The organism is Pseudoalteromonas phenolica (assembly GCF_005876835.1).
Classification (GTDB): Bacteria; Pseudomonadota; Gammaproteobacteria; order Enterobacterales; family Alteromonadaceae; genus Pseudoalteromonas; species Pseudoalteromonas phenolica_B.
Genome location: NZ_PPSW01000027.1, coordinates 1 through 115,343 on the forward strand (window position 1 = coordinate 1; position 115,343 = coordinate 115,343).

Here is a 115,343-nt window from a genome sequence, read left to right on the forward strand (position 1 = left end):
ACCAGGCTGCTCCATCCCGCGCCAACGTGCAGCACTACTACTGCAAAACAGGCTGTATTATAGGGAGTGTTCCATAAATAAGCAACCATAAAGCATATAAATACACCCTGATTTCTTTATTTATAAGTAAAAAACAGAAACTCCTGAATTTTTAACTCAAAATTTTTAAAGCCCTCTATACTTTTAATTAAGCGCTTAGACGAGGCGATATCATCAAGTTAGATGATATAAAGATTAATGCAAATGGACGTGCCTAATATTTATGAGGCACTCACTATGAGTTTATCCCCTTACCAATTTCAGCTGTTAACCTCTTCGAGTAAAGATATTTGTGATAATTTTGAGCATTTCTTCACTTACTTTAATTTATTAGTTAAAAAGAAGCTGCCCTCTTTTATTTCTTGCTCTAATCTTTTTGATCATAAACAATACATTTGCTCTCTTACTGAACACTTAACTTCTCAACAGAGCATTTGGCTATATATAGAGAAAAATCGAGCTTATTTAAACCGGCTTTTTCAAGATAAGCACCAAGTAAATGTCTTTCGAGAAGTTTTTCTAATGGCATTAAGCACCACATTAAAATCTAAGTTTACACTCGCAGTGCGCAAAGCTTGGCAAAGTATATTGTTTGTCTTCACTAATATGGTACAAACGCAAATCCATGGTTATAGTAATGTGATATCTATGCTGCAATATCGAAATAAGCGTAGTATGACGACTCAATTGAATGGAAAATTGCATTCAGATCCGTAAACTGTAAGAAATTCGCTTATTAGGAACATAAATGAAAAAAGCACTATTTTTTGCAGGCATTTTTACCGTGTCTTTGACTGGCTGTGATGTTTTCGAAAGTTCGAAGGCACAGATTGAACAGCAATACTTATCTGAGAATCAAGAATTAAAGGCTGCAATTGAAGCTATTCGTGAGCAAGGCTTACAAACTGTTGCAGCATCAGCTGAAAAAGGAAGTGTCGCAGCCTGTGTTGCTACTAGCTTAGATGCTGATCCTATGGGTGCTTTGGTAGAAGTTGAGGGCGCATTACAAGATAGTGCTGATTTGGCTGGGTTAGTTGATACAATCAATAACTTAACCGAACAAGAGCTTAGCTTAGAAACAATTGGTCAGCTTCTTCAGCATGGTGCTGAAACCGTTGATTATCTCAAAACCTTACTCAGTGAATACGAGTTATCAGAATTACAAACTCAATTAACAAATTTACTTGAACAGGGCCAAAATAAAACTCAGGATGTCGGCCAGCATTTACGTGAACTAATTGAGCAATGCCAATAGCACCTCAGTTAAGGTTTGTATAAAACCTTAACTTCCTCTATTGAGCATCCTGCTACCAAAGGGAGACTGTTTGTCTCCCTTAAAATATTCTCCAACGACGCTTTTTAGACTTAATCTTATGTACCCAGTTTACTTCGATGGTGGTGACAGCCAAGGTATCTCTCTTTTGCTTAGAAATTAACTCATAGCTAATACTTTCTGTTGAGCCAAAATTCAGCGTATACATAAATGTCCTAGTATTTGCCCAACACTGAAGGATCTTCTTCGTTCCACTCTCTCTTAAACAGTAGTCACCAACATCTGGCGCTGTGACAGCAAACTTCACATCAGTATAGCAGGTTCGCCCTTCATTCAACGCCACGCACTTGCTCGGCATGACGTTTAAGATCTCGGTTGGTCCTTCATCTTTTGTTTGTGCATAACTCATAGAAGTCACAAGCAACGAACAAAATGAGATCATCTTAAAATACATACTTCACTCCTGCAAAAAAGACACGAGCATGTCTGGAGTGAACAATTGGGCTTTCTACAATATGCGATGAATAAATAAAACCAGACGCACCAGCACTAAAGACCCAATTTTCAGCTATTGGGTAATCTGCTTGTAGCTGTAAATAAAGTGATGAAGTATTACTTACTACATATTCAGGCCTGAAAGCAGTCGCTTCATCTGCATCAATACCGTAATAATAATCAATAAAGGCAGATGAGTAATAGTTTGCACCTATATTTAACCAAACATCCCAGTTACGTAGTTCAAAGTTGCGAGTTGTATCAAAATGAAATAACCAGCCATCACTGTCTCCAAACACATCAAATACAAGCTCTGTGACGGTTTGAAATTCTCCGTGATTGAAGTAGTAAGCAAATCCTAGAGAAAGGTCATGCTCTCTCTCTTTGATACCAGCGAGTTCAGGCACTTGGTCTTCATTTTCATAATAGCCACTTTCATTAAACGGTTGCTGGTAGCTGCCTAAAATGGCATCGATACCCCAGCCATCTTCAATGACTAATTGGTACCCTAAGTCTGAACCACCGTAGAAATCGCCTGAGTGGGTATTCAAGTAAAAGTTTTTATATTCGATTTTTGCATCAATCAATAAGCCAGGTGCACTAAAATGAGAATTGGCCCCCACGAGCTGAGTCATGGTTGAATCGACCCAAAACGTGCCTAAGCTGAATTGCCATAGCAATTCGTCTTTTTCAAGATGTTCGTCAGCGTAGCTAATAGTAGAAAAGAAGCAAATATAACATAGCAACAGTGTCGTTATTTTTTTCATTGTTTTTGTTAAAACTGTATTTATTGTCATTCTTCCTTGCATGATAACGTAAGCTTATGGTGTCCAACAATATGAAAATGATGTACTTACAATATTACTCACTTTCCCAAATCATAAACAGCACATAACCAAAAAGAGTTGTAAACAAATGCAACAGAGCAAAATGACTATTTGCAGTTAAAGTAATCTTTTAAAATAGCATAGTAAATTTGCTTCACCTGAATTAAATCTGCGATATCGATACGTTCATTAACTTGGTGTATGGTTGCGTTAGCTACCCCGCACTCTATGACTTGCGTATGGCTATTTGAAAAAAAACGGCCATCCGATGTACCTCCTGCAGTGGTCAGTTTGGGGTATTGACCACAGGTGTCATAAATAGCCCGCTCTACTAAGGCTAAAAAGCAATTATTTTGTTTATGCCCAGTGTAATAAGACTCACAGGGCCTTTCCCACTCACACTGTATGTATGCTTGGTTTTCAACTAATGCCTGCTCAACCAGCTTTATAATTGCTTTGCTATCATAGTTATGACTATAACGGATATTAAAAGTAATCTCACAGTTGTCCGGAATAATATTGTCTACACTATTATTCACCTGTAATCCTGTTATCTGCAGCCCCGTCTTAGAGCCATACTCATCCAACTCCCAAACAATGTTGGTCAGACTATTTATTATGTTGCCACTAATATGCGCTGCATTTACACTGTTTTCAGGGTAAGCAACATGCCCAGCTTTTCCTTTTATATGAATACGACCTGATAGCGCGCCTCTACGCCCATTTTTTATGGTATCTCCAGCAATTTTATCTGCGGTCGGTTCACCGACAAGACATGCATCAAGTACTATGTCGTTCTTGGCCAGGTATGCAGCGATTTCCTTACTTCCATATTCAGCTTCTCCTTCCTCGTCAGAGGTAATTAACCAATATAAGCTGCCTATTTGAGGTGATGTTTGATTGAGCATTTTTTTGGTCGCGGATAGCATAGCTGCGATACCACCTTTCATATCAGCAACGCCTCTTCCATAAATACAGCCTTCAAATATCTCGCCTGAAAATGGACAGACCTTCCACCCATCAGAATTTGCAGGCACTACATCGACATGACCAATGAAACCTAAGCTCGGTCCAGGACCGAACTGTTTTGCGGCAACTAAATTTTTAACGCCATTGACATCCAAAATGTCTATGTCAAACCCAAGTAGACTCAGTTGCTCAGACAGCCAACTTAAAGTACCTGCATCATCGGGGGTGATTGACTTGGCCCTGACCAAGGTTTGTACAAAATTTATGACTTCAAGGTCTGCTTTGTTTTCTATAGCTGCACTAATCATAACGTTCGTTTATACATAAAAGATTGAATGTTATTTAAACGTTGCAGTATTGCATTCGTGTGTCACTTTACTTGCAATTTTAAGTCTTTGCCGCATGTAAAAATTGATTTTGATACCCAAAAATTAATCTAAATCAAAGTTTCAAAAATTTCTGAAATAACCTGAAATAAAAATTGATCTAGAACAGTTTTCATTTCATAGACTGCCCTATAGTGGCTTCAAGAAAAAAATTACATACCTTGCAAAGGCATCAGGAGATGAAAATGAAAAAACTTGGCGCAGCTCTACTTACTACCCTTCTAGTAGCCGCTCCTTTAGCACAAGCTAAATTAAGCGTTAATGTTGGTCTAATTAATGTTAACCCTAGCGACACAGCTTCAGCTATTGATCAAAATAAAGCACTTGGATTAGTAGCAGATTCAAATACACAGCTGGGTATTACTTTTGATTATAAATACACTGATAACATTGTATTTGAATTAGTTGCAGCGACCCCATTTTCTCATACCGTAAATGGTGCAGGTGGTCTTGCTGGTGCTGAAATCGCTAAGGTTAAACACCTACCGCCTACATTTTTAGCTCAGTATCACTTTCTTGATTCAACAGCAAAATTTCGCCCATTTGTTGGTGTAGGCCTAAACTATACGGTTTTCTTCAGTGAAGACCCAAGTGCAGCGCTTAAAGCGACACTGAAAACTGATGATGTAAAGGTTGAGCTTGATAGCTCTTTCGGCATCGCACTTCAAGCTGGATTCAATTATGACATTGATGAAAAGTGGGGTATCCATGGTATGGTATCAAAAATTGATATCAACACTGATGCAACAGTATATGCAAACGGTGCAAAAGCACTAACATCAGATGTTGAACTTGACCCTGTTGTTGCGATGCTAGGTGTTAAGTACAAGTTCTAAGTAAAAAATACAGTTACTTTCTCGATCCCTAAGGCCACAATCAGTGGCCTTTTTTATTATTGCTTTTCTTCGCCTCTAACATTGCTTTCCAATGTTCTATTTCTTCCGATAATACAGGGGCTGGACCCGAGTAATTTGCTGCTGCAAGCATATCTTCAACAGAGACAATACCTTGTTTGCTTTTAAACACCCCTCTTACATAGGCTATCGCATGAAGGCCTCTCGCCGTTGTAAACTTTTGCTCAATGTAAAAATATTTATGGTCCCACCCAACTAACTGAGTACTGACTTTAAAGGATTCAAGCGGTTTAATATCTCGGATATAAGTAATGGCCGTTGCATTAACAATTGGAAACCAGCGACGCTTCATAACTACCTTAAATAAGCCAATCTCTTCTGTCATCCAAGTTCGAGCTAAGTCCATAAAGGCAAGATATCGCGAATTGGTCAAGTGCATATTAATATCGCAATCACTAGGCATTACTTTAAAATCTATTTTGCTAACATCCAGTAAGCCTTTGTATTCATTGTTTCTTTTAATCTTTAAAAGTAGCAGTATCAGCCTAAAATACAGGTTCATTTATGGTCCAACCAGTAAGTAAAAAATAAAGTTTAACATAAGCTTAGTTACTCACAATAAATTGTTGCTAAGCCGTATTTGCTCCACTAGTCTTAAAAGATAACTATTCTCACACGAAGCTTAATATGAAATTGTATACTTTTGTGCTTACCAGCTTGCTCTTTTCTTCCTGTGTTTTTGCCAACTTTGATTTTGAGGGAAAAGGAAAAATCACTTACCCAACAGGCGTAGACAAAACTTTTGCATTTGGCTTTGCTTGGGATGAACAAAAACAAGCATTTAGAATAGGTAAAAAGACCTATAACATGTCCAGTTTGCCTGAGTCATATTCTATTGCCCTTACACTCAGTAAAGACGATAAAAAAGTATGGGTTCAAGAATTCAATGCCGGGTTTATTGACAGTTTTGAGTGGCAACTCGGTGAGCAAATAATTACTTTAAAGAAGAAAGAGTTTAAGGTACCAGTAAAAGGAAACTATGTGCTTTCTCTTAATAAGATTGATTACTTTTTGGTGAAAAATAACGTCAGTATTCAGATTAAGTTTAATGAAAAAGGAATTGATAACATCAAGATAGATGGCGTGACAAAAGATATGGGCGCTAAAAAGTAGTCCCATATCTTAGTAAGCGATTTGCCAGATAAAACTAAACTTTTACGGTCTTTCTATTTATACCGTATTCTCTTAATTTATTTGCCACTGCGGTATGGCTCAGCCCTAATCTTTTAGCAAGCTGTCTAGAGCTAGGGTATGCCGGATAAAGCTTTCTCAATAAAGTAGCTTCGAAGCGTTTAACTGCGTGCTCTAAGGTGCCTTCAAAATCAGATTCCAAATACCCTAGTTCATGGGTGAATGTTGGCAATTGCATATGCTCAACACGAAGTTCTTTGTCATCCAGTAAAGAAACTGCGCGATACACTGCATTTTCAAGCTGTCTCACATTACCAGGCCAAGGGTATTGCTCTAAAAAGACTAGACAATCTGGTGCGAGTGTTGGTGCAGGCTGACCATTTTGCTGTGCATACTTTTGAATAAAGTGCTCTGTGAGTGGCCCTATATCAGCTTTTCTGTCTCGAAGCGGTGCGATATCCAATGTCAATACATTAATACGGTAGTATAAGTCCTCTCTGAAAGAGCCTTCTTGAACCATCGCCGGTAGATCTTTCTGTGTCGCTGCAATGATCCTGACATTGACTTTGACCTCATTTTCATCGCCGACTTTTCTAAACGTGCCATCTTGCAAGAAGCGAAGCAGCTTTGTCTGTAACTGGGTCGACATTTCGCCCACTTCATCTAAAAAGACAGTGCCACCGTCGGCTTGCTCTAACACGCCGCGCTTTGGCGCAGCATTCTCTTCAAAGCCTGCGTACCCAAATAACTCTGACTCTGCAACATCATCAGGTAAAGAAGCACATGACAAAGCGATGAAGGGCTTAATTGATCGATTTGATGCGTAGTGACATGCTCTAGCCAACAACTCTTTACCTGTGCCTGTCTCACCGGTAATCAAGATCGGTGCGTCTAATTGGGACATCTTGCGCGCTTCTCGCACAACACGGCGCATCGCCGTGCTATTGCTGTGAATGGTTGCAAAGCTTTCTTGTCCGTATCGTCTGAAGGCACTGACTTGCTGGCCTAAACGGCTTTGCGATTTAATATTAATTACCGCGCCAGCAAGAATATCGCCATCTGGCTTTTGCGGCACAGTGATCGGCAAGATATCAGCAATGTAATCTTCACCACCCACTTCAACACGCGTGGTTTGTCCTAATACTTCTTTACCTTCTAGCCAACGTGTGAAATTAAACCCTTTTAGAAGGTTATTAATATTCTCACCCAGCACATCGTCTAGGCTCAAACTGAGATCTTTACAAGCTGCATCATTACAATGACGAACCCACCCTTTTGCATCGATGGATATCACACCATCTGGGAGCGCACTAAGCAGAGTATTGAGCTCATTATGCTCTCGCTCAGAAGGTAAGAAAGCAGTAGTACGCACATCTTCAACACCATCAATTAGGCGAATCTCAGGCATTATTTTCTGAAATTGTTCAAACTCGATAGGTGGGAAGCTGACATACATTTTGCAATTAACCGAATCGACCTCAATGCCCTTAAGGTCAACCTGATAATTTACCAATATATTCAAAACTTCTTGTGCAATTCCTATCCGATCGGCACACAGGATTTCAAGACGCATTTGTTCCTCAAACAGGGCTATATATGACACGGCGAAATGATACTCTAAGAATAGTCGTCAGACTAGAAAAATGTAAACATTATTGAACGTTTCACTATACTTATTCTTTGAATAAGCTATTTTATGAATTGAACAGTCCACATATTGGATACAAATTTAACAATTGCATAAAGCGGAACAAATATTTTATAATACTAACGACTGATATATGTGAGTTTTAAATGTCATTAACTAGCTACCCCAAAAAATTTGTTAACCATGTTACAGCTTATTTGCTTCTCATATTCATATCAGCGTGTTCAGTTGAAGACCCATATGAAACAGGGCCTTCTGAGCAGCAGCAAGAAGAAATAGATGAACGTGACAAGGTTGTTGAAGCCATTATTCCTTTCTCTTTCAAAGTGAGAGATTCAACAGGCACCCCTATCGCTAACTTAGATGTGAAAATAGCAGGAAACTTATACCAAACGAATGCTCAAGGCTTAGTGCATGTAGATACGTTAACTTTAGGTAATTACCCCATTGAGATCATCCATCTCGATTATCATACTCTCTTTTCAACCATCAACATTTCTACGGCAAATGACAGCGAAGTCATAGTTCTATCTAAAAAAGTAGAGAATGAAATCAGTTTGGTTTTCGCCGGTGACACTATGTTTGGCCGCCGCTTTATGGATCCAAATATCACAACCATGAATAACTCGGTGCCCGATTTAACAGATGCCTTAATTAATAAATCAAATGCAGCAACCGCTGCAATTGAAATCACTCAACATGTAAAGCCACTCTTTCTAAATCAAGATTTTGCTTCTGTAAATTTAGAATCCCCAGTGCTCAATCAGCCAGTAAGTGTTCATCCAACAAAAGAGTTTTCTTTTTTCTCTCTACCTGAAACGCTAGAGGGTTTAAAGTCAATTGGCATCGACTATGTCGCGCTGGGTAACAACCACGTTTACGATTACCAATTAGATGGGCTAAATGACTCCCTGAAGTTTGTGTCTGAGGCTGGATTTCTTCATAGTGGCGCAGGTCTAAATAAAGTCGCAGCTTATGCACCGGTATTTGAAAACGTAAAGGGAACAACCCTAGGTTTAGTGTCTGCCACTTCAATTCGTGGTGGCGATCATGCGGTGACCTATGTCGCAGACGAAGAAAAAGGTGGCGCGGCTGACTTGTCTGATTCAAAATCATTAGCTGAAGCATTGCAGTTCAGCAAAGAAAATAGTGATTTCACCGTCATACAATTACATGGCGGCGATGAGTATTCTTATGCCCAAACAGACTATATTGAGAATCGATATAGTCTGATTTCAAAGCTCGAAGAAAAGCCTGACTTAATGGTGACCCACCACCCTCACGTTGCACAAGGCTTTGACGTCTATGATGATGTACCAACTGTATTAGGACTTGGTAATTTTGTGTTTGATCAAAACCGATTAGAAACAGTTTTAGGCCTTGCTGTTGAAGTCCGAGTTAACAAAAACACCACCCCTAAAGTGAGCTCAGCAAGGGCCTACCCTATCTACATAGAAGAATATAAACCTCGCCTCATTTCTGGTGATTTAAGTAACTACTTAATAAAGCGGGTTGCTGAATTCTCAAATAATGTCTCAGTGATCCCTAGGCAAGGATATGCTGACGTTTTATTCTCTCAACAAGTTGCTGCGACGCTATTAAAGCAAGAGGTAATCGAACTTGAGCCTGGTGAACATATTGTTGATTTACGGCTGCTGGCACCTAGCCATAGCTTTTTGAGCCAAATAACAACTGATGTTGAGGTCACTTCACTGACCTTGGGCAGAGATTTATTAGTATTTGGTGATTTCGAAGATTGGGATAATGATGATACTCAGTTTGAAATAAATCACTGGGATCATTCTGATGAAGATACAGTGCCATGCCTGACAGGTGCATACCGAGGCAATCAAGGATTATGCTTAACGAGAGACCAATTTGATAACTTTGCCCTAAGGGTACCGTTTAAGCAAACGGTACGCGCTTTTCCACTCACCCCTGCCGATGACGTTAGCAAAGTCTTTCATAAACATACACTTTACGGGTATGCTAAAGGTATCAATGCTGGTCAATTAGAATTAGATTTAAGTATCTTAACTTCTGAGGATTCACTTATTTTCTCTGAGCAAACTTTCCCTGTATTAGAAGGTGGGGAATTTAATTGGCAGCCGTTTAATATTGACTTTGAACTCCCAGACGACACAAATGTGCTAGGCCCAGAAAATTTACCGCCTAGAGGAATGCGTTTTGCATTTATTCACTCACCACCTAAAAATGGCAATGCTGAGCTACAATTAGATGATATTGCTGTGATTTCTTGGCAAAATTCAGTTAAACTTACAAATAGAAAGTGGCAGACAAATCAGTTACATGGAAAAACTTTTTTAAGAGTATCTACCGACAAGGCTGTTCGATTAAATTTAACCTTTAGTCAATTCTAATTGACCTTTTAGGAACGCTTGGTGTCAATAAAACAACAATTTTTCTTTGTAAAAAGGCATAAAACATTTTGGCTGATCATTAGTTTAATTGGCTTTACCCTGTTGGCAGAACTAACCGGTGCACTGCAGCGCTTTAATGCACCTATTTTTAAATACTTTAGCCAAATTCAATCAGAAAAACACAGTGATGTTGTTGTCATTGAAGCTGATGCACTGATTTTTGAACATGACCAGCTCGTCTATTCCTTACTTGCGCACAATCCAAAAGCAATTATTGTTGTTTCAGACTCGAAACTAACAAAAATACAAGATCAAAGGGTATTTTACCCCCGTCCAGATAATAACTTATGCCTCGCAGACCTAAAAGCATGGCTTGGTTATACGATTCAAATCAACCACCAAACTCATAACCAATGTACTAAACTCTGGGCTGAACTATTTCCAGAGCGTCGCCTAGAGCACTCACCATTACTTAGCTTTGCATTAGATTTACATGCACTGCCAAAATTTAACAGCGCACGAGTGCAAAGTGAAGACTTATTAGCTGGGCAAATCACCGATAAATTAGTCCTAATATCACAAACGAATCACAGTTTTGGTTTACCAATTCGCGCACCAAAACTCTCAGGTGAAGTAAACCCAATTTACCTTCATGCTTTTGTTGCCCATAACCTCATTGAAGGCTCGTTAATTTCACTTATCAGTGGCAAGCTATCCCTGACGATTCAGTTAGTCAGCATCATTTTACTGCTCGTTCTTTATCAAAAAATTGCCTTTAATATAGGTATTGTCGTCGCATCTACCCTTTCAATAACTTGGCTATCGCTTTGTTATTTTGTTATGACAGGTATGCATATATTTTTACCTGCTGCCGAAGGAGTGATACTTAACTTTTTTACCTTATTTTGGGTGTTTTTATCGGCAAAATGGGTTGAGGAGGACGATCTAAAACGACTGATGAATAATATCAGGCAAAAAATGTCTGGTCGTTATCTACCCAAATCTTTCACAGATCAAAGCACTCCTTGGGACTCCATTATTCAATTGATTAATCAACAGTTGGCTTTAGATAAAAGTATTCTGCTTGCTCGCCTTGAGGGAGATCATCGTTTATACGAAATAAGAGCCATTAATTGCCATCTTTCAGATATTCATGAGATGCGCAGAGACTACGAACGTGCGCCCTATTCAGATGCAATTAAGGCATTTGGTACAGTAAAAATTACGCGCCCTTTCTTTAAAGCACTTGAAGAAAACGAATCCCAGTACATAGTCCCGCTTATGTATGCTGGTGATATTCGTGGGTTCTGGGCGATGACCATTACTCCAGATGAACGATTTAACGAAGCTGCGTTTATTAAAAATGTAAATCGATTTGCCAATCAGGTGGGGGAGCTTTTATTCCATTATCGTGTTTTCGAAACGCAAGGCAAAGCCGAAAGCAACGCAATTGCTCGTTTACTCACCTTGAATTTAGCCAAACCATTGAGTCAGCAAATAAAGCACTCGATTAACGAAATGGAACAAAAGCTGACAACCTTAGAGCATGTTTTCAATCAGATCCGTTCAGCGTCGGTGCTATTCAATTTATTCGGTCAGGTAGTACAAACTAATCATGCGCTTGAACAGCTAGCGAAACAGCATCACCTACCAATTTTCGAGATGACAGCGCTCGATTTGCTATGTCAGGTCAGTGAGTTAGATCATGAAAATGCCAAAGGAAAACTGCGCTATTTGACTTTGCACAAAGGCGAAATTTATCTCCCCGTCAAATTGGCTGAACAGCAGTTTGTATTAAACGTACGTACCATTGAATCATCGGATGAAAAAAGTAGTGCAGGAGAGCCCTTTGAAGTGGGGGGGATTTTATTTGAGTTCATTAACCTCTCTGAACTTATGAGCCAAATACACCAAGACGAAGATCAAGCTGGTTTGCTGTCAGAAAACAGTGAAAAGCAAAAAAATAACACCGAGTCTGAGGCATCTAATTAATGGATTGGATGCTGAGTATTTTTCCGACCGGTAGCGGTTTAGGCCAATCAGTTATCACCACTGTTTGGGTAGGTATAGCTGTTGTGTGCTTCTTAAACCTTCGCTTTGGTTTCCCTTTAACAGGTCTGGTTGTACCTGGTTACCTTGTGCCATTACTCATTGTGAGCCCGACTTCTGCAGCTGTTATCATAATTGAAGCGTTCGTCGTGTACTTCGTCATGCGGATTACTGCCAAAACTGTAATGGAGCGCTTCGGCTATGCTGAGATGTTTGGTCGAGACAGATTCTTTGCGATTATCTTGATCAGTATTTTAGTGCGTGTGGTTATGGACACGCTATTTTGGCCTAGTGTTGCCAATGTACTAGGCAGTTGGGACATCACGTTTGACTACTCGACACAACTGTATAGCTTAGGGTTAGTCATCATTGCCCTCACAGCAAACGTTATGTGGAACGGCGGTTTTCGATATGGAACTAAAGTCACACTGATACAGCTTATCTTTACTTATGTTTTAGTACGATATGTATTAATGCCGATGACCAACTTCAGCATTGCCAATCTAGCCATTATGTATGAAGACGTGGCAGCTTCGATAATTGCAGCACCAAAGGCCTATATTATTTTAGTGATCACCGCATTTATCGCCTCTCGTGCCAACTTAAAATACGGCTGGGAGTTTAACGGTATCATGCTACCTGCATTACTGGCATTGCAACTCATGCAGCCGAGTAAACTGCTGACATCTTTTATTGAAACAGCCGTGATCTTGATCATCGGGACTTTACTTCTTCAATACACACGCCTTAAAAACGCCAACTTTGAAGGCGCGCGCTTACTACTCTTTTTCTTCAATATTGGCTTTGCCTACAAGCTCGCGCTTAACTATTTTATTGTCAATTATTACCCTGCATTAAAAGTGACAGATACATTTGCTTTCGGATACATGCTATCCACTTTATTGGCGTTAAAAATCTATCAAAAAAATGCCCTTGGATTAATCATTAGGGCAACGTTTCAAACCTCTGTTGTCGGTGGGTTTGTCGCTATTTTCATTGGCTTTGTGATCATGTTTGTCCCCTCTCTATTCATTGGCAACCAAATAAAGTCTTTACAGAGTTATACTGAAATACAAGATCTCAGCCAACAGCTCAGTGAGTACAAAAGTTACTTGTATACCGACCAAAAAAATAAAGTAGAGATCAGCCAGTATCAGCAGACCCAAAACTTGCAAACCTTTAGAGCTGCTATCAGCATTTTAAACCGTGACAGGCGTAATTTAGACAACATTAACAAAGCCACAGAGCTGTTACTAAAGTTAGACTTTTCACTGCGTCTAGATGGAGAATATATTTATATTCAAGATGCCAGAAAATATGCAATTAGAGGACTGTTTGTCTTATCTAAACAAACTAATACAGGTTTATTGCTATCGGTCCCTCACCCTTCCACAGAACGTGTAGCAACAGACTCTTCAGCACTGCTTATGACACTCCTAAAAGCAGATGCATTGGCTTTAGGCACTCAAGCTACGCCGGCTTTTAGCGCCGATAATACCAGCCAGCAAAGTAACTATTATTGGGCCTTTATAAATGCGCTTGAAAGCGAAGACATAGTGCAATTACGCTCAGTTAACGCACGTACTACAGCCTTGCTTGAAACTGGCCCGTATGGTGCAACAGGACAATTTTGGATCTTCAATCGCATTCCAGCTGCGGTAAACCAATCTCTACTCACCGAGCTATTAGGGTTTACGCAAAGTAGTTTTGGCTTATTAAACAATCAAAGCCTGCCAAACCCAAACTTTGAAGGTAGATTGATCGAAACCTTTATTGATACTTCTGCTTATACCTCTCTGCTGTCTAAAGTCGCTTTAAGTGACCAACTATATCAGTCTCCAGTTGCGCAAATTGAAACCAGCTTAGAAGAGGAAATAAACGCTTTTATACCAAAGATAACAGCCAAAGGTAGCCAACTATTTCAAAGCTTATCTGATAATGAGGCGGCACTATGGGAGTATGAGATCCTTCGTCCGCTATACAGTTTATCTGATCAGCTTGCAGGGCAAGAAATCACGACTGATGTACTTAACCAACTAAATAAGATAAACAATATTGCCCGTATGGTCGGGTACCAATTAAGTTTACTCAATACCGCAAGCGGTCGATATATCAAGGTTTCTCCTTTAGATGACTTACAGTATTTCCAATTAGGTCAAGGCCTCTATTTCATTCATTTAGACCCGACTAATGCACTCAATATCCAAGTGCCTCGTCCTTTGTATGAAAGTAATACCATACAGTTTGCCAGTCAGCTGTATCAAAAGAGTAATGCAAAGCTGTTGTTAATCGCAGGGGCACACCCATTTGCCAGCGAGGAAGCCAATGTTATGGCCGCTGCCAATGTAAAAACCTTATTTAATATTGTGCATCAGAGTGCATTACGTCACTACCCTCAATCCGGCGTTTTAAACTTGCAAATACGTAGCCACAGTGCGCCGTCACACATTCGCCCAAGTGCTTTAGCTTTTCAGTACACAGAACCTCATCCGAGCCATAAATTAAGCCTGGGCAAGGTACGGGAGTCACTCAAAGAGCTAGGGGTTGAGCATCAAATTGTTTTAGGCCAAGCTGCAACAAGAGGGCTCGAATTAGGTACCTCTCCTCAAACCGGATACCAGATATTTTCGCCTGCAAGTGAGCTCGCCACACTATGGCTTGCTTCCGATTTTAAGCAACACTTTTCAATATCGAACGAGGCACTATTGCAACGACTATTAGCGGTATCGCAGCACCCTATTTTGAAGCACACTAATATTGCAGCTCTGTCTCCAAGTGACTGGCAAGCAATTAACACGACTCAATTAAAAGCCTTTAAGGATATTACCGAGCATTATGCGCTCTCTCAGCATTTGCCTTTTATTCAATCTTTATGTGAACAACAAAATACGTGTACCTTGCAAGCCACACAACTTTCTATGCCAAACGAACTCGCCTTATTGATCAAGCAAAATAATAAGATTGCACTTATTTACTTACCGAAAAGAAATAAAGTCGTCGATTTGCAAAGATTTACTCAAATGATGACAGGAGGACTTAATGTATTTAATTAAGCACCTGCTGACTTTATTTTTTAGAATCAGTTTAATCTTATTGCTGCTTTGGCTCATCATCCGAGGTTATTTTTGGGTAGTGTCTGCAGAGCCGGTTGCGCTTCGCTCTGAAGATGAAACGCGCTCAACAGTACATTGGTTACAACAAGATAAGGCGCTTACATTTAACTTTTCAGCCGATAGAACTTATTCAATTCGTGTTCTATCGAATGCGATTTTTTCAGAGCAACAACAATTTGAAGAACCCGTACACTATGCCATTGAGTACACGCTTTTAGACAGTAAAGCGACCCCTCTCAGTACACATGTTTATCATCATGCTTCTAAATTGGCCTTAGACAATGAACAAAAGCAAGTGAAGCAAATTATTGAAAATCGCGACACCTTGGCCGTTTCTTCCGGGCAGTCGTTTTTTATCAGCAATGAGCAACTTACTAATGCATCTGCAATTGCATTAAAGCTGATCCCTGAAAATAATCAGCTCAGAGGAGTTGTTATTCGTTTGCACGCAAAGACCCCTGTAAGTCTCAATGACATCAACAGAGCTTGGCTAAGGCAATCTACCGATTGGCGTGAACGTATGACTAATTACCACACCATTGGCAACAACGCTATATCGAGCCAAGAAATATTAAATGCCGTCACATTTGAGTGGCAAAAATTAGCGCCACAAGGGATCCCCGGCATCGACTTTACCGGCGACACCCTATACGAAACACTGCCCTATTACGTGTTAAGTTATGACTTTAGTGCGGCGCAATTAAACCTAGATAGCTTCTATACTGATAGCCAACTGAGTGCCTCATTCAGAAACTATCAAACTCAAGACTTATTTGTCTTTAAAGAGCAGAGCGACGCGACATTATTCGCAACTTGGTATGACATTAAACAACTCAAGGCGCCTATTCAGCTAAATTTCACTGCCACTGACACACCCAATACTTATCGTATTTCAAGTGTTGAGCCCGGCCTGATTGTGGTTCAATCTGCCAAGCCTATACTAACTAGATGGTTTGCTGAAAACGATGCCCAGTTTAATGCTTTGCATAGCTACTTTTATAACATTGGCGAGCACTTTAATGCTGAATACCAAGTTGCTAAAGGTAGTGATATCAACTTTGAGTTTAGAGGCCCAAAAGGCACGCCTGTTGATATCACACTTCATAATAACGATATTGAGATAGAGCAATTCCGTATATTTCTGCAAGGCGAGACAAGCAACTTTGACAGGATCATAGACGAAACAACCATCCGACAGCCTGTTTTCGGATCTGAGCAATACTATGTTCGCTTACCTAACACAGTGGATCGTATCAAAATTTCATCGCCACAGTCTGTGCTCGCGAAATTGCAAGCCAGACAGTCATCTTTTCATTATCAAACCGAGCTATGCGAACAGCTCTGCAAACCTGAGTTAGATGACTTTGCCGCTATAGGTGCCTGGTTTTCGCAAAAAGCGCAGAATGATTTTAATTTTACCGACCAAAAACGCATTACCAATGTGCGTTTATTTGAAATGCCGCCTCCACTGCCAAACAATGAAGACATGGCAACCACCTATATGAGTCGGGACTTAATTCAAGCCTTACCCCTATCAAATACATTTTTGGTCAATAGCCCAGATAAGTATTTTGCTGATTTTTTTCCTAAAGCAGATCCAACCGAGCATCAATTCAAGCAAGTTTTTACTTTTGAACAGTTATTACTGGCTAAAAGAAATAACCAACAAAGAGACAAACGTCTTATTGAAATAAATAAAAAAGCCCCGTTTTTCAAAGAGCGCGCCCTCACACATTTAACTGAGACTCAACTGCTCTCTTTCAAAGGCCCTGAACATACTTTATTTGTTAACGAAGGCAGTGAACGGCCTTGGCAAAAACAGCGTGGCTACTTTCTTAAAGCTGGTCAGACTTTAACTTTAAACTATTCAAACAAACCCGAATCGGTTGTTATTAAAGTGCTTAAAACCAAAGAGTTCAAAGATTTCGTGGTACTAAACACTCGCATTAGAGGTCGATTCAAAGACGGTTTAAGTCCTGAATACACAATTAAAAATAAACGTTTTGCATTGATGCCGGCACAATTAACCAAAGTCTATGCGCTGCACCCTGCAATTGCACAAGTGATCCCATACAACAGTATCTCACTTGCGATAAACGATGATGTACAGACACTTAAAAGTATCGCAATCACTGCCGAACAAGATATTTGGATCAGTGTGCTTGATGAACTTATGCAAGCCCCCTCTGAAGCGCAATGGAGGCAATATGAAAATGATTAAGCTGATTTTTGCCATTATAGTGAGTTGTAGTGTGACCGTCGCTTGTGCAGAGCCAAAATCACCACTAGAAAAACTGACGAAAGATGTCTCGAATTGGTTTCAGTCTGCGAATAAAGCCAACTTAGATTCTTGGCAATATGCGTTTAAAAATAACAGGCATCATTTGCAAGCTACCTCAACAGTAAATGGCGGCGGAGCGCTTATTTACCGACTGAATGCCAAAGCATGTATTATTTCTATTCCACATCGTTTCTTTGATACACACACCTATACAATAGGTGAGCAAATATATAATACGCACTGCCAACTCATGTTAGCGAACACGCATCACAGACACAGTGACAGTTTGGATAAGCAGTCAATGGATTACTCTAAACGTCGAGATAATTTACATAACAGTGCCATTTTAGCCTTTCAGTCGCTTCACCCGAGAGCCAAAATCATACAGTTACATGGCTTTAATCAAAGCAAACGTAAAAGCGATAAGGGTAAACAGGCTGATTTTATTATCAGTCAAGGTAGAAAAGGCAATGTCATTAAGCAGCAATTAACTCTATGCTTAAGTAAAATATCAAGAAATAGTTATTTCTATCCAGAGTTGATACAAGAACTAGGCGGAACGAAGAACATAATACATAAACTTAACTTAACACCGTTTTCGTTTATTCACATAGAGATAAGCAAGCCTATGAGAGAACGTCTAGTAAAAGAACAACATACAATGAGTCAATTTTCTGAATGTATAAGCCAAGTTATTTAATTGTAATCGCTCTATTATTTACCTGTCAGTTGTTTGCAGCGCCCGCACCGCTGCAAACTGCACCTGCGTGGGTAAACTCAGATTTAGCACTTGGTCAGCCTAAAAGTCTTATTAGTATTGATAAAAGTCAATCGAAACGCCTGTATTTACCTGCCGCTCGCTGGCTCATTTTACCAGACGATATATTCAACAAAACCATAGTTTGGGTAGGCCAAACACAGTATGCCATGCGCAAGCTCCACCCCAGTGAACTGATGTGTAAAGCGCATCGCTGCCAGTTACCTGCATCGCAATACAACCAACTTGTCCAGTTTGAAAATATCACTCAAAATTGGATAAATTTAGATATCGAACAAGGCCAGTTTCATTTTCACCGAGACCCTTTTCGTCGCGCTATAAAACTGCCCCTCAAAGCCACAAAATTAAGTCTTGCTCAAGATCACGAGTTTTACTATACGTTAGAGCCAAAGAAAAGCATGCGTTTATATTTCGCAGAGGCTAAAAAGCTCAAGCTCTCAGTTAGAAAGTGGATGTCAAACCTAAAGCAGGGTAATAAAGTCTTTGTTGAAGTGAACGAGCAACCTGTCAGTTTAGTGAATGTATCGAACGCCCATGCACCTGAATATCAAGATGAAAAAGTCAGCACTGTAAATACTGATTACTTCGCCGTGCCTAAAGGTAGTTACTTAAAAATCACAGCTCAAGATCAAGCACTTATAAAACTCGAACAAATGCATCGCGGCATTTACGACCTTGATGCACTAGACAAACAACCTGAAGCACTGCTTAACCCTTATTGGACAGCAAACCTAGATGACGCCTTTGTAAAAATCTACTCACAACAAGACGTATCTTCAATTAGTCACTTCTCAATTGCTGACGCGTCAGTGCTTGAACAGCGACGTTACCAAGATCTGGTGAGCACCATTTCAACACGAAGAAATGCGCAAGTTAGTAATCGAGGGTTACCTATAGAAAGTAACAATAGCAAACAAAGGGTCGTGTCTGGTTTACGTGCTGCAAGTGAGCAACTCTATTCAGTGTCACAACACAAGGTACTCACCAGCCATCAACTAAAAGACACGCTAAGTTTTGATATCAGCCAGTTTCAGCGGATCAGAAACTCGTTATTTCTCTATGTTAAAGCTGAGCATAGCGGCCACCTAGTCGCTGAATACGACAATCAAAGGCACATTATTCAATTTTCACCAAGCCAAGCATTCAGCCGAATTGTGCTGCCTGTAAGCTTGCAATCACACTCTTTAAAACTATTCAGTGCCGATGAACAAATGGTAAGTATTGCCGTTGAAGTAGATGACTTATTGACCTTGCCAAACAACCCATTACTTTATTTAATGCAAGGAAAAGTAGCGGCCAAAAGCCCTACGCTAGCAACATTACTTGACCAACAAAACAATCTGCAGGCGCAGGCTTTCATCAATAGTCTGCCCCTCCCACTCGAGACATCTGTTAACAAAAGACCGCATGAAAACGACTACCAGTTAATCTCAAAAGCGATGAACTTAGCGTTGTCAGAGCCGAGTAAGGCTTTGCCCTTGTTGAAAGATTTAGTTAATAGCGATATTGCCAGCATTGCACTCGATGCTTGGCGAATGCGCATTGATTTATTGACTGAGCTCGACAGAGCCTCGACAGCCAACGCCTACTTAGAAAGCTTGCTGCAATCCAAGCGTCCACTACTCAGTAATTATGCTGCACAGGCACTCTTTAGCCGCTACTTAGAAGCTAAACAGGTATATAAATTACAAGGTTTATGTGCATATAAGTTTAATGTTTTAACTGGCTGTGACAGCTTGATGAGAGAATTATTGTTAGCACAACAGAAAAACCTAGAAGCACTGTGGTCACACCATGATAGTCATAATTTTACTGACACAGCTCTACGTAGCTGGGAACAAAGCCGTATAGCACAATTAACCCCTTTGAGAGAGCCAACAACCTCTTCATTTGATATCAAACATTTTGGTGCCGTGAATTTGCAAGGTGATACATCTGATTACAATGCTTACAATTTGCAAAATGGCTCACCTTTACAGCTTTATACTAAGCAAGATTTAACTTTGCAATTAAGAGTCAGAACACCTTATATACACGATGGTACACAGCAGCAACACTGGCTACATATAGATACAAACTCAACACAATCCATTTTACCTGTCTTTGCGGATGTCGCTTCTACCACGCAAGTTCAACACAATGAACTTAAACTTTCTGTGGCCAGTGAAGCAATTATCACGCTAAATAAAGGTGAGCAACTGACTTTAAGCAGTGAGCAACAGCAATATTTAAGTTTAAGGGTATTACCTGACTCCCTTGCATATAAAGCGCACTTAAGCTCCGACGCTGTCGTATTTTCTCTTGAACAACCCTTTATTAACCTGCTCCACCAGCCTGATATCGATAATAAAACGTTACTCATAAATGCGTTATATCGATTAAGCCATGAGACTCTAAACAACTATGAGTTCAACTTGCTATTTGCCAAACTTGAATACGTAAAGCTATCCGACAGTTTAAAATCACTTAAGAACCGTATTGAGCATTATGGGTCATGGCAACCGATTGAGCAGTACTTAAATTATTCTGGTACTCAACTCATTGACATGAATGCCATAACGCGACGCAGTTTTGCCGAGCAAATAAGTCGTCATACGAGCCAAGATTCACATCTAGACGGGCTATTAATTCGTCCAAATCACACTCTCAACTTAGACCTGAGAGAATTGGCGGGTCATAAAGTTAAACTCATTTTTAATTTCGCCGCAGCAGAATTAGTGAAGACTAACTACGCCAATATTCTTATCTCTACCAGCAAAAATAATGTGCTTTGGACCATAGAGAGTAATCACAATAGTGAGTTAGCATTAACAGATGCGGAGCTTGCAAGTGATGAAATTGCACTGCGTTGGACGAACCCGTTTATTTCTCAACTGGTCAGTGTAAAAATTCAAACCTATCAACAAGGCCGCTGGCAAGATGCGAAGTTAGATACACGCCAGCTATTTTATTTTGCAGAAGCTGATCAGCAAATAAGCGCAAAACTGAATTCAGATAGTTTAATAAAAATTGAGCGCCTCTCAGGCCAAGTCAGAGATGAGCAAATCGGTTTTTATCCTGCGGGAAAAATTAATGTTCAAGCAAAGACTTCACAGTTAGCACGGGTCTTTAAATGGCAGCTCGATCCCAACCGAGCTAAAACCAGTTTTGCACCAACAATCGAGCCCTTAATCGTTGAAAAACCGATTTATTTTCATGAGCCATCGAAAAAGCCATTTTATGAGGATATTTTATCTACTGATGAAAACCTGACCCATGTTGAAGGACTCGTTAGATACAACCGAGCAGGTATCTTCGAAAGTGAACAAAGCCCGTCAGCTCGCCACTATACCGATTTTGGACTAAGGCTAAGAAATAAAGATAAGCAGCATTGGTATTTGCTAGAATCATTATTCACACTCGATAATCAAAATTACGAAACGTTTTCTATCAACGCACAACACAATTGGTTATCACAAGAAAGTCATTGGTTCAGTGAAGCTAGAATAAATAACCGTTGGCAAAACGATACGCCTATTAGCGAGAGCCATCTCAGCTCTAATATTAGTTTTAAAATTGGCGAAACTTGGCGTGACGACAACATTCATCGTCATCAATGGTGGTGGCAGCCATTTTATTACTACACTAGCATCACCGCAGATGAATATATTGCTGACAGACTAATGAGTCCGTCGATGTTTAGTTTTTATCGCGAAGATCATATGCACGGTTGGCGTGCTGCTTATCAATACCGCTACCAACCTTGGGTTGATAATCAGCTATCCGCTAGCTTTTCTACAACTTCAAATGAAGACTGGTCGTCTTTTGACAGCCTAGGCTTTGATATTGAGCTTCAGCAATTTTACCAAGGGCATATTTTTACGCTCGCAGGCGCATCACAATATAAATTTGCCGATCAGCATAGGCCTAACAATACGTGGCAATATTTAACCCAAGTAAGTTGGCAAACTTTGTTTGACTTTTCAGACAATACAGCAGGATGGATAAAACTGAGCTGGACACAGGATTGGTTTAGAAAAGACCACTCACTACGTTTAGAAATAAACCTAGGGAACTTGCAAAATACCGGGTTTGGGCCGTTTGCTCACGATGAAATTCTCTTTGAATCTCTCCAATTGACGCATTTTTTAGAACAAGATATTTATGACCAATAATGAATTGAAGCAACAACTTGAGTTAATTTTATTCGCCAATATTGAAGAGTTTTGGCTCAAGCTCTACCGTCATAAATATCAAAATCTGATCAATGAGCTATTACAATGGCCGTTAATTAGAAATATTCCTGAAAATGAATCGCTGCAAGCTTGGTTGCAACTGCAATCCATCGCCTTTTTAAGGCACAAAATTGAAAAGCTTAATGCGCATACTCAAAAGCTAGACGCGTCTTATCAGTTATTTGTACAGCGCTTAGCAAAAGCAGAGATAAGCGCAGAAAAAGAGCTTCATATTCTGAGTTATGCACGAGAGCTCGGCGCCACTGAAGCCCAGTTAAAAGAGGATAAACAGGCCTTGTCACGCTGGTTTGATGATGGTGCCGTGATAGACCGCTATCAACGGCAAGTTGCCGACACCGAACAAACTCTTAAATTTCTGATCAGTAAACTTGGCGCTCTAACCACATCTCATTTACGTGCTAATGAAGCTGAAATCTTAGACAACTGGAAAAAGCTCGATCTTGAACCCTTTTTTATGCAGATGCTGCAAAATAATCACAGTGTTCATATCAAGCATAGTCTTATTCGTGCTTTAGTGAATCAGGTAGCTGTCATCCATCAATGCCACGCAGACCCTGAACTCAATGAGGCACTAGCTGCCGAGTTAATTGAATTACTCGAAGAACCCAGCACCCCTTACCAAGCAGCGATTGATATTCTTGAGATTTTATATGTTCAGCGCCCTACTTTTATCAGAGCGCATATTTGGGCACTCATACAAGAAACCGTCATCGACTTTGCTGACAGACCTAAAAGTAATGACAGCTTATTTGTGCTTGCTGCGCTGCCACGGATTATTGCCAAGCAACCTAAGCTTACCAGTAAAGAAATAGACTTATTAAATGGCCTAAGTGAACACTCCTACCCACGTGTAAGGCAAGCGTTAATTGAGCAATTAAATGTCATTGACTTAGAACAAGCAAAAGCGCTGCTGGTGAGAAGGCTCGAAGACGAGACCTGTGCCGCTGTGTTATTTACCTTGGTAAAGCAATTTACACAACCTCAATATGCCGAAGATGCCTTTATCTTTAAACTTTGGCAACAAGTACTTCAAAAGCCGCTGCCTTTTGAAGTAAAACGGCTCAATATCGAAAGTAGTGCCCGCGTGATGCTCAATCTACAGCTACAATCTGATAAACCTGAACAGATTTTTCAGCAATTTATTCAAACGCTTAATATGGCGCTCGACAAAGAGTCCCATATTGCATTAAAAAGACATATTACAAGAGCAAGAGAGCAATTAGTCAGCTTTAGTCAGCAAACTTTATTGGCAAATATCGAAGAACAACTTTCACAAACACAAAGTATTACGCTCTCACTGGGCGTTGATCGTCACACCCTAGGCCGAGCCTTGAGCTTTAAAGCACAACATGCAGAAGCATTTAGTGGTAGAGCCACAAAAAAGCACTGGCATATTATACCTGGCTATCGACGAGGTCGACGCTTTTGGCGAATTTGGCATGAGTTTTTTAATCCCAGTACCGATAAACGCCAGAGCTTTAACCATACACAGACAAAAAAGCCCTCATCTGAGTTACATGTTGCCAGTTGTAGTGTCGCTGAAATTAGTGAAACCAACGTTCCTGGTGAGGCGCTGTTTAACCTAACTGAGCACTCAGCAAGACCACATTTACCTCTATTAGACTATCTCTTGTCGGTGCTCAGTCAAGATAGAACCAAAGAGCCCGCTTTTAGCTACACGCCAGATGGTATTTTAGAAATACATCGCCCTGTAACACTCATCAAACGAATTAAAGCATATTGGCACATATCAGTTCATTTTGAGCAGCTCGATAGCTTAAGAAAAGGCAGTGAATTAGAGCAAAAGAAGTTCATTTCAACCTTGAGAGAACTTGGTTTCGAAATCAAATTTAATGCATACGGGGATGTTCTTGGTGCGTCATTTCCTGTCGAGCAAAGTATTTCAAAACTCTATAGTAAAACCGCATTGACCCCTGTACTCCTTAATATCTGGTTTAGCTTTAAAGAGTACTTGTATTCCATTTATCAAAATTCAATTTCACAATTAGTCTTTTTCGTCACTGCCTTTATGGCTTATTTTTGGGGTCGCCATATCCATGTCAGCAGGAAAATAAAACGTAACCGCAAAGCAATCCCTGTCAGCATCGGTGGTTGGGGAACGCGAGGAAAGTCAGGTACTGAACGACTAAAAGCTGCACTATTCAGCAGTTTAGATTTACGTGTTATCGCCAAAACCACAGGGTGCGAAGCCATGATGATTTATGGTAAGAGCAATGGAGAGCAGTACGAAGTGCCACTATTCAGACCTTTCGATAAGGCCAGCATATGGGAGCAAAGCGATGTACTCGATTTTGCCAGAAAAACCAAAGCCGATGTCTTTCTATGGGAATGTATGGGCCTAACCCCAAGATATGTAAGAATTCTACGCCGCTGGATGCAAGATAACTTTGCCACCATTACCAACGCTTATCCAGATCATGAAGATATTCTGGGCCCAACAGGCATTGATGTTGCCAAAGAGATGTCAGCGTTTATAGGGAGTAACACGCAAGTATTCACTGCTGAACAATCGATGATGCCGATTTTAAGTGATGCCGCAGACGCCAAACACACGACCTTAATTCAAACGCATTGGGGAGATGGCTATCAAATAACCCCTGATATTCGTGCTTTATATCCCTATGAAGAGCACCCTGATAACATCGCACTTGTGTGCAAAATGGCTCAGTATATTGGCATAGAAAAAGACTATGTATATAAAGAAACGGCTGAGCGCATCGTGCCAGACATTGGTGTGTTACAACATTTTCAGTCAGCCCCTATTGGTACGATCTCTCAATCTTTTGTGAATAGTATGTCGGCCAATGAGCGACTTGCAACTGTTGAAAACTGGAAGCGTTTGGAGCTATTTGATATAAACGACCAGCCCCACATTCAAACCATTGCATTAATCAATAACCGCAATGACCGTATTGCTCGTTCCAAAGTATTCGCGCAGATCTTAGCTGAAGATTTACGCTTCGACTACCTAGTCGTAATAGGCACCAACGTAGACGGCTTCAATTCATATTTACAGCATGCCATTGACGAACGTCTCGACACCTTGCTGAAAAATAACGATGTAAACGACCTAAAGGCCTTTCTTAACCAGTTGAATGTACTTTATAGCGCTCAGACTTGGCTTGAGAAAATTAATCACACATTAGACATACCATTACAGACAACGGATATAACTTCTTTAGAAACTTTAACAGCCGTGTTAAATGCTAGATTGTTAAACGATGCCGACCATATACAAAAAATTGTCACTCAATATGAAAACTGGCAGATGGCTATTTCACTGCTTGATATAGATGATTTATCAAATCATTCAGAATTATTAAAGGAAACAGTGCAAAGTATCGTTGCAAGCAAAATAGTATTGGTAGAAAACGCTTATGTAAAACCAGATCAGCTAACAAGCCATATCGCCAGCCTCGCGATGAGAAATCAACATCAACTAATCATAGGTATGCAAAATATTAAAGGTGCAGGCCTCAACTATGTTTACATGTGGCAGCAATGGCAAAAGATATATCAGCTCTGTGAAACCCTTAAGTCTTCGGCCACCAAACAGTCTGAGTTTAGAAAGCTACTTTTAAAACTCGCTCAACAACCTAAATTCAGTGCTATTGAGATTGACTATTTAAATCTAGTAATTGAAGACATTGCACACTCAGAACACGCGCAAAATGAATTTAGCCAAGCCGAAATTAAGTATATTCAAGAAAAAGTCGCTGCAGCTAAAATAGGCAGCAATCAAAATGACGAGCAACAGCCAAAGAGCAAGTTTAGAGGATTCTTTAATCAGGTTATCGAGTCATTTTTAGATGCTGGCGCTGCCGTTAAACGCAAAAAAACAGCACAACAAGTTTATCAAGATATTGCTGATCAACGTATCACAATAGAAAAGGCTATCTCGGTATTAGCTAACCTTAACAGAAGCCAAAAGCCGGGCTGGTTAACGTCAAAAAATGAGCAACAAGACATGTAATCTTCTTAACCGGTACCAGCAGGTTTTATCTTATACAATACTCGGTTTGTCTTGTCAGACTTCCCCTAAGGCCTAGCGCTGGGTATACTGCATCGTTGCAGTGCATATTTACGCAAAAATAATGCGAATGTACCTGTTTCAAGGTTTTACCAATTTCATTAAGGCAATGCGCATATTAACAATACATCGCTTTAATGAAATTGTTATTAGACGTTTGGCCAAACGTCACCTAAGCACATAGTGCATAATTATAACTAGGCCACACAACACATTTTGATAATTTAGGAAGAAATATGAGCACATTACCTAAAGCAGGTGAGTTTTTAGGGCACCCTAAGGGGCTTTTCCTGCTATTCGGCACAGAAATGTGGGAGCGATTCGGTTACTACGGCATGCGTGCTATCTTAGTATTATATCTTGTAGCTATGGCACAAGACGGCGGCTTCGGCTGGAGCAACGCCGATGCATTAAGCCTATACGGTACATTTACTATGGCGGTATACCTCACACCACTATTCGGTGGCTGGTTAGCCGACAACGTATTAGGTCAACGTAAAGCCATCATTATTGGTGGCATTTTAATGGCTGCGGGCCACTTTACTATGGGTATTCCTCATGCCATGGTAAGTGGTATCGAAGAAAATGTTTTCTATGTAGGTTTAACATTGCTTTGTATTGGTAACGGTTTATTTAAGCCAAATATCTCTACTATGGTTGGTGACTTATACCAAGAAGGCGATAAACGTCGTGACAGTGCATTCACTATTTTCTACATGGGTATTAACTTAGGTGGCGCTTTAGGTCCACTTATCGCAGGTTACGTTGCAGCTGTAATTAACTGGCAGGCTGGTTTTATCGCGGCAGGTATCGGTATGGTTATTTCTGTTGTGATGCAGATGATCTTAAGTAAAAAGTATTTAGGCGACATTGGTGTAGTACCTTCAGCAAAACTGTCTCAGCAGCAGTCTGAATCAGGTCAAAAAGAGCCTCTAACTAAAGTTGAAAAAGACCGTATCAAGGTAATTTTCACAATGAGTGTTTTCAGCATCATTTTCTGGATGGGCTTCGAGCAAGCTGGCGGTTTAATGAATATTTTCGCCAACGATTACACTGACCGTATGTTGATGGGCTTTGAAATTCCAGCTTCTTGGTTCCAATCTCTTAACTCTATCTTCATCATTATCTTCGCGCCGATTGTAGCTATGATCTGGCTTAAGCTTGATAACAAAGAGCCAAACTCGCCAGTTAAATTTGCCATTGGTTTAGTTTTCTTAGCACTTGGCTTCTTCACTATGATGCTAGCACTTGCGACTGAAGGTGGTAATGGTCAAGATGCACTGCAAATCAGCATGATTTGGTTAGTGCTTTTCTACTTATTCCATACTCTAGGTGAGCTGTGCTTGTCACCAATCGGTCTTTCTATGGTAAGTAAGCTTGCGCCACTACGCCTTGCTTCATTGCTTATGGGTATCTGGTTCTTATGTACTGCAGTTGCAAACAAAATTGCTGCATTCGTAGGTGCGTTCATCGGTGAAGGTGAAGCTGCTATGGAAAATGCCATGGGTATCTTTATTGGTCTAGGTGCAACAGGCTTAATCTCGGCAGCATTAATGTACTTCCTAAGTGACCGTTTAGTTGACTGGATGCATGGCGCAGAGGGCAACCACGAGCCACACACTCAAGAGCATTATTTAAGCGAAGAACTAGAAGTATCAGGTTCTAAGCAATAATTCTCCTTGTAGCAAAAAAGCCGCTTATGCGGCTTTTTTTGTATCTGTTTTTAAACTGTACTAATTTCTTTACACCCACTCCTTTTTGATGCAAGTTCAGAGGTATTCTTTGAACTTATAAACCCATTTCCTGGAAAAACCACCAACCAAAAATAGTCACTTAACATCAATAACTTAGAAATTTAAAACTCCACGATTTAAAACAGCAAATAGTCATCGATTTTTGTTCTGGCCCGCTTGAGGAGATTCCATCACCTGCCCTAGTCGAAATACAGCAAAGTCGTATTTAATGTGTGTTTTTAAATTTACAAATGCCCCCCTGACAATATCACAGCCCTATCTTCCCCTATTGCGATTTTTGATTAATGATTCGTTCCAACAACAAATCTAACAAGCAACCCAATTGTGCTTAATTGCGGAGTATGACAATGAGTGAAGTAAAAAACCCACTAGGTTTGGTTGGTATCGAATTTACTGAATACGCAACCCCAGATGCAGATTACATGGACAAAATCTTTGCTGATTTTGGTTTCTCTAAACTTAAAAAGTTTAAAGGTAAAGATATCGTTCATTACAACCAGAACGAGATCCATTTCTTACTAAACAACGAGCGCAGCGGTTTTTCTGCTGAGTTCGCAAAATCTCATGGTCCTGCGATTTGCTCAATGGGCTGGCGTGTAGAAGACGCTCAAAAAGCGTTTGATATTGCTGTAGAGCGTGGTGCAAAACCTGCGACAGATTCAGCAAACAAAGACCTACCATACCCTGCGATTTACGGTATTGGCGACAGCTTAATTTACTTCATCGACGTATTCGGTGACAAAGGCTCAATCTTTGAGAATGATTTTGAAGACCTAGTTGAGCAAAACATTGTTGAAGATAAAGGTTTTATCCGTATCGACCACCTAACAAACAATGTTTACAAAGGTACTATGGAAACTTGGGCAAATTTCTATAAAGGTGTATTCGGCTTTGAAGAAGTACGTTACTTCGACATTAAAGGTCAAAAGACGGCACTACTTTCTTACGCGCTTAAGTCGCCTTGTGGTACTTTCTCTATTCCAATCAACGAAGGTAAAGATGACAACAACAACCAGATCGACGAGTACTTAGACGAGTACAACGGTCCAGGTGTGCAGCATCTTGCATTCTTAACAAACGACCTTGTTGGTTCACTAGATAAGCTAGACAAAACGAACATCGCAACGTTAGATATCGTTGACCACTACTACGATACTATCTTTGACCGTGTTCCTTGGGTTAAAGAAGACAAAGAGAAAATCAAAGAGCATCAGATCTTAGTAGATAGCCAAAGCGAAGACTGTTACTTGCTACAGATCTTCACTAAGAACCTATTTGGTCCTATCTTCATTGAGATGATCCAACGTGTTGATGACGGTGGTTTCGGTGAAGGTAACTTCCAAGCGCTATTCGAATCAATCGAGCGTGACCAAGAGCGACGTGGTGTTCTCTAATTTAAGATACCCTGTATAAATTAAAAGCAGCTCGCGTTTTGAATGTGGCTGCTTTTGTAGTTTTTAAAGCTAAGTCGTTTTTCAAGCTTGATTTACTTTATTGAATCTCCATATTTAGACTTAGCCAATTAATGCAAAAGGAAAGACCATGTCTTTTATTAATGAAACGCACGATATTAATTTAAAAAGCTGGGTAAGCAGCGCAAACGTTGCGGGTAATGACTTCCCAATCCAAAACCTACCATTCGCCTCTTTCCGTCGTAAAGGCGTATCTGAAGAGTTCCGCGGTGGTGTTGCTATCGGCGACCAAGTTTTAGATTTAGCTGTAGTTGCGGCTGCAGGTATTTTCTCTGGCGAAGCACAAGAAGCGGTAGAAGCGGCTAACGCACCTGCGCTTAACGAGTTTATGGGCATGGGCAAAACACATTGGTCAGCACTTCGTTTAGCGCTTTCAAAAGCACTACGTGAAGGTTCTGAGTACCAAGGTGCACTTGAGTCTGCTTTAGTTTCACTAGATGAAGTTGAATATGCACTACCATGCCACATTGGTGATTACACAGATTTCTACACATCAATCTATCACGCAACTGCGGTAGGTAGCTTATTCCGTCCAGATAACCCACTTCTACCTAACTACAAATGGGTACCAATTGGTTATCACGGTCGTGCATCTTCTATTGATGTATCTGGTCAAAGCTTCCCACGTCCTAAAGGTCAAACAAAAGCGCCTGACGCAGACGTACCATCATTTGGCCCTGCAAAGCGCATGGACTACGAATTAGAGCTAGGTATTTACCTTGGTAAAGGTAATGAACTTGGCGATACAATTAGCATTGAAGATGCTGAAGATCACGTATTTGGTTTCTGTCTATTTAATGACTGGTCTGCTCGTGATTTACAAGCATGGGAATACCAACCGCTTGGTCCATTCCTAGCAAAGAACTTTGCTTCAACAGTTTCACCTTGGGTTGTAACAACTGAAGCATTAGCACCATACCGTACTCAGTGGCACCGTGATGAAAACGATCCTCAACCATTAGAGTATCTTGAGTCTTCTCATAACCGTGAAGCAGGTGCATTCGACATTCAAATGGATGTACTTCTTGAGTCAGAAAAAATGCGTACTGAAGGTGCTGCACCAAGCAAGCTTTCGGAGTCTAGCTTTAAGCACAGCTACTGGACAGTGGCACAAATGGTGACACACCACACGGTAAACGGCTGTAACTTTACTCCTGGTGATATGCTAGGTTCTGGTACACAGTCAGGCCCTGAGCACGAAGAAGCTGGTTCTATGCTAGAGCTGTCTCGTGGCGGTAAAGAAACCATCACACTGAACAATGGTGAAGAGCGTAAGTTCTTAGAAGATGGTGACAAGGTTATCATGCGCGGTTGGTGTGAAGCAGACGGCTTTAACCGCATTGGTTTTGGTTCAGTTGAAGGCACGGTTTTACCTGCAAAATAAACTGAAAAAACTAAATAAAAAACACTATTCAAATCAAGGGCGTGCATAAAACACGCCTTTTTTTGTGTTTTTAAGCTGGATTTTTGCATAAATATTGTTAAGGTAGAACGTTGTTAACAGGTTATTAAGAAATATGTTGAACAAGATCAGTCACCTAGCAAAAAGCGCATTTAAGCCAAAACAATTATTACTTCGTCAAAATGGTGACGTGAGTATGTTTACCCTACCTAGCAGCCTGCAAGTAAGCTTGTTATGCGCCGCTGTGGGTGCGGTTTACTGGGTCAGTGTCAGCTCTTATGGTTATGTACAACAACAAGAGCAAATACAAACGTTAGAAAAACAACGTTTGACGGCTGAATCAAATTGGCAGCTAGAAAAACAACAATTAGAGCAAAAATTAGCTGAACAAACAAAAACACTTCAAGATCTTTCGCAACAACAGAACTTATTAGAGGGATTAGTCGAGGCTTTACCTGAAAGTGTCGCTACGCCAACAACGTCTGAAGAGCAAGCTACTCAAAACGATGAGTTTGAAGGTCAGTCAAAAAACTTAGCCGATAAGCAAACATTATTACTAAACCACATCGGAAATAGCATCACCGCAAGAGCAAGCGAATTACACACCCACTTAGATGAAATTGGTTTGGATAAACAATTGGCACAATCACCAATCGCACAAGGTGGTCCTTACCACCAGCTAGACACACAACATATTTCTAAAGATTACTTAAGCGTGATTGATAAGCTGGTTGAACTTAATGAGCTTGAACAAATGATTACTTTGCTGCCTGATAGCATGCCGGTCAAACAAGAAAAGTTTTATGTATCAAGTCAATTTGGTTATCGCAAAGATCCCATTACAGGCCGCAGAGCCATGCATAAAGGCGTTGATCTCGCAGGTTGGCATAAAACTGATATCCATGCCCCTGCAGCTGGCACTGTGACAAAAGCAGGTAAAAATGGCGGTTATGGGAAATTTGTTGAAATTGAGCATGCCAATGGGCTAGTTACGCGTTTTGGTCACCTTCACACCATTAAAGTTAAGAAAGGCCAAAAAGTCGAAAAATCAGATGTGATCGCTTTGATGGGAAGTACTGGCAGAAGTACCAGCACTCATTTACACTATGAAGTATTACAAAATGGTAAGCATATCAATCCGATAAAACTGGCTAAGGTACTTTCTCGTGTTCAATAAATTTAAAAATAATAGCAGCGCAAGTTTACCCGCATTAATTTCACCCAACACCCATGTGACTGGGCAGATAGACTGTGATGGGGAATTACAAGTAGATGGAAAAGTAACTGGCGATTTAAAAGTATCGACTCTCATCGTAGGTCAAAATGGTGAAGTTAACGGTAATATTATCGCTGAAAAAGTACAAGTGAAAGGCACTATCAACGGCAACATTGACGCGCAATCAGTGCACCTAGAAGTTACAGCGAAAGTGCATGGTGATGTTGCTCATGACACTCTAACTATAGATGCCGGGGCGCATTTAGAAGGCAAGCTTACTCATAAGCAAGCCCCCGACAATATCACTCCAATCAAAGAGCAGGCTAACGCTCAGTAATATACATAGTAATATCAGCATGAAATACTTTGGTTTTGTGCTGATCAAATACTTCTACAGGTACAACCAAGTCCTCTTTATCTTGCCACACTCTCGGTAAGTCAATTTTAGCCTCAGCAGTTAAAACACCATCTGCCTTTTTTAGATATTGCACTGTCATTCCCTTTGGGATCCAGCGGTGGGTTTTAACTGGGACGGTGGCATCAGTCATGACACCTGCCACCAGCTCAGCTAAATTACACTGTGCAATGGCATGGATAGTACCAATGTGATTTTGAATCGAGCGGCGTTTCTTTATTACTGCAACGCATTTTCCTGCTTCTAAATGTGTAATAGTCGGTTTAATTGAACCGAAGTAAGGTGCCTTAATACATACAGCCTTACTAAATAACCAGTTACCAAATGGTAACCAACGGACACTTTTATAAATCCCCATTAATGATGCAGCCATGTTTTGCTCCAATTGTTATTATTTTATCTTGATAAAACATAACTCATCAGACCAGTTTTCAGCAAGTTTAAATTGAATAAAACCTCAAGTAAAAGCCATAAGTGAAAATATATTATCGTTTCTCGGTATTAAGTCCTGTCGTTTTTATTTTAGAGCGATACAATACGCGCCCTTAATAAGGAGTGCGCATGTCTGATCCCCAAATTAACTCAAAACTCAGCGTTTTTATTCTCATTTTACTCGTTATTTTCTGTCCGCTTGGTATTGATTTATACCTACCAGCATTTCCTGCCATGCAGTCTGGCTTAGCAGTGAGCAATGCGCATATTCAGCAAACCGTTGGCATTTATATGCTCACCGTCGGCTTAGGACAACTTATTGCAGGACCGCTTGCCGATAAATATGGGAGAAGGCCTATTGCTTTGGTTGGTATTTCACTATTTGCATTCGGTGGTTTGCTTGCAGCAAACACCAATGAATGGAACGTGATCATGGCTGCCCGAGCATTGCAGGGATTCGGCGCATGTGCGACTTTTGTTACTGCTTTTGCCATTGTCAGAGATCAGTTCGGTCATAAAGGCAGTGGTAAGATGATCACCTACCTCAATGGTATCGTGTGCTTTATACCGGCATTGGCACCTATTTTCGGTGCTTGGTTAACCGTCCAATTTGGCTGGCAAAGTAACTTTATCTTTTTGGTTATCTTTGCCGTGCTTGGTTTTATTTTGCTGTTTTTGCTGTGCCCTGAAACGCGTCCAAAAGATACCATTTATTCTGGTCATATTTTAGATTTAAGGCGTTTTAAACCCATGCTTGCAAGCAGTGAATTTATGTTTAATGCCTCTATTACCATGGTCGCCATGTCAGCTATGTTGGTATTTGTCACTACAGCACCTGAGTGGGTGATGACTCAGCTTAATAAAGATATCTCGGAGTTTACGATTTGGTTTACTGTGAATGCCATAATCAGCATTGCAGCCAGCTTTATCGCCCCTAAATATATTCAAAGCGCACCTAAACAGAGCCTAATTTTTGGCTTAGCGCTGCTCACATTAGGTGGCCTACTCATGATGGCGCTTAGTAGCGTCGCTGAACCAGCTGTATTTATGCTACCTATGTATATTGCCTCTATCGGCTTTGCATTTACATTAGGCTCTGCAGCTGGAAAAGCACTTAGCGGCTTTGCACAACAAGCGGGCACCGCATCTGCGCTCATTGGTGTAATGCAAATGTCTGGCGCTGCTGTACTTGCTGTATTAACACAGCAATTTGGTTTGAGTGCACCTGTTCAAGTTGGTATTCATTTAACAAGCTGCTTGCTGTTTTTAGTTGCACTTAAATCAACAAAGAGCAGTGTGCTTTATTCAAAATCATGACAAAAAGGTAAGACCTGTTTTTACTAATAGGTCTTACTCTCACCTGCGTTCCCCTATGGTAAACCATGTAAATATCTGGACTTCCGTTAATATTTTTTACTTCTACGACTAGATTTTTTTATTCTAAAAAACTCGATAAAATGTAATTTTGTACCCTTTACAACCAAAAAATTTCGCGTACCCTCGAACTTGTTAAAAAGATGTTTACAAAACATCACATAAAAATTACAAAAGAGATAACAAGTATGAAGTTTAATAAATTCACCTCAGCATTACTTCTTGCGGGCATTTGTTCGGCCGCTTCTGTTAACGCAGCGGATGACCGCTACATCATTCAGGTTGATAACGATAAAAAAGGCGTCGTTAAAGCATTAGCTAAGAAATTAGGTGCTGAATTACATGTTGATGGCAATGGGTTCTTTGCAGCAAGTTTCTCAGGTAAAGACCTATCAACCGTAAAAGGTTTGCTAAACAACCCACATATTAAACTCATTGAAGAAGACCAAAAGCGTAAAGCACTGGGCATCTATAACGATGATCTAGGTAATTCAATGCAACAACAGATCACCCCTTATGCTGTTTACCAGTCTCAAGCTGACCAAGTTACCTTTGATGCAAATGCGGGTATGAAGGTGTGTGTTATCGATTCAGGTCTTGATATGTCAAACCCTGACTTTATATGGGGTAACATCACAGGCGATAACGACTCAGGCACAGGTAACTGGTATGAGCATGGTGGTCCGCACGGTACACACGTAGCAGGTACCATTGGTGCGGCTGATAACAATGTCGGCGTTGTTGGTATGGCACCAGGTGTAGACATGCACATTATCAAAGTATTTAACGCTGAAGGTTGGGGGTACTCTTCTGATCTAGCACATGCTGCAAACCTTTGTTCACAAGCAGGTGCAAACATCATCAACATGAGCCTTGGTGGCGGTGGTTCAAACAGCACTGAATCAAATGCATTTGCTAGCTTCTCTCAAGCTGGCGGCCTAGTAGTTGCCGCAGCAGGTAACGATGGCAACTCAGTTCGCTCTTACCCTGCAGGTTACCCGTCAGTGATGATGATTGGTGCAAATGATGCAAACAACCAAATTGCCGACTTCTCTCAATACCCAAGTTGTACATCGGGCAAGGGTCGTCGAGTTACAACTGACGAAACAATTTGTGTAGAAGTAACTGCAGGCGGTGTTGATACGCTATCTACTTACCCTGCTGGTATGGCAACATCAGCAAGCCTATCTATGGACGGCACACCATTCGAAAGCTCTTCAATGGAAAATTCAGGTTCAATAACCGCCAATGTTTACTTCATGGGCACTGCTGAAGCAACTGATGCACAAGCAGCCGGTAAAGTATGCTTAATCGACCGTGGCAACATTTCATTCCATGACAAAGTTGCAAACTGTGAAGCTTCTGGCGGTGTAGGCGCTATCATTGTAAACAATGAAGCTGGCATGCTTTACGCAACATTAGGCGATACAAACACAACGTCAATTCCAGCAGTCGGTGCGGCTTTTGAAGATCGTTCAGCATTAATGGCGGCAACTTCTGCATCTATCAGTATTGGCTCAAGTGATTATGGCTTAATGAGCGGTACTTCAATGGCTACACCTGCAGTTGCAGGTCTTGCTGCACTCGTTTGGTCAAATCATCCAGATTGTACTGGTGAAGAGATTCGTTCAGCACTTAAAGCAACAGCAGAAGACCAAGGTGCGGCAGGTAATGACGTCTACTTCGGTTACGGTATTGTTAAAGCAAAAGCCGCTGACGATTACCTAACACAAAACGGTTGTGCTGGCGGTAATAATGGCGGTGGTGACAACGGTGGCGGCGATACAGGTGGATCATTAAGCCTAACTGCTTCAGGTTATAAATCTAAAGGTTCGAAATATGCTGACCTAAACTGGCAAGGTGCAACAACATCAAATGTTGATATTTACCGTAACGGTAGCAAAATTGTCACAACCAGCAACGATAATAGCTACACTGACAGCATCGGTGGTAAAGGCGGCGGTAGCTACAGCTACCAAGTTTGTGAACAAGGTAGTACTTCAGCCTGTTCAAGCACTCAGACTGTAGTATTCTAACCAACCATTTTTAAGCGGGCTTCATGCCCGCTTTTGTTTACCTCTGTATATTTTATTCAAACATGCTTATACTCTGCCCCACTCAATAACAACAAGAATATAAGTGCGATGCTCAACCCTGAATCAGTCATTTCTTTTTTAATTGCTAGTGCGGTTATCGCCGTGGCTCCTGGCCCTTCAAATGCATTTTTAATGGCACAAACATTTACTCACGGTCGCAAAGCAGGTATGCAAAGTGCGTTAGGTTTTGCCGCCGGTGGTGTTATTCATACTATTTTTGCAGTAGTCGGACTGTCGGCCATTTTAAAAGCTTCTGAAACGGCCTACGCGACAGTGCAATATCTAGGCGCAGCGTATTTATGTTATTTGGGCTTTATGACCCTTAAAGATACGTTTAAGAAGCAAATTGACTCTGAAGATAAACCCCATGTAAGCACTAAAAAACAGGGTAATGTATTTGTTCAAGCCATGATGACCGAAGTGCTCAATCCCAAAGTAGCGTTATTCTTTATTGCTTTTATTCCGCAGTTTGTCGACCCTACGTTCTCTTCTACCACTTTACAACTGGCTATGTTTGGTTTGCTTTACCCTATTTTAGCTTTCCCAATAGATTGTGCCTACATTTACAGCGGAGACAAAATCGCAGGCTACTTTAGGCAGCACCCAAGCGCGCCGATCTGGATAGACCGTTTTTCAGGCTTTATTTTTATCGCCTTAGCGATTAACTTGTTACTCTAACTAATAAAAAAGAGAAATGAGTATGGAAACCAAGGTTGAGAAAATTCCAGCAAATAAGCACATAGCGCTGGTTGCCCATGATGGTAAAAAAGACGCTCTAAAAGCCTGGTGTTTAGCCCATAAGAATACCTTAGAACGTCATACACTCTCTGCCACAGGCACGACGGGTAATGTTATTGAGCAGGCTACAGGCCTTAGCGTTAATAAATTACTTAGCGGCCCTATGGGTGGCGATCAACAGCTTGGGGCGAAAATTGCAGAACATCAAATCCATATGTTGGTATTTTTCTGGGATCCCCTTGCTTCACAGCCTCACGACCCAGATGTTAAAGCTCTCCTACGTTTGGCTGCTGTGTGGAATATTCCTGTGGCATGTAATGAAGCAACCGCCGATATGCTGCTGCATTCATCTTTGATGAGTACTGAATTTAGTCGTGCTTTACCTGATTACGACAAGTATTTGGCAACGCGACTCAATACCTAACAAACTTTATAAATTTAAACGCTTATCTAAACAGCTTTTCAGCCCATTTGGTTAAGCCGGCGGTGACACTGCCAAAGTTATCGCCGCTTAACATCTCTATATCACCCAGTCGTTGTTTTAACGCCGCCTTTAATAATGGCGATTGCGCACTACCGCCCGTTAAGTAAATCACATCAGGTTGTGTTCCTGCATCTTGAATAGCTTGCTCAGCCAATGTGCAGATCTGCTCTAAACTGTTTTCAAGGGCTTCAGCAAGCTGTACATCAGTGATCAGCTTAGCCAAGTCTTTACCGATAAAACTCATATCACAGTGGCTCTGCGAGTCAGCACTTAATGCAATTTTCATTAATTCAGCTTGTCTTACTAAACGGTGCGATAGCTTATTTTCTTGTACTTTAATCAAACGCTGTAATCGTTCTGGTTGCTCTATCTCTCGCAGCATCGCGCTTAAATCACGATGGTTTTTATCTGAGTAGAAGTCACTTTGCATTTGCAGGTCATTAATTTTACATGCTTGCCAAAACAATTGGTTAGGCATAGGAAGACCTGACTTAAACTTATCGTCACGACCCAGTAAATCAGTTAGTTCATGAAACGCCAATGCTATGTCTAAATCGTTACCGCCAATACGCTTACCGGTGTGCGATAAAAAGTCAGAATTTCGGCAGGCATTGTCTCTAAAACTTGGTCCCATTTGCACAAACGAGCAGTCAGAAGTACCCCCACCAATATCGACCACAAGCACTTTTTTGTCAGCCGTTAAGCCAGATTCAAAATCAACCCCCGCAGCCAAAGGTTCAAATAAGAATTCCACTTCTTTAAAACCTGCACGTTTTGCCGCTGTTGTTAAGATGCTCACCGCTTGTTGGTTGCTTTCTTCACCCCCAATGGCCTGAAAGTTTACCGGACGACCAATGACAGTGTGTGTCAGTTCATATCCCAATTGTTGCTCGGCACGTTGCTTGATTTGCATGATCATGGTACTGGCAATGTCTTCAAAAAAGGCGATTTGTTGTGGCTTTAAACCCACTGCACCGAAGAATGATTTTGGAGATTTAACGAAATAGCCGTCTTCTGGAAAATCGATATACTCTTCTATGGCAGCCTGACCAATTGAAATACCGGTATCAGAAGACTCCAAGTCTAGGTCACGTTTAATAGCCGGTACAGCATTTAAAAGGTGCGCCCTAGATTGCCTAAAACTCTCTCCATCACCCTGCTTTAAATTATGTGCGACATAGTCTGAGATCAATGCGTTATGCTGTGCATATAAAGTCGAAGGTAAATAATGTTTGTTGTTTTCTAATTTAACGAGTGTCACTTGAGAGTCACGCATCACCCCCATCGCACAATTAGAACTACCGTAATCAAATCCAATTATCATCTTTAACCTCCGACACAAAAAAGGTCGCGCAGAGTATCACAGATAAAACTGAGTTTAAAATATTTCTCTCACCCTTAAAAATCGTGCAAAACGCGGCTTGTTATATTTTGTTTTATCTTGATAACGATAGGTGATCACAGTACCTATTTTGGGCGGTTTCGCTCTGAGTGCATCGGTTAGCCCCGAGCCTACTCTGAACTCAATACCATCATCTAAATTACGCACGATCAAAGCGCCTGTTTTGCCTTGGTACTTACCCTTGCCTTCGCTATAACCAATTACCACTGCTTCAGCGTCTGAGTAGGGCTTATATTTTAATAGTTGTGGTGAACGGCCAGCTAAATGTGTAGCGGTGGCTAAATGTAACATTATACCCTCTCCACCTCTTGCTACTACTTTATCAAAGTAATCATCTAACTGAGCTCTACTGGCAAAGCTTTGCTGTTGTACAGCTTGAATATGAGGCTGCTTCAGCACACTGACCAAATGCATATATTTTTTATAGCGTTCAGCAAAAACGCCTGAGACTTTTGGCATATCGAAGATCATATATTTCACTTTAAGCCAGTCCTCATCATTGCCGTTAGGCTGTCTTGCAAGACCACTAACAAACTCAAATTGCCCATAATCGACCCAGAGCTCTCCATCAAGATAAGTGTTTGGCAATTTCTCTGTGAACCAAGGTGGTGCATAAATTAGGTTACCGCGCCGGGTTATAAGCTGCATGCCATCCCAAATGGCACGCACACCATCATATTTTTCACTAACTAAATAATGTTCGACTTGGTGGGTGTCGTTGAATACAGAAGCTAATTGTGCGGGTGAGGTATTCGCCCAAGAAGCTGAGCTTAACAATAAAAAAGCTAAAAAATAGAAATAATACATACGCATGGCTCCTTATGCGCTGAAGTAAAATTAATAATGAGTTTATACTTCCTAGCTGCCCTCATTACCTGAAGTATTGTGACCTTTATATCGTCTAAATATAGGTATTTTTTTGAATATACTCCCAAGCTTCACTAAAATCATTGGCAATAAAACTAGCCTTGCTGTGATCTTGAGATTTCGAGTATTCATGAGGGATAACAATTGTCTGTACGCCCGCTGCTGTCGCACTTTGAAGACCCGTAGCACTGTCTTCTAAAGCAAATGCTTCCAGGGGCTTTATAGACAAGAATTCAAGTGCCTTTAAATATGGCTCAGGATCGGGTTTTGGGTTGATTACATCGTCTTTGCATATCGTCGCACTGAACAAATCAAATAATTCGTAGTGCGTTAATACAGGAATAGCTTCATTGCGTGTGCTGCCTGTTACTAACACCAAGGTAAACTGCTGTTTAGCTGCATTAAGGAAAGCTTTCACGCCTGCTAATAACTTTGGTTTTACCTGTTCAGACGTTAGAACAAACTGCTGATTTTTTTGCTCACATAGCCACTGAGCTGAGATATCTAAATTATGCCGTTTCTTTATTACTGTTGCGGCTTGTAAGGTAGGGACACCCGCAAACTCTAAGCAAAAAGCTTGCTCTGTATAATGAATGTCAAAAGGAGATAAAACATGTTGCCAGCTGTCATAATGAACGACCTCAGAATCAACCAAGGTACCGTCAAAATCTATCAGTAATGCTCGCTTTTCCATGTTTCTCTCCTTGAATTAATCGTTTTTAGCTTATTGCTTTAAGCTCTCAGGTACTTCTGCTGTTGCTTCTTCACCTGATTCAACCTCTACAAGCGTATAGCCTCGAGGTTGGCGTACTACTTTTAAGATTGGCTTTTCAAACGCAGACTTTAAACGGTCTGTATCAGCTTGAAGCTCTTCAACTGTGCGGCCAAAAGGTGCAGCACCTGTTTCAGACCAATTTGTTACTTTACCATTTAAGTTATATTCAACTTCGTGAATTTGATAAAGCGCCGCTTCATCTTTAGTTGCTTCACAAAAAATAACACGGTAATTCCAAAATCCAGACATAATTTTTCTCTTACTTTCAATTTAGGGCAACTTTACCAGCTCATTTTATTAATACCAATCCTCAATGTGACTTATTTGAGGCTAATACCAATCTGCAATAACACTTAATCATTTTGAGGGATTAAACCTGATGATAGCTGCGTTAAAGATTTCTCATTTAGAACAACTAAATAACGAAATATTTGCCTTGCCTACATGGATGTAGGTACCTCAGCGATAGCAGGACGCGTGAGCGGTGCTACCACGAGGTTTTCTTGCCTCAAAATAGACCACTTAGTTAAGCGGATTGGTATAATTGGCATAAGGCTAAATATTATGTTTTCGGAATATAAAAAAACCCGCGAAAATGCGGGTTTTTACTAAAACTAATTTCTATTTCGAAATAATATTAGAAGAAGCGTACTTTAAATTCAGCACCAATGTAACGCTCTTCATTTAACATACCTGTGTTGTTATTGAAGTCTACGCCACCAATAACCACTTGTTCGTCAAATAAGTTACGTACAAATACAGATGCTTCATATTCGTTGTCGCCAGCTAACCATTGGTAACCTGCACGTACACCCGCTTCAAATAACGCTTCACCTTTAAACTCAACAGCTTCATATAAGAAGAAGTCAATTTCGCTGCGGTAAGACACATCTGAGTATACGAAGAAGTCGCCACCTTCAAGTTCTTTGGTATAACGAAGAGTCGCGTTTGCAATCCACTCTGGTGCATGTGGTAAGCTGTTACCATCTAAAACTGCTAAACCATTCTCTACTTTGTTTGTTACCGTACACTGAGCACAAACTTGAACAGCTAGGTCTTTATCGTTCAGTTCAGTTTTGTTGTAGCTCAGGTTAAATGTTGCGTTTAACTCATCAGTTAAAACCCACTCTGAGTCAAGCTCGATACCGTAACCTGTTGTCTTATCAGCATTGATCAGACGGTTAAAGTTAGCGTCGCCACCTACAGCTGTTAACTGTTGGTCATTCATCTGATAATAGAAAACTGTCGCATTCACACGACCTTGGCCGTCTAATACGTCAGACTTGATACCCGCTTCAATTGAGTTAGTCGTTTCAGACTTAGCAACTGTTACTTCATCACCGAATAAGATACGGCCCTGAACACTCGGCGCACGGAAACCGTTAGCGATACGTGCGAATAAGTTAATGTCATCAGTGTACTTATAAGTTGCACTTAAGTCCCAAGATACATGGCTGTCATCTGGATTTGCAGAGCCTTCAAGGAAATCAGCTGCACCTACTGGAGATTTTGTACGCTTCGCATAAAACTCTTTTTCATCGTTAGAGTAACGAAGACCAGCAGTTACCTTTAATTCGTCAGATACTGTGTAATCAAATGAACCAAATAGTGCCCAAGCAGACGTGCTTTGATCTTGTACTGCATAACCATTTTGAAGACCATAGTTGTTAGCAGTTGCATCCCAAGTAAGCGTATCATAACTGAAGCTCTCGATAATTAAGTCTTCTTCGTATAAAAACACACCAACTTGGTAGTTCATATCACCAGAGAAGTTGCTTGAAAGACGAAGCTCTTGGGTATATTGGTCGTGTTCAGGAATTGCATCAGCAGTTTCTGAAGGAAAAGGAATAAAACCTGGGCCTTGGAAACCAATAAATGATGCACCGTAACCACCATCTACGTCAGCGCGAGAATAGATTTCAGCGCTTTCCCAACCAGTGATCGACGTTACTGTGTGCTCTTTTAAGTCCCACTCAAGTTTAAGGCTTAAACCTTGCGTATTTACCTGTTGAGTCGAACGTGAAGCGGCATCATGGTAAACAACATCATTGTCGTACAGTGGGTTGATGTTATTTGTGCCCTTTTCAATTAGGTTTGCACGGAATGCAATTGGACGACCATCTAGGTCACGCTTGTGGTAGTTTAAAAGGCCGGTGAAGTCATCACCTTCATATAAAAACTGAACACGTGCTGCTTTTTCATTGTAACCACCAAGTGAATCTTCTTTTTCAAAGCCTGGAGCTTTTACGTCGATGTAATCTGGACGATCTTGAATAAGTAGAGAAACACGCGTTGAAAGTTTGTCAGTCAGACCAGTACCTACTGCACCTTCAAAGTCTACTGAGCCTTTGCTGCCGTATGACACAGCACTGTATGCATCAAACTCTTGGCTCGGCTTAACTGAGTCAAATTTTACAAGACCTGCTGGCGTGTTACGGCCAAACAACGTGCCTTGTGGGCCTCTCAGTACTTCGATACGCTCGATATCAAATACAGGGAAACCTTTAAGAATAGGGTTTTCTTGAACAATTTCGTCTACAACTAATGAAACAGGTTGTGACGCGTTCAAGTCAAAATCGGTATTACCCAAGCCACGAACATAAAAGCGCGGGAAAGTACGGCCGAATGATGATTCAACTGATAAACTTGGGATTTTTGCGTTCATGAAGCGAATATCCATACCCGCTGAGCTATATGCGTCTAATCCATCGCCTTGTAGGGCCGACACAGACACAGGCACTTCTTGCGCATTTTCAACACGTTTACGTGCTGTTACTTGAATAACTTCAAGCTGATTACTCTTAGCTTCTTGCTCTTCAGCATGCGAGGTGAACGAAGTACTTGCTACAGTAGAGAACAACGCTGCATTGACTAAAACTGCTAACGTAGATCTTTTGATTGCTTTCATGTTTGGGGTAAACCTTTTATAAGCACTCTATTGTTCAACGGTAAAATATGGGCGCCGTATCACATTGGCGTGATTAGTTCAATTTTTCGCCTATACTGAATGTACAATGCGGACCTTAGAGACGAGAGTGCAAAACGAATTCTAAGGCTGAATCTAACAGCATAATTATAACAGCAAATTTCAACTTTGCTTCAAATAACCCCAAAAAAGCCAAAAATAATAAATTTTATCTACAAGATTACCGATTTTAACAACTTTTATTTCATTACCGAAAATCAAAAACAAGGACATTTGTCCTGTACCGATGGTGAAAACCGTTAAAATTAACGCTTTATTTGGGTAAGGGAGAGACTTAAGACTTGTACAGTAAATAAACTGACTAAAGTGAAGGAGAAACTACTTTTAAAAAATCCGCTTTTCTGTTTTTTTCATCATAGCGAATAACAGCAATGCCAGCTGTAGAGAAAATTGGCATATCACCAGGGCTTAGTTGGTCTACCAAATAACTCACTATTGGCATGTGCGCTACCAAAAGCCAAGTCTCAATGTCAGGATTCAAACTCATTAAAGTTTCGAGGTAATCAATCGCAAATCGCGCATCGCCACTGGGGACAATATCTTTACACACTTCAAAATAATCTGCGGGGTTGTGCTTAATAACTTGCTCGGCTGTTTGCTGCGCTCTAATAAAAGGGCTTACGAGTATTGCCTTTGGTTGATAATGCGCTTTAATCCATAGCGCCATTTCACTCGCTTGGCTTACTCCACGTGGGGTCAGCGCTCTTGCGGCATCATCAGCTTGCATAGGCTCGGCTTCACCATGGCGCATAATTAAGATTGTTTTCATAGAACCTCAAACACTTAGAGTAATAATTTTCAGTAAAGCGGTAGCAACTTAACCACTTTGTTCGCTATATTAAAACAAAACACATGACAATCCAAAGAACCTTAGCAGCGGTAAGTTAGTTCAAATTGGCCTCATCTCTTACTTTATATCGGCGGCAGACTCTTGAAAATTAGCAATAATGATAAACGCAGCTATCAAACTCTTACACTCGACAATGGTCTGAAAGTACTGCTTGTACAAGACCTAGATTCAAAAAAATCTGCAGCATCACTGACCGTCAATGCTGGACACTTTGATGATCCTAACGATCGCCAAGGTATGGCACACTTTATCGAACACATGTTATTTCTCGGTACTGAAGCCTACCCTGACCCCGGCTATTTTTCTCAATTCATTAATCAAGCTGGCGGGCATTGTAATGCATGGACTGGCACAGAACACAGTAGCTATTTTTTCGATTGTGATCATCAACAATTACATCCCGCATTAGACATTTTCAGCCAGTTTTTTATTGCTCCCTTGTTCGACAAGCTTCAAGCAACGAATGAGCGAAATGCGATAGATGCCGAATACAAAATGAAAACTAAAGATGATGGTCGACGCATTTATCAAGTACATAAAGAAACGGCAAACCCTGCTCATCCATTCGCAAAGTTTGCTGTTGGCAACCACCAAACATTAGAAGACAGAGACATCTGCATCTCAGACGAGTTACGTCAATTTTTCAGCATCCATTACCTTGCCCAATGGATGACATTAGCCATTGCCGGACCTCAATCGTTGAATGAGTTAGCCGATATGGCTAGACAGTATTTTTCTAAGGTGCCTTCAAGTCAAAATAATAAACCCGCGATCAATGTACCTCTCTACCGTAGCAGTGATCAGGGTAAACTCATTCACATTACGCCTAAAAAGCAAATGCAGAAACTGATTGTTAGCTTTGCTATGCCTAATGTTCATAACCTGTATAAATCTAAGAGTTTGAGCTTTTTAGCTCACTTGATTGGCTTCGAAGGCGAAGGTTCACTTTATTCAATATTAAAAGCCCAAGGTTGGATCAATGCGCTTTCAGCCGGTGGTGGCGTCAGTGGAAGTAATTATAAAGACTTTAATGTCAGCTTTGCCCTCACGGAACAAGGGATCGAGTTTTATGAAGACATTATTGAAATGTTATTCGAATATATTGCACTTATCGAGCATAAGTTTGCCGACTTACCCGCACTCTATGCCGACAAACAAGCTTTATTAGAAATCGCCTTTGACAACCAAGAACCAAGCAAATTGGTAGAGTGGGTTAATGCGTTAAGCGTAAATATGCACCACTTCGATGAAGCGGATTATTTGTGCGGTGACTATGTCATGACTGGGTTCGAGCCTCATTTACACAAAAAACTTTGCCAATACTTGTCGGCGAAGAACATGCGAGTCGTTTTAATTCATCAAGGTGTTGCAACAAATAAAAGAGCCCAGTGGTATAACACAGCTTATCTGGTAGAAGATTTACCTACGCACTGGCTTGAAACACTTGATAAAATAAAACATCCTCTTCCAGAAATGAAGCTGCCTAGCGTCAATCCTTATTTAAAAGCAAAACAAGTGTTACACACTAGTGCGTCGTCTTTTTCTGTCCCAAAAAAGCTCGCTTTCAGAGAAGGGTTAAATTTCTGGTTTAAACAAGACACAGAATTCAAAGTTACAAAAGGACACCTTTATATCGAGATAGATTCAAAAGTCGCGGTTAGTTGTGTTAAGAATATGGCACTTACACGCTTATTAGCCGACTTATTAATGGATAGTCTTGCTGAACCCTTCTACTCTGCTGAACTTGCAGGCCTCAACTACCACATCACCTCTCATCAAGGTGGTTTGACGCTCAATACAGCAGGTCTCTCGGCAAACCAGCCTGAATTTGCAATAGAGTTACTTAACTATATCTTATCTCAGGATATTAGCCCTATTCGATTTGCTGAATATAAAAAACAACTATCGAGACATTGGCTTCAACATAATCATAATAAACCTGTGTCTGCGCTATTTAGCATATTGGGGGCACACCTAATGCCTTGGAACCCTGCGCCTGAAGACTTAGCGCAAAGCCTAAAAGGTATTACATTTAATGAGTTCAATGAATTTAGGCGTGCATTTTTTAAAGCAATACATATTAAAGCATTTATGTATGGTAATTGGCGTGAAACTGATGCTGATAATATGCTTAGCAGCATCAAGGACACCTTTAAGGAAAGCGAAATCTTAGAAGATTTAAAGCGCCCTCTTATTAAACTCAGACAACATATGACGCATACTGCTTATAAAGAACAGGCTGAACATGGATTACTGTATTATATTCAAGCAAAAACTTCAGATGTTGATGAAAAAGTACAGCTCATGCTCATTAACCAACTTGTACAGCATCTTTATTTTGATGAACTCAGAACCAAACAGCAATTAGGTTATTTAGTCGGTGCGGGTTATGCTCCTTTTAATACTCGTGCAGGGCTTGCGTTTTATGTGCAATCTCCAAATAATTCCAGCCAGCTACTGCTGCAAAGCCATGAAGAATTTATCAATCTATTCTTGAATAACTTGTCCAAATTAAGTACAGATACATTTTTAGAGGCTAAGCAAGCTTTAGAGCTACAAATTGCAGAAAACGATAAAAACCTGAGACTGAGAGCTCAACGACTTTGGGTCGCGATCACCAACGAAGATCACCACTTTTCAATGCAATCTAGATTACTCAGTGCTCTTCAAACACTAACAAAAGATGTATTTATCAATAATGCTATCTCTCTGATAAGTAATAAAGACTCGCATGCAACGCTAACTTTCAACTGATAAGGCTCTGTTATCTACTTTACTCTCAGTTCAGCATAGATTAGATTAGGCGTTGTTCTGAGAAATAAACATCTATGATTAAAAATATAACAATAATGATGTTCATAGCGTTATTAAGCTCATTATTCAGCATGCCATTGATGGCATTGGAGTTTAATCAACAGAGCCTGGGAGCTAATATTTATTGGCTTGTCCCTGTGGGCTTAATGACATTATTCACCACCTATTTGCTATTTATAAACCGTAGGCTAAAGCGTTCACAGCAAGACTTAGCTATGTCTGAATTACGCTTAAAACGGACTGTTGAAGGCAGTGGTGATACGCTATGGGACTGGGACATCAGCTCAGGGGAAATCATACGTATAAACGATAAATACATGGTATGCCAAGACCAGCCAGAAAAAAATGCACGCTTTTTACCCAACGCGCACCGTATACACCCTCAAGATCTCCCCCTAGTAGACAAATTACTTAAGCAACACTTTGCTGAGCAAACGGCTTTTTTCGAAGCCAGTTACCGTCTAAAGGATACCTTAGATCAATACCATTGGGTGTTAGATCGTGGAAAAATCATTGAGAAAGACGCCAATTTAAACCCTGTAAGAATGACAGGCACGGTACGTGATATTAGCCACCTAAAAAGTACCGAAGAGCGACTCAACTTATTTGCTAAATGTGTCGAATCACTGACTGATGCGATTGCCATTTATGACAAAAATTATCAGCTTGTGGATGTCAACCCTAGCTACTTAAAACTCTTTGGAGGGTTGAGAACTCACTACCTCGGAAAGCAATTCAATCTTTCTGGATATGATGAAAAATATATTCGTGAGATCAAAGCAAACCTAAAAGAGTCTGAGCACTGGCAGGAAGAACTTAAGCTCAGGAATTTTAAAAATATCCTGTTGCCAATCGAAGTCAGCATCGACGAAATTAAAAACAGTCATGGTCAGGTAACAAATTATGTTGTTATTTTCTCGGATTTAACCGAACGAAAGAAAGCAGAGTCGCAGCTACATAATCTCTCTAACAGAGACAGAACAACCGGTCTTCCTAATAGAAACTTATTTTTTACTAACTTAAAGAAATTAGCGCAACAAGATGTTCATCATGCTCTACTGGTCTTTGATTTAGACAACTTTAAAAAAATTAACGACTCACTGGGTCATCAACTCGGAGATAGTTTGCTTGCAAAACTGGCAATGCGTCTAAATAAACTAGCTCGCCAGCAAGACACCTTCTATCGCCTAGGTGGTGATGAATTCGCCTTGGTGATGACCGGCACGAATGACATCCACACCATTACCAAAACTGCTAAGCAATTTTTAGCAGCCATTGCCACACCATTTAAAATGGCCAATCATGAACTCGTGATCACTTCTTCAGTCGGTATTGTGTTATTTCCTGAAGATGGTGCAACCCCAGAAATATTACTTAAGAATGCAGATACAGCCATGTATCATGCAAAACAAAAAGGGAACCACTACTTATTCTTTAACGATTCAATGAATGAGCAAGCCGTTAAACGGTTACAAATCGAAAACCTAATGCGTTTTGGCTTGAAAGAAGATCATTTTGTCGTTTATTACCAGCCTAAAATGGACATCAAATCAGGCCTGCTTGTCGGCATGGAAGCACTAGTGCGTTTTATTACCCCTAAAAAAGGCATTATAAGCCCAGGTGTGTTTATTCCTATTGCGGAAGAAACAGGACAAATCATTGATATCGGTGAGGTCGTACTCGACAAAGCCTGTAAAGATGTTAAACGCTGGATAGACCAAGATTTATTTGACGGCCGTGTTGCCGTTAATTTATCAGCTAAGCAATTTAGTTTGCCCGACCTTACCACCCGTATCGATATCATCTTACAGAAAAACCATTTACCTTCTTACTTTTTAGAGCTTGAGATCACTGAAGGTACCGTAATGGACGACCCACAAGAAGCCATTAATATTATGCGCTCGCTCAGTGCCAGAGGTATTCACCTGGCGATTGATGACTTTGGTACAGGTTATTCATCACTGGCTTATCTAAAGCAGTTTCCTTTGAATACATTAAAAGTCGATAAAGCTTTTGTCGACGACATGCACAATGAACGTGGTCGAAATATGGTAGACTCGATTGTAACAATAGCTCAAAACCTTGAGTTACATGTTGTGGCCGAAGGTGTTGAAAAGGCAGAGCAACTGGCAATATTAGAAGAGTTAAATTGCCAAACTGTACAAGGGTACTTTTACTCCAAGCCTCTTTCAGCTGAGGAGTTTACTGAGTTTTTGAAACAACAAAGAGTTGTGAAAAATAAACAAGCTAAACCCGATTTAAAAGTAGTTATCTAACTGTTCAGCTTACCTTAAAGCACTTTAGCTGTCCCATTTGCATGTTTCTTAAAATAGCCATCCTGTAATGTATTCTCAAAAACACCCAACAAATAGGACCAACAGCCAAACTAAATGCAACCCAACGCTTTGTCGGCATGCCTAGGCGAATCGTTTCGCAATAAATGGCCATTGCACTTAAAAGCAAACAAAACATCACTAACATTAGCACCTCCCTTCAAATTGGCGAATTATACAGCAACCAGCACAAAACAAGCACAAAAAAACGTTTAATTGTTGCAAAATATTGCATTATTTCATTTAATACCAAACCATAATTTCACTCTTAAAATGGTATTTTATTCATTTTTTCATAACTAACTGATTTATAGTTAGGTTAAGTGAAATTTTAACTGGTCGTCATGGCGAGGTTTTAGCACGGTTTTTACGCACAAGTTTTGTGAGTGTAAATAAAGGCGTTTATTGAATATTGCTCATCACTCTCGAGCAAGCCGACTTTTCCAGCTTACCCAGTTGTGTTAGCAAACTCAGTAAACAGACTAAAATGTTTTTTCCTAAGATTATTGTCTTTACGAATTAAGTGCTAAACTCAAACCATGTGGTTTTAATTAATAGTTACTTCAAGGATAAGAGCTATGAATAAACAAAGCGTACATGATTATTTGCAAAGTAAACCAGGCACGTTTATTACGCAGCCTTTTTCGCAGGATAGCGATGTTTACAAAGTGCAACATAAGATGTTTGCCACCCTTTACGAAGGTAAAGAAGATCAACTAGACGAAAACAATGAGCCTGTTTTTTGGTTAAATGTGAAGTGTGATCCTGACGAGGCATTAATACTTAGAGATAAGTACGAATCAATTTTGCCGGGTTATCACATGAACAAACGTCTGTGGAACACGATTGTCCTTGATGGCACGGTACCTGAAGACGAAATCAAAAAGTTTATCGATGACTCTTATCAGATAGTTGTTGATAATCTACCTACAGCTCAGAAAGAAGCGCTAGCGAATCTTTCATAACCTGAGTACACGTGTAATGGCCTCCCTCGTTATCTGACGAGGGCCATTCCACCTCCCCCCTTCGTATGAAGACTATCAATATGAAAAAAGTCGCTTTACTCACAAGTGGTGGTGATGCCCCAGGCATGAACGCAGCTATTCGTGCAATTGTGCTCAGCTGTGAATATAAAAATTTATCTTGTTTTGGTTTTTATCATGGTTATAACGGCCTAATAGAAGACCATCTGCTTCCTTTATCTAGCCAATTAGTTAATGCCGAAATAAAGAATGGTGGTACCCTATTAAAAAGTGCGCGTTGTCCTGCCATGATGACTGACACGGGTGTAAAGCAAGCATGTAACACACTATTAAAGCACGAAATTGACGCCCTAATCGTAATTGGGGGAGATGGCTCATTTCATGGCTTACTAGCAATTAAGGCCCATTGGCATGGTCAAGTTATTGGCTTACCTGGCACTATAGATAATGACCTTTATGGCTGTGATAAAACCATAGGTTTTGCGACTGCGGTTAATACCGCAACGCAAGCTATAGATAAAATCAGAGATACCGCTAACGCATTTGATAGGGTGTTCATTGTGGAGGTAATGGGTAGACACAGTGGCCATATCGCCTTTCAAGTTGGCTTATCTTGTGGTGCTGAGAGCATTTTTTCATTCGAGAATTACAGCAATGAAAAACACGACATCATACTCGAAGACCTAATTGAGAAAATACAGAAACAACAGCTAAATCGCCATGCAAGTTATTTAATTGTACTAGCAGAGAACTTATGGCCTGGTAGTGCTAATGCCCTTCAAGAGCAATTAAAGTCTCAGGGGAACATTGAAAGTGCAATTTGTATTTTGGGTCATACGCAAAGAGGGGGAGACCCCGTCCCTGAAGATAGAGTGCTTGCCACTCAACTTGGACTAAAAGCTGTTGATGCCTTAATCAAGGGTGAAGATAAGGTTATGCTTGGCTTAAGTGCATCGCAACTGACCAAAACTGACCTAAACAAAGCTGTTTCAATAAATAAACCAGTGAGCGATGAACTAGTCAACGCCCACAAAGGTCCACTCACCCACTATTTAAAATAGGTCAGCATTTAGCCATAAGTGTAAAACAATACTTACTGCATACCCCAGCGCAATCACTGGGGTCCATTTAAGATGACCAAAGAAAGTATAATAGCCTCGAGCTTGTCCCATCAGTGCCACACCCGCCGCTGAACCAATTGATAACAAGCTACCACCAACACCTGCAGTCAAAGTAATTAATAACCATTGACCATGTGACATTTCAGGCTGCATTGTGAGTACAGCAAACATCACCGGAATATTATCAATAACAGCCGAGATGACACCAAGAAACACATTCGCAGCGGTTGTTGACCAACCTCCGTACAGTACTTCAGACATCAAGCTCAAATAGCCCAAGAACCCTAGCCCACCAACACACATCACAATACCGTAGAAAAACAATAATGTATCCCACTCCGCACGCGACACTTTGCTAAATACATCAAACGGCACGACACTGCCTAATCTCGCTAAACGTTCCTTATCACCCTGTTGTTCTGCCAGTACTTTTTTGCGAGCCAAAGACCCCGGTAATGTTACTCTTAGGAAATAACCAAAAAACTGAAGATAACCTAGCCCCATCATCATGCCTAATACCGGTGGAAGGTGTAAGAAACTATGGCACGCAACAGCTGTTGCCACGGTAAATAAAAATAATGACAAGATACGTAAGGCACCACGTTTTAATTCAACTTCTTCATAAGCCGCAGTTGGTTGTTTATTCTCAACATAAAAACTCATAATAGCCGCAGGGACTAAGAAGTTTGCTAAAGAAGGTATAAATAAGACTAAGAACTCACCAAAGGTCACCATACCTGCTTGCCAAACCATCAAGGTCGTAATATCTCCAAACGGGCTGAATGCCCCACCAGCATTAGCTGCAATGACAATATTGATACAAGATATATTGATAAAGGGTTTATCACCTTCAGCCACTTTCATTACCACGGCACACATTAATAGCGCGGTAGTTAAGTTATCCGCAATGGGTGAAATAAAGAATGATAAAAAGCCCGTGATCCAAAATAGATTTTTATAGTTGAAGCCCTTGCGGATCATCCAAGCTCTTAATGCATCAAAAACTCGACGCTCTTCAAGAGCATTGATATAGGTCATTGCTACCAACAAGAACAGCATCAGCTCTGCGAATTCGAGTAAATTATGTCTAAATGCCTCTTCGGTAACATGAGGGATATTTTCACTGACGTAAAAGCTGCCAATGAGGATCCAGATTAAACCTGCACCCACCAGCACAGGCTTAGACTTTCTCAAATGTAATTTTTCTTCCAACATAACTAGGGTATAAGCCAGAATAAAAATTGCGATTGCAGCAAAACCTACCGCAGAATTTGTTAAGTCTAAGTGAGCACCTGCTGCCCAAACTGAAGGAGTAAAGCTAGCTATCAAAGCTAATAGAAGTAGAAGTGTATAGCGCCGAAAGGACATGTTATTGCCTACTATGATAGTCAAAAGAGAGTATTTAAGTAGGCAATAAAATAGCACAACGGCAGTGATTACCAATTGTACAGAAGTCTATATTTACTATTTTTCCGCGGTTAATTTTTCAATCGCTAAAATTAATACCAACCCAGTAATGGCAAGCGCAATACATAACAATGTCATTGGGTCTTGACCGTTTAATGTTGCAAATTCTGCAGGCGAAATATTTTGCTGCATGAGCGGCTTTTCAATGCCCTTTGAATTAGTGTAAGTCGTCAGCACTTGTTTCCACGGCCAAAGTAGATTCAAAGAGCCAACTAAAAAGCCTGCCAATAATGCAAAAGTTAACTGCTCAAAGCAACTCAATAACCAAGCCAGAAAACGAGAAAAGACCATCAGGCCAACAACACAGCCCATCAAGAATAAGGCAATTAACGCAAATTGTTTTTCTGTCACGGCTGTCAGAACATGGCCGTACATTCCCAATAGCAATAATATAAAACTGCCCGATATCCCAGGTAAGATCATCGCACAAATGGCAATCGAGCCGGCAACAAAATAAAACCACCAACTCGGATTCGCTTCAGCAGGTGACATTGACGTAATAGCGTATGCGATTAACGCGCCTAAAAGACAACTTGTCACTGTCTTTAGGTTCCAAGCTTTAACTTGCTTTGCAACATAGATAAAAGAGGCAATGATCAAGCCGAAGAAAAATGCCCACACAAGTAGTTTATGATGTTCCAGTAAGTAGGTGATCAGTTTTGCTAAAGAAGCGGCACTTGTTAATAGTCCAGCGAAAAGCGTCACTAAGAAGGTCCCGTCTATATAGCGCCAAGTGGCTTTAATACCATCTTTTTTAAGTAATAAAAGTGCATCTAAATTAACACTTTTTATGGCATTTAATAATCTGGTATAGATGCCAGTAATAAATGCTATCGTACCACCCGATACGCCTGGCACAACATCAGCGGCCCCCATGCCAGCACCTTTCAAAAATAAAAATAAAAAGTCACGCTTACTTTGCAACTGCGACATAGTGTCCTTTTCTCCTAATCAAAACAGCGAGTCATATTATCCTAAATTGGTTTAGACAAGAACCCATACTCAGCTTCGATAAAGCAAATTATGTTTCTAAAGTTATGCTTACTTTGCCCGATAATGTAATTATGTAAACCAATCAAAATCACTATGCCCTATTTTATTGCATTTATGATATTGCTATTCGCCACGCCTGCGCTCAACGCGGCACCGAGTGAGCATGTAATGCCTACAGAACCCAAAATGTGGCACCAACAAGATCTGAAAAATTATATAGATGCCAGTAATATCATCAATATAACGGTTAACGAGCAACCCTTAGATGTGTTATTTCAAACCTATATGAATGCAACTAAACGTGGCATTGCAATTATCTTACCTGATATTGGTCACTCACCTCTGTCCTCAAATGGAAGCCAATTTTTACAACAGGCCCTCGCTGATGATGGCTACGATACGTATGTTTTGCCTTCACCAGCAGTGCTATTTGAATCTTTAGAAATACCTGACTTTACACAAGAGCAACAACCTAATCCATTTGCTAAAGCGGTGTTTTTTCAATCTGAAAGCATGCTTAACGAATACAAGAATGAGCTGGCAGCACGTTTTCAAGCATTGACACAGGAGCTGAGCAAAATGCCTGATGAACATATTGTGGTTATAGCGCTCGGTACCAGTGCGGGCGTATTTGCAGAGCTGATATCAGAGCAACCGCAGCTTCCCGTTGATGCATTAGTCACTATCAGCGCGTATCTCCCCCATCCAAAACGCAATAAAGATTTAGCCGCAACATTTTCCCTTGTTAGCCCCCCTTTGCTAGATATTTTTTATAGCAATGATGGGCCTGCGGTCACGCAGAGTATTTCGAATAGAAAGCGCTGGGCAAAGAGAAACAGTAAGTACGATTACAGACAAAGGGAGCTGTTTGGGCTAAGTCACGAGCTGAGGCAACACCAAAGACTGAGAAAAGAAGTGAACGGCTTTCTCAGTCATCTATAAATGTTACTTAGCCTTAAGAAATTCATACGCAGACTGAATATCCTGGCTTTTTTGTTTTGCAATTTCCATCATATGAGGCGGTAAGCCTTGTGAAACCAGCTTATCTGGATGATGTTGTGACATGAGTTTTCGATAAGCACGTTTGATATCTTTTTCACTGGCATTGTTAGTTAGACCCAACACAGCAAGCGCGTTGTCCCGATTTAAAGATGGTGGTGCCGCTTTGTGTCTATAATCAGATTGCTGTTCAGACTGATAGCTTGATTGATGGCTATGTTGCTGACTTCTTTGTTTTCTAAATTGAAATTCTGCTTGATATCGGTTTAGTAAGAATTGAAAGTGTCTGCTTGATAAACCAAGCAAGCGACTTACTTGCTGTAAAAGTTGCTTTTCTTGCTCTGCTAAGTGACCGTCCGAAAACGCCATTTGAATTTGAATTTCTAAAAACAGCTGAAGTAAGTCATAACGACGGCCAAATACTTCTTTTACATCTCGAATTGACTCTTTTAATGAAAACTCGCTCGATTTTCCTGAACGAAATGCATTCTGAGCCTCTTTCCTCTCTTCACCGTGTAAACCCATTTCATCCATAAATGCAGTGGCAGCTTGAATATGAATTTCACTGACACGTCCGTTCGACTTTGCAATGTGACCCATGACCGCAAAGCAGCTAGAGAAGAATAATGCTTGACGCTGATCTAACTCGTCTTTATCAAAAAAGCCCTGAAAGCCACCGGCTTTGTCAAAGTCCTGCTTTAAGCTTTTATCAAATAAGTGGCCAAGCCAAAAACCAAGCGCCGCGCCAAGCCAACGACCAAACATAAAGCCAAAACACGTACCTAGTAGCTTACCCCACATATGCAGTTCCTAATTGCTTGTTGATTTCCTCTAGTCTCTCTGGCGTGCCAATATCCGACCATACATGCAAATATAACTCACGTGATACTCGCCCTTCTTCGATACCTTGTCTCAGCAGAGGTCCTAAAGCTAGAAATTGATTGTCGTAAGTATCGAAAAAAGATTGGTGGTAAAGGCCTATACCTGAAAAGGTATACTTCTGTGTTTGGTTCGCTAACCCCAAAGTAAAGTCACCACCTGGATGATGCACTGGGTTTTCGACTAAAACAATGTGTGCTTCGCCTTCTTGCAACACCAGCTGCGTTAGAGCGTGTACATCGTAGTCAGTAAAAATATCCCCGTTGATGACGATAAACTTATCACATGCTTTACATAAAATTGGTAATGCATTGATGATACCACCGGCCGTTTCTAACCCCCCTTCAGGCTCATAGCTATACTCAATCTTGACGCCTAATTGCAAGCCATCACCAAAATATTGCTCTATTTTGTCCCCTTGCCAGGCAAGATTAATGACTATCTCTGTGACCCCCGCCGCTTTTAAGCGTTCGATATGGTATTCAATTAACGGTTTCCCATTTACTTCGAGCATGGGTTTAGGTAATTCAGCAGTCAAAGGCATCATACGTTTGCCTCTACCTGCTGCAAGGATCATTGCTTTCATGTCTGCGGCTCTAACTTACGCTTAACTGCAGGAATTATCTCATTGTCGAGCCAAGTTGCAAGCCATTGAAATTGTTCATACTGTTTACCTGCTTCAAGAATATAATCTAATGTTGGTAAAATATTTTGTAGATACCCTGATTTACCATCCCTCAGAAGCAAGCGGCAAAATATCCCTGCGGCTTTTAGATGCCGTTGTAAACCAGTCAGGTGGAAGTAGTCGCAATATTGTACAAATGATAAATCAGCCATCAAACCTTGTTTATAAAACAGCTCGTAGTTGTATTTAAGCAATTGTTCAAACTCATGCTCTGGTAAAGTGAAATAACAGTCTTTGAGCAAAGAGACCGCATCATAACTGATTGGACCTTGAACAGCGTCTTGAAAGTCAATTAACGCCCACCCACCTGACGTTTTCATGATATTTCTAGAATGAAAATCCCGATGCATCGTCACTTGGGGTTGCTGTAGCATAACCTCAATTAAACTCGTTACCAATTCATGCCAAAGTCTTTGATGCTCGCCCGATACATTTAAACCTAGCCATTTCTCGAGCAACCACTCTTTGAAAATATTGATTTCTAAACGTATAAAATCGTCGTCGTACGGTTTCATCCACTGGCTGGGTGATATAGAGGCAATTTGTGGTAACAAAGATAAAACGGCCTTGTAGTCTGTCATTCGACTATCCGAACTTAAACGATCTGCCAGGTGCTCTGCTCCCAAATCGTTTAGTAAAATAAAACCAGACTCGAAATCTGAAGCGAGTACTTGCGGCACAATGAGTCCCACCTTAGCAAAATCTTGTTGTAACCCGACGAATGGTCGGTTATCAATTAAATCTGCAGGGGAATCCATTAAAATCAAATTTTCAGAATCGGTTACGACTCGGTAATACTGCCTAAAACTCGCGTCTGAAGTAATTGCATGAAAAGAAAAAGGTTGGCGGCCTAAGTATTTTATTAGAAAGGCTTCTAATTGTGTTTTTCTGTTATCGTTCTTTATCACAATTTTACATTCTTAATTACTGAATTTAACTCTGTTTTACTTTATGATGTGCTGTCCTTGAAGTAACAACTGGCAAACAGGTTAATTAATGAACAAAATTTGGCTGACCGTGGCACTATTTCCTCTCTGTCCTGCTGTATATGCAGCTACAGAAATTGAAAGGCCTTTACTTTGCCAAAATAATAATTTACCTCAGCAGTGGCAACCGCTCACAGATTTACCAAAAAACGCTATCGACATTCGTGCAGATCGAGTAAATATTAACAATACGTCGAGCGCGCAATTCGCTGGTAATGTTGTAATAAACACAGAGCAAATGCAACTCTCTGCGAGTTCAGCTCTGTTTAACAAACAAAGCTTACAACTTAATGCCGAAGGGCCTCTAGTCTACCAAGACCCTTACACCCTAGTGAAAAGCAACGGATTGTTTGCAGATCTAAATAATTACCATATCGACTTAATGGGTGCTGACTACCAACTAACTCAACAACTCGGTCATGGTGGTGCAGCTCAATTATCTGCGCGCGACAATAGCATCGAACTACTGAATGCAAGCTTTACCACTTGCCCGTCAGATAAACCTTTTTGGTCCATCGAAGCAAGCACAATTAGCTTGTCGAAAACCGAAGGCTGGGGCGAAACATATAATGCGGTGCTCAGAATTTTAGACACGCCCGTTATTTATATCCCTTACTTTACTTTTCCGATTGACGATAGACGAAAAACCGGATTTCTGGCACCCACCATATCAAGCTCTGAACGCTATGGTTTAGAACTCTCAACGCCATTTTATTGGAATATCGCGCCTAACTATGACGCAACTATTACACCGAGATATATGTCTAAAAAGGGCGTTCAAATTAACACTGAATTCAGGTATCTAACACCACGCCACTCAGGCCTATTTGCTATGGAGCTTCTAGAAAAAGATGATTCAGAGCCTGAATTAGAAGAGCGTTACTTACTATTTTGGCAACAAAATAGCTACTTTAATGAAAATTGGCGCGCAAGCATTGATATTACCAACGTCAGTGACGACAACTATTTAACAGATTTAAATTCAGAATATGGTAATATCACTGACACACAATTATACCGAACCGGTACTTTAAACTATCTCGGTGACATTTGGTCTGCGCAATTGAAAGTGCAAAATTTTGAAGTACTAGGCGACCACCAAGAATCTTATGCTGCTCTACCTCAACTCTCTTGGCACACCACCGATTCAATATCTTGGCAAGGCATTGATTGGTCTCTAATCGGTGAGTTTAGCCACTTTAAAAATGATGCGTTAGTGATTACAGACGCCTCAAGATTGCATATTGAGCCCAAAGCAAGTTACGCTATCAACGACACCGCTTGGTCATTTTTATCAGAAGCAAGCCTGCTACATACTTACTATCAACAAAACGGAAGCTTCAACGAAGCACAATTTGATGAACGAGTAAGCAGGACTTTGCCGAAACTAAGACTGCATGCACAAATGAATCTTGAGCGCGCAACGAAATTGGTTGTGGATGATGGCGTACAAACGCTTGAACCTCAACTGCAATATTTATACGTACCTAAAAAAGATCAAGACAATATTGGGTTGTACGATACCACTAAAATGCAGGATGATTTCTCAGGCTTATTCAGAGAGCAACGTTTCTCAGGCGTTGATCGCATTGCCCAGGCGAACCAATTCACGATAGGTGCAACAACACGTATTTTTGATAATAAAAACCAGGAACGCTTTAATTTAAGTGTTGGGCAAATAGTTTATTTAGACAGTAATGTTAAGCCAACTCGCCAGAATCCATTGAATAAAACAAACTATAATGCCTTGTTTGCTGCAGAAAGCATGATACATTGGCATCGTAGATGGTATTTGTCTGCAGGTATTCAATACGACGCTGACACCAAACAATTAATTCAATCTCATGCAACGATTGATTATAAAGGCGATAAAAATCAGCTTGTACAATTGAACCATCGTTATGCAAACGATGTCTCAGGGTATGAAATAGATCAAATTGGTTTTTTTACCAGTGTGCCTCTAAACCAACAATGGCAATTTATTGCAAGTTATCATAGAGATTTAGTAACAAAAAGAAGTACTGAATTTTTTGCGGGTATACAATATGAAAGTTGCTGTTGGGCTGTTCAGCTTACTGGTAATAGACAAATTCAAACCGATTTAAATAAAACAATTAACCAAGATGAGGCTCAGTTTGATACCAGCATTCGTCTTAACTTTGTACTAAAAGGGCTAGGTGGTAAATCAAGCTATGATGTAAGCCGTTTACTACAACAGGGTATTTTTGGCTACCGTCGACCTTATTTTTTGAATAATTAGTAAAATAATAGAGCATTATGAATTTAAAAACGTTGTTAATCGCCGCCCTAATGGGGTTAGGTTTTAGTCAAGCAGCACTAGCTGAGCGGGTACAATTAGATAAAGTAGTCGCAACCGTCAATGACGGTGTTGTATTGCAGAGCGAAGTAAATAAAGTTATCTCTCGAGTAAAACAACAAGCAAAAGAGCAAAATACTCAGTTACCTTCTGATAATACACTACGTATACAGGCCATCGACAGGCTTGTTGACCAATCTCTATTATTACAACTAGCTGAAAGAATGGGATTAGAAATCTCAGATGCTCAATTAGACCAAACGCTCGCAAATATTGCATCTGAACAAGGTGCAACGATCGCTGATTTAAGAAAATCAATCGAAGCGACCGGTGAGAGTTTCAAAGCCTATCGAGAAGAAATTAGGCAAGAAATCACCATCAGTCAGGTGCGACGTGCAAACGTCGACCGCCGTATCTATATTAACCCTCAAGAAATCGCTAATTTACAAACCATTCTTGAGCAGCAAACAGGTCAGTCTGAAGAATATGACATTGGCCATATTTTAGTAAAAGTGCCAAGCAAAGCTTCTCCTGAAGAACTAGAAGATGCCAGAGACCGAGCCAATAACGTTATTAAGTTTCTTAACGATGGCAAAGACTTCAAACGCATTGCGATTGCCTCTTCTAGCGGCGCTAAAGCGCTTGATGGTGGTCAACTAGGTTGGATGGGGATCAATGAAATGCCTTCACTGTTTGCAGAAGCAGTTAAAGGTAAAAAGAAAGATGATATTATTGGTCCACTTCGTTCAGGCGCCGGCTTCCACATCTTAAAAGTACAAGATATTCGTGGCAGACAGGTGGTTGAAACCACTGAAGTTCGCTCGCGTCATATCTTAATCAAGCCTTCTATTATCTTAAGTGAAGAGAAAGCGCGCTCAATGCTTGCTGGTTTTGTTAAAGACTTACGTGCAGGTAACGCTGACTTCGCAGAATTAGCAAAAGAACATTCTGAAGACCCGGGCTCTGCATTAAAAGGCGGTGAGTATGACTGGACAGATCCTACGACATACGTGCCTGCGTTTAGAGATACTTTGCTTTCTCTTGATAAGAATGAAATCAGCGAACCATTTAGATCAACATTTGGTTGGCACATCGTTCAACTACTCGATAAGCGTGTTGCTGATAAAACTGATTTTGCTAAGAAAAATCGTGCTCATGGCATCCTCTATAACAGAAAGTTTCAAGAAGAAAGTTTGCGTTGGATGAATGAAATGCGAGAGCAAGCAAATATCGATGTTTTTCCTACTGAATAGGTAATATATGACCATTCGTATCGCTATAACACCGGGTGAGCCAGCTGGCATTGGCCCTGATTTAGTTATCAAGCTGGCACAAAAAGCGTGGCCTGTACAACTCGTCGCTGTTGTTGATAAAACTATTTTAGAAAAGCGCGCAAAGGAATTAGGAGAAACAATTAACCTAATTCCTTTTAAAGACAATGACGCCCCTAGTTTAGCCCCCGCCGGTAGCTTATTTTATCTACAAATTGATAAAGGCGTTGAGGTTACACCTGGCGAGTTAAATGAAGCGAATGGTCAATACGTACTAGAGACGCTCAGAGTCGCATCTGAAAAGAATATGGACGGCACATTTGCCGCAGTTGTCACTGGCCCGGTTCATAAAGGTATCATCAACCAAGCAGGTATCTCTTTTAGCGGCCACACTGAGTTTTTTGCACAACAATCGAATACCCAAGATGTTGTTATGATGCTGGCTACTGAAGGACTAAGAGTCGCGCTTGTTACAACTCATATTCCACTTGCTTATGTATCAAGAGCAATCACGCACGACCGCCTTACAAAAGTCATCAATATTCTAAATCATGACTTGCAAACGAAATTCGGTATTGCTCAACCAAAAATCTTAGTCTGTGGTCTCAACCCTCATGCCGGTGAAGGCGGTCATCTAGGACGAGAAGAAATTGAAACGATTGAGCCTGCACTTGAATCACTGAATAGTCAGGGCATGACGCTTGTTGGCCCTCTTCCAGCAGATACACTTTTTCAAGCTAAATACCTAGATAATGCCGATGCGGTGCTTGCAATGTATCACGATCAAGGCTTGCCTGTGCTAAAATACAAAGGCTTTGGTAATTCAGTGAACATAACACTCGGTTTGCCTTTCGTTAGAACATCCGTTGATCATGGTACTGCTTTAGATTTAGCTGCCACAGGGCAGATCGAAGTCGGTAGTTTTGATTTAGCGATCCGCGAAGCTATTACGCTCGCCTCAAAAAAAGCAATGAATTAATGACAGATAACGTACATTTAGGTCACAGAGCACGTAAACGCTTTGGACAAAACTTTTTACACGATGACATGATCATCGACAAAATCGTCACCGCGATTGACCCTAAACCTTCAGATAACTTGGTTGAGATTGGCCCTGGTTTAGGTGCTATCACTGAACCAGTCACTGATTTAAGTGGTCAATTAACCGTTGTCGAGCTAGATAAAGACTTAGCAGAGAGATTAACGCAACATCCTTTCTTAGGACCTAAATTAACTGTTCATCAGGGCGATGCGATGAAATTCGACTTCGCAAGCCTTATCCGTGACGACGAGAAGTTAAAAGTCTTCGGTAACCTACCATACAATGTGTCTACGCCATTACTATTCCATTTATTTGAGTTTGTAGACAATATTGAACATATGCACTTTATGCTTCAAAAAGAAGTCGTTAAGCGTATGGTTGCAGGCCCAGGCTCTAAAGCGTTCGGTCGCTTAAGTGTGATGACACAGTATTACTGTCATGCAATGCCAGTAATAGATGTGCCGCCTGAGTGCTTTAAACCAGCCCCGAAAGTTGACTCTGCAGTCGTACGCTTAATTCCTAAAAAGCCTGAGCAGCGAACAGCGAAAAGCACTAAGTTATTGAACACTGTATGCTTAGAGGCGTTCAACCAGCGCAGAAAAACACTGCGTAATAGTCTTTCAAACCTGTTAACAGCGGATGAGCTCACAGCCTTAGGCATCGACCCTTCATTACGTGCAGAAAGTTTATCTCTGACTCAATTTATTGATATCGCAAATTGGATTTATGACAACAAGCAGTAACTTAGGATCACCTATCAAGGTATCTGTAGAAACCATGTATGTTGAGCACCAATCTCAACCAGAAAAAGATAAGTATGTTTTTGCCTACACTATCACTATCAAAAATCATAGTTTGTGTAACGCAAAATTAGAGAGCCGCTACTGGCTAATTACTGACGCGAATGGCAAAGAAACTGAAGTTGAGGGCGAAGGCGTCGTTGGTGAACGTCCGACTATTGCTCCTGGCGAATCTTATTCCTATACCAGTGGCGCGGTGCTAGACACACCGGTTGGCACGATGCAGGGGCACTATGTGATGAGAAACGAGTTTGGTACAGAGTTTCAAGCCCCGATTGATGTATTCAGGCTTTCTCGGCCAAACATTTTGCATTAATCATGGCTAATTACGCAGTCGGCGATTTGCAAGGGTGTTTTACCCCCTTCATTAAACTGCTATCTGAAGTCGGGTTTAATCCAAGTAAAGATCATCTATACCTTGTAGGTGATCTTATTGCGCGTGGACCTGACTCCCTCGCTTGCCTAGATTTTGTGTATCAAAACCAAGATGCCTTAACCGTTACTCTTGGCAATCATGACTTACACTTTATCGCTTGCTATCTCCTCGGCAAGCAACCAAACCCAAAAGACAATTTAGCCCCCGTATTTTCTAGTAAATTCTGCGAAAACTATGTTTCGTATTTAAGAACACAACCGCTCGCAGTTTATCTAAAAGATCACTCGACCTTTCTCTCTCATGCTGGTATTCACCCACATTGGAGTATCGAGCAAGCATTAAATTATGCACATATTGCAGAGCAAAACTACCGAAGTGATGAAGCAAATATCTTCTTTGAAAATATGTATGGCAGTAAGGATCCAGCCTATACTCCAAGCAAAGACTTTTTAACAAATTTCAAAATCACTGTTAATGTTTTCACAAGAATGCGTTTTTTAGAGCAATCAGGAAACTTGAATTTTTTTGAAAAAGGCAGCCCTCAGCAAAGTACTCTAATGCCTTGGTTTAGACATGAGCGCTTTGAAAGTGATAAAAATCGTTATGTCTTTGGTCACTGGGCAGCCCTTGATGGGGTAACCCATGTTGAAAACATGCTTGCTTTAGACACGGGTTGTGTCTGGGGTGGGAACATGACCTTAATGAACCTTGATACAGGTGAACGATATTTGAGCAAATAATTTGTTAATCCTCCCTTTTTACTGAATTATTTTGCTACATCTGCTATAAAATACTTAACTTATCAGTTACCAGACCGATATATTTACTGTCTTAAGCAACTTACGGAATCGATATGAATTTCACTGTTAGTCAACGTATTTGGGGTGGGTTTATTTTCATCACCTTGTTACTCCTTATGATTGGGGGTAATTCTCTCCTGAGAATTGCAAATATTGACAGCTCATCTCAGCAAGTGAATAACCTTTCTCTGCCAGCATTAACTAATAGCTCAGAGCTACAAGTAGAGTTCACACAGATGAGTAAACTCGCACAGAGTAGCTTTTTCGCATCCCAACCTTCAGAGCTAGCTCAATTGAAGTCTCAATTTGAAAAACGACAAGAAAACTTCAAAAATGCTTATCGTCAGTTGGAACAAGTCGTACAAAGCAACCCTGAGTTATCTCAACGCGCGCAAAAAGTAGGTAACACATTTAACAAATTTCTACCTACTGTAAATTTACTTCTAGACGATAAAGCCAGTACCCTGCAAATTAAAAAAGATTTGGTTACGCAACTTGAAGAAATAGAGCTAGCAGCAGAAGATGCAACAACGAGCGTGCTTGATATCCTTGATATCGGTGAACTAAAAGCGACTAGCCAAAGAGCTTTCCAAGCTGCATCAAGCCTTGAAAATCACTTTTCTAACTTGGTTACAAGCAGTAACGATCTAATTGCCGCTGATAACGCAAACACCGTTGACATTATTGCTAACGAGCAAAACTTTGCTATCAAGGAAATTGCTCGAAATATTGAGTTGATCAGAGGTCCTGTAAACTCCCTCGAACCTTCTTATTTAGAAGATTTAGAAGGGTATTATGGTGACTTAAAGGAACAAGTTGAAGGTCAAACTGGTTTAGCTGGTAATAAACGTGCGTTATTACAAACCGAAGCTAAAACTCGACAGGCTGTTAACGATTCAGAATTGGCTACTGAGGCCGCATTAAAACAACTCTCTGAACTAGTAGCGTTAGCAAATGAAGTAGCTTTAGAACTTCAGACTGGCGTGCGTGATGATGTGAGCGCAGCTAATTTATGGACTTGGGTTGGTATGCTTGCTGCAACACTTATAGCAGTGGGTGTTGCTTATGTTACCGTTCAACTTATTACCAAACCGCTTGCGGAAGTGAATAAGATCCTAACCATAGTTGCAAGTGGTGACATGACCCAACGCTTAGATGACAGCGCGCAAGATGAATTCGGCGAGCTTTCGCGAAGCTGTAACACGCTTATCACCAGTTTAAGAGAGCTAATTACTGGTATTGTATCTCGCTCTACTCAACTGGCTGCAGCTTCCGAGCAAACATCTATGATCACCACAGAGTCTAGTCAGGCAATTAAGAGTCAGCAGGCTCAAGTTGAGCAAGCTGCAACAGCGACCACAGAAATGAGCAGTACCTCTCATGGTGTCAGTAACAGCGCTCATCAGGCATTGCTAGAAATCAAGAATGCAGACAAAGAGGCTGAGCGTGTGAAAGGTATTTCACATGAGAACAAGCATACCATTGAGCAACTTGCTTCAGAAGTTGACGAAGCATCTCGTGTTATCAATAAGCTACATCAAGACAGTGCATCTATTGGTGGTATTTTAGATGTTATTCGAGGTATTGCTGAACAAACTAACCTGCTTGCGCTAAATGCAGCGATTGAGGCTGCGCGTGCGGGCGAACAAGGCCGAGGCTTTGCCGTTGTTGCAGATGAAGTAAGATCACTGGCGAGCAAAACTCAAGAGTCGACTCAAGAGATCCAATCAATGATTGAATCTCTGCAAGCGGGTGCTGAAGAAGCAGTAAACGCTATGTCAAAAGGCAAACAACAAGCGGTTTCTTGTGTCGAGCAGAGTGACTTAGCTAACGAAGCCTTAAACAGTATTACTCAAGCGGTTTCTCAAGCCCATGACGTCAGTGAGGAGATCTCAAATGCTGCTAACGAGCAACAACAAGTAGCCCAAGAGATCAGCGAACGCCTTGAGTCCATTGTTGCTATCGCCGAGCAAACCGCTGAAGGTTCGAACCAGACGTCGATTTCGAGTTCAGAAGTCGCGAAGCTCGCTGAAGAGCTCAGGCAGTCTGTAGAGCAATTTAGAGTCTAGATAAAATTACTCCTTAAAAAGCCCTCTTCACAGGGCTTTTTTATTGCATTTTCATTCATACCAATCCTCTTAATTTATCGGTCTATTTTGAGGCAAGGAAAATTAGAGTAAGTTTTAGTCCCTCAAAATGATCAAGTATTACTGATAATTGGTAATATAAATCACCATACAACTTTTGGCTTAAGACCAATCTCCTATTGCCTTGATCTAGAATAAAAAAACACTATAAACCCCTGTTTTAAATATATTTGATCACTCAAGTTGTGACAAAATCAAATCTCTAAACTAAGCTAAATTTTATTACTAGATGCAGATCCAACAGCATGCTTCTTCGCGCAAAAGCTGTTTTGCGTAGCTTAGATAAGCTTAAATATAAAAAGGTGGTGAATCTATGCAGTTTTTAAGAAACTTCTCAATATTTCAACGGCTGCTGATGATACTAGGTGTGGTCGCATTAGGCCTTGTGTTACTAAGTTTAACGAGTCTTCCGCAGCAATTTTCTAGTCTAGAACAGCAACAATATGAGAAAACCAAAAACCTCGTGGAGAACACATTTGGCATCATAGAGCATTTTCACGACTTGCAACAATCTGGTGAATTGACCCAAGATCAAGCTCAAAAAGCAGCCCTTGATGCTATTTCTAAGCTTCGCTACGACACTGACAATTACTATTGGATTAATGATTACAACCCAAATATGGTTATGCATCCAATGAAGCCACAATTAGTTGGCAAGTCACTCTCAGCAAGTAAAGACCCTGATGGCACATACCTATTTATGGAAATGGTCAAAATTGTCCGTCAACAAGGTGAAGGGTTTGTGCCTTATAAATGGCCAAAACCAGGTTTTGATGACCCTGTAGACAAAATCTCTTATGTTAAAGGGTTTGCGCCTTGGCAATGGATTTTGGGCTCTGGTGTTTATCTTGATTCTATTGAAGAAGACTTTGCAGAACTTAGAAATTTAATGATTATTGATGTAGTTGTCTTGCTTATCATTTTAGCCGCACTGATTTCTTTAATTAGCAATAGTATTCTCAACCCTGTCAATTTAGCGACTGAAATGATGAAGAACATTTCCCATGGCGAAGGTGATCTCACCCAACGGCTAGATGAGTCAGGCAAAGACGAGATATCACAATTAGCGAATTACTTTAACGCCTACACTGAAAAAATGCGCCACTCTATAGAGCGCGTTTCTCACAGTGCGACTGAGGTCGAACGACTTTCAAACTCAGTAGATGAAACAGGTAAAGTCAATTTGAATCATATTGAACATCAAAATGATAATAGTCGACAAGTTGCCACTGCGGTTGAACAGATGAGTATGCAGATCAGGGAAGTAAGCGAAAATGCCGAAGCCGCAGAGCACGCAGCTAATGACGCGCTTAAGAACAGTAACAATGGTAAACAAGTCGTCGCGAAAACTATCAGTGCAATAGAAACCTTATCGAGTAATATTCAAGAAGTCAGTGAGGTAACCACAGTGCTTGCTGAAGAAAGTAATAACATCGGCTCTGTACTAGATGTAATTAGAGGGATCTCAGAACAAACCAATTTACTGGCCTTAAATGCAGCAATAGAGGCAGCCAGAGCGGGTGAGCAAGGTCGTGGCTTTGCGGTTGTAGCTGATGAAGTAAGAACTCTTGCTAGCCGTACAGGGCAAAGTACCGATGAAATTCAAACCATGATTGAGAAATTGCAAAAAGGTGCTCAGGAAGCGGTGAGTGCTGTACAGGCAAGTCAGCAAATCTCTGAAAATACAGTAAAGCAAGTCGCAGAAGCCGATGAAGTGTTAAATGAAATAGAGCGACTCATCATGTCAATTACAGATATGAATAGCCATATAGCACGCGCAACAGAAGAGCAAAGCACAGCTGCACAGGAAGTAAACATCCGAATAACCGACCTGTCAGAAGCCACCGATCACTCTCTAGAAACGACACATGCACTGACTGAAGCCAGCTTAAGTTTAAAACAAGCAAGTCATCAATTATCTGAAATTGTAAAGAGTTTTAAGATCAATTAAGTAGAAGGTTATCAGTCAGTATTCAGTAAAAACAACAAAGGGAGCATATCGCTCCCTTTTAATTAATTAAAAATCACGCTATGCATTTAACTCTTGTTCATACTCGGCAAATTTATCGCTGATTTGCGCAGAAGGTTCGTCTGTGATTAAACTCACCACAACAATAGCAATTGAAGAAAGAATAAACCCAGGTACGATTTCATAGATGAAACTACTTAAAGACTGGCCATTGATTTGGATCGGCGCATAAATCCAAATAAGAACAGTCCCTGCTCCAACGAGCATGCCTGCTAATGCACCAGCAAAGTTCATACGTTTCCACAGTAAGCTAAATAATACTAACGGACCAAATGCCGCACCGAACCCTGCCCACGCATTACTTACCAGGTCTAAAATAGAGCTGTCACGGTCATACGCCAAATAGATAGCACACAATGCAACCAGCGCCACACTGATGCGACCTACTAATACAAGCTCTTTGTCTGTGGCATCACGGCGGATAAAGATTTTGTAAAAGTCTTCTGTTAAAGAACTTGAACTCACCAATAACTGCGAAGAAATTGTACTCATAATTGCTGCCAGAATAGCCGCCAGCAAGAAACCAGCTATGAGTGGATGGAATAATAACTGTGACAAAATCAAAAATATTGTTTCAGGATCGTCCACTACAAGGTTTTTTTCATGGGCATATGCAGCACCAAACAGACCTGTAAATACAGCGCCCAGCGCTGCAATTATCATCCAGCTCATACCAATACGACGCGCAACCGGCATGTCTTTTACACTTCTAACAGACATAAAGCGTACTATGATATGCGGTTGACCAAAATATCCTAGACCCCAAGACATGGCTGAGATAATGCCAATTGCTCCACCTGCGCCAATCCAAGTCAACATCTGCGGATTCAATTCATTAAGCGTGATAGAAAGTGGGTTATCTAGTAAAGAGAAAGTGACAAGAGGAACTAAAATTAAAGCCACAAACATAATACACCCTTGTACAAAGTCTGTAAGGCTTACAGCTAAGAACCCACCAAATAAAGTGTAAAGTACCACTACACCTGTTGTGATATATAAACCTGATTCATAGCTCATGCCGAATGAGTTCTCGAACAGCTTACCGCCAGCCACAACACCTGAAGAAGTGTATAACGTGAAGAAGATGATGATTACTAAAGCCGATACAATTCTTAGCGCATTACCTCTATCTTCAAAGCGATTTGCAAAATAATCCGGAATGGTGATGGCGTCGTTTGCTACTTCAGTATAAACACGTAGCCTTGGGGCAACTAACAAGTAGTTCAACCAGGCACCTATTACTAAGCCTGTTGCAATCCAAGTGCTGCTGAAGCCTGTCACAAACATTGCGCCCGGTAAGCCCATCAAAATCCAACCACTCATGTCTGAAGCGCCGGCAGAAAGAGCCGCAACACTAGGTGGCAAGCTACGACCACCTAACATATAACCTGAAACATCACTGGTTGACTTGCGATAAGCATACAAGCCAATACCTAACATCACGATAAAATATAAAACGAGAGATACTAAAGTACCTATTTCCAAAACTTACCTCCATTTACTCATTAAGAGAATCTTGGTTGGTGAATAAATATTAATCTTATTACCAATATGACTATAACATGTATGAAATACTAACCCCAGCCAAGTGCGGTTAACATCAAAGACACACACCAAACTAGGAACAAAGGATTAATACTGGATTGTTAATTGTAAATTAGTTAATGATTTAATACGCATTATATTTTATATTTATGATGTAAAAGTAAGTAACAGGATCAGTAGTACATGTATTTTTATGCAGCCCGACAACCTATTTTTGACCAAAACAAACAGCTTATGGGTTATGAGCTACTGTTTCGAGATGGCGTAGATAATGTTTTCCCAAATATAGATGGGGATGAAGCCACCTCTAAGCTGATTGAAGGCAGTCAGTTCAACTTTGGTTTAGAAGACTTAACGAATAGCAAACCTGCATATATTAATTTTACACTAGATACCATTCTCAAGGGTTACCCTAGCATGTTACCCAGTGAACAGGTCGTCATAGAAATTCTCGAAACCGTTCAACCGGGTAAGCGCTTACTTGCTGCTGTTCAAGAGCTAAAAAGTAAAGGCTATACTCTAGCCCTAGATGACTATAAGCATCAAAAGGTGTGGCGTCATTTTTATCCATACATAGACCAAATTAAAGTCGACCTGCTGATCACCTCAGATGAAGAGATTGCAGAGCTCATAGAAGCCACCAAAGAATTTAAAAATATTAAACTTGTTGCAGAAAAAGTAGAAACCAATGAGCAATTCGAAAAGGCCGTGGCACTAGGCTTTAGTTACTTCCAGGGCTACTTTTTTGCAAAACCTGAAATGGTGAAAAGCAAGTCGCTCCCCCCTTCAGAGATGGCACTTGCAGAGCTGCTTTATGAAACTTCTGTGGTTGATGTGGATATCAAAAAAATCACCTCAGTGTTTGAAAGAGACGTTAATCTATCATACAAGCTTCTTCGCTATTCTAATTCCGCTGCTTTCAAGCGCCGTGCTGAAATAAGCACAATCAAACAAGCGGTGGTCGTGCTTGGCAACCAAGAATTGAAAAAGTTTTTGTCTTTGTTGTTTGCTGCTCAAGTTTCATCTGAAAAACCTGTCGAGTTAATAAAACTGTCGTTAACACGTGCTCGCTTTTGCGAACTGCTCGCACAAAAACATAAGGGGATCCAAGACACAGGCATGGCTTTTCTAGTCGGCATGATGTCACTGATGGATGCGATTTTAGATGAAAGTATGGAAGGCGTTATGAAAAAGTTGCCTTTAAGTAACTTGATCAAAGAAGCCCTAGTGCAGAAACAAGGAATACTTGCTCAATACTTAGGCCTAATAAAAGCCTATGAGCAAGCCGACTGGGAGTTAACAGGTGAATACTGTGAACGCATAAAGTTTAGCAACGACTTATTACCTGAAATATATAATCAAGCTCTAGCTTGGGGTAACGAGCAGCTCCAAGTCATGGAGTGCGTTTAACTCGAAGTTAAATTGATATAAATCAATAACAAAGATGTCGTGCCTAAAAATCTGCTTAGGTGCGACAATCTGTCACATCCCTCTCCAAATAAAAATCTATAAACTGCCCACAACTCTTTAAATCTCTGGGCTTTTAAATGAAAAAATCAATCCTAAGTGGACTTATCTGCACCGTATTAAGTGGTTATGCTGTAGCTGATGACATAGAAAAAATCGTTGTCATAGCACCAATGCAAACACCACTCAATATAAAAACCGATCCTAAATTGCCAAGGCAGCCCTTGCCTGCTCAAGATGCGTCAGATTTACTCTCAAGTATCAGTGGCTTTTCATTAATCAAAAAAGGGGCTGCAAGCTCAGATCCAGTCTTTAGAGGTCAAGCAGGCTCGCGCTTGAATATTCTAACTGATGGCAACCTCACCTTAGGTGGATGTGGAAATCGTATGGACCCTCCAACGGCTTATATTACACCACAAAGCTATGACACGCTTACCGTAATAAAAGGTCCACAAACAGTATTATATGGACCAGGTAACAGCGCTGCGACCGTATTATTTGAGCGTGATAGTTACAGAATGGATAAAGCTGGTATAGAGGGTTTTAGTAACCTAGTGCTTGCCAATGCGGGGCGTCGGGGTATTAATTCCCAGCTTAAATTTGGAGATCAAAACTACTTTGCCAATATATCAGCCAGCTATAACAAAGCGGACAATTATAAAGATGGCAATGACACGCATGTGCATTCAGGGTACGAGAAGTGGAATACCGATTTAGAGTTCGCTTACACACCAAGTGACGATAAGATTATTAGCCTTTCACTTGGGCGTAGTGATGGCGAAGTTGCTTATGCTGATAGAGCAATGGACGGAAGTTTATTTGATAGAACTCATAGTGCAATTAAATTCGATTGGTTACTTGAAGGCACCGTCATTAAGCGCATTGAAGGGCAAGTTTTTTACAATTATGTCGATCATATTATGGACAACTTCTCATTACGTGATTTCTTTGCAACACCAATGAACAAAACGCCTAGAGCGATGAACCCTGACAGAACAACTTACGGCGGGAAGTTTTTAGCACACGGTGAGTACAATAAAACGAGCAAGTTTAGCATTGGCGTTGATCATCAAAGTAATGAGCACACAAATCGTATGTCTATGAATATCAATATGATGCCAATTGACAATGAAACGCGTACTACCGACGGACATTTTGAGCAGTTTGGCGTGTTTGCTGAATACGAATTTAGTCTAGAAGAAAACAAACAATGGGTATCGGGCTTGCGCGTAGACAGGTGGCAAGCAACTGATGAACGCAAAATGGCCGGTTCAATGATGATGATGTCCCCTAACCCGACTGCTTCTCAGACCCGAAAGTCATCTTTGTATAGTGGGTTCACAAGATTTCAAGCACAAACCGAAAATACCAGTTACTTTGCTGGCTTCGGTTATGTAGAGCGATTTCCTGATTATTGGGAATTATTAGGTGCGGGTCGAAGCAGCGAAAAGACAATAAGTGCTTTTAACACAAAGCATGAAGCCACAAGTCAATTCGATTTAGGCTTAGTCCACCAGACTGATAAGTGGCAAAGCTCAGCTTCTGTTTTCTACAATCAAACCGATGACTTTATTCTCATCGACAATACGTTTGAGAAAATGGGCAAACCGGCAAAAGTAACTCGCAACGTTGACTCTGAGAGCTTTGGTTTTGAGTTAGACAGCAAATATTCACTGACGAAGTCATTATCAACCGGTGCAAGTATCAGCTGGGTAAGAGCTACAAATCTAACTGATCATAGACCATTAGCGCAACAACCGGCTTTACAGGCTCGCTTTACACTTGATTACGCTCTGAAAGATTGGCAACTTGGCATGCTTTGGCGTGTTGTACAAAAGCAACATCGTATAGCCATTGGTCAAGGTAATATTGCAGGTCAAGACGTCTCAGAGTCCACCGGTTACGGTGTACTGTCTGTGAATGCTAACTATAGCCAAAGTCAAAATATAGACTGGAGTTTTGGTATAGATAATTTACTCGACAAAGCCTACAGCGAGCACTTAAGTCGTGCAGGTGCGGCTGTCAATGGCTATGAGCAGACCAGCAGAGTGAATGAAGCGGGGTTAACTGCTTGGCTTAACCTCAACTGGCGCTTTTAACTCTTAGGGTTAGTGTTAGATAAAGAAAAAGCCAAGTCATTGACTTGGCTTTCTATTGAGTATGCTTGCGCTCTTAAAGATTCTCTAAGAAGTCTTCATCAAAATCTTCAACTTCTTCTTCTTTGATTGGTGGGTTACCATCATGCAGCTCGTAAAGTTGACGCTGGAAGTAGATATCTTTCATGAACACATACGGGTCTAGTGACTCACGAAGTAGCTTCTCTTGCGATAATAAACTCGCACGCGTATCAATTGCTCTCACAGCAAAAACTAATAGGCTTTGAGGTGTAGACATCGCAAGTTCAGGTAAGACAAACTTGTCTACCACGTCACCCGTGATGTTTCTAGCGGTAGACGGTCCATAACCTGGCAACATCAAATATGCGCCATCGCCAACGCCCCATACACCTAAAGTCTGCCCGAAATCTTCATCTTTATGTTTTAAACCTAATGAGCTTGCAACATCAAAGAGACCAAAAATACCCACTGTTGAATTCACCAAGAACCGCGCGGTATTGATGCCTGTATCTTTTGGTTTTCCCTGCAATAAAGCATTCACCGCATCTGTTGGCGCTGCAATATTGGTAGTAAACGCATAGACACTTTTTCTAACCGGATCATTTGTTACGGCAAGGTATCCTTCGGCGACAGGCTTCAAAATATATGCATCAAGTACATCCATATTGAAGTCATAGACCGTTCTGTTGATACTTTGAAGCGGATCTCGCTCATCAACTTTTTCAGGGGCAACCGTCGCACACCCAGAAATAATGAGTGCAGCAAACGCGGATAATATAGGTTTTAACATTTAGCTTCCTGTGCTGGTTATTACACGACTGATCTCAACACGCACAATTGACGGCGCATTATCTAAGGCTATCACGTCTGATTGACCTTCTAAGTCGCCCGCCTGCACCGTTACAGCTTCATCACTTGAAACTCGGGCAGTGATCTCAACTTTTTCAAAATTAGAAAGCTTCAGATCAGGCATCATAGCCATGCTGTCATCAAGTGTAACAGTAATCGGAAATTGAAATTGTTTTAATTTGTTCACAGCCAATGGCATTGGTGGGCCATTATGGGCTTTAGCAAAAATAAACAGCGTGGCATTGTCTGGTAACTGACTTGCTATAGAATCATTTAATGAGACAGATATCGTCAATGACGCACCTGCAGGAGCCTGGTTTTCTTCATGTGCGTGCGCATCAGGATTAATTTTATGTTCGATATCATGAATACGCTCTGAAATCATGGCATAGCGAGGGTCATCTTGGGTCATAGAAGACTGCAGTACTTCAAATGCGGCTTTGGCTTCTTCCCAGTCTTGACGCTCATATGCGATTAATGCCAATAGCGAAATCGCATCCATATTACTTGGATCAGACTGTAAAACCTTAGATAGCATTCTCGCAGCACGATTCATGCTTGGATCTGTACCTTCAATTAATAACACTTGGCTGAAGTTCACCAATACATTGTTATTATCAGGCTGCATCACCAGTGCTTTCTCAAAAGCTTGCTTGGCCATATCATTATCACCCAGTGACATAGCAACACGGCCTAACAGCATCCAAGCAACGGCATCATCGCCACTTTCTGCCAGCTTTGTGCGCAGACCTAAAGCAAATGCTTGAAGTTCATTTTGAGACAGTGGTTCACCTTGCTGTAAAACCGCACGCTCACCAAATTCTGGCAACCTATCTATGGCAGTGTACCAGTCTTCTATTTGCTTTTGACTACCTGTAAAGCCATAAAATACGGCACTTACTGCAACTAAAAAAGCCAAACCGGTTAGCGCGAATATACGGTTATTACCTCGAGCATTAAGCTGCTTCTCAGGAGATAATTCATTAAGCAGGCGGCGTTTTAACTCAACAATTGATTCGTTGTAAGCTGTTTGCTCAATTTTTTTATCCGCAAACTCTTGTTCTAAATCATCTAGGCGCTGTTGGTAAATGGCAATACGCTCTGCATTGGCATCAGAATCAACCGCGATGACCTTTTCACGTCGTAAAAATGGCACCACAACAAATAAAGCGGCAAGAATAGATAATAGAGCGAACATGCCCCACATTTGCGTCATTGCGCTCATGAATTATGCTCCTGACGTTGATACTGCTTGATCAGTTGCGCGAGCTTTTCTTCGTCTTGCGCATTCCACTTTTGTTTCTTTGACGCCTTCTTTTGTCGAAAGACAATAAAGCCAAAACCAATGATCACAATTAGTACTGGTAATACCCAAAGTACAATGGTTGCAGATGTAACCGGCGGTTGGTAGTGAACAAAGTAACCATAACGGTCAACCATGTAATCAATGACTTCTTGCTTTGATTTTCCTTCGTTAACTAGCACTAGCACCTTGTCACGTAAGTCCTTAGCGACAATGGCATCTGAATCAGCGATATTCTGGTTTTGACATTTCGGACAACGAAGCTCTTGCGTCAGGGCCTTGAAGGTTGCTGCACGCTCAGCATTAGCGAACTCATATTCATCTTGGGCACTATAAGCTGAAAAGCTTAAAATGCTAAGAAATAATAAAGTTAAAATTCTCATTCTGATAACTCCTGCATAACAGGTGCAAACTTAGCACGCCAAACTCGAGGGTTTATATCTCCTGTGTGGTGCAATAAAATCGTACCATTAGCATCAACAAGGAAAGTTTCAGGCGCACCTGAAACGCCTAAGTCAAGTGCCAGTGTGCGGTCTAAGTCTAAAATATTGAATTGATATGGGTTGCCAGCTCTATCAAGCATATTCTGCACTTCATTGCGCAGTGCATTGATATCAAATTGATCGCCAAAGTCTGGATCATAAGCTTGCTCATAATACAAACCAATAATGCGTACCCCGCGCTCTCTTAACTCAGTAAGATAACCCAATTCAGCGATACAGGTCGGGCACCAAGTGCCCCATACATTCAGTAAATATACGTCACCTTTTAGATCTGTATCACGCCACTGTTTTGATTCATCCATTAAATCAGGTAAAACAAAGCTTGGCATCGTTTGACCTATACGGCCGGTTTGTAACTCTCTTGGGTTACCAAACAGGCCTTGGTACAAGAAAACGCATAAGAAGATAAAGATTAAAAAAGGAATAAAACCTAATAGCTTTTTATTCATGCTACAGCTCCCTTTATCTTTCTTCTACGGTAACGCTTATCTGCCACAACCATGAAACCGGCAAGTGAAATTAAAATACCACCTAGCCACATCCAGCGAACGTAAGGTTTATGATAAATACGTAACGACCACGCACCTTCACTCAGTTGCTCACCGAGCGCTAAATATAAATCTCTGAAGAAACCATCATCAATCGCGGCTTCTGTCATAAATTGCATGCCGATATCATATAGGCGTTTTTCAGCATATAACTCAACGATGAATTTATCGTCTTTTAACACAGTTACCACACCCGCATGACCACTGTAGTTTGGACCGCGAATTTCCTTTACACCATCAAAGCGATAGCTGTATTCGTTTAGCTGTGCCACGTCACCTGGTTTCATGCTGACTGATCGTTCGACTGAATACGCTGATGTAAGTGTCACACTGGCTATCACAAATGCAATACCAATATGGCCAAGCACCATTGCCCAATAACTTAAACCTAAACGTTTTAAACCATTTGCAAAGCTGTCTTGTGCCGACGCCTTATCAAAAATATCTAGCAATGTGCCTAGCGTGATCCACACTGCAAGCGCTATTGCAATAAACGTCATCGGCGCAACATATTCGTAGTTAGGCAATAACCACAATGCCGTCAGAGCCAGAGCTAAAACCAACATACCTCCCCATTTTTTCACCATAGGTGGTAATTGGTTTTGCTTCCAACGCATCATAGGTGCAATACCTAGTAATAAAGCAAAAGGCACAACCAAAATAGAGAACATTTGATTAAAGAACGGCACACCAATTGAAATGGTGCCCAGGCCTAACTCTTTATGGATCATAGGCAACAAGGTGCCCAGCAATACAATGAGGGTTGCCACCACTAAAAAGATATTATTCGCCCAGAGAGTCACCTCTCGAGAAGCAAACTTATAGCGTCCCTCACTATAAACTTCAGAAACGCGCATTGCATATAACGCTAAGCTACCGCCTACTACAACACCTAAGAACGACAGGATATATAGTCCTCGGTCTGGATCAGTCGCGAAGGCATGCACAGAGACAATGATCCCTGAACGAACGATAAAGGTACCCAACAAACATAAACTAAACGCAGTAATCGCAAGTAATACCGTCCAAGATTTAAACACGCCGCGTTTCTCAGTCACTGCTAAAGAGTGCAGTAATGCAGTGGCAACTAGCCATGGCATCAGTGAAGCGTTTTCAACCGGATCCCAGAACCACCATCCGCCCCAGCCGAGTTCAGCATACGCCCACCAACTGCCGATAGTGATACCTAATGTTAAGAAACCCCACGCAACCATCGTCCATGGGCGAGACCACTTAGCCCAAGTATTATCAAGTTTACCAGTTAGTAATGCCGCAATTGCAAACGCAAAGGATACAGATAAGCCCACATAACCCATATAAAGCAATGGCGGGTGAATGATCATACCGGGGTCTTGTAGAAGCGGATTTAAATCACGCCCTTCTACTGGGTAATAAGGCAATAAACGCTCAAATGGGCTCGACATCCATAAGGTATAAAGCATAAAGCCAACACCCAAGAAACCCAGCACGCCAAGTACGCGAGCACGTAAAACCCAAGGTAACGAGTTTGACATAAGCGCAACTAATGCAGTCCAAGACGACTGCATTACTAACCAGAGTAAAATAGCACCTTCATGGCCACCCCAAGTCGACGTAACCTTGTAATACCAAGGTAAGGTTGTGCTTGAATGATGAGCCACATACGCGACGGTAAAATCATCAGTCAGCGTGACATAAATTAAAATTGCGAAAGAAAATAGGACAAAAAGACACTGACCAACAGCTAAAGAAGGCGCTGCTCGCATTAACCTAAGATTACCGGTGTAAGCGCCCCATAAAGGAAAAATACATAGCAATAGGCTTAAGCCCATTGCCAGTACAAGCGAGAAATAACCAATTTCTGGGATCATACTAATTCTCGTTATTTAAATTATATTTTGGTTTTTCGTGTTTGATACCTTTAACTGCTTCTGCAATTTCAGCAGGCATATATTCTTCATCATGCTTGGCTAAAACTTCAAAGGCCTCAATGACGTCAGGCTCAATTAAAGTACCTTGTGCGACAATACCCTGACCTTCACGAAACAAATCTGGCAAAATCCCGTGATAGCGAATAGTCACCATCGGGCCGGTATCAATGAGTTTAAACTCAACATCTAACGAAGTTTCATCGCGCTTTACTGAGCCTGGTACAACCATGCCGCCAATTCGTAACTTTTGACCTACAAATGGCATTTCATAGTTTTCACCCTTACCATTTATGAGTTCTGACGGGGTGTAGAACAAATTAATGTTTTCTTGTAATGCATATAAAGTTAAGCCAATCGCTGAGCCAAGACCCAAGATAATGCCTAGCACAGTAAACATGCGCTTTTTACGTCTAGGGTTCATACTTTCGCCTCCTCTTTTGCTTTCTTAATACGCTCTTCACGCAACATTTGTGCTTTTACTTCTTTTTTTAGTTTCTTACCATCGTTAAGAGAACTAATTAGAATACCAGCCAAAATAGCGGCACAAGAACCATATGAAAGCCACACAAAGAAGCCGTAGCCACCCATAGCAATAAAGTCACTAAAAGATTCGAACTGCATTGTTAACCTCGACTTACTAAACTGCGTACCCAAGGACGGTGTTTTTCACGCTGAAGGATTTCATTTTTTAAACGAATCAGTGTAATCACACCCACAAAACCAGCAAAGCCTGCGATGTTGATAAATAAAGGCCACAACATGCTAGGGTCAATTGCCGACGTATCAAACTTAGTGATGGTTGCACCTTGATGTAACGTGTTCCACCACTCAACTGAGAAATGAATAATTGGTAAATTGATCACACCTACGATCGCTAAGATACAAGCCGCTTTGCCCGCCGCCTTTTTATCTTCAAACGCATGATAGAGCGATAAAACCCCTAGATATAAAAATAAAAGAATGAGCTCTGAGGTTAAGCGTGCATCCCACACCCACCATGCTCCCCACATAGGCTTACCCCATGCAGCACCGGTGATGAGAGCAATTGCAGTCATTGCAGCCCCTACAGGCGCAATCGCGATTACAGCCAACTCAGCATTTCTCAACTGCCAGACGAGCGCCACAATTGCGGCAATCGCCATTGAAGAATACGCGCCCATAGACAAAATGGCTGAAGGCACATGAATAAAGATGATCCTGTAGCTATCTTTTTGTTGGTAATCAGCTGGCGCAAACGCTAAGCCCCAGACCCAACCAACAACTAAACAGACAACGGTAATTACGGCAAAATACGGCAGTAAGGTGTTACACAACTGGTATGCACGATCTGCTTTAGCGTAGGGATGTAACCATTTCCACATGTTAACTTACACTCACTCTTAATGCTGACGATATGGCCAAAGGTGCGGCAATGCAGGCAACTGCTAACATCGCACCCAAGATTGCAAGCTGTCCGCCATATGCCAGCGACATGCTACTGGTATCAATGGCCGAGGTTGCAAAAATTAGGACAGGAATATAAAGAGGTAAAACAAGTAAACTCATTAGAATACCTCCTTTTTGTAAGCCCACTGTTAAACCAGCGCCGATGGCACCGATAAAGCTTAACAATGGGGTTCCGATTAATAAGGTTAAAATGGTTGCACCGAGCGCCTGAGACTCAAGGTTCATCAAAAGTGCAAACATGGGTGCCATTAGAACCATAGGCAACCCGGTGATGGTCCAATGTGCAAAGACTTTTGCTAACACACACAGAGACAATGGATAGGGCGAGGCAATCATTTGCTCTAATGAACCATCGTGATAATCATCTCTGAATAACTTATCAAGGCCTAGCATGGTAGACAGTAGCGCAGCGACCCAAATAATACCTGGCGCCATGCGAGCTAGTAACCCAGGCTCAGGACCAATTGCTAGAGGAAACAACGTAATGACGATTAGAAAAAACAATATCGGGTTTACTATTTCTGCACGTTGCCTAAATGCTAAAGTGACATCTTTGCTGTATACAGCTTTAAAAAGCTGCCAATAAGAATGATTTACTTGCATTAGTGTCGATACTCCAGCACTAAAGTTTGTAATTGTTCAAAATGCTGCGTGAGGTCTTGGTGCGTTGTTAATAAAATTGACCCGCCTTGCTCGAGATGCTCATTAAAACGAGATTGCAACATGGCAACGCCTTTTTTATCAAGGGCAGTAAAAGGCTCATCTAAAATCCACAGCTTAGCGCTGTTAAGCCAAAGTCTAACCAGTGCAACTCGGCGTTGCTGACCTGCTGACAATGTTCTAACCGGCACATCTTCTAGGCCCACTAAGCCTAACTTGCCTAATAAGTCATACACCTGACTTTCATCGTTATAACCGTGAACACGCAACCAATGACAGACATTTTCAAATGCGGTAAGTTGAGTGTTTACACCCGTTTTATGCCCAATGAATAGTAATTCAGCTGCAAATTCATCGTAATAATCATTGATTGAACGCTGCTCGAACAGTACCTCACCCTCTTCTGGTTGAGCAAAGCCTGACAAAATCCTCAATAAAGAGGTTTTTCCCGCACCATTTGGGCCTTCAATTTGCATAATCTTGCCAGATCCGAGTGTAAAGCTAAGCGCTTCAAATAAACAGCGTTCTTGCTTGACGCAAGTGACAGATTTAACCTCTAGCAAATTAGTATTCTCGGTGCGTAAAATTGGGCGATAGTCTACCATAATGGTATGGTAATACGAACAGAGCTTTGCGACCGATTACTGAAAATTTGATTTAAAATAATGAATGAATTGCCAATTATAAACCTGAACTCGGTCTCATCTGAGTCTATCTCAACTTTAAGCGAAGCAAATAGACGTGCTTTGCATAACTCGATTGAGCAATCGTTCTTAGCCAAAAACATTTCGATAAAATCTGATTCAATCAGTATGGACATCGAAATAAATGGACGCTGGCAAACTGTTCGCCTTGCAATAGAGCCTCAAAGTCAAAAACTCGAATTACCAGAAGCAATTGTTAAGCTCGATGAAACGGGGTTAAAGTTAACATTACAAACCCCAAAACAAGGTGTGCATATCAAGGCTACTGACCAATTACTTTCTCTGTTGAACTTTTTAAAAGGAGATTCAATTGGCCCGAATATCACGACACATGCTGAAATAAAAACCACACCCGCGAGTCTTCAACTACCTAAGCTTGATGTAAACCTAGCAATCAATCCAAGTCTTGCAAAAATACTCGCCACAGAGCCTAAATTAATTGCAAAATTAAACACCAATACTGCACAGGTATTACTCACGATAAGTGATCGCTTTGGAGAACAACTACTCAAACAACCAATCGCCAAAAATAAAATTACACAGAGCCTAACAAATAGCTTTCCTTCTATGGTGCTTAATTTTTCAGAGAAAGCGCCAAAAATTCAACACCCAGTCACCAAAGCAGCTTTATCACTCAGAAATATAGAATTGCTTTCAGCAAACACCCAAGACAAAAGTTGGCGGGCTGCAACACCTACTTCCACCATGCATGGCCTTGAAATTAGCGAAAAGCCAAAACAATATGCTATTCAATTAAAGCATTCAGCTAAGTCAATGCTTACACAGGCTACAAAGTTGGAAAAACCCACAAACGAGGCGCCTCTAAAATCAGGATTAAATTATGACAAGCCCTTGCTGAATGTTTCATTTAAAGACGTAAAGCAAGCAGTGCGAACTGCATTACAAAATATTATTGCAGCGCCCTTTATGTTGATCGGTGATAAAAACAGTAAAAACACTGTTTCTTCAAATGTGGATATCGCGGCTGCTGTGAATAGATTACCAAGCTTGAACAAAACATCCACTTCTCAAGCACTCATTTACCCTGAAGCCAAAAACTTAAAATCAGAACCTATTGTGCAACTATTTTCTCAGATCAGACAAACAATAGCGTTTACACCTCAATTTACGATTACGACACCACTTAAAGTACCTGAGCACCTTTTAACAACCGCACTATTTTCTCAGGAAAATTTGAAAGCAACGCCTAAAGCGTCCATGACATCAAGCGTAAGTGAGCCAAAAGCCAAACAGGTGAAAACTGAAATAGACCCCAACAAAGCTCAAATGGCTACACAACAAAGGTTTATATCTAAAGAGACAATTCAAAGAACACCTTTAAGCAACGAAGTTAACTCTGAAAAAGGGCTAACCTCCCCCTTTCTAGGAAATAAAAGCGCAAATATAAGTGAGCAATTACAAACACCAAAAGCTACTATTAACCAAATAAAAACTCGCTCTACGGAATCTACTTCATCAAGCCTACAAAGTGCACTCACGCAACTAAATAAGGCAGGAAAAGAGCAAATTGATGTTAAAAATGGTGCTGCTTCAGATACTCAAAGTTCAATGCAAAACAGTATGGGGCCGATAACACAACACAGTAAAATCGTTGCGAAAAATACTAATGCTATACAACAAAGTCTCAGTCCCCAATCTGAAATTATCAATGATTCAAACCAAGTTAAACTTGCTGGCCAAAATATATTATCAATCATAAAAAATCATTATGTGCCTTCAGGTAACCTCGAGAAACTTTTGATTAAGCCATTTATATCTGAGCAACAAATAGATAAAGCCGAAAAATTGGTGCCGGAAGTAAGCTCAGAGCAGATTAATAAACTTTCTCGCTTTAAGGATGAAAAGTCACCAGACCTTACGCGTTTGGTGCATCAAGCATTTTCTAGAATGATAGATGATAAACAGCACTCTTCAGCGCAAATTGCCAATGAGCTTAACTTACCAAACCCAATTGCTAGCGCAGCGACTCAAAGCAATATAAATACAAACCTACAAAGTAGTAGTTTACTGAATAACGTTGAAAAGTTGCTGCTCACATTTTTATCTGCGCCAAAAGTGATGCAAAATGAAAATAACGACAGTTCAACTCAAGCGAAATTCGATGCTCTATTAAAAACCCTACAACCTAATTTTAAAGCACAGAATATCGGCCAACTTCAGCAACAAATACCCAATTTAAACTCATCTTTAATGAGTGAACTTGTGCAACTCAATAATAGTTTGCAACAAAATATTGTTCAGTCAGTAAACATCAACCAAAATCAAAACCAAAGTAGTGATACACAACTATTAGTCAGTTTGTTTTTACCAACAAAGCTCCCTGACAACTGCAAACAGACACATTTACAAATAGGCAATTATAAAAAACCAGCAAAAGGCAATTTACCTGATAAAACGGTTTGGTATATCCGTTTAAATTTCGACTTTGCTTCGGCTGGGAAACTTTCTGTGCAAGGTGAACTCATGGATAAATCACTGGAATGTCAAATAACAGGAAACTCCTCTCAGGTATGTGCAATAGCTGCGCCGCACATTGATACTTTGAGAAGGAAATTAAGTGCGCATGGTCTTCAGGTGGGTGACATCGAGTTAACTGAAGACAGTGAAAAAGCTGATTTGTTTTTTACTCAGCATGCTATTGTCAATATTCAGGTTTAGGGGAAGATAAAATGGAACAAAAATCAGCCATTGGCTTACTGTATGAAGCTGGCAAATCACCTGAGGTTGTCTGTAAAGGGTTTGGTGACTTAGCTGATGAAATCATTACGCTAGCCAAAGAAAAAGGTATTATGATCCACGAAGATGCCGAACTGGCGTCGACATTAAATCAACTGGAGTTACATCAAGAGATCCCTAAGGAGCTCTATTATGTCATCGCCGAATTAATTGCTTTTTCTTATGTTTTAAGAGGAAAGTTTCCACCGGGCTGGGAGGGTTTTAATAAGAAGTTGAATATAAAGGCTTGAAAGAAAAAGCGCCGATGAAAGTACTCAGCGCTTATATTTAAGATTGCTTTTGATGCAATGAAAGAAGTAACTCTGCTTCTGCTCGAGGTATTTCACACTCTCGCATTATCTCTTCGAGATCGGCACCTAGCTCAATCATTTTAACCGCTCGAGAATAAATTTTTGCATCCGGATCATCATACTTTTGTGCAGCTTGCTGCTGAGCTAAATCTTTAGCAAAATTTTCACAAGCCAATAAACGCTTGCCTATGCTCATTAAACCCGATCTTAACTCCGCTATTTCACTGCGTAGTATCTCAGTTTGAGCATTCGATTCTTCGAGCTGTTGTTTTAAAAACTTTTGATTTTTATGATTTTGTTCTAACTTTTTTTGCAGACCAAAAATAAACCCCAGACATATTAAAAAGAGGATGCCTGAGGTAATAGTGACTACAATAAAAGCAAGATTTTCTTGAACGACAGCTAGCACTTATATGTGACTCAATTCATCCCACTCATCATCGCTAAGTAACTTATTCAGATCAACAAGAATAAGTAGCTCACCCTCTCTATTTGATACACCTTGAATGAACTTAGCACTTTCTTCAGTACCAATGTTTGGTGCACTGTCAATTTCTGAGCTGCGTAAGTAAACAACTTCAGCAACACTATCAACAAGGATACCAATTACTTGCTTTTCAGCTTCGATGATGACAATCCTAGAATTGTCTGTCACCTCTGCACTCATCAAACCAAAGCGTGCGCGAGTATCAATGACCGTAACAACATTACCACGCAGATTGATAATACCAAGCACATAGCTTGGTGCTCCAGGTACTGGTGCAATTTCAGTATAACGCAGCACTTCCTGCACTTGCATTACATTAATACCATACGTTTCGTCTTCTAACTTATAAGTTACCCATTGAAGAACTTCATCATTACTGTCGGCATTATTGTCTGCAGAAAGTAGTCTATCTTGGCTCATGGTTATACTCCATAAAGTTCTGAGTTACTGCTCTTGGCTATCTAAGCCTTGCTCTAGTAAGCGGTTTAAATTCTCTACATCAATCAAAGCACACATTTTTTCTTTAATGACGCCAGCAAGCCAAGGTCGCTTGCCACCGTTTACACGCCATTTAATGTCTTCAGGCTTTAATGTAATGTTATTTATCAAGTTTTCAGCTAACAGCCCCCATGGACTATCACCGAGTGTAATTAAATATTGATAATCCAGTTTCTCTTCAAGCTCTGGGGTATACTTCTCTGGCATAACCCATCTAGCAGTATCAACAACATTTAGCTTTTCTTCACGGTTAAGCATGACACCTTTAAACCACTTGGGTTTGCCGAAAAGTTGTGTCACTTCTCCTAGTTGGTGAATACCACCTAAAGACTTTAAAGGAACAGCAAGGGTTAGCCCTGCGACTTCAAAAAATAGGGCTTGAAACTCACTTTCACCATACTCTTCTTGAACACTTGTTAAACTTGGTTCAACAACAGCTTCTTCTTTGATAATAGTATTATTTTTTGTTAACTCAAGATCTTTCGACTCACCCTCTGATATTTCGACAACCTCAAGGCTTCTTAATTCCGGTGTGGACTGAGTCTCAACGATATCAGGTACAACTTTATTGACTGGTTGGCTTAACTCTGTCTCAGTAATCTCAGGTACACCTTCGAGTAATTTAGCTACAGGCGCAAGGGCAGTATCTTGAGGTTCTTCTTGCAATAAAGCACCAAGATACTGTTTCATTACTTTTTCATTAGCAAACAGATGTTTACTCATATACCCTCTAACTACTCTTAATCAAATACTCTAGCAGTGCTTTATACGCAAAGACACCTCTAGATTTTGGACAAAACTCTACTGGCGCTTGCTGTGCCAAACTGGCATCTCTAAATTTTGTGTCAACCGGAATAACACCGGGCCAGACGGACCCTTCGTAATTGGCAAGCAATGTTTTGTATGCCTCTAACGATGCTTTAGTTCGCTTATCATACATGGTTGGCACGATGGTGTAATTATATTGTTTTGCTTGAGAGCTTTGCATTAATTCCATAGTACGCATCATACGGTCTAAACCTTTAAGCGCTAGGAACTCAGTTTGCACTGGGATCAGCACACGTTCACTGGCTGCGAGTGCATTTACCATTAACACGCCTAATACAGGTGGACAATCAAGAATCGCATAGTCGTAATGTTCGCTTATTTTCGCCAGTGTTTTTTTCAGGATTAAGCCCATACCATTGCGATTACCCATACTTCTATCTAGCGTCGCAATCGCCATAGTTGCTGGCAATATATCAAGGTTCTCAATGGTTGAGGGACATAAAGCTTGGAGGATTTCCTCACTCTCCATTGATGTTCCCCGAGCAAATATGTCATAAACACTGACTTCTAACTCTTCAGAGTCAATACCAAAGTAATACGTTAAAGATGCGTGAGGATCAGTATCTATCAATAACACTCTCTTGCCTTGCTTGGCAAGAATACCACCAAGACTCACAGTAGACGTTGTTTTACCAACGCCTCCCTTTTGATTTGCTACAGTCCAGATCTTCACGAAACAATTACTTCCTAGTGCTTGAACAAATAGATTAGCAACCTATTTCTTTGTTTATTCTTGTTGCGACGTCAGGTAAAGCCAAGCTTTCAGAGGATAGCCCTGCATTTGTAACAGCTTGAGGCATTCCGTAAACCACGCAAGTCTGCTCATCCTGAGCCCAGATTGTTGCACCTGACTGTTTGAGTAGCCGTGCGCCGTCTCGACCATCAGCACCCATTCCAGTTAAAACTATCGCGAGGACATCAGCTTGATAAGCTTTTGCTGCACTTGCAAAGGTGACATCAACACATGGTTTGTACGTTACCCGTGGGCTGTCATCTTCAAAGACACGTAGTGTTTTCATTGCACCTTTAGACTCAACCAACATTTGCTTTCCACCCGGCGCTAAATATGCCACACCCGGTTGTAATTTATCACCATGCTCTGCTTCTTTGACTTTAATCTTACACAAGCTATTTAACCTAGTTGCAAAAGCAGGTGTAAAAGCGGCAGGCATATGTTGAATCAACAATATCGGGTGAGGAAAGTTAGCAGGTAGCTGCGTCAGAATGGTTTGCAGTGCAACTGGCCCACCTGTTGAAGTCCCTATTGCCAATATTTTGTATTGCTTTCCAGAAGCTTTGAACTGTTTAGCTGTCGTTGCTGAGTTTGATGCTGGCTGAACAGCTGCTCTTTGAAAGCTTCTATCTGGTTGGGCAACATTCGATGTTCGTGTTGACGTCGAAGGTCTTGGTGAAATAGAAACTTGAGGTGTTGGCGCCTTTGTAACCGATGGCCTTGAATAACTGCTCACAGAACGCGGCAACCTTCTGCGTCCAATTTCTTTTACTTTGTTTTGTAGTGACTTAATTGCTTCTTCGCTATTACGGGCTATATCTTCAAACTTTTTAGGCAAAAAGTCTAATGCACCTGCATCAAGCGCATCTAGTGTAGCACTTGCCCCTTCACGAGTTAATGATGAAAACATTAAAATTGGAGTAGGGTTAGCCTGCATTATTTTTTTAACGGCGCTAATTCCGTCTAAAATAGGCATTTCTACATCCATAGTAATAACATCTGGACGTAATGATGCCGCCTTTTCAACAGCTTCTTGTCCATTAACAGCAAAGTCAATTACCTTAATATCACTATCTTGCTCTAAAATTTCGCTGACTCGACGCCTAAAAAAGCTTGAATCATCTACAACTAAAACTTTTACTGCCATTGGCATACTCTATGAATTCTTAAGAACGAAAAGTGGTGCATTCGCACCACTTTACACTGTTTTGCTATTTAAGGTTATTTACCTGCATAGTGTTTTAGCATATTTGGTACATCTAAGATTAATGCTATGCCACCATCAGAAGTGATTGTTGCACCAGCCATACCAGGTGTACCTTGCAATAGTGCATCTAATGGCTTTATTACAACTTCTTCTTGGCCGATAAGAGAATCAACCACAAAGCCAACCTGTTGAGTACCTATTTGCACTATAACAACATGTCCTTCAGCTTTCTTCGTTGATCTATCTGCGCCCTTAACAAGCCAATGTTCTAAATAGAATAAAGGAATTGCTTTTTCCCGCACAATAATCGTTAACTGGCCATCTACCACATTCGTTTTTGTGAGATCTAGGTGGAAGATTTCACTCACACCTGCGAGAGGTAAAGCAAATGTTTGTTCGCCAACAACTACCATTAAGGTTGGTAAAATAGCCAGTGTTAATGGAACTTTTATCTCAAGGATAGTGCCCACACCGAGCTCTGATTGAATATTAACAGAGCCGTTAAGTTGAGTAATTTTCGTTTTAACAACGTCCATCCCAACACCGCGGCCTGAAATATCTGAAATTTCTTCTTTTGTTGAGAAGCCTGGTGCAAAAATCAAGTTGTAAGCTTCAGTGTCAGACAATCGACTTGCTTGGTCTGAATCAATTACGCCTTTATTAATCGCAATCTTTTTCAGTTTTTCAGCATCCATACCTGCGCCATCATCTTTAATGGTCAACAGAATATGGTCACCTTCTTGAGAAGCTGAGAGCGTAACTGTACCTGTACGAGGTTTACCTGATGCCTCACGAACATCTGGCATCTCAATACCATGGTCAACTGAGTTTCTAACCAAGTGAACAAGCGGATCTGCAAGCGCTTCTACTAAGTTTTTATCTAAATCGGTCTCTTCACCTTCAAGAATAAGATTAATATCTTTCTTTAAACTACGTGCTAAGTCTCTAACAACACGAGGGAATCGGCCAAATACTTTCTTAATTGGCTGCATTCGTGTTTTCATTACCGCACCTTGTAGATCCGCGGTAACCACGTCAAGGTTAGATATCGCCTTACCCATAGCTTCACTGCTAGAATTATTTGCCAAACTAACGAGACGGTTTCTCACTAATACCAGTTCACCCACCATGTTCATAATTTGATCTAGACGTTTAGTGTCAACACGAACTGTCGTCTCAGCTTGAGGTGCTGGCGGTTTTTTGGCTGAAGCTGGCGCGCCTTGGGCTTTTGCAGCTGGTGCTGGTTTTGGAGCAGATTTAGCTGGCTGAGGCGCAGGTTTTGGCTTAGCTACAGGTTTCGCAGTAACAGGCTCTGGTTTCTTTGGTTGTGGGCTTGGAGCTGCTTTTTCGGGTTCTGCGGGTTCTAATGACTTTGGAGCACCACCCTTACCATGAAGTTCATCTAATAGCGCTTCGAACTCTTCATCATTGATTTCATCATCGCTTGATGCTGAGGAAGGTTGTGAAGGAGCAGCAGCCTGAGTCGTTTCCGCTTTTGCCTGAGAAGGCGTATCAATAGCGCCGAAACTGCCCACACCATGGAGTTCATCTAATAAACTGTCAAACTCATCATCGGTTATGTCTCCATCTTCAATACTAGATGGCGATGAAGAAGGTTGTTCAATCGCAGGACCTTTACCTGCACCATGCAGCTCGTCGAGCAAACTTTCAAATTCGTCTTCTGTTATTTCATCAATACTTTCTGAAGTAGTTTCACCAACTACATCATCGGTATCAATATCAAAAAGAATATCATCAGCAGATAAATCAACTTGTGGTGTCTCTTCAACAACAGGTTCAGGTTCTGAACTTGGAATGGAGATTTGCTCATCTTCAGATTCAGGCTTACTCAACTGGTGAAGTGTTTCAAGTAAAGCAGGATCGGCTGGATCTGGTTGTTCACGATTTTGAATGTGCGCGAACATTTCATTGATGGTGTCTAAGGACTGAAGAATGACATCCATCAATTCAGGAGAAACAGAGCGTTGACCTTGTCTTAACACGTCGAAGACGTTTTCTGCACCATGACATGCGTCAACAAGCTCAGTCATACTTAAAAAGCCGGCCCCCCCCTTTACGGTGTGAAACCCTCTAAAGATTGCATTTAATAATTCTTTATCTTCAGGATTATTTTCTAGCTCAACAAGCTGCTCAGATAACAACTCTAATATTTCACCAGCTTCAACAAGAAAGTCTTGCAATATATCTTCATCGACTTCAAAGCTCATGTACACACTCTCCTATTAGAAGCCTAAGCTCGACAATAAATCGTCGACCTCATCTTGATTAGATACGACATCTTCTCTAGATTCTGCATTCATTATCGGACCTTCAGGTCCGGATATCTCTACAGGATCCATTTCAGCAATCTGAACCTCTTCAATGTTTTCTTTTTGTTTTGATTGAGGTTCTTCAGCTGTACCAAATACAGTTAGTAAGTGGATTAAGCTGTCTTCTACTTCTCTAACTAATTCGATAACACGTCGAATGACCTGACCAGTTAAGTCTTGATAATCTTGAGCCATTAAAACATTTGTCATATGCCCCTGAAGTTCATCTGTTGTTGCTTGAGAGCCTTGCATAAACTTATCTAAATCATGACAAAGAGATTTGAATTCACCAAGCTGGATATCACGTCTCATCAGTCGATCCCAAGTTGGTTTTATATCAGATAAATCGTCTGCGAGCTGCTGCGCGAGAGGCAAACTTGCTTCAACTGCGTCCATCGTTTTATTGGCTGCGTTTTCTGTCATTTCCATGACGTAATTCAAACGTTCTTTAGCATCCGGTAAGGCTTCTGTCGTCAAATCAGAAATACGAGTATCAAGCTCAAAATTTTTCAATGACTCATGTAGTTGACGAGTCAATTTACCCACTTCAGCAAAAAGTTCAGATTGCTCTTTACTTGCAGCCTCCATGATTAATTTATCTGCTTTATCTTGCTCGCCTTGCTCAAGATAAGCCACCAGTTGCTTAGCTTGCTCAAGTGTTATTTGAGGCACAGAAGGTGCTGACATCCGCCTCTCCTTCTCAGTTATTTAACCTAAACGTTCAAACACTTTTTCTAGTTTTGTTTTAAGTGTTCCAGCAGTGAATGGTTTTACAATATAACCATTTACACCAGCTTGCGCCGCAGCAACAATTTGCTCTTTTTTCGCTTCAGCTGTCACCATAAGTACAGGTATATGCTTAAGGCTGTCATCTGCACGAATAGCACGGAGAAGATCGATACCTTGCATGCCTGGCATATTCCAGTCCGTGACTACGAAGTCAAATTCTTGGTTTTGAAGCATAGGAAGAGCTGTACTGCCATCGTCTGCTTCTTGTACGTTTGTAAAACCTAAATCTCTAAGCAGGTTTTTGATTATTCTTCTCATTGTAGAAAAATCATCAACCACAAGAATTTTCATGTTTTTATCCAAAACATCCTCCAGTGAGGTTTGAACCTATTATTATTACTCTAATTGACCCAGTCATTGATCTTAGCCCTAAGCCTGATCATTGCCTGCCCATGAATTTGGCTGACTCGAGATTCACTTACGTCGAGTATTTGCCCTATTTCTTTTAAATTCATTTCATCGTTATAGTAAAGAGATAAGACAAGTGCGTCTCTTTCTGGTAACGATTGAATCGCCGTGAGCAACGATTCGTTAAAGCGCTCATTTTTAACGTTATTGAACGGTTTGTCTAGCGCTAAATCATTGTTAACTGGAGTGATTACGTCTTCATCAACGCCTAAGTCTTCAATTCCAATGATTTTACTTGCATTCACATCATGTAGAATATGATGGTACTCATCTAGAGGAATATCAAGTTTTTCAGCGATTTCAGTGTCTTTAGGTTCTCGACCTAGGGCGCTTTCTAGATTAGCGATGGCCTCAGCGACCATACGACTATTTTTATGAACGCTTCTTGGTGCCCAGTCTCCACGACGAATTTCATCTAGCATTGCGCCTCGAATTCTGATCCCAGCAAAAGTTTCAAAGCTTGCGCCTTTACTTGCGTCAAAGTTTTTACTGGCTTCAATCAAGCCTATCATGCCTGATTGTACAAGATCGTCTAACTGAATATTTGCAGGTAAGCGAGCCAACAAATGGCACGCCACTTTTTTGACAAGACCGGTATGACGCTCTATCACTCTGTTGAGGTTGTCTGTAGTTTGATAGCCCATCGCTTTACCCATCGATGACGACATAGTTATCCGTTGACTAGCTGTTCAATAAAAAACTCTAAATGACCAGAAGGTTGATGTGGTATTGGCCATTTAACTGCTTTACTCGCTAACCCTCTAAATGCAACCGCTGCCGGAGAATTTGGAAATAGTTCAACAATGGTTTTTTGACGGCGAGAAGACTTACGCATATTTTCATCAAACGGAATGGTCGCAACTAATTCTAGTGCAACATCTAAAAATCTGTCTGTAACTTTAGAAAGTTTAGCAAAAAGCTCCTGTCCTTCGCGCAAACTTCGAACCATGTTAGCAACAATTTTAAAACGATAAACACCATGCTCACGACTGAGAACCTTAATAAGTGCGTACGCATCAGTAATTGAAGTAGGCTCATCACATACAACCACCATCACATCTTGGGCTGCACGAGAAAAACTAAGCACCATGTCAGAAATACCCGCAGCGGTATCGACAATTAAAATATCAAATTCTGTGTTTAATTCACTGAAGGCACGAATGAGACCTGCATGCTCTGCAGGAGTCAACTCAACCATATTTTGTGAACCTGAGGTAGCCGGTACAATTTTGATACCTGCAGGTCCTTCAACTAAGATTTCATCTAACTCACATTCACCCGACAGAACATGAGATAAGTTCTTTTCTACTCTTAAACCAAGCATCACGTCACAATTAGCCAAACCTAAGTCGGCATCTAAGACGAGTACTCTGTTTCCTTGCTGACCAAGTGCAATAGCCGTATTTAATGAGACATTGGTTTTACCAACCCCTCCTTTACCACCCGTTACTGCAATTACTTTTACGCCATGGTTGCCATTTTGATTCATTCTACGCAGGCCACTTGCTTGATCTAATACTGTGTTAATCATACATTCCTACTGTCTGAGACGCTACAGGTACACGTCGCGAATGTTGTGCTTTTCTTCTCTTTAAATACAATTGCTCAGCCTTTTTGACCATTTTATGAGCATTTGCTACACGAATGTCTTCTGGCACTCGTTGACCGTTAGTAAGATACCCTATTGGCAAGCGATTTTGAATCGCAATACTAATAATCTCGCCTAAACTTAGACATTCATCAAGTTTTGTAAAAATACAACCACTTAAATTCACTTTTTGGAAGTGACGAACCGCTTCTTGCAGTACATGCATTTGCGATGTTGCACTTAAAACCAAATAACTTCTAATATCGACTCTAGAGCTTCTCATTAACGTATTAAGTTGTTCTGTTAAACGGATATCTCTTTGACTCATACCCGCAGTATCTATTAATACTAGACGCTTATTGCGTAAATGATATAAAACTTCTGCTAATTCATTGGCATCTTTTACTTGTTTGACTGGACAACCAATAATTCTGCCGTAAGTTGCCAGTTGCTCATAAGCACCAATTCTATAAGTATCAGTTGTGATTAACGCAACTTTGTCTGCACCGTATTTCTGCGCGCCTAATGCAGCAAGTTTAGCGACTGTCGTTGTTTTACCTACACCTGTTGGACCTACTAATGCATATACACCACCTTGGCGAAGAATATCGTTATTAGTTGTGTGCATTTGATTTGCCACCATTTCAAGCAATGAATTCCATGCTTCTTTACGAGAAACGTCATCAGGGATGAAACAAGCCATTTGTTCAGCTACTTCTTTATCGACACCCATGCCTTGTAAACGATCAACTAAGCAAGCCCTAGTCGGGTCTCTTCTTTCCATTTCTTGCTTCATTAAGCCTGATACTTGGTGTTCAAGTAATTGACGGATGGCATTCATTTCTTCTCTCATGGTTGCCATTTCATCGACTTTTTTTGGCGCAGGTTCAAAATCATCCGCAAACCCTGTATCAAGGTCATCATCAAAGTTCCATGATTGCCCTTGCTGTTGAGTTTTAAGATTTGGTTCAGCTCTGAAGTTTTGTGTTGAGGTTGGACGCTCATAACGCTCTTCAGTCGCTTGACGAGGTTTAAATACTTCTTCGGTATTAATGCCTGATTGAGAGAACATAGATGCAAGCTCAGGCGAACGAGGCTTTGGAGCTTGTCTGTCTAATAAAGCCTGTAAACTATCTGCTACTTGAGCTTGAGGCTCTGGTTTTGCACGCTGAGGGTCTGGGCGAACAATACGAGATTGCACTGCTCGAGGTTGCGCTGGTGCTGGATTAACTTGTGGCGCCTCAACGGGTGTTTCTGGCGCTCTGTCATTATCCACGGCTGCAACAATTTCTACACCATCTGCCAGTTTCTTGTTTGACATAATCACAGCATCAGCGCCAAGCTCTTCTTTTACTTCTTTCAGTGCTGTGCGCATATCTTTGGCAAAAAAACGTTTAATTTTCATGTTACAACCCCTTAATTCCTATCTATTGTCCAACTGAGCTTACAATTTTGATTTGTCTTTCATCTGGTACTTCTTGATATGACATCACTCGAAGACCTGGGATCGTATGTTTAACAAATCTTGAAAGCACACTTCTTAACATACCTGAGGTTAGAAGGATGGATGGGTCGCCTAGCATTTCTTGCGTTTGGTGCGCTTCTCTTAATGATGTTTGAAGTCGCTCCGCAAGGCCTGGCTCTATTCCAGCCCCTTCATCACCCGCGTTCTGAAGTGACTGATGCAACATCTGTTCCAACTCAGGTGCCAATGTTATGACAGGGATTTCGTCGGCACCGCCGACAGCGTCTTGAACGATTAATCTACGCAGTGAAATTCTCACTGCAGAGGTTAATACATCTGGGTCTTGACTACGCGGGCCATACTCAACAAGAGTCTGAACAATCGAGCGCATATCACGAATTGCAACACCTTCATTCAGTAAGTTTTGCAGCACTTTAACAACTGTAGTTAGCGGAAGAATATCTGGTACTAAGCCTTCTACTAAACGAGGGTGTGACTTAGCAAGCATATCTAATAAATTTTGTACTTCTTCATGCCCTAATAACAATGATGCATTGTTTGTAAGTAATTGACTAATATGAGTTGCGACTACGGTTGCTGCATCTACAACAGTGTAACCTAATGAATGCGCTTCATCTTTTTGTTCCGGTTTAATCCAAACCGCCTCTAAGCCAAAAGCTGGATCTGTGGTTGCTACGCCATTGATTGGACCAAATACTTGACCTGGATTTATAGCTAATTCATCACCATGTTTTAATTCACCATTACCTGAGCCAACCCCCATCAAAGTGATACTGTATTCATTTGGATCTAGTTCTAAATTATCTCGAATATGTACAGGTGGAACCAAAAAGCCTAGTTCTTGAGAAAGCTTCTTACGAACACCTTTGATACGACTTAGTAATTCACCACCTTGCGCCTGATCTACAAGTGGAATTAAACGGTAACCAACTTCTAGACCAATCACATCGACTGGTTGAACATCGTCCCAGCCAAGCTCTTTTTGCTCTTGAGGCTTATTTGCAATATCGCCACCTGCGGACTGTTGTTGCGCTTCTTGCTCTGCAGCTTTTGCTTTTTGTTGTTGAGTGTAATAAGCCAAATAACCAAGCAGTGCACCTAAGCTTAAAAATGCAATATGCGGCATACCAGGCACTAAGCCCATCGTGATTAAGATACCCGCAGCAATATAGAGAGATTTCTCGTTTCCTAGTTGAGTTTTAAACTGCTCACCCATGTTATGAGACTCGTTTTGACGAGTGACTACAATTGCAGTACCAATTGAAAGTAAAAGAGAAGGAAGCTGTGCAACCAAGCCATCACCAATGGTCAGTAAGGTGTATACTTCCATGGCTCTTGAAAACGATAAGTCATGTTGGATCATACCAACAAATAAACCACCAATGATGTTGATAGCTAAAATCACAATACCAGCTATAGCATCACCTTTAACGAATTTACTAGCACCATCCATTGAGCCATAAAAGTCTGCTTCACGTGTTACTTCATCACGACGTTTACGTGCTTCATCTGCGCTGATAAAACCAGCATTTAAGTCGGCATCGATAGCCATTTGCTTACCAGGCATAGCATCTAATGTGAAACGCGCAGATACCTCTGAGATACGACCAGCACCTTTGGTAATAACCACAAAATTGATGATAATCAAGATTAAGAAAACAACTAAACCTACAGCATAGTTACCGCCAATGACCACTGAGCCGAATGCCTCAATAACCTTACCAGCTGCATCTCCGCCATTGTGGCCTTCTAATAATACAACACGAGTACTAGCCACATTAAGCGCTAATCGCATGATGGTTGCAATCAGCAGAACCGCTGGAAACATGCCAAACTCTAGTGGTTTCATGGTGTAAACAGTGACAAGTAATACCACCAATGCCAAAGCGATATTAAAAGAGAATAAGATGTCTAAAAGAAATGGAGGTAAAGGCAAGATTACCATGCCTAGAGCCGCAAGCACTAATAATGGTGTTCCGACCCCTTTAGCATAGTCTTTTTTATTTTCATTGAGACTCTGTAAAACCGCTTTAAAATCCATAACTTAACAACTACAAAATATTGACACTGGTCTAATAAAGCAATTAGTGAGCCAATAAAGTTGCAGTGTTTAATGTTTTACATCATCAGGAATAGGCAAATTATTACTGAGCTTGGTTGGTCTTCTACCACGACCCTTTTGATAACGTTTTAACTGAAATACATAGGCTAATACTTGTGCAACAGCTGTAAAAAGCTGATCAGGGATCTGATCACCCACTTCTGTTGTGTGGTAAAGTGAACGCGTTAAGACTGGCGACTCAACGATAGGAACCTCATTACCTTTTGCTATTTTTCGGATTTGCATTGCTAATTCATCAACACCTTTAGCGAGCACAATTGGGGCGCCCGCTTTTTCAGTATCGTATTTAAGTGCAACTGAATAATGGGTTGGGTTAGTTACAATAACATCAGCATCTGGCACGTCCTGCATCATACGCCTTTGTGACATTTCTCGTTGTGTTCTTCTAATACGAGCCTTTATTTGGGGGTCACCTTCAGAGTTTTTGTATTCATCTTTCACTTCTTGCAAAGTCATTTTCAATTGCTTGTGATGATTGTAACTTTGATATGGTGCATCAATGGCTGAAATAATGATCATCGTACAGCTCAATGCTAAAAACATCCAAGCCAATATCTCTAGCGCATGGATAATAGAACTCGGGACCTGCTCAATACTTAAATGAAGTATTTCGTAGAAGAATATTTGGATGAGCAGGATTGCAAAGCCAGCAACTAAAACAAACTTCAATACAGACTTCACCAATTCGACGGCGGCTTGAGGTCCAAACATACGCTTAACACCTTTCATAGGCGACATTTTACTTGCCTTAGGTGCTGCAGCCTGCCAACTGAAATTAAACCCACCTAATATGGTATTGCCAACAATACCCGCGATGGCGATGATAAAAACAAACATCGCCATTGGAAAAAATAATTCAGAAAGCATCTCTCCCCAGACCGAGAACATTTTTGTTGTATCGTATGTTTCATTGCGATTTAACGAGAGGCCTCGGCCCATAATGTTATATAAGCCTTTCGCGATAGCGGGGCCATACATTAGTAATGCAACCGCTGAGAATATCAATACAAAGGTAGTACCTAATTCCTTGGAACGGGCAACTTGCCCTTTTTTACGGGATTCATCTATTTTTTTGTCGGTGGGTTCTTCGGTCCTTTCTTGACCTGAATCTTCAGCCATATTTTACACCGTGCACCCAATTAAATTACAAAGTAGCTCTGTCATTTTAAGCCACTGATATTCATACTGCACAATGAAGTTACCTAGAGTAGCCCATATAATCACTAATCCAGCAACCAAAGTAAATGCAAAACCCACTGAAAAAATATTCATCTGAGGCGCAGCTCTCGTCATGATCCCAAATGATAAATTAATTACCAGCATGGCGGTCAAAGGGGCTAAAGAAAGCGCAAGTGCTGTCGCAAACATCCAGCCCCCCCAATTTACAATTTGCCAATAGTTATCTACTGACCATGTAAATTGTCCAATAGGAATACTTTCAAAACTATAAAGCACCATTTGGATCATCATCAAGTGACCGTTAAAAACAAAAAATAACAACGTTGAAAGGATCAAGTAAAACTGACCTACTGCTGGCACACTTAATCCGTTAGCAGGGTCAACAACTGATGCAAAACCGAGGCCTGTTTGCATTGCGAGAATTTGACCTGCTACGATGAACGTATTCAAGAGTAATATCGAAGCAAAGCCAATTGCAAAGCCTATGATCATCTCTTCAATTACGACTAACACCATGGCAAAAGAAAAAAGATCAGTAAATTGAGATTTAGGCAACATAGGCATTGCGGCAAAGGTGATCACGACACACAGTGCTAACTTAATGCGTGAAGGTACACTTTTTGCGCCCAAACCAGCCATTATCATCATCATACTGGTGACTCGAACGAGCGGCAGGATAAAGTCGCTTAGCCATTGGATAACAACAGCAAAAGGAAACTCCATTATTACCCTGCTATTTCAGGGATTTGCATAATCAACCCTTGGAAGTAATCCATTAGTATCTGCGTGATCCAATGACCACCAATGATCAAAGCAAGGATTGTAATGATAAGACGAGGTAAAAAGCTAAGTGTTTGTTCGTTTATTGATGTCGCAGCCTGGAAGACAGCCACTACAAGACCGATTAATAGACCTGGTACAACAATCGCTGAGACAAGCTTTATAACCACAAATAATGCATCACTTAATATGTCGACAAAAACTTCCGGTTCCATATCAGACTCCTAAGCCAAAACTTCGAGCAAGCGTCCCCATAACTAACCCCCAGCCATCAACAAGAACAAATAGCATAATCTTAAATGGCAACGCAACAATCATTGGCGATAACATCATCATACCCATAGCCATCAAAACACTGGCAACGACTAGGTCAACAATTAAAAATGGAATAAAAAACATAAAACCAATGATAAATGCGGTTTGTAATTCACTGGTAACGAATGCCGGAATAATTACTACAAAGGGAGTGTCTTCCGGGCTATCAAGTTGGTCATAGCCAGCAATTTTCGCAAAGGTTTCAAGATCTTTTATTCTTGTCTGCGATAACATAAATGCTTTTATCGGTTCTTTCGCTTGTTCTAGTGCTTGGATTGATGTGAGTTCTTCATTGAGATATGGCTGAACCGCCCTTTCATTAATTTGCGAAAATATGGGCGCCATAATGAAGAAAGTCAAAAATAACGACATCCCTAGCAAAATCTGATTAGAAGGTGATTGCTGTAAACCGATTGCTTGTCGAAGTATAGCTAGCACAACAATAATGCGTGTAAAAGAGGTCATCATAATGACTGCTGCAGGTATAAAGCTCAGGGCTGTCATTAAAGCTAAAACTTGCAGTGTTACAGAATACTCTTGGGAACCATCTGGATTCGTCGTAACACTCAGCGCTTCTATTCCTTCTGCACCAGCAAAAGGAGCTAGTAGCAGAAATAATATGCCTACACTTAACTTAATCATCTGTTTTGTTCTTCTTATTGGCCGGCATCATAAAGCGGCTTAACTCTTTTGCAAAAGCAGGGGTATTTTGGTCACTCAAGGGAGTTTCGAGCTGATACAAATAATTAATGTTTTGAGAAGTGACCCCAAGGAGGTGGTGCTTGCCATCAAGCTCAATCACCATCAAACGTTCTCTGTTACCCAAAGGAAAGCTTCTTACAACTTTAAAGTCGGGGCTATTACCTAGACTAGGATTAAGCCTTTTTAAAAGTACCGCCATACCAACAATTAAGCCTAACACCAAAAAAAGTGATAGGCTCATTGATACTAAATCGCTACTCAGACCAATATTACTTGACCCAGCAAGTGCCGGAGTGGAAAACCCTGCAACCGGAAGCAACCCCTTTCTCATCGTAGCTTCTTAATTCGCTCAACTTGACTGATAACGTCTGTAAGACGAATACCAAACTTATCGTTTACAACAACGACTTCTCCGTGGGCGATAAGCGTTCCATTAACAAGCACATCTAGAGGCTCACCCGCAACTCTATCAAGCTCAACAACTGAGCCTTGGTTAAGCTGAAGTAAATTACGAATATTAATCTTAGAACGACCCACTTCCATCGAAATGGTGACTGGGATATCTAAAATAGTATCAAGCTTACGCTTTTCTTCTGCCGATAAACTTTGAGACGAATCCTGTAACTCATCGAGCTCGGCAACCGAAACATCGCCGCCATCATCGGCACCTTCTGCTTCAGCTAGGGCCGCAGCCCATTCATCCATAGTATCTTGATCATCGCTCATAACTTAAAACCTAATAGTTAACCTTACCAATCTAAATCCACACCTTCTGATAGGTGTAGATCTTCCTCTAGCTCTGCCAGCTCAGCGTCAGAATCGAGCTTTTTCCCGCCTTTTGTGAAAACATGAAGCTCAGACTTAACAGATTCAGGGCGTTTAATTTTTTCACTAATTTGTAGTGCAACATTATCTCTAGAACGGCCCATTTTCGCTCTAAACGTTGGTAAATCTTCAACAAAAACAGTTATATGTTCTGGCATCTCAACTGGGATAACATCACCAGCTTTAAGCCCCATAACCTGCTCTAATGATAAATCTATTTCTAACAGTTGCGTAGATAACTCAACTTCAACATCCATGATTTCATCACGCAACGCTTTACTCCAACGCAAATCCGTATCTTCTGTATCAGATTGCACACCGGCATCTAACAGCTCTCGAATAGGTTCAAGCATTGAGTAAGGTAGTGAGATATGAAAATCCCCGCCGCCGCCATCAAGCTCTATATGGAATGAGCTAATAACAACCACTTCAGTTGGGCTTACAATATTAGCCATCGCTGGGTTTACTTCTGAGTCTAAGTACTCAAAAGACACATCCATTACAGGCGCCCAAGCTTCTTTGTAGTCCTCGAAGATGATTTTAAGCAGCATCTGTACGATACGACGCTCAGTTGGAGTGAATTCTCGGCCTTCAATTTTTGCATGGTAACGGCCATCACCACCAAAGAAATTATCTACTAAAATAAATACTAGGCGCGCTTCCATGGTGATCAAGCCAGTACCTTTTAAAGGTCTAAACCTCACCATATTGAGGCTGGTTGGAACAAACAAGGTATGTATATACTCACCAAACTTGAGCATTTGTACGCCATTAATAGATACTTCGGCTGTACGACGCATCATATTAAACAGGCTGATCCGCATATGCCTTGCAAATCGTTCGTTAACGATTTCAAGGGTCGGCATACGACCACGAACAATACGATCTTGAGAAGAAAAGTCATACTGTAGTGCACCAGCTGAGGACTCACCGCCTTCTTCGACTACCTCGTCTTCTTCGACTTCATCAACACCGTGTAAGAGCGCATCAATTTCGTCTTGGGATAATAAATCGCTCACTTAACCCTCGCTACTGCATTACAAAGCCGGTGAATAACACACGTTCGATCACTTTACTGCCTTCAACGGCTTCCATCGCGGCCTGCACTTTATCTAACGCGGTTAGACGGATAGTTTCTTTACCCGCTGACGTACTTAACTCGTCAGCGGTCGTGGTTGAAAGAACGCCTAATAATGTACTTTCAATTAGTGGAATATGTTTCTTAGCAACTTCTTCATTGACGTCACCGCGCACAAGAAGTTGCACCTTAATTTGTACAATTCGATCTCGGCTTGCGCCTGGCACATTGAATACAAAAGGTCTTGGCATCGCCACGTATAATGCACTGCCAAGCTCTGCACCTGAAGATTCAGAAGCAGCCTCTGTGGCAACCGTTTCTTCCGCTAAAGTCTCAGCCGGCTCTTCATCACCTGATAAAAATAAAAAAGCCCCAACAGCACCTGCAATTAAAACTACAGCCGCAGCAATGATAATAATGAGCTTTTTCTTGCCGCCACCCGACTCTTCAATTTCTAAATCAGTTTCTTCTGCCATGCCTAGCCTTCAAATTTTATTCTAATCTAATCAATATTAGCAGCTGTTAAGCGTAGTAATCTATGCCAGACTCACTGCTTGATGAATTTGTTCTAGTTTGTTGGCTATTTTGCGCTTGTGATTCCTGATTAGCAAGCTTTGAATTGCCAAGTTCTTGAGCTTCATCAGTACCTTGCTCAGAACTTGAACCGGAATCCTGTTGAATATTACTCTCTCCTAGTTGGATACCTTGTTCAGCGAGCATTTCTTTAAGTTTAGGCATAGATTGCTCTAATGCCTCTTTTGCTTGCTGATTTTGTACAACAAAGTTCACCTGTGCTTGCTCCGCTTCGCTACGAATGCGAATTTGCATACTGCCTAGCTCTGGCGGATCGAGTCGAATTTCCGCTTCTTTATTATTAATGTTCAGCATTGCATTCACTTTGTCATGTAATGCTTTTACCGCATCATTTTTCTGCAAGTTAAAAGTTTGAGCAATATTTGGGTCAGTACTTGCTTTTTGAGTGACTGATGCACTTTGCTGCGTTTGCGCATTTTGCAATACATTATCAAACTGCTGAACTGATTGAGAAATATCTAAGTCGTGTGTTGATTGCACATTCGCTAATGATGTCTGCTGTATTATTGACTTAAAAATATTCTCTGTTTTCGGGCTCATCTCAGCTTTGCGGCCTTGCTTTGCAAACTGCTCATTGTTGGCCTGCGTTACATCTGATAAATCAGCCATTGAAACTCGCTCATTCTTTGTTTGTTCTACAGATGCTTGAGCTGTCTCAGATAAACTTTGAGTCGTTACTTTTGTGCTGTTGTAATTTGCTAAATCTGCACTGCCTTTAGTCTGAGTTGCAGTGCCCCCCATAACATTGACAACTTTCTGATCTGTTTTTTTACTATCTTGACTCTGCATATCATTACTTGATTTAAGTATTGATAGAGTCTGTTCAGCACGTTCCAACTGCACGTCATCTAGCTTTCCACTATCAACGGCCTGTTGCAATGATTGTTGTAATGCAAGTTTATCTTGATTTGGAAGTGACTTTATTTGCTGCTCTAAAGTGCTTGGATTGACAGGCGTTTTATCTGCCAAATGTACCACTTTATCTGTAACTCGGTTACTGCCTTCTTGGCGTTCGGTTACCTTATCTAGATGTGTCACTACTTTTGCTTCATTAGAAATAGAAACATTATCTGCTGTGGGTTCTTTTACTGATTGCTTAAAGTCAGTTGTTAATGTATCTACCCTTTTATCAGCGTGTATTTGCGGTGATTTATTATTTTGTTCATTTGATTTCTGAATGACATTAGTATCAGATTTTTTAATCGCATTTAAATCTGACACCTGATTAATATCAGTATCAGATTTTTTAATCGCATTTAAATCTGACGCTTGGTTAACATCAGCATCTGGTTGCACCTCATTCATTAGCATAGATGATGGTTTTTCGCTTGATTTAGGTGAAGTTTGCTCCACTGCTACATTGCTAATTAGCTTTTCGCTTTTACTAGCCTGATTATTAACTGACTCCGTAAGCCCCTCGTCAACATTACCTGACAGAACAATAGATTGAGATTGAGTCTGTGCTTGCCCATTAAAAGCCTGCGGCTTGCCATCTTTAGATGGCATTTGATTTTCTTCAATTGGCTTGCTTGATAATGCCGTTGAAGGTCTGATTTCCTCAGTGTCACTAGTTGATATAGTATCCACTTGCGTTTGCCCGCCAAGTAATGAAACTAGCTCAGATTTAGCAGACATTACTTTTACCGCTTCATTTTCATCTCGCCCTAAATCTGGTGGTGAAATTTTATCCGCTTCTTTCTCAGTGTTTACAGGCAAAGCCGCTTTACTGCTATCAAACTGTGATAGCACGTCTTTCAAAGCTTTTGGCACTGGTGCCAGATGCTGTTTTACGTCGGTAGTTTGAGAAGTTGAAGCTTGGATCTGAGCAAGTAATTTATCAGAGGTTGAAGGCTCAACTTGAGCATTTGTAAGCGTACCAGTTTGACTAGGTGTATTAATATTTTGTTTATTTGGCTTGGCAATTTCAGGTTGTTCGACTTGACCCGCATTCAAAGCATTATTATCAGTAACTGGCTTAGTCGCTTGTTGACCTTCAGCATTCACCTGCTCATGATCTTGTTGCCCATGATAAAAACTAATATTTGCTTTTTGCTCAGTGCCTTTTGTCGTAGCTATTTGTTCTAAGTTTTTTTTCTTATCATCAACAGCTTGTTCACTCGCTTCGCGAGCGTTTTCTACTAAAGGCGTTTCACTCGACTCTTTCTGCTCTGGATCACTATTAGATAAAGCCCCTGCTTTTTTAGAGTCTGCCACCATGAGTTTGTCTACATCACTGACTTTCTCATTGTGCTCACTCACTGGCTTTTGGGTAATTTCAATAGCATCTTGTTCACTCGCACTATTTTTAGTAATAACTTTCGTTGCATCAACGCTCGTTGATGCCTTTTCAGCACGCTCTAACTCTGAATAAAAGGCGCTTTTGTCTGTTTGCTCTTTTTCGCTGGCAAATCGCGCTTTTTCAGCTTGGCTCAATTTTAGATCCACTTCTAATTTTAAATTAAGCATATCTACACCTTTTTAGAGCGGCAACACTAAGCCGCATTAGTATTAAATTCTATAATCTGTAAGAATCAAGCAATATTTAAGCCAAGCTAGCTTGCAACACGTCTCATAAATATATTCGTGGCGAACTCGTCTAACATTTTTTGTTCAGCTTTATTTTCTTTGGCTTGCTTTTCAATAACTTTCTTTTCAATTAACTTTGCAATCGCCTTAGTTTTCGCTTGTTGAGCTAGCCAAAGTTTTCGACGCTGCTCTTCAACTTGTTTCGCCGTTCTCACCGTTGTTGCTTGCTGATTTATCGCTTCTTCAATTTTATTAATGAATGAATTGTACTGTTTAATGCTTTCACAGCTCATACCTTGTTTGGCTTTGTTGTGAAGCTGATGGCTATACTCCAATCGAAAGTCGTTTAGGCCCTGGAGCTTTTGTTGGTTACTGATAAAGTTTTGTTGCGCTTGCACATAATTAATGCGTAACCCCTCTTCTTTATCAGTCTCAAGTTTGAGTAATAAATCTAATTTATTTTTCGCCATTAGCCTTGTCCTAGTAACTGTGCGAGGCCTTGTAAACACTCGTCATAACGCAATACATCTTTCATTCCTTGCTGCAAGAAACCATTCACTTGCGGCATCATTTGTATGGCTTGATCTAGCATAGGGTCGCTTCCCTGTTGATAAGCACCTAATGTGATCATGTCTTTGTTTTGCTGATACATTGAGTAAACTTGTTTTAGTACTCGCGCTTGCTGCATATGTGGCTCAGAAACAACTTGTGGCATAACACGACTAATAGACTTTTCGATGTCTATCGCCGGGTAATGGCCGCTGTCAGCCAGTTCACGGGATAAAACAATGTGTCCATCTAAAATTGCACGCGCTGAGTCGGCGATGGGGTCTTGCATGTCATCACCTTCACTTAAAACAGTGAAGAATGCCGTGATAGATCCTTGCCCTTCACCTCCATTACCTGCCCGCTCCACCAGCGCAGGGAGTTTTGCAAATACCGAAGGCGGGTAGCCTTTTGTGGCTGGCGGCTCACCGACTGCAAGTGCTATTTCACGCTGCGCCATAGCATAACGTGTCACTGAATCTAAAAGTAATAAGACATTTAAACCTTGATCGCGAAAGTACTCTGCTATAGTAACTGCACTCTCGCAGCCTTTTAAACGCATCAGAGGAGAAGCATCAGCAGGAGCTGCAACCACAACCGAGCGACGTCTACCTTCTGGGCCCAAGATTTCATCAATAAACTCTTTTACTTCGCGGCCACGCTCTCCCACTAAGCCTACAACAATGACATCCGCCTCACTACCACGAGTCATCATGCCAAGCAAAACTGATTTACCCACACCACTGCCCGCAAATAAACCCATACGCTGACCTTGCCCAACGGTAATGATCGAGTTTATTGCGCGCACACCCACATCCATAGGTTGACTGATTGGGCGTCTCGCCAGTGGATTGATTGGATCTTGAGCAAACTTAAGATAGTGCTCTGCTTCAATAGCACCTAAACCATCTAATGGTCTTCCAAGGCCATCAACGACTCGACCTAATAAGCACATGCCAACTGGTAGGCCGGTTTCGTTTAATTGGGGGATCACTCGCGCACCTGGTAATACACCAGAAATGTGATCGTTTGGCATGAGATAAAGTGTATCACCGTTGAAGCCAATCACTTCGGCGTCGACAAAACCGCGAATGGTTTCGATTTTACATTGACTGCCAACAGGTGCACTCAACCCTCGCGCTTCGAGGGTTAACCCCACCACGCGAGTCAAGCTGCCAGCAACGGGCGTAGCAAATGGCTTAATGTGTTTTTGATAGCGTGTTAAACGCTCAGCTAAAGGACTTTCGACACTCATGCATGATAATTTCTGGTATTAGATACCACTATCATGCAAAAACTTCTCCATAATTTCGTTTAATCGTGTTTTAAGTGTCATATCTATTGAAGACTGGGCTGTTTTTACTTCACAACCACCTCTGTCTAGTGTTGGTTCAGCCACCAGTTGCCAGTGCTGTTGTTGAAGGTGTTCAACGCCATAAGCTTCTTCTACTAAACTTAGGTCCTCTGGATTCAAATGAATTTTGACCGCTTGCTCTCCCATTGGTAAAGCATCAATGGCTTTCTTTAGTGCCACTAAAATAAGCTCTGGGTGAGTTTGCAGTTCTTTAAACACCACTTGCTCCGCCAATAATTTGGCAAGGTGAACAAGTTGCTTCTCAACCGTTTCATCTATTTTATTTAGAGGCGTTGCAATCCCTTCAATTAATTGACCTAAGTACTGCAACTTCTCTTCAACCAAAGGCTTGGCATCGTTCAAACCTTGCTCTTTGCCAATTTCTATACCTTCTTTATATCCAGCTTCTTTTCCTTCCGTGACGCCTTTATCGAACCCTTCGATATAACCTTGTTCATGACCTTGCTTGATGCCTTCTTCATAGGCGTCTTGACGGATCTGCTCAAGCTCTTCAAGCGTCAGTGTAGGGAATTCTTCTGGCTCTTGTGTTTCAGGTTCATCTTCATGCGCATGCTGCTGTTTTTGATAAACTTGTTCAAGTGGTTGTCCAAATGCCGTAGACCGGCCTGAGAACTTGGTCAGATCTTCGCTTACATCCGGAATAGGCCAGCTTTTTAACAATTCATCAATGGCTTCGCCTTCAACCGGCCTGCCTTTATAAAACTTTTTATCACTCATCGATTACAAGAACTCTTCTCCGCCGCCGCCACCCAGCATAACCTCACCTGAATCAGCAAGACGACGAGCTGTCGATAAGATTTCTTTCTGTGCGGCCTCCACTTCACTGATACGCACTGGTGGCATTGCTTCAAGGTCATCTGCCATCATCTCTGCTGCACGTTTAGACATATTACCTAATATCTTGTCTTTCAATGCATCGTCAGTACCTTTGATTGCTTTCATCAATACATCTTGCTGTACTTCACGCAGAATAGCTTGAATACCACGATCTTCAACATCCATCAGGTTCTCAAATACAAACATCAGATCTTGAATTTGTTGTGACATCTCTTCGTCATGCTCACGGATTGAATCCATTAACTGACCTTCAACATTGGTGTCTAGGTAGTTCATGATATCTGCTGCCGCTTTTAAGCCGCCCATTTTCGCAGCCTGCGCACCGGCTTGACCTGCGAACTGTTTCTCCATGATCTCGTTTAGCTCTTGTAGTGCGGCTGGCTGAACTTCTTCTAAGTTCGCAATACGCATAGTCAAATCTAGGCGGACTTTTTCAGGGAATTGCGACAAAATTTCGGCGGACTGTTCTGGCTCTAAATAACTTAATACGATGGTTTGGATCTGCGGGTGCTCGTTACGAATAATATTGGCAACTTGCTTTGAGTCCATCCATTTCAATGAGTCTAGACCTTTCGCTCCAGAGCCCATGACAATTTGGTCAATTAGGCTTGCCGCTTTATCTTCACCTAGTGCAGCCGTAAGTGCTTTTTTGATAAAGTCTTCAGATTGGAAACCTATTGTACTGAAGCTTTGGATCTGCTCAATAAATAGGTTATGAACCGCACTGATCTTAGCTTGTGAAAGGTCATCTAAGGCTGCCATAGCCATACCGACCTTCTGTACTTGCTTTGGCTCAAGATGTTTTAAAATTTGTGCGGCATCTTCTTCTGTTAAGCTCAGCAATAAGATGGCGGCTTTATCAACCCCGTCGAGCTTCTCAACATCAAAAGCCGCTGGGAGCTGTTTTTGTTCTTCTTCGTTACTCATCTTCCGTTAACCACGCTTTCACAACTTGTGATGATAATTCTGGTTCATTGGCTACAAGCGCTCTTACTGCTTTCAGTAAGTCTTCGTCGCCGTGTAAGTCTGGTAATTGTAAAGTACCATCTGATGAGAAGCCAACTGCTGATGAATCAAATTCGTTGTTCAACATATCTAGCGTACTATCACCTAAGTCTACGCCGGTTGTTAACGCATCTTCATCAAAGTCTTCTAGTGTGTCATCTGGGTCAATCAGACGTTTCAGCATTGGACGAACAACCGCTAGTATAAGCACTATAATAACCAAGGCACCAAGCGCAAGACGGATTGTTTTCATAAACCAATCTTGTTCCCACAGCGGCAGATCAGCTTGTTCTATGATATCTTCACGAACAAACGGGACAGTTACAACCTCTAGCGCGTCACCACGTTGCATATCAAAACCCACACCACCTTGAAGTAGACGACGAATATTCATCAACGCCTCTTGGCTACGAGGTGCCATTGTCATATTGCCTTCTTCATCTGCTTTTGGCAGATAATCTACTGCCACTGAAACGCTGATGCGACGAATAACGCCTGTTTGCTGACGCTTGTGGCTGATAGTTGTATCTAATTCATAGTTACGAGTGGCTTCTTTTTGTGAACGAGAAGGCGATGAGCCTTGACCGTTAGCGCCACCTGCTATTTCAGGAATATTTGAATTTACTGGTGGTTGGTTCGATAGCGCTCCCGGGATACCTGCGGTAATTCCACCGATGTTGCTTTCTTCAAAGGTGGTTTCGCTACGTACAGCAGGTAAGTCAGGGTTATAGCGTTTCTGCGTTTCTTCAACTGCGCTAAAGTCCATGGTTAAATCTACTTGTGCGGTATACTTACCAAGGCCAACAACAGGAATAAGGATGCTATCAATTTTTTCTAAATATTCTTGTTCACGCTTGCGCTCAATTTCATATTCTTTACGCGAGCGTGCAGCCAGTGAGTCCTGCGAACCTGAATTTAACAGACGACCGTTTTGATCTGTTACTGTTACACGTGCGGGTTCTAAACCTTGCACAGCTGAAGCAACGATATCTACAATCGAATCAACTTCTTCACCGCCAAGCGTTCTACCACGCTTTAAAGTAATAACCACGGTAGCCGAAGGCTTCTTCTCGCGACGGGCAAATACATTTTCTTTAGGTATAGCTAAGAGTACTTTGGCACGGTTAATATCTTGTAGCTCTTCGATTGTTCGCGCTAGCTGCTGTTCACGACTATGCTTAAGGCGCTCGCGCTCTAAGCGCTGACTCACACCAAAGCCCATGTCTTGCATCAATATATCTGTGCCAGAACTCGGCGCTTGCGTGAAACCATCACGGGCCATTTGTAGTTTTATGGTTTGGTAATCGGTCTCGGCAACCATAATGGTGTTGCCTTCCAGCTCATAATCAATTTTCTGAGCATCAAGAAAATCGAGAGTCTGCACAAGCTCTTCGGTTGGGTACTGGCCCAGTGGACGCATATCAGGTTGGCGTGCCCAAATGATAATTGCAATTGCTATTGCCAAACAAATAGCTAAAGCAATGATAATAGTCACCTGGCGAAGCATATCAACGCCACTTAATGCGCTTAAATATCCCGACTTTTGCTCTTGCTGCTCTTCAGAGCCAGCGCCAGCATTGCCATCGGTTAAAGTCAGATCAGTTGATTGATTCGTTGCCACGGTGCTACTCCACTACCCAGATTAAACTGGCATATTCATGATTTCTTTATAAGATTCTACAAGTTTATTTCTAACTTGTACCGTTGCTTCGAAAGCCACTGATGATTTTTGTGATGCTATCATGACTTCGGCAAGTGAAACACTTCTATCACCCATCTCTAGCGCAGTAACTTTTGATTTAGCGTCTTTTTGTAAACCACTTACCGTATTAATTGCGTCTGACAGCAAATCGCCAAATTGCGCTGAAGAAGTTGCCGCGGTTTTTTGCACTGCAACTTCATTAGTTTTAATGGTATTTCTCGTTGCCTCTACTGCAAGAGACTGCATTTCTTGATAAAGAGAGTTTGGTTGGATTTTCATAACACCCACTCCAATAAAAACATATAACTTGTAAAAGCACAAAGTGTGCCACAAATTAACCCTTTATTTTCAGTGTGTTGAGTTAATTTAATGTGAGTCGACTTTTTGACAATAAGAAAGAGGCCAAGAGTTTGGCCTCTTATAGAATAGAGAAGTTATGCAGGTAACGGGATCCCCATGTCGCGCATTTTAGCTAATTTATAACGTAAAGTTCTTGGACTCATACCCAGTATCTCAGCAACGTCTTTACGCTTACCATTACACTTATGAAGCGTATCTAAAATAATTTGATGCTCTTTATCTTGTAAAGTCGCTTTATAATTTGCAGCATCATAACTTTCTATGTCACTGATTACAGGCTCAACTTGTCGCGCCTGTTGCTCCACATTGATCTGTGGCGACACTTTCATATTCGTTGTTCTTGTAGTTACTAAACTAGGTTGATAATTTTCAATAAAAATATCTTCACCATGTACAACATCGCCCTGCTGCAAGATCAAAGCACGTTGAACCACATTATCAAGCTCTCTGACATTACCAGGCCAAGAATGTGATAATAACTTTTGCTTTGCACTATCACTTAATTGCACTGCTGGCTTGCCTGCTTTGTTGGTATGTCTTGCTAACAAATGCTCAGCTAACACTACGATATCACCCGGGCGCTCATTCAGTGGTAGCCACATCAGAGGAAAAACATTCAAACGGTAATACAAATCTTCTCTAAACTTACCTTCAGCCACCGCCTCTTTAAGGTCACGGTTACTGGTCGCCAAAACTCTGACGTCTAAGTCGATGGTTTTTCTCCCACCCAAACGCTCTACTTCTCGCTCTTGCAACACGCGAAGGAGTTTGGCTTGCAAGCCTAAATCCATTTCGGTAATTTCATCTAACAAAATAGTGCCTTTTTGAGCTTGTTCGAATTTACCCGGACACGCTTGAATAGCACCTGTGAATGCACCCTTTTCATACCCAAACAAAGTAGCTTCGAGCATATTTTCAGGAATAGCCGCACAATTGATAGCGACAAAGGCTTCATCTTTACGTTCTGATTTATCATGAATGAATCGAGCCAATACTTCTTTACCCGAACCACTTGGCCCTAGCACCATAACACTAGCGTCAGATTTCGCGACTTTATTAGCAAGTTCAAGTAATTGCAGACTTTGTGGATCAGCAACCACAGGGCCTTCTGTTTCTTTCTCTTTTGCCGGCATATAGCGACTAACCATATTCAGAAGTACTTCTGGTGCGAACGGTTTTGCCATGTAATCAATGGCACCTAAACGCATGGCCTCTACGGCATCATCAATGGTTGCGTAAGCCGTCATCATCAGCACGGGCAAATCTGGGTAGTTAAGCTTAATGGTTTTGAGTAAATCCAAACCACTCATTGCGCCCATTTGTACATCGCTAACCACAATCGAGAAGGTTTGTTTTTTTAAAAGCATCACCGCTTCTTCGGCAGAGCTCGCCTCAACCGTATCAAAACCTGAAAGTTGAAGTGTATCGATTAGTGCTTCTCTTAACCCTGCATCATCTTCAACGACTAAAATTGAATGACTCATACAACCTCCAATTGCTCTGTGCTAAATGAAATTGGCAGTAGTAAACTAAAACACGCTCCGCCTTGCTCATTATTAGTAACTTCTACTTTACCCTTGTGCGAGTTAGCCACTGAGCTAACAACCGCTAAACCTAGGCCCGTACCTTGGCTTTTTGTGGTAAAGAAGGGTTCAAATATTTTTTCTGACAGCGCTAAATCGACACCTGGGCCATTATCAGAAACAGAAATTCTGACTCTGTCAGATTCGTCGTCTCGCGCTGCGCTTAGTGTGATGTGGGCATCTTTGCCAATCACTTGAATACTATTGTGAATTAAATTTTGAATGGCACTGGCGAGCGCTGTTTTATTACCTAAGATTTCAATGTCCGGCTCTGGTAAATTTACTTCAAGCTCACTACTATTCATCGCCACCATGGCATCTGCACCTGCTTTCACTTCACTCAGCAGTTGTTGCATAGACACCTTTTCGATCACTTGCTGCTCACCACTTTTTGCAAACAACAACATATCGTTTACTTGCGATTCGAGATCTTTCAATCTAGACATCAGCTTTTCATGAAAACGTGAACGAGATGCTTCAGGTACTTTATTACTTCCTAAATTGGCAGCATACAGCATAGCTGCCGAAAGTGGCGTTCTTACTTGGTGTGCTAGCGATGCAACCATTTTACCCAGAGAGCTCAAACGCTGCATATGTGCCATACGTTTCTGTAAACGACGAGTTTCTGTTAGGTCAGTCATTAAAATTAATTGACCCGGCTCTGGCGCAAGTGCGGTAATATCAAGCTTAATTAATCGGCCGTCTCGCAATGACACTTCATGACCATCATCTTGCTGTGGGCTAAAAGAGCGCTGAATGATATTAAACCATTTTTCACCTTCTAGTGGCTCACCCAACATATCAATGGCAATTTGATTTGCTTTCGCAATCATGCCTTGACCATCGAGCACCACAACACCAGCAGGCATAGTATCAACTAGGTGACTTAACCAACTTGCTTGTTGACGTAAGTCGCTTAATTCCCCCACATAAGCCTCCTGCAGTAAACATGGGTTAAACTCTAAATCAGGTCGACGACTTAGAGGTGTTACTGGAGATAAATGTGATGTCTGGGCTAATTGTGCTAGTGCCATAACGTTAATCTCAAAACTTTAAACTAACCGAATAAAGCAGATTATGTGCCAAAATTAAAAACCCATTATTTTCAATGGCTAAACAGGGGGTTAGGCTCAAATTATTAAGTGTTACATTTTTGACACTGTTTTTTTATACAGCCTTATATATACTATTTTTATACTCATACCAATCCTCTTAATTAAGTGATCTATTTTGAGGATTGGTATCAACCAACAGAGATACAAAAAATGTGCACACGCTGCCTTTGGCTAGACGAAACAAAACCTGATTACGTTGCTTATCACGATGAAGAATGGGGCATCCCAGTATTTGACGACCAAAAGCTATTCGAGTTTATCACCTTGGAATCCGCACAAGCAGGACTGAGTTGGTACACTATTTTGAAAAAGCGCGATGGCTACCGAGCTGCTTTTAAGAATTTTGATGTTGATAAAGTCGCAGCTATGACAGATGAAGATGTAGAACGTTTAATGACTGAACCAAGCATTGTTCGCAATAAATTAAAAATTGCGGCGACAATCAATAATGCCAAGGCATTTATAAAGATACAGCAAGAGTTTGGTAGCTTCGCGAAATACCAATGGCAGTTTGTTAACAATAAGCCGATCGTGAATCAAATACATAGTAAAGAAGATTATCCAGCCACCAGCGAGATCAGTGAAAAGTTTGCCAAAGATTTAAAGAAGCGCGGGTTTAAGTTTTTAGGTCCAACTACGGTATACGCGCATATGCAGGCATGTGGCATGGTCAACGATCACGATAATGCCTGCTTTCGAAAGCAAGAAGTCATTGATTTATATTGCGATAAAGATTTTGCAAAAGAACTTATGTAATAAACAGAAAATATAGAAAAGTAAAAAGCGCGTATTAAACTCGCTTTTTACTTTGAATTACAGATTAACCTGCCATGTTCAATACTCAGTCTTTATTTAAATTATACTTTTTCATTTTTTCTACGAGCGTGGTACGACGTACCCCAAGGATTTCAGCTGCACGCGCCACCACGTAGTCGTTTCGCTCTAAAGCTTGCGTAATTAAACTCACTTCTAATTCAGCCAAGTACTCTTTTAATTCAATACCTTCATCTGGCAACAGGCCAAACTGATTTGAAGAGTCATTGAACCCAGAGTCAAACTCAACCGACTCTTCATCATAGTCGCTAAAGCCACTACTAAATAGCTCGTTAAACGCATCTTTTTCAAGCAGCTCTTCAGGATACTCAGGCTCAAATGCTTCAACTTCAATATGGCGATACTTAGTCGGCAAATCAGTGACGTCGACCACCTTTTCAGGGAACATAATCACCATACGCTCAACAAGGTTAGCCAACTCTCGAATATTACCAGGCCAAGGGTGTGCTTTGAGACTCTCAATTGCACGCTCTGTAAACTTAGCTGTGCTGCCACTTTGCTCATGCACGCGGCGCATAAGCTCATTTAATAGCAGTG

Annotated in this window: 96 protein-coding genes (1 of these 96 running past the window's edge); 38 read left to right on the forward strand and 58 right to left on the reverse strand. The window is 41.0% G+C overall.

The features are described from left to right. The first annotated feature begins 561 nt into the window (after positions 1-561). Positions 562-756, forward strand: coding sequence for a hypothetical protein (locus C1E24_RS16160; RefSeq protein WP_138483223.1), 195 nt, complete (start codon positions 562-564; stop codon positions 754-756). Positions 757-787: 31 nt separating this feature from the next. Then, entirely contained in the window at positions 788-1,294 is a 507-nt protein-coding gene (locus tag C1E24_RS16165; protein WP_138483225.1) for a hypothetical protein, read from the forward strand. A gap of 79 nt (positions 1,295-1,373) precedes the next feature. Here the strand turns inward: C1E24_RS16165 and C1E24_RS16170 are convergent, their stop codons facing one another. The 3 genes from C1E24_RS16170 to dapE form a co-directional block, all read right to left on the reverse strand. Beyond that, positions 1,374-1,766, reverse strand: a complete 393-nt coding sequence (locus tag C1E24_RS16170) for a DUF3019 domain-containing protein (RefSeq protein ID WP_138483227.1) — start codon at positions 1,764-1,766, stop codon at positions 1,374-1,376. After that, positions 1,756-2,574: a MipA/OmpV family protein gene (locus tag C1E24_RS16175; RefSeq protein ID WP_138483229.1), complete on the reverse strand. Its 819-nt coding sequence runs from the start codon at positions 2,572-2,574 to the stop codon at positions 1,756-1,758. The genes C1E24_RS16170 and C1E24_RS16175 overlap by 11 nt, the downstream gene beginning before the upstream one ends. Before the next feature lie 167 nt (positions 2,575-2,741). Further along, complete coding sequence (gene dapE, locus C1E24_RS16180; RefSeq protein WP_138483231.1) at positions 2,742-3,911, reverse strand: succinyl-diaminopimelate desuccinylase; 1,170 nt, start codon at positions 3,909-3,911, stop codon at positions 2,742-2,744. Between the two features lie 263 nt (positions 3,912-4,174). Here dapE and C1E24_RS16185 point away from each other — a divergent pair, with 263 nt between their 5' ends. Then, a complete protein-coding gene (locus tag C1E24_RS16185; protein ID WP_138483233.1) occupies positions 4,175-4,825 on the forward strand; it encodes an OmpW/AlkL family protein in 651 nt (216 codons plus the stop codon). 40 nt (positions 4,826-4,865) lie between these two features. Here the strand turns inward: C1E24_RS16185 and C1E24_RS16190 are convergent, their stop codons facing one another. Next, positions 4,866-5,405, reverse strand: a complete 540-nt coding sequence (locus C1E24_RS16190; protein WP_138483235.1) for a thioesterase family protein — start codon at positions 5,403-5,405, stop codon at positions 4,866-4,868. 125 nt (positions 5,406-5,530) lie between these two features. Here C1E24_RS16190 and C1E24_RS16195 point away from each other — a divergent pair, with 125 nt between their 5' ends. Continuing rightward, on the forward strand, positions 5,531-6,016 hold the full coding sequence (locus C1E24_RS16195) for a hypothetical protein (RefSeq protein ID WP_138483237.1): 486 nt from the start codon (positions 5,531-5,533) through the stop codon (positions 6,014-6,016). A gap of 34 nt (positions 6,017-6,050) precedes the next feature. On the opposite strand, the gene tyrR is transcribed toward C1E24_RS16195, so the two are convergent. Further along, positions 6,051-7,607, reverse strand: coding sequence for a transcriptional regulator TyrR (gene tyrR / locus C1E24_RS16200; RefSeq protein ID WP_138483239.1), 1,557 nt, complete (start codon positions 7,605-7,607; stop codon positions 6,051-6,053). Between the two features lie 221 nt (positions 7,608-7,828). Between tyrR and C1E24_RS16205 the strand changes: the two genes are divergently transcribed. The 12 genes from C1E24_RS16205 (at position 7,829) to C1E24_RS16260 (ending at position 32,751) form a co-directional block, all read left to right on the forward strand. Beyond that, positions 7,829-10,063, forward strand: coding sequence for a CapA family protein (locus tag C1E24_RS16205; protein ID WP_138483241.1), 2,235 nt, complete (start codon positions 7,829-7,831; stop codon positions 10,061-10,063). A 21-nt stretch (positions 10,064-10,084) separates the two neighbouring features. Further along, the gene (locus tag C1E24_RS16210; protein WP_138483243.1) at positions 10,085-12,055 is read left to right on the forward strand and encodes a hypothetical protein; all 1,971 of its coding nucleotides are present in this window, start codon (positions 10,085-10,087) and stop codon (positions 12,053-12,055) included. Beyond that, a complete protein-coding gene (locus tag C1E24_RS16215; protein WP_138483245.1) occupies positions 12,055-15,165 on the forward strand; it encodes a poly-gamma-glutamate biosynthesis protein PgsC/CapC in 3,111 nt (1,036 codons plus the stop codon). The genes C1E24_RS16210 and C1E24_RS16215 overlap by 1 nt, the downstream gene beginning before the upstream one ends. Next, positions 15,152-17,446: a hypothetical protein gene (locus C1E24_RS16220; protein WP_138483247.1), complete on the forward strand. Its 2,295-nt coding sequence runs from the start codon at positions 15,152-15,154 to the stop codon at positions 17,444-17,446. Before C1E24_RS16215 ends, C1E24_RS16220 begins: the two co-directional genes overlap by 14 nt. Next, positions 17,433-18,206, forward strand: coding sequence for a hypothetical protein (locus C1E24_RS16225; RefSeq protein ID WP_138483249.1), 774 nt, complete (start codon positions 17,433-17,435; stop codon positions 18,204-18,206). Before C1E24_RS16220 ends, C1E24_RS16225 begins: the two co-directional genes overlap by 14 nt. Next, entirely contained in the window at positions 18,185-22,438 is a 4,254-nt protein-coding gene (locus tag C1E24_RS16230; protein WP_138483251.1) for a hypothetical protein, read from the forward strand. Before C1E24_RS16225 ends, C1E24_RS16230 begins: the two co-directional genes overlap by 22 nt. Beyond that, the gene (locus C1E24_RS16235) at positions 22,428-26,513 is read left to right on the forward strand and encodes a poly-gamma-glutamate synthase PgsB (RefSeq protein WP_138483253.1); all 4,086 of its coding nucleotides are present in this window, start codon (positions 22,428-22,430) and stop codon (positions 26,511-26,513) included. The genes C1E24_RS16230 and C1E24_RS16235 overlap by 11 nt, the downstream gene beginning before the upstream one ends. Positions 26,514-26,806: 293 nt before the next feature. Then, entirely contained in the window at positions 26,807-28,243 is a 1,437-nt protein-coding gene (locus tag C1E24_RS16240) for a peptide MFS transporter (RefSeq protein ID WP_138483254.1), read from the forward strand. 428 nt (positions 28,244-28,671) lie between these two features. Next, positions 28,672-29,718: a 4-hydroxyphenylpyruvate dioxygenase gene (hppD, locus tag C1E24_RS16245; RefSeq protein WP_138483256.1), complete on the forward strand. Its 1,047-nt coding sequence runs from the start codon at positions 28,672-28,674 to the stop codon at positions 29,716-29,718. A 148-nt stretch (positions 29,719-29,866) separates the two neighbouring features. Continuing rightward, on the forward strand, positions 29,867-31,180 hold the full coding sequence (gene fahA, locus C1E24_RS16250; RefSeq protein WP_138483258.1) for a fumarylacetoacetase: 1,314 nt from the start codon (positions 29,867-29,869) through the stop codon (positions 31,178-31,180). A gap of 133 nt (positions 31,181-31,313) precedes the next feature. Further along, positions 31,314-32,375 carry a M23 family metallopeptidase gene (locus C1E24_RS16255; RefSeq protein ID WP_138483260.1) on the forward strand — a complete coding sequence of 354 codons (1,062 nt, stop codon included), beginning with the start codon at positions 31,314-31,316 and terminating at the stop codon, positions 32,373-32,375. Then, entirely contained in the window at positions 32,365-32,751 is a 387-nt protein-coding gene (locus C1E24_RS16260; protein ID WP_138483262.1) for a bactofilin family protein, read from the forward strand. Before C1E24_RS16255 ends, C1E24_RS16260 begins: the two co-directional genes overlap by 11 nt. Here C1E24_RS16260 and C1E24_RS16265 read toward each other — a convergent pair. Further along, a complete protein-coding gene (locus C1E24_RS16265; RefSeq protein ID WP_138483264.1) occupies positions 32,738-33,202 on the reverse strand; it encodes a hotdog fold domain-containing protein in 465 nt (154 codons plus the stop codon). The two genes, C1E24_RS16260 and C1E24_RS16265, sit on opposite strands and share 14 nt — an antisense overlap. Positions 33,203-33,390: 188 nt before the next feature. On the opposite strand from C1E24_RS16265, the gene C1E24_RS16270 reads away from it, so the two are divergent. From C1E24_RS16270 to C1E24_RS16285, 4 genes are all read left to right on the forward strand, one after another. Further along, positions 33,391-34,578 (forward strand): multidrug effflux MFS transporter, encoded by a 1,188-nt coding sequence (locus tag C1E24_RS16270; protein ID WP_138483266.1) that lies wholly within the window; start codon positions 33,391-33,393, stop codon positions 34,576-34,578. Positions 34,579-34,823: 245 nt separating this feature from the next. Next, a complete protein-coding gene (locus tag C1E24_RS16275; RefSeq protein ID WP_138483268.1) occupies positions 34,824-36,671 on the forward strand; it encodes a S8 family serine peptidase in 1,848 nt (615 codons plus the stop codon). A 108-nt stretch (positions 36,672-36,779) separates the two neighbouring features. Further along, entirely contained in the window at positions 36,780-37,409 is a 630-nt protein-coding gene (locus C1E24_RS16280; protein ID WP_138483270.1) for a LysE family translocator, read from the forward strand. A 22-nt stretch (positions 37,410-37,431) separates the two neighbouring features. Beyond that, complete coding sequence (locus tag C1E24_RS16285; RefSeq protein ID WP_138483272.1) at positions 37,432-37,893, forward strand: methylglyoxal synthase; 462 nt, start codon at positions 37,432-37,434, stop codon at positions 37,891-37,893. A 22-nt stretch (positions 37,894-37,915) separates the two neighbouring features. Here C1E24_RS16285 and yegD read toward each other — a convergent pair whose 3' ends face one another. The 6 genes from yegD to sixA form a co-directional block, all read right to left on the reverse strand. Continuing rightward, positions 37,916-39,277 carry a molecular chaperone gene (yegD, locus tag C1E24_RS16290; protein WP_138483274.1) on the reverse strand — a complete coding sequence of 454 codons (1,362 nt, stop codon included), beginning with the start codon at positions 39,275-39,277 and terminating at the stop codon, positions 37,916-37,918. A gap of 54 nt (positions 39,278-39,331) precedes the next feature. Then, positions 39,332-40,168, reverse strand: a complete 837-nt coding sequence (locus C1E24_RS16295) for a DNA ligase (protein ID WP_138483276.1) — start codon at positions 40,166-40,168, stop codon at positions 39,332-39,334. Between the two features lie 88 nt (positions 40,169-40,256). Then, positions 40,257-40,916: an HAD family hydrolase gene (locus C1E24_RS16300; protein WP_138483278.1), complete on the reverse strand. Its 660-nt coding sequence runs from the start codon at positions 40,914-40,916 to the stop codon at positions 40,257-40,259. Between the two features lie 30 nt (positions 40,917-40,946). Next, positions 40,947-41,246 (reverse strand): hypothetical protein, encoded by a 300-nt coding sequence (locus C1E24_RS16305; RefSeq protein WP_058029251.1) that lies wholly within the window; start codon positions 41,244-41,246, stop codon positions 40,947-40,949. A 388-nt stretch (positions 41,247-41,634) separates the two neighbouring features. After that, the gene (locus C1E24_RS16310) at positions 41,635-43,905 is read right to left on the reverse strand and encodes a TonB-dependent receptor (protein WP_138483280.1); all 2,271 of its coding nucleotides are present in this window, start codon (positions 43,903-43,905) and stop codon (positions 41,635-41,637) included. Between the two features lie 379 nt (positions 43,906-44,284). Further along, the gene (sixA, locus tag C1E24_RS16315; RefSeq protein ID WP_138483282.1) at positions 44,285-44,752 is read right to left on the reverse strand and encodes a phosphohistidine phosphatase SixA; all 468 of its coding nucleotides are present in this window, start codon (positions 44,750-44,752) and stop codon (positions 44,285-44,287) included. Between the two features lie 162 nt (positions 44,753-44,914). Between sixA and C1E24_RS16320 the strand changes: the two genes are divergently transcribed. The 4 genes from C1E24_RS16320 to C1E24_RS16335 all read left to right on the forward strand — a co-directional run bounded on the left by C1E24_RS16320 (position 44,915) and on the right by C1E24_RS16335 (position 52,024). Continuing rightward, a complete protein-coding gene (locus C1E24_RS16320; protein WP_138483283.1) occupies positions 44,915-47,587 on the forward strand; it encodes an insulinase family protein in 2,673 nt (890 codons plus the stop codon). 206 nt (positions 47,588-47,793) lie between these two features. Further along, positions 47,794-49,923: a putative bifunctional diguanylate cyclase/phosphodiesterase gene (locus C1E24_RS16325; RefSeq protein WP_431188334.1), complete on the forward strand. Its 2,130-nt coding sequence runs from the start codon at positions 47,794-47,796 to the stop codon at positions 49,921-49,923. A gap of 635 nt (positions 49,924-50,558) precedes the next feature. Beyond that, positions 50,559-50,945, forward strand: a complete 387-nt coding sequence (locus C1E24_RS16330; protein ID WP_138483287.1) for an MmcQ/YjbR family DNA-binding protein — start codon at positions 50,559-50,561, stop codon at positions 50,943-50,945. 80 nt (positions 50,946-51,025) lie between these two features. Continuing rightward, positions 51,026-52,024, forward strand: a complete 999-nt coding sequence (locus C1E24_RS16335) for an ATP-dependent 6-phosphofructokinase (RefSeq protein WP_138483289.1) — start codon at positions 51,026-51,028, stop codon at positions 52,022-52,024. Here C1E24_RS16335 and nhaD read toward each other — a convergent pair. Together nhaD and C1E24_RS16345 are read right to left on the reverse strand one after the other, a co-directional pair. Further along, entirely contained in the window at positions 52,016-53,452 is a 1,437-nt protein-coding gene (gene nhaD / locus C1E24_RS16340) for a sodium:proton antiporter NhaD (RefSeq protein WP_138483291.1), read from the reverse strand. The two genes, C1E24_RS16335 and nhaD, sit on opposite strands and share 9 nt — an antisense overlap. Positions 53,453-53,548: 96 nt before the next feature. Further along, positions 53,549-54,484 carry a DUF368 domain-containing protein gene (locus C1E24_RS16345; protein ID WP_206078141.1) on the reverse strand — a complete coding sequence of 312 codons (936 nt, stop codon included), beginning with the start codon at positions 54,482-54,484 and terminating at the stop codon, positions 53,549-53,551. Positions 54,485-54,712: 228 nt separating this feature from the next. On the opposite strand from C1E24_RS16345, the gene C1E24_RS16350 reads away from it, so the two are divergent. Beyond that, the gene (locus C1E24_RS16350; RefSeq protein WP_171040917.1) at positions 54,713-55,486 is read left to right on the forward strand and encodes a DUF3530 family protein; all 774 of its coding nucleotides are present in this window, start codon (positions 54,713-54,715) and stop codon (positions 55,484-55,486) included. 3 nt (positions 55,487-55,489) lie between these two features. Here the strand turns inward: C1E24_RS16350 and djlA are convergent, their stop codons facing one another. The 3 genes from djlA to C1E24_RS16365 are packed head-to-tail and all read right to left on the reverse strand — an operon-like array spanning position 55,490 to position 58,015. After that, a complete protein-coding gene (gene djlA, locus C1E24_RS16355) occupies positions 55,490-56,344 on the reverse strand; it encodes a co-chaperone DjlA (RefSeq protein WP_138483295.1) in 855 nt (284 codons plus the stop codon). Beyond that, positions 56,334-57,008 (reverse strand): N-acetylmuramate alpha-1-phosphate uridylyltransferase MurU, encoded by a 675-nt coding sequence (gene murU / locus C1E24_RS16360; protein WP_138483297.1) that lies wholly within the window; start codon positions 57,006-57,008, stop codon positions 56,334-56,336. The genes djlA and murU overlap by 11 nt, the downstream gene beginning before the upstream one ends. After that, positions 57,005-58,015 (reverse strand): aminoglycoside phosphotransferase family protein, encoded by a 1,011-nt coding sequence (locus C1E24_RS16365; protein WP_240722038.1) that lies wholly within the window; start codon positions 58,013-58,015, stop codon positions 57,005-57,007. Before C1E24_RS16365 ends, murU begins: the two co-directional genes overlap by 4 nt. 88 nt (positions 58,016-58,103) lie before the next feature. Here C1E24_RS16365 and lptD point away from each other — a divergent pair, with 88 nt between their 5' ends. From lptD to C1E24_RS16405, 8 genes are all read left to right on the forward strand, one after another. After that, positions 58,104-60,353: an LPS assembly protein LptD gene (gene lptD / locus C1E24_RS16370; protein WP_138483299.1), complete on the forward strand. Its 2,250-nt coding sequence runs from the start codon at positions 58,104-58,106 to the stop codon at positions 60,351-60,353. A 17-nt stretch (positions 60,354-60,370) separates the two neighbouring features. Further along, positions 60,371-61,663, forward strand: coding sequence for a peptidylprolyl isomerase SurA (gene surA / locus C1E24_RS16375; RefSeq protein WP_138483301.1), 1,293 nt, complete (start codon positions 60,371-60,373; stop codon positions 61,661-61,663). 7 nt (positions 61,664-61,670) lie between these two features. Then, positions 61,671-62,660 (forward strand): 4-hydroxythreonine-4-phosphate dehydrogenase PdxA, encoded by a 990-nt coding sequence (pdxA, locus tag C1E24_RS16380; protein ID WP_138483303.1) that lies wholly within the window; start codon positions 61,671-61,673, stop codon positions 62,658-62,660. Next, positions 62,660-63,466: a 16S rRNA (adenine(1518)-N(6)/adenine(1519)-N(6))-dimethyltransferase RsmA gene (gene rsmA / locus C1E24_RS16385; RefSeq protein WP_138483305.1), complete on the forward strand. Its 807-nt coding sequence runs from the start codon at positions 62,660-62,662 to the stop codon at positions 63,464-63,466. The genes pdxA and rsmA overlap by 1 nt, the downstream gene beginning before the upstream one ends. Continuing rightward, a complete protein-coding gene (gene apaG / locus C1E24_RS16390; protein ID WP_138483307.1) occupies positions 63,450-63,839 on the forward strand; it encodes a Co2+/Mg2+ efflux protein ApaG in 390 nt (129 codons plus the stop codon). The genes rsmA and apaG overlap by 17 nt, the downstream gene beginning before the upstream one ends. Positions 63,840-63,841: 2 nt before the next feature. After that, complete coding sequence (locus tag C1E24_RS16395; RefSeq protein WP_138483309.1) at positions 63,842-64,639, forward strand: symmetrical bis(5'-nucleosyl)-tetraphosphatase; 798 nt, start codon at positions 63,842-63,844, stop codon at positions 64,637-64,639. Between the two features lie 113 nt (positions 64,640-64,752). Then, entirely contained in the window at positions 64,753-66,768 is a 2,016-nt protein-coding gene (locus C1E24_RS16400) for a HAMP domain-containing methyl-accepting chemotaxis protein (RefSeq protein ID WP_138483311.1), read from the forward strand. Between the two features lie 391 nt (positions 66,769-67,159). Next, a complete protein-coding gene (locus C1E24_RS16405; protein WP_138483312.1) occupies positions 67,160-68,797 on the forward strand; it encodes a methyl-accepting chemotaxis protein in 1,638 nt (545 codons plus the stop codon). A 78-nt stretch (positions 68,798-68,875) separates the two neighbouring features. Here C1E24_RS16405 and putP read toward each other — a convergent pair whose 3' ends face one another. Next, positions 68,876-70,360: a sodium/proline symporter PutP gene (gene putP / locus C1E24_RS16410; RefSeq protein ID WP_138483314.1), complete on the reverse strand. Its 1,485-nt coding sequence runs from the start codon at positions 70,358-70,360 to the stop codon at positions 68,876-68,878. Between the two features lie 243 nt (positions 70,361-70,603). On the opposite strand from putP, the gene C1E24_RS16415 reads away from it, so the two are divergent. Both C1E24_RS16415 and C1E24_RS16420 read left to right on the forward strand, forming a co-directional pair. Further along, the gene (locus C1E24_RS16415) at positions 70,604-71,830 is read left to right on the forward strand and encodes an EAL and HDOD domain-containing protein (protein WP_138483316.1); all 1,227 of its coding nucleotides are present in this window, start codon (positions 70,604-70,606) and stop codon (positions 71,828-71,830) included. A 137-nt stretch (positions 71,831-71,967) separates the two neighbouring features. After that, positions 71,968-73,986 carry a TonB-dependent copper receptor gene (locus tag C1E24_RS16420; protein ID WP_138483318.1) on the forward strand — a complete coding sequence of 673 codons (2,019 nt, stop codon included), beginning with the start codon at positions 71,968-71,970 and terminating at the stop codon, positions 73,984-73,986. A 73-nt stretch (positions 73,987-74,059) separates the two neighbouring features. On the opposite strand, the gene C1E24_RS16425 is transcribed toward C1E24_RS16420, so the two are convergent. Genes C1E24_RS16425 through ccmA form a run of 10 tightly spaced genes read right to left on the reverse strand, consistent with a single transcriptional unit; the run spans position 74,060 to position 81,786 of the window. Next, positions 74,060-74,794, reverse strand: a complete 735-nt coding sequence (locus tag C1E24_RS16425; RefSeq protein ID WP_138483320.1) for an MlaA family lipoprotein — start codon at positions 74,792-74,794, stop codon at positions 74,060-74,062. Continuing rightward, on the reverse strand, positions 74,795-76,069 hold the full coding sequence (gene ccmI, locus C1E24_RS16430; protein WP_138483471.1) for a c-type cytochrome biogenesis protein CcmI: 1,275 nt from the start codon (positions 76,067-76,069) through the stop codon (positions 74,795-74,797). It abuts the gene before it with no gap. Positions 76,070-76,074: 5 nt separating this feature from the next. After that, the gene (locus C1E24_RS16435) at positions 76,075-76,539 is read right to left on the reverse strand and encodes a cytochrome c-type biogenesis protein (RefSeq protein WP_138483322.1); all 465 of its coding nucleotides are present in this window, start codon (positions 76,537-76,539) and stop codon (positions 76,075-76,077) included. Continuing rightward, positions 76,536-77,108, reverse strand: coding sequence for a DsbE family thiol:disulfide interchange protein (locus C1E24_RS16440; RefSeq protein WP_138483324.1), 573 nt, complete (start codon positions 77,106-77,108; stop codon positions 76,536-76,538). Before C1E24_RS16440 ends, C1E24_RS16435 begins: the two co-directional genes overlap by 4 nt. After that, complete coding sequence (locus tag C1E24_RS16445) at positions 77,105-79,057, reverse strand: heme lyase CcmF/NrfE family subunit (RefSeq protein WP_138483326.1); 1,953 nt, start codon at positions 79,055-79,057, stop codon at positions 77,105-77,107. Before C1E24_RS16445 ends, C1E24_RS16440 begins: the two co-directional genes overlap by 4 nt. A gap of 1 nt (position 79,058) precedes the next feature. Next, positions 79,059-79,538 (reverse strand): cytochrome c maturation protein CcmE, encoded by a 480-nt coding sequence (gene ccmE, locus C1E24_RS16450; protein WP_138483328.1) that lies wholly within the window; start codon positions 79,536-79,538, stop codon positions 79,059-79,061. Next, complete coding sequence (gene ccmD, locus C1E24_RS16455) at positions 79,535-79,738, reverse strand: heme exporter protein CcmD (RefSeq protein WP_138483330.1); 204 nt, start codon at positions 79,736-79,738, stop codon at positions 79,535-79,537. The genes ccmE and ccmD overlap by 4 nt, the downstream gene beginning before the upstream one ends. Before the next feature lie 2 nt (positions 79,739-79,740). Next, positions 79,741-80,478: a heme ABC transporter permease gene (locus C1E24_RS16460; RefSeq protein WP_138483332.1), complete on the reverse strand. Its 738-nt coding sequence runs from the start codon at positions 80,476-80,478 to the stop codon at positions 79,741-79,743. A 1-nt stretch (position 80,479) separates the two neighbouring features. Beyond that, positions 80,480-81,166 (reverse strand): heme exporter protein CcmB, encoded by a 687-nt coding sequence (ccmB, locus tag C1E24_RS16465; RefSeq protein ID WP_138483334.1) that lies wholly within the window; start codon positions 81,164-81,166, stop codon positions 80,480-80,482. Next, positions 81,166-81,786, reverse strand: coding sequence for a cytochrome c biogenesis heme-transporting ATPase CcmA (ccmA, locus tag C1E24_RS16470; RefSeq protein ID WP_138483473.1), 621 nt, complete (start codon positions 81,784-81,786; stop codon positions 81,166-81,168). Before ccmA ends, ccmB begins: the two co-directional genes overlap by 1 nt. A 102-nt stretch (positions 81,787-81,888) precedes the next feature. Here ccmA and C1E24_RS16475 point away from each other — a divergent pair, with 102 nt between their 5' ends. Together C1E24_RS16475 and C1E24_RS16480 are read left to right on the forward strand one after the other, a co-directional pair. After that, positions 81,889-84,606, forward strand: coding sequence for a flagellar hook-length control protein FliK (locus tag C1E24_RS16475; RefSeq protein ID WP_138483336.1), 2,718 nt, complete (start codon positions 81,889-81,891; stop codon positions 84,604-84,606). A gap of 11 nt (positions 84,607-84,617) precedes the next feature. Beyond that, entirely contained in the window at positions 84,618-84,914 is a 297-nt protein-coding gene (locus C1E24_RS16480) for an EscU/YscU/HrcU family type III secretion system export apparatus switch protein (RefSeq protein WP_138483338.1), read from the forward strand. Between the two features lie 37 nt (positions 84,915-84,951). On the opposite strand, the gene C1E24_RS21135 is transcribed toward C1E24_RS16480, so the two are convergent. From C1E24_RS21135 to C1E24_RS16625, 29 genes are all read right to left on the reverse strand, one after another. After that, a complete protein-coding gene (locus C1E24_RS21135) occupies positions 84,952-85,383 on the reverse strand; it encodes a DUF2802 domain-containing protein (protein ID WP_058029217.1) in 432 nt (143 codons plus the stop codon). After that, entirely contained in the window at positions 85,384-85,881 is a 498-nt protein-coding gene (locus tag C1E24_RS16490) for a chemotaxis protein CheW (protein WP_138483340.1), read from the reverse strand. A gap of 24 nt (positions 85,882-85,905) precedes the next feature. After that, a complete protein-coding gene (locus C1E24_RS16495; protein ID WP_138483342.1) occupies positions 85,906-86,682 on the reverse strand; it encodes a chemotaxis protein CheW in 777 nt (258 codons plus the stop codon). A gap of 7 nt (positions 86,683-86,689) precedes the next feature. Continuing rightward, positions 86,690-87,460, reverse strand: coding sequence for a ParA family protein (locus tag C1E24_RS16500; protein WP_138483344.1), 771 nt, complete (start codon positions 87,458-87,460; stop codon positions 86,690-86,692). Between the two features lie 34 nt (positions 87,461-87,494). Then, complete coding sequence (locus C1E24_RS16505; RefSeq protein WP_138483346.1) at positions 87,495-88,667, reverse strand: protein-glutamate methylesterase/protein-glutamine glutaminase; 1,173 nt, start codon at positions 88,665-88,667, stop codon at positions 87,495-87,497. Between the two features lie 74 nt (positions 88,668-88,741). Further along, positions 88,742-90,955, reverse strand: a complete 2,214-nt coding sequence (locus C1E24_RS16510) for a chemotaxis protein CheA (protein ID WP_138483348.1) — start codon at positions 90,953-90,955, stop codon at positions 88,742-88,744. Positions 90,956-90,970: 15 nt separating this feature from the next. Further along, positions 90,971-91,744 (reverse strand): protein phosphatase CheZ, encoded by a 774-nt coding sequence (locus C1E24_RS16515; protein ID WP_138483350.1) that lies wholly within the window; start codon positions 91,742-91,744, stop codon positions 90,971-90,973. A gap of 21 nt (positions 91,745-91,765) precedes the next feature. Further along, positions 91,766-92,149: a chemotaxis response regulator CheY gene (gene cheY / locus C1E24_RS16520; RefSeq protein ID WP_010364893.1), complete on the reverse strand. Its 384-nt coding sequence runs from the start codon at positions 92,147-92,149 to the stop codon at positions 91,766-91,768. 38 nt (positions 92,150-92,187) lie between these two features. Beyond that, positions 92,188-92,898, reverse strand: a complete 711-nt coding sequence (locus tag C1E24_RS16525; protein WP_138483474.1) for an RNA polymerase sigma factor FliA — start codon at positions 92,896-92,898, stop codon at positions 92,188-92,190. Positions 92,899-92,924: 26 nt separating this feature from the next. Next, positions 92,925-93,785, reverse strand: coding sequence for a MinD/ParA family ATP-binding protein (locus C1E24_RS16530; RefSeq protein WP_138483351.1), 861 nt, complete (start codon positions 93,783-93,785; stop codon positions 92,925-92,927). After that, complete coding sequence (gene flhF / locus C1E24_RS16535; protein WP_138483353.1) at positions 93,778-95,247, reverse strand: flagellar biosynthesis protein FlhF; 1,470 nt, start codon at positions 95,245-95,247, stop codon at positions 93,778-93,780. The genes C1E24_RS16530 and flhF overlap by 8 nt, the downstream gene beginning before the upstream one ends. 22 nt (positions 95,248-95,269) lie before the next feature. Continuing rightward, complete coding sequence (gene flhA / locus C1E24_RS16540; protein WP_138483355.1) at positions 95,270-97,369, reverse strand: flagellar biosynthesis protein FlhA; 2,100 nt, start codon at positions 97,367-97,369, stop codon at positions 95,270-95,272. 69 nt (positions 97,370-97,438) lie between these two features. After that, positions 97,439-98,569, reverse strand: coding sequence for a flagellar biosynthesis protein FlhB (gene flhB, locus C1E24_RS16545; RefSeq protein ID WP_138483357.1), 1,131 nt, complete (start codon positions 98,567-98,569; stop codon positions 97,439-97,441). Positions 98,570-98,572: 3 nt separating this feature from the next. Then, positions 98,573-99,352, reverse strand: a complete 780-nt coding sequence (fliR, locus tag C1E24_RS16550; protein ID WP_138483359.1) for a flagellar biosynthetic protein FliR — start codon at positions 99,350-99,352, stop codon at positions 98,573-98,575. 2 nt (positions 99,353-99,354) lie between these two features. Then, complete coding sequence (fliQ, locus tag C1E24_RS16555) at positions 99,355-99,624, reverse strand: flagellar biosynthesis protein FliQ (RefSeq protein WP_138483360.1); 270 nt, start codon at positions 99,622-99,624, stop codon at positions 99,355-99,357. A 1-nt stretch (position 99,625) separates the two neighbouring features. Beyond that, the gene (gene fliP / locus C1E24_RS16560) at positions 99,626-100,366 is read right to left on the reverse strand and encodes a flagellar type III secretion system pore protein FliP (RefSeq protein ID WP_138483362.1); all 741 of its coding nucleotides are present in this window, start codon (positions 100,364-100,366) and stop codon (positions 99,626-99,628) included. Next, on the reverse strand, positions 100,359-100,667 hold the full coding sequence (gene fliO, locus C1E24_RS16565) for a flagellar biosynthetic protein FliO (protein WP_431188335.1): 309 nt from the start codon (positions 100,665-100,667) through the stop codon (positions 100,359-100,361). Before fliO ends, fliP begins: the two co-directional genes overlap by 8 nt. An 86-nt stretch (positions 100,668-100,753) precedes the next feature. Beyond that, the gene (fliN, locus tag C1E24_RS16570; RefSeq protein ID WP_138483366.1) at positions 100,754-101,152 is read right to left on the reverse strand and encodes a flagellar motor switch protein FliN; all 399 of its coding nucleotides are present in this window, start codon (positions 101,150-101,152) and stop codon (positions 100,754-100,756) included. Positions 101,153-101,175: 23 nt separating this feature from the next. Then, on the reverse strand, positions 101,176-102,270 hold the full coding sequence (gene fliM / locus C1E24_RS16575; RefSeq protein ID WP_138483368.1) for a flagellar motor switch protein FliM: 1,095 nt from the start codon (positions 102,268-102,270) through the stop codon (positions 101,176-101,178). A 10-nt stretch (positions 102,271-102,280) separates the two neighbouring features. Beyond that, positions 102,281-102,805, reverse strand: a complete 525-nt coding sequence (fliL, locus tag C1E24_RS16580; protein WP_138483370.1) for a flagellar basal body-associated protein FliL — start codon at positions 102,803-102,805, stop codon at positions 102,281-102,283. A gap of 46 nt (positions 102,806-102,851) precedes the next feature. Further along, a complete protein-coding gene (locus C1E24_RS16585) occupies positions 102,852-105,389 on the reverse strand; it encodes a flagellar hook-length control protein FliK (protein WP_138483372.1) in 2,538 nt (845 codons plus the stop codon). A gap of 86 nt (positions 105,390-105,475) precedes the next feature. After that, positions 105,476-105,919 carry a flagellar export protein FliJ gene (fliJ, locus tag C1E24_RS16590; protein WP_138483374.1) on the reverse strand — a complete coding sequence of 148 codons (444 nt, stop codon included), beginning with the start codon at positions 105,917-105,919 and terminating at the stop codon, positions 105,476-105,478. Beyond that, complete coding sequence (gene fliI / locus C1E24_RS16595; protein ID WP_058029198.1) at positions 105,919-107,250, reverse strand: flagellar protein export ATPase FliI; 1,332 nt, start codon at positions 107,248-107,250, stop codon at positions 105,919-105,921. Before fliI ends, fliJ begins: the two co-directional genes overlap by 1 nt. An 18-nt stretch (positions 107,251-107,268) precedes the next feature. After that, entirely contained in the window at positions 107,269-108,087 is an 819-nt protein-coding gene (gene fliH / locus C1E24_RS16600) for a flagellar assembly protein FliH (RefSeq protein ID WP_138483376.1), read from the reverse strand. Between the two features lie 3 nt (positions 108,088-108,090). After that, positions 108,091-109,134 carry a flagellar motor switch protein FliG gene (fliG, locus tag C1E24_RS16605; protein WP_138483378.1) on the reverse strand — a complete coding sequence of 348 codons (1,044 nt, stop codon included), beginning with the start codon at positions 109,132-109,134 and terminating at the stop codon, positions 108,091-108,093. Further along, entirely contained in the window at positions 109,127-110,833 is a 1,707-nt protein-coding gene (gene fliF / locus C1E24_RS16610) for a flagellar basal-body MS-ring/collar protein FliF (protein ID WP_138483380.1), read from the reverse strand. The genes fliG and fliF overlap by 8 nt, the downstream gene beginning before the upstream one ends. 21 nt (positions 110,834-110,854) lie before the next feature. Continuing rightward, a complete protein-coding gene (gene fliE, locus C1E24_RS16615; protein ID WP_138483382.1) occupies positions 110,855-111,193 on the reverse strand; it encodes a flagellar hook-basal body complex protein FliE in 339 nt (112 codons plus the stop codon). Between the two features lie 155 nt (positions 111,194-111,348). Then, positions 111,349-112,758 (reverse strand): sigma-54-dependent transcriptional regulator, encoded by a 1,410-nt coding sequence (locus C1E24_RS16620; protein ID WP_138483384.1) that lies wholly within the window; start codon positions 112,756-112,758, stop codon positions 111,349-111,351. After that, positions 112,755-113,891 carry a sensor histidine kinase gene (locus C1E24_RS16625; protein WP_138483386.1) on the reverse strand — a complete coding sequence of 379 codons (1,137 nt, stop codon included), beginning with the start codon at positions 113,889-113,891 and terminating at the stop codon, positions 112,755-112,757. Before C1E24_RS16625 ends, C1E24_RS16620 begins: the two co-directional genes overlap by 4 nt. Positions 113,892-114,122: 231 nt before the next feature. On the opposite strand from C1E24_RS16625, the gene C1E24_RS16630 reads away from it, so the two are divergent. Continuing rightward, positions 114,123-114,728 carry a DNA-3-methyladenine glycosylase I gene (locus C1E24_RS16630; RefSeq protein ID WP_138483388.1) on the forward strand — a complete coding sequence of 202 codons (606 nt, stop codon included), beginning with the start codon at positions 114,123-114,125 and terminating at the stop codon, positions 114,726-114,728. 85 nt (positions 114,729-114,813) lie between these two features. On the opposite strand, the gene C1E24_RS16635 is transcribed toward C1E24_RS16630, so the two are convergent. After that, positions 114,814-115,343, reverse strand: partial view of a sigma-54 dependent transcriptional regulator gene (locus tag C1E24_RS16635; protein WP_138483390.1) — the final stretch only. 913 nt of this gene lie beyond the right edge of the window; only the last 530 of its 1,443 coding nucleotides appear in the window; its start codon lies off the right edge, out of view; it ends in the stop codon at positions 114,814-114,816.

Bases quoted from the DNA above. Each gene is read 5' to 3' on its own strand.
- C1E24_RS16160 (WP_138483223.1), top strand. From the start codon at position 562: ATGGCATTAAGCACCACATTAAAATCTAAGTTTACACTCGCAGTGCGC.
- C1E24_RS16165 (WP_138483225.1), top strand. From the start codon at position 788: ATGAAAAAAGCACTATTTTTTGCAGGCATTTTTACCGTGTCTTTGACT.
- C1E24_RS16170 (WP_138483227.1), bottom strand. From the start codon at position 1,766: ATGTATTTTAAGATGATCTCATTTTGTTCGTTGCTTGTGACTTCTATG.
- C1E24_RS16175 (WP_138483229.1), bottom strand. From the start codon at position 2,574: ATGAAAAAAATAACGACACTGTTGCTATGTTATATTTGCTTCTTTTCT.
- dapE (WP_138483231.1), bottom strand. From the start codon at position 3,911: ATGATTAGTGCAGCTATAGAAAACAAAGCAGACCTTGAAGTCATAAAT.
- C1E24_RS16185 (WP_138483233.1), top strand. From the start codon at position 4,175: ATGAAAAAACTTGGCGCAGCTCTACTTACTACCCTTCTAGTAGCCGCT.
- C1E24_RS16190 (WP_138483235.1), bottom strand. From the start codon at position 5,405: ATGAACCTGTATTTTAGGCTGATACTGCTACTTTTAAAGATTAAAAGA.
- C1E24_RS16195 (WP_138483237.1), top strand. From the start codon at position 5,531: ATGAAATTGTATACTTTTGTGCTTACCAGCTTGCTCTTTTCTTCCTGT.
- tyrR (WP_138483239.1), bottom strand. From the start codon at position 7,607: ATGCGTCTTGAAATCCTGTGTGCCGATCGGATAGGAATTGCACAAGAA.
- C1E24_RS16205 (WP_138483241.1), top strand. From the start codon at position 7,829: ATGTCATTAACTAGCTACCCCAAAAAATTTGTTAACCATGTTACAGCT.
- C1E24_RS16215 (WP_138483245.1), top strand. From the start codon at position 12,055: ATGGATTGGATGCTGAGTATTTTTCCGACCGGTAGCGGTTTAGGCCAA.
- C1E24_RS16220 (WP_138483247.1), top strand. From the start codon at position 15,152: ATGTATTTAATTAAGCACCTGCTGACTTTATTTTTTAGAATCAGTTTA.
- C1E24_RS16225 (WP_138483249.1), top strand. From the start codon at position 17,433: ATGAAAATGATTAAGCTGATTTTTGCCATTATAGTGAGTTGTAGTGTG.
- C1E24_RS16230 (WP_138483251.1), top strand. From the start codon at position 18,185: ATGTATAAGCCAAGTTATTTAATTGTAATCGCTCTATTATTTACCTGT.
- C1E24_RS16235 (WP_138483253.1), top strand. From the start codon at position 22,428: ATGACCAATAATGAATTGAAGCAACAACTTGAGTTAATTTTATTCGCC.
- C1E24_RS16240 (WP_138483254.1), top strand. From the start codon at position 26,807: ATGAGCACATTACCTAAAGCAGGTGAGTTTTTAGGGCACCCTAAGGGG.
- hppD (WP_138483256.1), top strand. From the start codon at position 28,672: ATGAGTGAAGTAAAAAACCCACTAGGTTTGGTTGGTATCGAATTTACT.
- fahA (WP_138483258.1), top strand. From the start codon at position 29,867: ATGTCTTTTATTAATGAAACGCACGATATTAATTTAAAAAGCTGGGTA.
- C1E24_RS16255 (WP_138483260.1), top strand. From the start codon at position 31,314: ATGTTGAACAAGATCAGTCACCTAGCAAAAAGCGCATTTAAGCCAAAA.
- C1E24_RS16265 (WP_138483264.1), bottom strand. From the start codon at position 33,202: ATGGCTGCATCATTAATGGGGATTTATAAAAGTGTCCGTTGGTTACCA.
- C1E24_RS16270 (WP_138483266.1), top strand. From the start codon at position 33,391: ATGTCTGATCCCCAAATTAACTCAAAACTCAGCGTTTTTATTCTCATT.
- C1E24_RS16275 (WP_138483268.1), top strand. From the start codon at position 34,824: ATGAAGTTTAATAAATTCACCTCAGCATTACTTCTTGCGGGCATTTGT.
- C1E24_RS16280 (WP_138483270.1), top strand. From the start codon at position 36,780: ATGCTCAACCCTGAATCAGTCATTTCTTTTTTAATTGCTAGTGCGGTT.
- C1E24_RS16285 (WP_138483272.1), top strand. From the start codon at position 37,432: ATGGAAACCAAGGTTGAGAAAATTCCAGCAAATAAGCACATAGCGCTG.
- yegD (WP_138483274.1), bottom strand. From the start codon at position 39,277: ATGATAATTGGATTTGATTACGGTAGTTCTAATTGTGCGATGGGGGTG.
- C1E24_RS16295 (WP_138483276.1), bottom strand. From the start codon at position 40,168: ATGCGTATGTATTATTTCTATTTTTTAGCTTTTTTATTGTTAAGCTCA.
- C1E24_RS16300 (WP_138483278.1), bottom strand. From the start codon at position 40,916: ATGGAAAAGCGAGCATTACTGATAGATTTTGACGGTACCTTGGTTGAT.
- C1E24_RS16305 (WP_058029251.1), bottom strand. From the start codon at position 41,246: ATGTCTGGATTTTGGAATTACCGTGTTATTTTTTGTGAAGCAACTAAA.
- C1E24_RS16310 (WP_138483280.1), bottom strand. From the start codon at position 43,905: ATGAAAGCAATCAAAAGATCTACGTTAGCAGTTTTAGTCAATGCAGCG.
- sixA (WP_138483282.1), bottom strand. From the start codon at position 44,752: ATGAAAACAATCTTAATTATGCGCCATGGTGAAGCCGAGCCTATGCAA.
- C1E24_RS16325 (WP_431188334.1), top strand. From the start codon at position 47,794: ATGACATTATTCACCACCTATTTGCTATTTATAAACCGTAGGCTAAAG.
- C1E24_RS16330 (WP_138483287.1), top strand. From the start codon at position 50,559: ATGAATAAACAAAGCGTACATGATTATTTGCAAAGTAAACCAGGCACG.
- C1E24_RS16335 (WP_138483289.1), top strand. From the start codon at position 51,026: ATGAAAAAAGTCGCTTTACTCACAAGTGGTGGTGATGCCCCAGGCATG.
- nhaD (WP_138483291.1), bottom strand. From the start codon at position 53,452: ATGTCCTTTCGGCGCTATACACTTCTACTTCTATTAGCTTTGATAGCT.
- C1E24_RS16345 (WP_206078141.1), bottom strand. From the start codon at position 54,484: ATGTCGCAGTTGCAAAGTAAGCGTGACTTTTTATTTTTATTTTTGAAA.
- C1E24_RS16350 (WP_171040917.1), top strand. From the start codon at position 54,713: ATGCCTACAGAACCCAAAATGTGGCACCAACAAGATCTGAAAAATTAT.
- djlA (WP_138483295.1), bottom strand. From the start codon at position 56,344: ATGTGGGGTAAGCTACTAGGTACGTGTTTTGGCTTTATGTTTGGTCGT.
- murU (WP_138483297.1), bottom strand. From the start codon at position 57,008: ATGAAAGCAATGATCCTTGCAGCAGGTAGAGGCAAACGTATGATGCCT.
- lptD (WP_138483299.1), top strand. From the start codon at position 58,104: ATGAACAAAATTTGGCTGACCGTGGCACTATTTCCTCTCTGTCCTGCT.
- surA (WP_138483301.1), top strand. From the start codon at position 60,371: ATGAATTTAAAAACGTTGTTAATCGCCGCCCTAATGGGGTTAGGTTTT.
- pdxA (WP_138483303.1), top strand. From the start codon at position 61,671: ATGACCATTCGTATCGCTATAACACCGGGTGAGCCAGCTGGCATTGGC.
- rsmA (WP_138483305.1), top strand. From the start codon at position 62,660: ATGACAGATAACGTACATTTAGGTCACAGAGCACGTAAACGCTTTGGA.
- apaG (WP_138483307.1), top strand. From the start codon at position 63,450: ATGACAACAAGCAGTAACTTAGGATCACCTATCAAGGTATCTGTAGAA.
- C1E24_RS16395 (WP_138483309.1), top strand. From the start codon at position 63,842: ATGGCTAATTACGCAGTCGGCGATTTGCAAGGGTGTTTTACCCCCTTC.
- C1E24_RS16400 (WP_138483311.1), top strand. From the start codon at position 64,753: ATGAATTTCACTGTTAGTCAACGTATTTGGGGTGGGTTTATTTTCATC.
- C1E24_RS16405 (WP_138483312.1), top strand. From the start codon at position 67,160: ATGCAGTTTTTAAGAAACTTCTCAATATTTCAACGGCTGCTGATGATA.
- C1E24_RS16415 (WP_138483316.1), top strand. From the start codon at position 70,604: ATGTATTTTTATGCAGCCCGACAACCTATTTTTGACCAAAACAAACAG.
- C1E24_RS16420 (WP_138483318.1), top strand. From the start codon at position 71,968: ATGAAAAAATCAATCCTAAGTGGACTTATCTGCACCGTATTAAGTGGT.
- C1E24_RS16425 (WP_138483320.1), bottom strand. From the start codon at position 74,794: ATGTTAAAACCTATATTATCCGCGTTTGCTGCACTCATTATTTCTGGG.
- ccmI (WP_138483471.1), bottom strand. From the start codon at position 76,069: ATGACGCAAATGTGGGGCATGTTCGCTCTATTATCTATTCTTGCCGCT.
- C1E24_RS16435 (WP_138483322.1), bottom strand. From the start codon at position 76,539: ATGAGAATTTTAACTTTATTATTTCTTAGCATTTTAAGCTTTTCAGCT.
- C1E24_RS16440 (WP_138483324.1), bottom strand. From the start codon at position 77,108: ATGAATAAAAAGCTATTAGGTTTTATTCCTTTTTTAATCTTTATCTTC.
- C1E24_RS16445 (WP_138483326.1), bottom strand. From the start codon at position 79,057: ATGATCCCAGAAATTGGTTATTTCTCGCTTGTACTGGCAATGGGCTTA.
- ccmE (WP_138483328.1), bottom strand. From the start codon at position 79,538: ATGAACCCTAGACGTAAAAAGCGCATGTTTACTGTGCTAGGCATTATC.
- ccmD (WP_138483330.1), bottom strand. From the start codon at position 79,738: ATGCAGTTCGAATCTTTTAGTGACTTTATTGCTATGGGTGGCTACGGC.
- C1E24_RS16460 (WP_138483332.1), bottom strand. From the start codon at position 80,478: ATGTGGAAATGGTTACATCCCTACGCTAAAGCAGATCGTGCATACCAG.
- ccmB (WP_138483334.1), bottom strand. From the start codon at position 81,166: ATGCAAGTAAATCATTCTTATTGGCAGCTTTTTAAAGCTGTATACAGC.
- C1E24_RS16475 (WP_138483336.1), top strand. From the start codon at position 81,889: ATGAATGAATTGCCAATTATAAACCTGAACTCGGTCTCATCTGAGTCT.
- C1E24_RS16480 (WP_138483338.1), top strand. From the start codon at position 84,618: ATGGAACAAAAATCAGCCATTGGCTTACTGTATGAAGCTGGCAAATCA.
- C1E24_RS16490 (WP_138483340.1), bottom strand. From the start codon at position 85,881: ATGAGCCAAGATAGACTACTTTCTGCAGACAATAATGCCGACAGTAAT.
- C1E24_RS16495 (WP_138483342.1), bottom strand. From the start codon at position 86,682: ATGAGTAAACATCTGTTTGCTAATGAAAAAGTAATGAAACAGTATCTT.
- C1E24_RS16505 (WP_138483346.1), bottom strand. From the start codon at position 88,667: ATGGCAGTAAAAGTTTTAGTTGTAGATGATTCAAGCTTTTTTAGGCGT.
- C1E24_RS16510 (WP_138483348.1), bottom strand. From the start codon at position 90,955: ATGAGCTTTGAAGTCGATGAAGATATATTGCAAGACTTTCTTGTTGAA.
- C1E24_RS16515 (WP_138483350.1), bottom strand. From the start codon at position 91,744: ATGTCAGCACCTTCTGTGCCTCAAATAACACTTGAGCAAGCTAAGCAA.
- C1E24_RS16525 (WP_138483474.1), bottom strand. From the start codon at position 92,898: ATGGGCTATCAAACTACAGACAACCTCAACAGAGTGATAGAGCGTCAT.
- C1E24_RS16530 (WP_138483351.1), bottom strand. From the start codon at position 93,785: ATGATTAACACAGTATTAGATCAAGCAAGTGGCCTGCGTAGAATGAAT.
- flhF (WP_138483353.1), bottom strand. From the start codon at position 95,247: ATGAAAATTAAACGTTTTTTTGCCAAAGATATGCGCACAGCACTGAAA.
- flhA (WP_138483355.1), bottom strand. From the start codon at position 97,369: ATGGATTTTAAAGCGGTTTTACAGAGTCTCAATGAAAATAAAAAAGAC.
- flhB (WP_138483357.1), bottom strand. From the start codon at position 98,569: ATGGCTGAAGATTCAGGTCAAGAAAGGACCGAAGAACCCACCGACAAA.
- fliR (WP_138483359.1), bottom strand. From the start codon at position 99,352: ATGGAGTTTCCTTTTGCTGTTGTTATCCAATGGCTAAGCGACTTTATC.
- fliQ (WP_138483360.1), bottom strand. From the start codon at position 99,624: ATGGAACCGGAAGTTTTTGTCGACATATTAAGTGATGCATTATTTGTG.
- fliP (WP_138483362.1), bottom strand. From the start codon at position 100,366: ATGATTAAGTTAAGTGTAGGCATATTATTTCTGCTACTAGCTCCTTTT.
- fliO (WP_431188335.1), bottom strand. From the start codon at position 100,667: ATGAGCCTATCACTTTTTTTGGTGTTAGGCTTAATTGTTGGTATGGCG.
- fliN (WP_138483366.1), bottom strand. From the start codon at position 101,152: ATGAGCGATGATCAAGATACTATGGATGAATGGGCTGCGGCCCTAGCT.
- fliL (WP_138483370.1), bottom strand. From the start codon at position 102,805: ATGGCAGAAGAAACTGATTTAGAAATTGAAGAGTCGGGTGGCGGCAAG.
- C1E24_RS16585 (WP_138483372.1), bottom strand. From the start codon at position 105,389: ATGCTTAATTTAAAATTAGAAGTGGATCTAAAATTGAGCCAAGCTGAA.
- fliJ (WP_138483374.1), bottom strand. From the start codon at position 105,919: ATGGCGAAAAATAAATTAGATTTATTACTCAAACTTGAGACTGATAAA.
- fliI (WP_058029198.1), bottom strand. From the start codon at position 107,250: ATGAGTGTCGAAAGTCCTTTAGCTGAGCGTTTAACACGCTATCAAAAA.
- fliH (WP_138483376.1), bottom strand. From the start codon at position 108,087: ATGAGTGATAAAAAGTTTTATAAAGGCAGGCCGGTTGAAGGCGAAGCC.
- fliG (WP_138483378.1), bottom strand. From the start codon at position 109,134: ATGAGTAACGAAGAAGAACAAAAACAGCTCCCAGCGGCTTTTGATGTT.
- fliE (WP_138483382.1), bottom strand. From the start codon at position 111,193: ATGAAAATCCAACCAAACTCTCTTTATCAAGAAATGCAGTCTCTTGCA.
- C1E24_RS16620 (WP_138483384.1), bottom strand. From the start codon at position 112,758: ATGAGTCATTCAATTTTAGTCGTTGAAGATGATGCAGGGTTAAGAGAA.
- C1E24_RS16625 (WP_138483386.1), bottom strand. From the start codon at position 113,891: ATGGCACTAGCACAATTAGCCCAGACATCACATTTATCTCCAGTAACA.
- C1E24_RS16630 (WP_138483388.1), top strand. From the start codon at position 114,123: ATGTGCACACGCTGCCTTTGGCTAGACGAAACAAAACCTGATTACGTT.